Below are 87,544 nucleotides of genomic sequence, written 5' to 3' on the forward strand. Positions count from 1 at the left end.
GGATGTTAGCGAAGACAATGAAACCATTGCGCTAATTACAAATAATAGCAGTGGTTATAATGCAGATATCTTTACTATTAACTTTGACGGGAATATTCTTACACAGGTAATGAATAATGTGACCGGTGCTTTAGGTGGTATCGATCTATCAATAAGAGGTGATATGCTGTTGTACACTCAGGATGTCTCAGGCTACGAAAGTAATTCGTACCGACGTCTCGATTCCAGAATGTTCCTCTATAATCTCGTTACCGGAGAGACTACAGATTTATCTCTGCGAAAGCCCGATGGTACCAATGATCTTGATCCTCGTTTTTCTCCCAATGAAGCTGAAGTTGTTTTTGTGAATACTTCTAATGATGATATTTCTCCACGGGATATTTACACAATTCGGCTGGAGAACTTTAATACAGATAATGAAAGTCGCACTCTCTTAATTGAAAACGGCTTTATGCCCGACTGGGAATAAGTAAATTAACCAACTCCAACCAGAAAAGCGTTGGTCCTGATTTGGACCAACGCTTTTTATTTGCCCTGAGTCGTAAAAAGTACAGCAGTTTAGCTTTTTACGGTTATGGAAATCTCTGTATCTTTGAACTCCTAAATAAAAGTTATGAGTCAGGATGTTAGTAAAAGGTATGCCCAGCGCGGAGTTTCAGCAGGAAAAGAGGATGTTCACAATGCTATTAAGAAAGTAGATAAAGGATTGTTTCCAAAGGCTTTCTGTAAAATTGTGCCCGATCATTTGACCGGAGATGAGGAATACTGTCTCGTGATGCATGCCGATGGTGCAGGTACAAAATCTTCCCTGGCTTACATGTACTGGAAAGAAACCGGAGACATCTCGGTCTGGAAAGGAATAGCACAGGATGCGCTTATCATGAATATCGATGATCTTCTATGTGTTGGAGCTGTAGATAATATCATGCTTTCTTCGACCATTGGAAGGAATAAAACTCTTGTTCCCGGAGAAGTGATCTCGGGCATAATCAACGGCACCGAAGAATTGCTTTCAGATTTAAAAAACTTAGGAATAAATATTCATTCTACCGGTGGGGAAACTGCCGATGTGGGCGATCTGGTTCGAACCGTCATTGTCGATTCTACTGTTACGGCAAGACTGAAGCGAAGCGAAGTGATAGATAACTCCAATATCAAGCCCGGAAATGTGATTGTGGGTCTTTCATCTTTTGGACAGGCTACTTACGAAAAAGAATATAACGGTGGAATGGGTAGCAACGGATTAACCTCTGCCCGGCATGATGTTTTCAGCAACTATCTCGCTGTGAAATATCCGGAGAGTTTTGATGCTAATATTCCTAATGAATTAATTTATGGAGGCTCAAAAAATTTGACCGATCCCGTGGAAGATAGCCCGCTGGATGCAGGTAAATTAGTGCTTTCGCCTACTCGAACTTACGCTCCCATCGTTAAAAAGATCCTGGAGAAGTTCACGAATCAACAAATCAACGGAATGGTCCATTGCAGTGGGGGAGCACAAACTAAGGTGCTGCATTTTGTGGATGAGGTTCATGTGATCAAAGACAATCTTTTTGAAGTTCCGCCTTTATTTAGGCTGATTCAGAGGGAAAGTAAGACCGACTGGAAAGAAATGTATCAGGTATTTAACATGGGCCATCGCCTGGAGTTGTATGTGGATGAAAATATCTCAGAAGAGATCATTTCTATCTCTAAATCTTTCAATGTAGATGCAAAAATCATTGGTAGAGTAGAAGCCTCCAATGAAAAGAAGCTGAGCATTAGGACTGAATTGGGAGAATTTTTATATTCCTGAAACAATCTGCTTTCTTTCGAAGCGTGAATGTTCCGGTTTAAGCAGGCACGGGAAAGTTTGTATCTTTAGGTATCACTGCTGATCAATATTTTGATCGGACTTAAAACCATACTACTATGAAGAAGATAATCTATTTGTTCCTTTTTCTGCCTTACATTTTCTTAGGTCAGGAGGGTAACTTAAAAGAGCTGGAAGTGGATCTTGAAAATTATGAATATCCTTACGATGTTCATACGTTGGAGCTTATTGTACAACAGCAAAAATTGGGGTTTTCTTATATGGACATCAAGCCCGAACAACACAACGGAAAAAATGTTTTGCTGCTCCACGGAAAAAACTTCAATGGTGCTTACTGGGAAACAACTATAGAGAAGTTATCAAAAACCGGATTTCGTGTCATAGTCCCCGATCAGGTAGGGTTTGGCAAATCCAGCAAGCCGGAATATTTTCAATATAGTTTTCATCAACTAGCATTGAACACCAAAAACTTACTGGATACACTTGGAGTTGAAAAAGTTGCTGTTCTTGGACATTCCATGGGCGGGATGCTGGCAACTCGCTTTGCTCTTATGTTTCCTGAAGTGACAGAAAAATTAATTCTGGAAAATCCTATTGGTCTGGAGGATTATAAGCGTGTGATTCCCTACAAGCCGGTCAGCTGGTGGTATGAAAATGAATTAGACAAAGATTACCAGCAAATTAAAAATTATCAGAAAGAGAACTACTATGACGGGCAATGGAAGCCGGAATATGATGAGTGGGTGAATATCCTTGCAGGCTGGACTTTAAATGAAAATTATCCGCTGGTGGCGTGGAATGCAGCGCTAACCTACGATATGATATTTACTCAACCTGTAGTCCATGAATTTCATGATATAGAAGTTCCTACACTTTTGATCATTGGCACCAGAGACCGTACAGCCCTGGGAAAACCATTGGTTTCAGAAGAGGAGAGGGAAACTATGGGGAAATATCAGGAGCTGGGAAAAAATACCCAGGATAAAATACCAAATTCAGAACTGGTTGAGCTGGAAGGCATCGGCCATTTACCGCACATTGAAGCTTTTGACAGATTTATTGAACCTCTTTTGGCCTTTTTGAAGGAATAAGGGTTAATGGAATTATTTATTCAGCCGAGGTTTTTGGCTGGATTTTATCACAATTTATTTCCGGTAAAATCATTTGAAAACTCTCTCTGTAGCAGCTGCAGCTTAGGGTGAATGTATTTTTTACAGAACGGCTTTTCCGGATTCTTTAAATAATAATCCTGAAGAGAGTCTCTGGATGCTTTAAAATTTTTATACGGAAGGATCTGTGTAATAATTTTTTTCTTGAAATCCTTCTGAAGTTTCGAAATCGCTTCTTCAGATTTCTCAGCGTCTTTAGGATTTAAAAAATAGACCGCACTCCTGTATTTCTCTCTAAAGGAATGAGAGGAGGTAGATTTATGGGTAAGCAAATGGATTTCGATGAGCGTTTCCAAAGGAATAATCTCAGGATCATAAGTGACTATGATTCCTTCAGAAAATGCGGAATACTCTCCGTCTGAAGCAATATATCCCTGCTCCACTTCAACAACTCCCTTTAATGACTGAAAAACTGCTTCGGTACACCAATGACATCCTCCACCAAATCCTGTTTTAGCCATGTTTTTCATCCTTTACAATGTTCCGGGATTTAGGTAATGATATTCTTCCAGTTCCTTCAAATGCTGAATTTTTCTGGAGCAACCATTTTTTATCAGGTACAGGTCGTCTGCCAGTTCAGTAATGTGTCGGTACATATGATCTGTCATTACAATGGCTTTTCCGGACTTTTCAGATCTTATAATTGCTGTTAGCTGCTCGAGATAAAGGGGAGCAACATGTGAAAATGGTTCATCCATTAAAAGTAGTTTCGCCGGACTTTTTAAGCTGAGGTAGATTTCAGCTACCCTTTTTTCTCCACCAGATAGCTGGTGCATATTAGCACTTGCATATTTCTCAAACTTCGGAAAATGATCCAAAAACTCTTTCCAACCAATCTTATAAAAATCAAAAGCTTTTTTGATCTTCAGATTCCCGGGAATGAGGGAATGTTGCGGAAGATATTTTACTAAACCCGAAGTATAGAGCGGTTTTAAAACTGGCTTGCTGTTTATCCTGATGAGTTTGTTCTGAGGTTGAAGACTTCCGAAGAAAATTTTGAGTAAACTGCTTTTTCCGGAGCCATTGGGCCCTAAAATTCCGGTGATTTTTCCTTCTTCAGCCTTTAAATAGATTCCGCTAAGAATATCTTTTGAACCGAACTTTAAGTCTACGTTGTCAATTTCAAAATTCATGGCAATAGCAGGGATAAAGAATAGGTGAACAATAGCAGGATTAAATCATAAGTAAAGCTTAGGCTAAAAAGTTTAAAAGTGGTTATTTTGAGGTTGTTGTAAAAAACAAGTCCCTGTCCTTTTCCAGAGATTTTATAGCTCCATAAAATACAGAAGGTAAGCAGCAGTTTATAAAAAATAGCTAAACCTACCGGGATTTTAAATCCCATAAACAGGAAGTTTAGCAGCAGTGAATACCAGAAAAACCTCTTGTAAAAAGAAAATATAAGCAGGAGCAATGACCACATCGTATAAACTTAGTGAAAAAAGAAGAAAATCTTCAGGAGAAATAAAACGGAATAATTTAAATCCAATCAATTTATCGTAAATTTGTGTCCTTATAAGCAGATGTTATGATTGAGAAACTGAATATTGTGAAGCAGCGTTTTGATGAGGTGAATGATTTGATCATTCAGCCCGACGTGATTGCGGATCAGAAACGTTATATAGAGCTAAATAAAGAATACAAAGATCTTAAAGCTTTGATGGAGGAGAGGGAAAAATATATGGCTCTCACCCAAAATATTTCTGAAGCAGAAGAGATTATATCAGACGGTAGTGATCCCGAAATGACCGAAATGGCTAAAATGCAGCTCGAAGAGGCGAAGGAGGAATTGCCGGAGCTGGAAGAGAAAATCCGGATGATGCTGGTGCCTAAAGAGCCTGAAGACGCCAAAGACGTGGTGATGGAGATTAGAGCCGGAACCGGTGGGGATGAAGCCAGTATTTTTGCAGGGGACCTTTACCGTATGTACACAAAGTATATTGAAAGCAAAGGCTGGAAACATAATATTGTGGATTTTAGCGAAGGAACCAGCGGAGGATTCAAGGAGATCATTTTTGATGTGACCGGAGAAGACGTGTATGGTACCATGAAGTTTGAAGCCGGGGTGCACCGGGTACAACGGGTGCCACAAACGGAAACCCAGGGTCGGGTGCATACTTCTGCAGCAACGGTGATGGTGCTTCCGGAAGCCGAAGAATTTGAGGTGGAGATCAATCCAAAGGATGTGCGTATTGACTATTTCTGTTCTTCAGGGCCTGGAGGACAGTCGGTGAATACCACCTATTCTGCGGTGCGTTTAACTCACATTCCTACAGGATTGGTGGCGCAGTGTCAGGATCAGAAATCGCAGCATAAGAACAAAGATAAAGCCTTTAGAGTACTTAGATCGAGACTATACGAGCAGGAGCTGGCCAAGAAAATGGAAGCCGATGCTGCAAAAAGAAACTCTATGGTTTCCAGTGGAGACCGTAGTGCAAAGATTCGTACCTACAATTACGCGCAGGGAAGAGTGACAGATCACCGGATAGGACTTACTTTATACGACCTGTCTAATATTATCAACGGAGACATTCAGCGTATTCTCGACGAATTACGACTGGTGGAAAACACCGAAAAACTTAAAGAAAACTCCGATGTTTTCTAAATCATACCATAAGCTGCCGCGAATCTTCCGGCAGCTTTTTTATTTTTAACTTCAACCGTATGACCACCCAACAGCTTGTAGATCAAATAAGAAGTAAAAAATCATTTTTGTGTATAGGTCTTGATGTTGATCTCGATAAAATTCCGGAGCATTTACTGGAGGAAGAAGATCCTGTTTTTGCATTCAACAAAGCCATTATTGATGCTACGCATCATCTCGCAGTAGCCTATAAACCTAATACGGCTTTTTATGAGGCTTATGGAATTAAAGGCTGGCAGGCACTCAGGAAAACCATTGACTATTTGAACCAAAACCATCCGGAAATATTCACTATTGCCGATGCAAAAAGGGGTGATATTGGCAATACTTCCGGTATGTACGCCAAGGCTTTTTTGGAAGATCTGGCTTTTGATTCGGTTACGGTGGCTCCTTATATGGGAAAAGATTCGGTGGAACCTTTTCTGGCGTACGAAGATAAACATACCATTTTACTGGCATTGACCTCCAATGAAGGAGCTTTTGATTTTCAGACGCAGAAGGTGGATGAAGAGGAGCTTTATAAAAAGGTCCTGAAAGTATCAAAAACCTGGAAAAACGGACAAAATCTGATGTACGTGGTGGGGGCGACAAAAACAGAATTTCTGGCTGAAATTAGAAGGATCATTCCCGAAAGTTTTCTTTTAGTTCCCGGAGTAGGGGCCCAGGGCGGACGTCTGGAAGAAGTCTGCCGTTACGGGATGAACCGCAACGTAGGCCTCCTTATAAACTCTTCCCGCGGAATTATTTATGCTTCTCAAGAAAAAGATTTTGCCAGGGCAGCAGCCGAAAAGGCCGAAGAGTTACAGCAGCAAATGTCGAAGCTTTTATAAATCCTTCGGAAGAAGAACTTCTTCTGAAAGTCTGAAGAACCTAAAACTTCAAAACTTTAGAAATGAGGAAAATTCTGGATCAGCTTAACAGAGAGATCGAAATTCCTGCAAACCCGGATAGGATCGTTTCCCTGGTGCCAAGCCAAACCGAACTTCTGGTAGATATGGGCTTGAAAAATGCTATTGACGGAATAACAAAATTCTGCGTTCATCCCGAAGGTTTACGAAAAGAAAAAAATGTGGTTGGAGGTACCAAACAGGTACATTACGATAAGATAAGACTCTTAAATCCCGATATAATCCTTTGTAACAAGGAAGAAAATACAGAAGAAATGGTGCTGGAGCTGGAGAAAATAGCTCCTGTACATGTTTCAGATGTGAAGGATTTAAAAGATTCTCTTCAGTTGATTAATCAATATGGGAAGATATTTCAGGTTGAGGACAGGGCTTTAAGTATTCGGAAGGAAATAGAATTGCAGTGGGAGCAATTTCAGACTTTTATAGAAAAACAACCACAAAGATGTGTGGCATATCTAATCTGGAAAAATCCATGGATGGCAGCCGGTGGCGACACCTTTATTGATTATTTACTTGAAATGAATCATTTTGAAAATGTTTTCAGAAAAGAAAAATCAAGATATCCGGAAATCGACCTTTCCTCTCTAAGAGCAAAAAATGCCCATCTGGTACTTCTCTCCACAGAGCCTTTTCCTTTTAAAGATAAACATAAAGAGGAGTTGCAGGTGAAATTACCTGAACAAGAAATAATAGTTGTAGACGGGGAATTTTTTAGCTGGTATGGATCAAGACTGGTGAAGGCATTTAATTACTTTAGAGAGCTTCACTTATCCTTACATAACTCCTGATGTTCCATTTGCCGTATTTCCTGTAGTATTTTACAGGCCTTATCGTTAAGAAGATCACTTTTGGACTTGTCGAGCAAAGCAACTTCATACGCACGGCGCATAAGGCAGGAATATTTTTCCCGCAGCCTATCCAGAGTTGAACGAGGTTCAAAAAGTCGAAACATGTGCTAAATTTCTAGGTTACAAAGATATCCCGCAGTGTTTCGAAGTTTTACTAACCTTCCGTTAATGTTGTGGTAAAACTTGATAGTACAAGACCCGTGCCTGTTAAAAAATTTAGGATTAATGTATTGAAAATCAGTTAATGATAATATTTATTGAAGAGGTGTTCTAATCCTGGAGCGCAAAGACTCTTCGCAATAAATTCGTAGTTCTGGCTGAAACCTGGTTTCTAATTTCTACCTCTTCCACTGCAATCATGGTAAAGACTCCTTCCAGCGCTTCCTGAGTAACATAATCTGCCAAATCGGGGTTTACCTTCCCGGTAAGCGGCAGTTGGTTGTAACGATTTATAATATTGTTCCAAACCTGTGTGGCACCTACTTTCTCAAGTGAATTCGTTACCACCGGATTAAATTTTGAGTAAAGTTGAGTAGTGGTTTTTCCCGACAAATAATCGGTTGCTGCTCGGTCATTTCCTAATAGGATGTTTCGTGCATCTGCGAAGGTGATTTCCTGCACGGCATTTACAAAAATAGGGGTAGCTTCCTTTACAGCTTCTTCGGCAGCCCTGTTCAGAACCAGTAAACCTTCGTCGGCAAGAGCGTCAAGACCAATATCTCTCAAAGTTTTATCAACTTTCTGAAGTTCGGGGGGAAGTGTGATTCTTACCAGTTCATTTCTGAAGAAACCACCTTCTTCAGTCAGTTCAGTAACCCTGGTGTCAATACCTTTTTGAAGTGCCTGTTTCAAACCGCCTGCAATTTCCTGATTTGATATGCTGTAACCTCCTTCCTGCGGAAGATTATCTGCTATTTGTTGTAATTCTGCACAGGACGAAAAACTGAATATTAAGAAAAGGAGGAATATTTTTTTCATGTTATTTTTTTTCAAAGATATCATTTAAAAATCATCTGCTATGGAATCTAAAATTTCCCTCTTCCGAAGCAACATAAAATGAACGATTACATTATAACAAAAACCTTAGTGGAGGTCATCGGGAAAGTGAAAGCCTTACACAAAAATGATGGTTTTGTTGTTGTACACCAGTGTTTTCCTGTCAAGGTGGAGCTTAATGCCTCTTGCAAATACTATTTTTTCAAGATCCCTGCCTTTCAGGATTAGGTCTTTTATGGAGTGGCTGTGGGAAATCCTGGTGATATCCTGTTCAATGATTGGTCCCGCATCCAGTTCTTCGGTTACGTAATGACAGGTAGCTCCAATGATTTTCACTCCACGTTTATAAGCAGAATGATAGGGCTTTGCTCCTGCAAAAGCGGGTAGGAAAGAATGGTGAATATTGATGATGTGATTAGGGAAAGCTTTTATGAAATTTTCCGGAATGATCTGCATATATCTCGCTAGTGCAACTACATCTATTTCTTTCTCTTTAAGAAGCTCCAGGTGAGTGGCTTCAGCTTCAGCCTCTCTGCCTTTGATTACCGGGATATGGTAAAACGGGATGTCAAAACTTTCAGCAATGGGTTTGAGAACTTTGTGATTGCTGACAATTAAAGGAATTTGTGCATTGAGCTCCCCGGATTTGTATCTGCCCAGTAAGTCATACAGGCAGTGATCATATTTAGAAACGAAAATGGCCATTTTTGCTGAGAATCTGCTGCGTACATACCCCACGACATCTGGTAAGGTGTTCCTATTTGTCGCGCGAATTCTTCTTTAATTTGCTCAATAAAAAATTTGCTGTCAAATTCACATTCCAGGCGCATGAAAAACACTTTATTCTCCAGGTCAACATATTGATCTACATAAATTATATTCCCTTTACGTTGATGAAAGAAAGAAGTGACATCTGCAATAATACCCGAAGTATCGGGACAATGAATGAGCAGGGTGATTTTTGACATAAGAGAAATTTTATTTGTTAAAAATAGGGGATTTAAAACAAAATGATAATAAAAGGAGTCGAATTATATGATTATGATAAATACCTTATAAATTTTACAATTTTCGTAAATTGCAGCATTAAAACTCAGATATAATTAAGAATGGAACAACAAGCTCCTTATAAACCCAAAAACAAAGTACGAATTGTAACTGCGGCATCTCTTTTTGATGGGCATGATGCAGCCATAAATATCATGCGCCGCATTATCCAGTCTACCGGAGTGGAAGTGATCCATTTGGGTCATGACCGAAGTGTGGAAGAAGTGGTGAACTGTGCTATCCAGGAAGATGCCAATTCTATTGCCATGACTTCTTACCAGGGCGGGCATACCGAGTACTTTAAATATATGCACGATCTGCTGAAGGAAAAAGGTGCGGGACATATAAAGATTTTTGGTGGAGGTGGAGGAGTGATCCTTCCCGAAGAGATCAAAGAACTACATGATTACGGAATCACCAGGATCTATTCTCCCGATGACGGTAGGGAACTTGGATTACAGGGAATGATCAATGATCTTGTCAAGCTTTCAGACTATCCATTGGGAGATAATTTGAATGGGGAAGTACAGGAACTTTCTTCTAAAAATGCAGGCGCAATTGCCAGGGTTATTTCAGCAGCAGAAAATTTTCCTGAGGTTGCAAAAGATGCCCTGAATACGATCCATGAAGGAAATAAAGAAAGTAAAATTCCGGTGTTGGGAATCACAGGAACCGGGGGTGCGGGAAAATCTTCTCTGGTAGATGAACTCGTAAGAAGATTTTTGGTAGATTTTCCGGAGAAAACCATTGGGATTATTTCGGTGGATCCTTCTAAACGAAAAACAGGAGGCGCATTGCTTGGGGATAGGATTCGTATGAATTCGATCAACAATTCCCGCGTGTATATGCGTTCCCTTGCGACAAGACAATCAAATTTAGCACTTTCTAAATATGTAGCTGAAGCAATTGAAGTATTAAAAGCAGCCGAATATGATTTAATTATTCTAGAAACTTCGGGAATTGGACAATCTGATACTGAAATTCTGGAGCATTCGGATGTTTCTCTATATGTGATGACACCTGAATTTGGTGCTGCAACGCAATTGGAAAAAATCGATATGCTCGATTTTGCCGACCTGGTAGCGATCAACAAGTTTGATAAAAGAGGAGCGCTGGATGCCCTGCGTGATGTGAAAAAGCAATACCAGCGCAATCACGGACTTTGGCATTCCAATCCCGATACACTTCCAGTGTTTGGAACCATTGCTTCCCAGTTCAATGATCCCGGGATGAATACGCTCTACAAGGAAATAATGGATAAGATTGATGAGATAACAGGATCTGACCTGAATTCTACTTTTGAGATTTCGAAGGAGATGAGCGAAAAAATCTTTGTGATCCCGCCAAGCAGAACACGTTACCTTTCAGAAATAGCCGAAAACAACCGCTCTTATGATGAGAAAGCTGCATCACAGGCAGAAGTAGCGCAGCGGCTTTACGGAATTTATAAAACTATTGAGTCCGTTACAAATGTGAAGGTAGATCTTAATCAGTATGGTCTTGAAGAGGAAAGTCTTCAGGAGAGTACTACTTCAGAAAATGAAGATCTTGTGGGACTTCTTAAGAAAGAATTTGACAAGGTGAAAATGGATCTGGATCCTTATAACTGGGAGATCATCACCGGCTGGGACGATAAGGTAAATAAGTATAAAAATCCAATCTATAGTTTCAAGGTTCGTGATAAGGAAATTAAAATTGAAACGCATTCAGAGTCTCTCTCTCATACACAAATTCCAAAAGTGGCCCTGCCTAAATATCAGGCATGGGGTGACATTTTGCAATGGTGTCTTCAGGAAAATGTTCCGGGGGAATTTCCATATACCGCCGGATTATATCCGTTTAAAAGAACAGGGGAAGATCCAACGAGGATGTTCGCTGGGGAAGGTTCACCCGAACGTACCAATCGCCGTTTTCACTATGTGAGCATGGGGCTGCCTGCAAAAAGGCTTTCCACCGCTTTTGATTCGGTTACTTTATACGGTAATGATCCCGATCACCGTCCCGATATCTATGGAAAAATTGGGAACGCGGGAGTTTCCATCTGCTGCCTGGATGATGCCAAAAAATTATATTCGGGATTTGATCTAGCCGATGCCATGACTTCGGTAAGTATGACCATCAACGGTCCTGCGCCTATGCTGCTCGGTTTCTTTATGAATGCAGCCATTGATCAGCAATGCGAGAAATATATCATCGAAAACGGACTCGAAGAGGAAGTAGCTGAAAAAATTAAAAAGATTTACACCGGAAAAGAGGAAGACCAGCCAAAATACAGGGGCGAACTACCTGAAGGCAATAACGGACTCGGATTGATGCTGCTCGGTGTTACCGGAGATCAAGTATTACCTGCCGATGTGTATGCCGATATTAAAAAAAGTACTCTAAATCAAGTTCGCGGAACGGTTCAGGCAGATATCCTTAAGGAAGATCAGGCGCAGAATACCTGTATTTTCTCTACGGAATTCGCGCTTCGTTTAATGGGAGATGTCCAGGAATATTTTATTACCGAACAGGTTCGGAATTTCTATTCGGTTTCTATTTCCGGATACCATATTGCCGAAGCAGGAGCAAACCCTATAACACAGCTGGCGCTTACACTGGCCAACGGATTCACCTACGTGGAATATTACCTGAGCCGCGGAATGGACATCAATAAATTTGGTCCTAACCTGTCTTTCTTTTTCTCCAACGGAATTGATCCCGAATACGCGGTAATTGGTAGGGTTGCGAGAAAGATCTGGTCTAAAGCTTTAAAATATAAGTACGGAGCGAACCCACGGGCGCAAATGCTGAAGTATCACATCCAGACTTCCGGGCGTTCTTTACATGCGCAGGAAATTGATTTTAACGATATAAGAACCACGTTACAAGCCTTATATGCCATTTATGACAACTGTAACTCCTTGCACACCAATGCATACGATGAGGCGATCACAACTCCTACAGAGGCTTCTGTGAGAAGAGCAATGGCGATACAGTTGATCATCAATAAAGAACTGGGGTTAACCAAAAATGAAAACCCGATCCAGGGCTCATTTATCATTGAAGAACTTACAGATCTTGTGGAAGAAGCCGTGCTTCTTGAATTCGACCGGATTACCGAAAGAGGCGGAGTTTTGGGTGCAATGGAAACCATGTATCAACGAAGCAAGATTCAGGAGGAAAGTTTGTATTACGAAACTTTAAAGCACAATGGAGATTTCCCAATAATTGGAGTAAACACCTTCTTAAGTTCCACAGGATCGCCAACGGTAACCCCCGGAGAAGTAATCAGGGCGACGGAAGAAGAAAAACAAAATCAGATAAAAACGCTTCAGGATTTACATAAAGCCAAAGAAGATAAAGCAGAAGCAGCTTTAGATAAAGTTAAACAGGCAGCCGTTCAGAACGAGAATATTTTTGAAGTTTTGATGGAGGCGACAAAAGCCTGTTCTTTAGGACAAATTACTACTGCTTTATTCGAAGTAGGAGGACAGTATAGAAGAAACATGTAAGCAGACTCTTGCCCTCGCACGGTGAGGGCTTAGAGGTCGCTTATCCTGTTGAGCGCAGCGATCACAGGAATCTTCTAAGAATAAAATAAATGAGCGGTATTAAAAGAGACTGTTTAAAAAGCATTAAAATCGTCATTCTGAATTTATTTCAGAATCTTATTATTCTAAGTTCTGGAATTTATTAGAACCTGAAACTCCCGACACTTCGGGACAGGTTACCGTAAAAAATGCTTTTTAAACAGTCTTCTTATTTGTGAATCTATCGCACCAGACTAAAATGATCTTTAATTTCCTGACCTGAAGGGAGTGTGAAAGTAAACCAGTAATCATCTGCTGGCATACTTTTACCATTGAAAATGCCGTCCCAACCTACTTCATTCGGAAGAATCTCCTTTAACAATTTTCCGTAGCGGTCAAAAATCCGGATAGCATTTTCATGATTTAAAAAGTTTCCGGTGTTGAGGTTCCAATGATCATTATAACCATCGCCATTAGGAGTGAAAAAGGCTCCATATTCTGGCACAAGGATTTCAAAGGTCATCAATTCACAACCTTCATTTCCTCGGATGTACAGGATGTTAATTCCTGGATTTACATCCTCAAAATTTATCCCTGGTTGATAAGGTCCTGATGGATCATTGAGAGCATACAAGAAATTTTCACTGTTGATAATATCCAGATCAATGCTTCTGGAGCTCACCTGCACCACAATCTCTTCCGGAGTAATTTCTGATAGAGTTGCAGGAGTGTTGACGATTAAGGAAAGCCTGGAGATACTTACACAGCCGGGGTTATTTTTGTCTTCTATACGCACAAAAATTTCCTCTCCGGAAGAAGTAATTCCGGAAGATAGCAGTCTATTAGTATCAGCTTGTGCTTCGGCGGAAGAATTGTAATAAGAAATCAAATGATCATTGGCAGGAAGACCATTAAGAATCTGATTTTCCTGAGTTGCCAGCTCAAAGTGCTCTGTATCGTTGAGGTCGAGATCACATATTTCATAATTTACAGCTGTTGCAACGGGAGGGCTTTCAGGTATGATAAGGTCAAATTCCACAATTTCGTAGCAGCCGGTAACGGAATTCTCGACTCTGGCATAAATGGTTTTCCTGGATTGATAACTTGTATATATTCCGGTGATTTGATTGGTGAGATCAATGGCATCCTCCAGGGCTTCGTAATATTCTACTGTGGCCTGCGGCTGAGTATTAATTTCGTTTCGGGTTTGAAAAACATCAAAATATGCAGTGCCGTTAGTCCCGCAATTTTCCAGATCCTGGGGTTGATTGGCTTCCACGCCTTCGGGAAAAGGAGAACCGCCGGTAGTCGCCGTTCCTGTCCATTCCAGTTCAAATGGGCTTTGGCCAATAGGCCGGTCAATTACAATATAATAGGTGTCTCCCGGCTGCACATCCAGCGATCTTACAAAACTATTGCCCGCAGGACCGGGGCCTTCACTTAAATCGGTTTCACTGTCACGCATTCCGGTGAGATTATTAAGAAGTCCGGCAGCAATGGGATTGGTAGTGGAGCAGCGAATGCTGTTGCCCAGGTTTCCGCAGGAAACGGTAGGGCCAAAAACAAAGAAATCATAATCAACTTCCATTGCTGTATTGGTGGGGGTGAGGGTAAAACCTAAAGTTCCTGAGGTGGTAATTTCAATTTTTATCCAGAGGCTGTTATGTTCCAAACTGCCACAGGAATTATTAAGATTAACTTCCTGTACGCCAAACCCCGATGCATTGCTGGAAATCTTGCCATTACCACAAACTTCAATGGCTCCCATGCAATCTCCAATGGATGTTTGAGCGATGGAATCATCAACAAAGAAAAATAATAATATAGTGCTGAAGAGAAATAAGAATTTCTTCAGGCTTTTGATTTTAATCCAATTTTTCATGTAAAAGTACCTCTGTCTGAAGCTGATATTTTCCTACTTTATAGCTTCTTCTGAAGACCCAATTTACAACATTTTATTTCAGAATATATTATTTTTCAGGAAAGTAGAAGGCGATCCTGTTTGTCACTCTTCGAAATCATCAAAAGGATTATCAAACGGAAGATCATCATCTGGATCGGGATCCTCAATATTTATTCCGAGAGGATTAAATAAGCCCCAGCGGTCTAAGATATAATCCCATTGATCGAATGTCTTCACCCATTCTGCAAAAAGCACTCTGAATTCCTCAATTTAAGCTCTTAGAATGTCCAGGTATTCGGCTTCTTTAAAATCATCTCCAAAAACGAGAAAGCTGTTGCATTGCACATAGATCTCTCTTGCACATTTTCGTATTACAGCTGCATTTTCGATTTTTATATCGTAAAGGTCAACACCCTCTGCGCCGGCAATTTTTGGGGCAAGTTGTAAGGCATCAGCATACATATTCCTGGAAAGTTCTAACAGAATTTCATTTTCTTCGGGTACCAATTTTGTGAGCCTGTCTACAATTTTCAGGATCTCCATAGCTTTTTCCTAAAGCCGGATGTTCCTGAGATTATCTTTTTCCATGATTAAAAACAGGGATTAAGCAGGCTCTTCTCCCATTTCCAGTTCGGAGGAAGGAGATTTCCACTGAAGATAGTTCTCAAGGTCATCATTTACCATTTTTAGACATAAAGCCAGTACAGAAGCATCATCCAGCATCCCTATTACCGGAATAAAATCGGGTATCAGATCAAAAGGATTCAGTACATACAGCAATGCGCCGGTGATGGCAGCAATACTTTTCCATGGGATTTGACGATAGCTGCCATTCCGGTAATCTTTAACCAGGGAAAACATGGTTTTTACTTTTCCGATATATTTATCCACAGTCTCATTACTCAGGATCTTATTCTCGATTTTTTCCCTTTTAGTGAGAACTTTATCAAGGTCTTTTTCCTCTACTTTTTCGGCCTCGTCTCTTAGTTCTTTTTTTGCCTGTTCCTGATTGATTTTATCCATTTTTAATTATTTCTTTTTAATGATCTTCTTTTTTAAGCTGGCCCAGCCTGCGGAAAATGTTGTTATAGTTGTACTGTGATGCACTTTCCATTTTGGATAGTTCTTCCCATTCCAGAGGTGTCGCAATTCCTGCTTCTTTATTTGGCCGCAGGGAATATGGACACACTGCTGTTTGCGCATAGGCATTGCGAAGGTAATCAACAAAAATTTTCCCGCCACGTTGATCCTTCCTGATTTTTGTTGTCAAAAGGTCGGGGCGCAGGTTGGTCACTTCTTCTGCCATGGCTCGCAATTCTTTTTTGATGGTATCAAAGTCTTTTCCGCGGCGAATCTCATAGGACAAATGAAATCCGCTTTGACCGGTGGTCATTAGCTCCGGATCTTTCTTCTTCTTCCGAAGAAAATTCCGAAGTACCTTTGCGGCTTCTTTTACTTTATCGAAAGAATTTTCGGGAGGGTCGAGATCAAAAACTACTTTGTCTGGTTCCCTGATTTTATCTTTTTTACTCATCCAGATGTGGAAGGCTACGGTATTTTGGTTTACAAGGTAAAGCAGTGTTTTTTTATCATTGCAGATTATCTGGGTATTGGTTCCTTCTTCAGTTTCTATTTCCACGCGTTTTATAAAGCCGGGAAAATAATCGGATGCGTTCTTCTGGTAGAATCCCTGGTCCTCAATCCCGCTGGGAAACCTGTGTAAGGTAAGAGGTCTGTCTTTTAAATACGGCAGCATTTTATCTGCTATTTTATCGTAATAAGCAGCCATATCACCTTTTGTAATATTTTTCTCCGGAAAAATGATTTTTTCAGGATGTGTGATTTCTATACCGCTTAATTCCATATTCTATTTTTTTTCGTTTTTCTTTTCAGCTTTTTCAATTTCAAGAAATGATCTTCCAGAGATCACACTTTTTGTTTGTGTGCTAACAGGATTTCGGCGGGCATCTGCTTCTTTATCATCCTGCTTCATCAATAACCAGTTTCCTTTCATTCTTCCGCCTTTCATTTCAACAAGATTGTAACCTCCTGTAAGCTTTTCTCCCTTAAGCTCAACTTCGATAGATCCTTTCTCAAAACTCTCTTCCAGGGAAAGCAGGTCTCCATTATCATCTTTTTTTATGCTTTTAATGGAGCCCTTATCCCATATCATCACCGTTCCGCCTCCATATTCACCCTGAGGAATCGTACCTTCAAAATCTGCATAGGTCAAAGGATGATCTTCTGTTGGAATTGCCATTCGCTTCACAGAAGGATCTGTACTGGGACCTTTGGGTACAGACCATGATTTTAAGGTGCCATCAATTTCCAGCCGAAAATCGTAATGCAAATTAGTGGCATCATGTTTCTGAATTACAAAAACAGGCTGGTTATTTCGCTTTCCCAAACCTTCGGCTTTTGGTTCTTTGGTTTTGCTGAAATCCCTCTTTTCATTGTAGCTTTTCATCACATGGTGAATTAGTTTGAAAAAGTACAAATTATGTCTCCCATGATGCGTTAAAGAAGTCTCAAAATCATGCTTTTGCAAGGAGAATGAAAGCAGCCATTTCTCTAGAAAATATATCCTTACTCTTTTTGCCGAAATCTAAAATTAGAATACTTTTGCCGCTTCAGCCAGATTCTAAAGAGTTTCTTCTTAAACAAATAAAAATGGAAAATTGGGGTTTATTTGCAGTGGCAGTATTTACAGGATTTATTGCTATAAATAATCCGCTGGGTAATATGCCCGTTTTTCTTGGATTGACACGGCACCGGGATAAAGCTACAAAAAGGCAGATATCCAAAAAAGCTACTTTTACGGCATTTACTATTGTAGCAGGATTTATCATTCTGGGAAAATATATCTTTGATTTCTTCGGATTAACCATTCCTGCCTTTAAAATCACCGGAGGGATCCTGGTTTTCTTTGTAGGTTTTGAGATGATACGGGCGCAGCAGTCGAGTATTGATAACCAGACGGAGGTTAATTTTAATGAAGGAATTTCTGTTTCTCCACTCGCTATTCCTATACTTGCCGGTCCCGGAACCATTGTAACTGCAATGAACTTTACTACGAATGCAGATTATCTCCAGTTGATCATCATTTTGATCATGTTTGCCATAGTAATGTGGCTCAATCACCTTGCTTTTATTTCAAGTGATTATATGGTTAGGCTTATTGGAGAAAATAAAATTGTGGTGATAGAAAAGATTATGGGATTAATAATTGCCATTATTGGAACAAACATGCTAATCCAGGGGATTCACATCGCTTTTTTAGAATAAGTTGATTTACAGTTCAATAATAAATTATTGATTTATAGTATTTTATTCAAAAACTTGTTGTATGTTTGCACTTCAATTTAAATATATATAATGAATAAAGGTATTGTAAAGTTTTTTAATGATTCAAAAGGATATGGTTTCATTAAAGACGAAGAATCACAAAAAGAGTATTTCGTACACGCTAATGGTTTAGTTGATGAAATTAGACAGGATGACGAAGTAACTTTTGACCTTGAAGAAGGTAGAAAAGGAATAAATGCAGTAAACGTTAGACAAGCATAGTCTTAGTCTGAGTATTATAGAATTTATAAGCTTTAAGCCTTACAGAAATGTAAGGCTTTTTTTATACGTCATTTTTAATTCATCAACCTCTTCCACATCAGAAGTGGGATCTCTTCTTTAATTCAAATTAAATATTTTTCCATCTTGCGAATGGCTTAAATAAAATTCAGAAAGCTGAGGAATTGTTTTCAACTCGCACATCTATTCCTAAGTATAACCTTCAAGAGAAAAGGTTAACGATTTCCTAATGTAAAGAGACTAAAGGTTTTTTAAATTCCGGGAATATGTAACCCTTTATTTAACAATTATTTACTTTGCCTAAATCCTTAGTTAAAAATAACACAATTAGAAAATTATTAATACTAAAATAGGAAGTTAGGGTGTAAATTTGAACCAGTTATGAATTTAAAAAATGGATGATGATGAAAAACTATACTATACTATTTTTAATATTAGCATTAATTACTGGATTAATAAGTTTCACCGGATTACGATTTGATGGTATTGAAGTTTTACGTGTTCTTTGCCTAATCTTTACAGACCTGTTTATGGTTTCTTTATTTGCAAAAGCACTTTTTCCGGATGCGGAGAAGCTAAGATTTCAAAAGGTGAAAAAATAGATTATTGGTTATATTTGAAAAAGAAAAATGGAAATGGCCTGCAGAAATGCAGGCTATTTTTTTATGTGTTTTTGAAAAAAGAAATTATTATCTTTTCGCTATGAGAATACTATGTCTTTTTTTACTTATCTGCTTCCAGGTTTCCGCACAGCAAATGACTCTGAAGAAAGGAGTGGTGATGGATTCCCTGCCCGTAAATGATACCATTAATGAAACTTATTCCCTTTTTCTTCCTATGTCTTTCCAGTCCAACGGTAGAGAGAAGGCTGTTATTTTCGTACTGGATACCGAAGGAAGAGGTAAAGCAGCAGCTCAATTGTTCAAACCTGCGGCCGAAGAGCAGGGATATATTATTGCATCATCAAATAATATTGATCCAGATAATTCTTTTGAGGAAAATGTAATGGTGGCTGCAAGATTAATGAATGCAGTTACTTCAAATATTCCCTTAGATTATGATCAGATTTCTATTGCCGGTTTTGCCGAAGGTGCCCGGGTAGCATCATCGCTACCTGCTGTTTTCAATAACTTACATGGCGTGATAGCAGTAGGTGATCATCAGGTGAATTATGAATACCTGGATGCAAAGAATAGATTTGTATTTGTGGGAATGGCAGGAGATGAAGATTTTTCAGGGTACGGGTTGAGAGCAACAGCTATGCAGCTTGAAAGTCTTAAACACCCAGTGGCTGTTTATAGTTTTGATGGGGGGCATGGATGGCCCAAACCGGAGATATTATCAATGGGAGTTAGCAGTCTTACGCTGCAGGCTATGAAGGAGGGAAAAAGGCCAAAAGATCAACAATTAATAGAAAATCTCTACAGGCGCGAAACTGGAATAGCAAATAAATTGATTAGTACAGGTGACAATATGCATGCTTATAATTTAATGGATGTGTTGCAGGAAAAATATGATGGGCTGCGGAATACTTCTGAAATTAAAACCCGGCAGAAACAATTAAGCCGGTCCCGTAACTTCTCTGAAGAACAAAGAGAATTTAGTAGAGTTCAGGAGAAGGAGGCGAGGCTCATGGAAGATTTCATATATTACCTTAATGAAGATGTTGCCACTGAAAACTTTGAGAATCTGGGCTGGTGGAATTATCAGAAAAGACAATTGGACGAGCTGGCCTCTGGTGCTAATGAACAGGAAGCCGATATGGCTAAACGGATATTGGGAATGCTGAAAGAGCTGAGCAAGAATAAAATTACTGAATTGGCCTCTTTAGATGAGGCAACTTTGGAATCCAAACTACTGGCCAATATGATTCAGACGATTTTTGATCAGGAAAATTTTAAAGCCTATAAAGATATCATTTCCCTTAGTGCTCAGGACCGGGATTACAGTACTTCTTTGTTTTACCTGGAAGAGATGCTAAAAAATGGTTTTGATGATATGGAAGCTTTGTATGATCTTGAAGGAACACTGGCACTCAAAATGACTCCTGAATATAACTGGCTGGTGCGAAAGTATCTTGGATCTTCAAAATATTATGATGTTCCGGTTGAATGATTTTTTGATCCTGAATAAAATGAAACTGTTAACACTGGTGTTTGTGCTGCTGTTCTTTAGCTTCGGAAGTGCACAAAACTCTGAAAAGCTTGCTGCGATAGCCGAATTTCAGAAGAAAATGAACCGGGATTTTAAGGATCCGGAACATTCTCCTCTTAAGGAATATGACCGGAAGCAGTTTGAAGCTCTAGACTTTTTTCCTGCAGATACAAGTTATTCCGTGGTGGCAGAATTTGTCCGTACACCATATGAAACTCCCTTCGAGATGCCAACCACTACAGATCGAAAACCCGTCTATGTAAAATATGGAGAAGCCTATTTTACGCTGAACGAAAAGGAGTATAAATTGAATTTGTATCAAAATCAGGAATTGATCCTAAACCCTGAATACGAAGATTATCTTTTCATACCTTTTACAGATCTTACCAATGGAGTTACCACTTATTCGGGAGGCAGGTATCTGGACATGAGAATTCCAAAAGGAAAAGACCTTGTGATAGATTTTAATAAAGCCTACAATCCTTATTGCGCCTATAACGGAAAATATTCCTGTCCTATCCCGCCTGCAGAAAATCATATTGATATGCGAATTTACGCAGGGGTTAAGGATTTTCAGAAGGAAGGAAATTAACCTTCTTCCACACTTAATGCTGTATACGCTGTTGTTCCATGTTCATGGGTATCCAGTCCTTCAATTTCTTCCCGTTCGGTGACTCTTAATCCAATAGTTTTCCTGAGCGTAAATAGAATGATAAAGGAAGAAGTTACACAAAACAATCCTATGGCTCCAATACCTATCAACTGGTTCAGGATTTGAGACCATCCTGCCATTGAACCAAAAATTCCCACTGCTAAAGTTCCCCATATTCCGCAGGATAAATGTACAGAAATAGCACCTACGGGATCGTCCAGCTTCATGCGGTCTAATGCGCCTACAGAAAATACAATGATTGCTCCTGCTATTAATCCTATCAGAAAAGCATCCGTTATTCCCATAAGATCGGCTCCGGCGGTAATTCCGACTAATCCTCCCAGTACTCCATTCAGGATCATGGAAAGGTCATTGTCCCGGTATCTTAAATAGGACACCAGGAAGGCGCCCAGTCCTCCGGCTGCTGCAGAAATACAGGTGGTAACCAGCACCAGGGAAGTTACTCCCGGGTCGGCAGAGAGTACAGAACCTCCGTTGAAGCCAAACCATCCGAACCACAGCAAAAATGCACCTACAGTTGATAATGGGATGCTATGTCCCTGAATTACACTTATCTTTCCATCCTTAAATTTTCCAATACGCGGTCCCAGTAGAGCTACACTTATCACTGCAGCCCAGCCTCCTACCGAATGTACCAGGGTGGAACCAGCAAAATCATAAAAGCCCAGTTCGTCAAGGAAACCGCCGCCCCATTTCCACATTCCGGCTATTGGGTATATTATCCCTACGTAGATGGTAGAAAAGATGAGAAAGGTGGAGAGTTTAATTCTTTCGGCAACTGCGCCAGAAACGATAGTTGCTGCTGTTGCTGCAAACATTGCCTGGAAGAGAAAATCTGTATAATAGGTATAATGTCCATCTGCATAAGCAGGACTTAGTCCGTCTACCGGTAATAAAAGTCCGAAATTGGCAAAGCCAAAAAGTCCGCCGGCAAAATCTGCTCCGGGATACATTAAACTAAACCCAACAAAAGTGTAGGTAAGGATCCCAATAATGAGGATCATTACATTCTTGAATAAAATATTGATGGTATTTTTGGCTCTGGTAAGTCCTATTTCCAGTAAGGAGAATCCCAGGTGCATGATAAAGACCAGGGCGGTGCAAATCATCATCCATAGATTATTAGTGGTAAAAACTACATTTTCCATAATTAGCTAAGTGAAGTTGTTCCTGTTTCTTTTGTTCTTATTCTGTAAGCTTCGTCTATGGTGGAAACAAATATTTTTCCGTCTCCCACGGTACCTGTATAAGCTGTTTCCAATAATACTTTAATGGTTTTCTCTAAAAAATTATCAGATACTACTATCGACAGCATCCTGCGCTGAATTTCACTGGTGCTATATGCTACACCGCGATAAACGTGACCATGTTTTTCATTGCCCACCCCGGTCACGTCCCAGTAACTAAAGAAATTCACATTAATTTCCTGTAAGGCATCTTTAACGTCATCGAATTTGGATTTTCGAATGATTGCTTCGATTTTTTTCATAGTATAATCTTCAAAAGAGAAGATAAAACTAATAAAAATTATCTAAGAGGGTGAAAATTGCAGGGGTAAAAATTTAAAAATAGTGAATATTGAATTTTTACCCCTATATTTTATAGGGATTGAAATTAATCAGTTTGTTTTTGAGAAATTCTGAGCTGGAGATAGAGTCTCAGAAAAATTTTGAGAGGCTTAGTCCCAAAAAAACTGCCAGTACCCCTAATAAAATGCTTCCGAAAGCATAAAGAGCAAAGGTGAAGTAGTCCCCGGAACGGAGAAAAACCTGATTTTCTACAGCAAAGGTCGAGAAGGTAGTAAAACCGCCACAAAATCCTATTCCGAATAATAAGTTGACGGGTCCGGAGAGGTTCTGATTTTTAAGAGCAAATCCTAGGATGAATCCCAGGAGAAGACTGCCCAAAATATTTACTGTAAAGGTTCCAAAAGGAAAATGAAGGTTATTGAGATACTTACTGATGATGTACCGCAGTACACTTCCCAGGCCACCTCCTAAAAATACCAAGAGTGCATTTTTAACCATAACTTATTCCTGATTCTCCCCAGTCTCCCTGACAGGAATATAAATTTCAGTTACCAGACGGGCTGGATTTTCTTCTTCCGCAGGGTTGGTTATATAAACTTCAAAAGGAGTGCCTTGTGGATCTACTTCCAGTCCATTGTCATTAATGTAGCTATAAGTTTCTTCCCATGCCTCTAAAGCATTCTTTCGGTTACCTCTAAGTGTTGTTTTTACTGCTCTTTGAGGAGGTAACTGACCGGCAATTACAGGGCTTCCCGCCGGAGTGATCATTTGACTGGAGGTGGGGACTGCCGCAGAAAATATGGTAGTTCCGTTTTGTTCATCGCGTTGATTGTATAGAACGAATGGTTTTCCGCTAATGGAGATATTATTATCTTCCATGTATATACTAACCTGGCGTATCATTTCAGCGGCTTTTTCATTCACTTCGTTCATACGTGCGGCCGTGGTACTGTACATATAGTAGCCACCGCTATGTTGAGTAACACCATCTACATTTATAGAATATTTTTCCATTTGCATAATTACTTCCCTTTCCAGCCCTTCGAGGCCTTCTTCAAGTTTTGGTGCAAATATTTGATAAAGGTCCTGGTCCTGGATTAGAAATGCGAGTTTTTCTTTGAAACTTTGTTTCCCTTTAATTATCCAGGTGACCCTAGTGCCATTTTCGGCAGGTTCAAATTCCCAGTTCACTTCACTGTTGGATTCCCCTAATCTTATTTGTAGATCATTAATTTGATTGATGCTGGTATAGGGAATGACTTCCACAGTAGTGATCTTACCGTCTCTCATTTCACCACTTTCCCATAACATCTCTGCACCTTCACCCTTTGTGATTTCAGTAAGGCTAATGTTGATTTCCTCGTTTTCTTTCCACGGAGACCAGGTGGCCCAGGTGGAGAAATCATTTACTTCATTGAATAATAGTGGAGTAGGAGCATTAATAATTCTGCTTTCCTCAATCGTGTAGTTACCATCTTTAGTAGCTACATAGATGGAACCTGCTATAATAGCAATTAAAAGGAGAAAAAGCAGATATTTAATGATTTTCATGTGGAGGCGGGTTTTAATTATTGCTAAGATAGTTAATTTGTATAATGTTAAATTAATTACCTTTGATAAAAATTGAAAATTAGCGCAGCATGAGTATTTTAGGGGGGTTACCCACAAAAACGATTGCAATAACTTTCAGTTTCGAAACATAAATTTATACAGAATGAAGCCAAAATTTTATTTAATGTTGATGTTAGCATCAACAATGATGTTTTCCTGTGCTGACAATATTGTGGATAAAGGCGCTTCGGAAGAAGTTGCTGTTCAGAATGAAGATTTCAGCAATCAGGTAGATGAATTTGCAGATATAAAAATTCTGCGTTATCAAATTCCGGGATGGGAAAATCTCAGCCTGAAAGAGCAGCAGCTTGTTTATTATCTTACGCAGGCCGGTTTAAGCGGAAGAGATATTATGTGGGATCAAAATTATCGCCACAATTTAAAGATTCGTGGTGCTTTGGAAAGTATTTATACTCTTTATGAAGGTGACAGGGAGGCTGAAGAATGGAAAGCTTTTGAAACTTATCTAAAGAGAGTGTGGTTCTCTAACGGTATACATCATCATTATTCCAATGATAAACTTAAACCCGGTTTTAGTAAAGAATATTTTGATCAACTACTGTCGGAAACAGAAACTGAACTTACCGGAGAAGCTTATGAAGTTGTCTTCAACGATAAGGATATGAAGAAGGTGAACCTGGATGAATCGAAAGGATTGGTAGAAGGTTCTGCAGTTAATTTCTACGGTGAAAATATTTCCGAAGTAGAAGTGGCAGCTTTTTACAGTAGAAAACAATCCCCCGATCCAGATAAGCCTATTGCCTTTGGTCTTAATTCCAAATTGGTCAAAGAAAATGGCCAGTTGGTGGAGAAGGTTTGGAAAAGCGGTGGCATGTATGGGGAAGCCATAGATGAAATTATTGTTTGGCTGGAAAAAGCCAGGGGAGTAGCAGAAAATGCGCAGCAAGAAAAAGCTTTAGGCCTTTTAATAGATTATTACAGAACAGGAGACTTGCAAACCTGGGACGAATACAATATTGCGTGGGTAAATGCCACCGAAGGAAACATTGATTACATCAACAGTTTTATTGAAGTATATAATGATCCTTTAGGTTACAGGGGGTCTTATGAAAATATCGTGCAGATTAAAGATTTCGATATGTCGGCTAAAATGCAGGTTTTGGAAGAAAACGTGCAGTGGTTTGAAGACAATGCACCGCTTATGGAGGAGCATAAAAAAGATGAGGTTGTTGGGGTGACTTATAAAACCGTCATTGTAGCTGGAGAAGCGGGAGATGCCTCTCCAAGTACTCCTATTGGGGTAAACCTTCCTAATTCCAATTGGATAAGAAAAGCGCATGGAAGTAAATCTGTTTCTCTTGGGAATATAATCAATGCATATAATAATGCCGGAAGTACAGGAAGACTTCAGGAATTTGCTCATGATGAGGAAGAAGTGGCTCTTGAGGAGGAATATGGTACACTTGCAGATAAATTGCATACAGCACTGCATGAAGTTGTAGGACATGCATCTGGACAACTTAATCCCGGAGTTGGAGAGACCAAAGAAACCCTTAAAAGTTATGCTTCAACCCTGGAAGAAGGCAGGGCAGACCTTGTGGGATTGTATTATTTGATGGATCCTAAACTGGAAGAACTTGGATTGGTAGAAGATGCTGAAAAAGTAGGAAAGGCGGCTTATGACGGATATATCCGAAATGGTTTGATGACGCAGCTCATAAGGCTTGAACCTGGAGCAGATGTGGAAGAAGCACATATGCGTAACCGCCAGTGGGTAAGTGCATGGGTTTTTGAAAAAGGAAAAGATGAAGGGGTGATTAAAAAAGTTACCCGTGATGGCAAAACCTATTACGACATTAAGGATTATGAGAAATTGAGAGAATTATTCGGAGACTTACTTAGAGAAACTCAAAGAATAAAGTCTGAAGGTGATTTTGAGGCAGCAAAGGACCTTGTAGAAAACTACGGAGTGAAGGTAGATCAAACCCTTCATCAGCAAGTGCTGGAGCGAAATAAACAGTTTACTTCGCCACCTTATAGCGGATTTGTGAATCCGGTTTTGGTAGCTGAGACTGATGAAAACGGAGAGATATCTTCAATAAAAGTAGAACAACCTGCTACTTTTGAAGAGCAAATGCTTAAGTATTCTGAAGAGTACAGCTTCCTTCCGGAAGAAAATTAGAAACAAAAATTGAGTAAAAACCGCCATTTCTGTAGAAGTGGCGGTTTTTTTATTTCTGAAAGGTTTTACGGATTCAGGTACATTTTTATTACAAACAATAGACCTATGAACATGATGAAACCAAGCAATATATAAAGAGTTCCCCTGTAATATTTCCGATGTAGTTTTAGATCTTTCCGGTAGGTGTAAATCATTACCAGGATAAAGACGATGAGAAAAATTCCGGCGAATATAAGCTGTCCTGTACTGAACATTTATTTATTTTTATGCGAATTTAACGCATCTAAACAAAATTACCAATGAAAAAGAGAATAGTAGCTGTACAGGAGTTTCATAGTGCCTTTGGGCTGGGAATAAAAAATGATCCCACGGCGAGTCTGGGAGCAGCCAAAAATAGGTTGCGTTACGAATTAATGAAAGAGGAGAACGAAGAATACCTTGAAGCGGCAAATAATGATAATCTCGTGGAAGTGGCAGATGCGCTGGGTGATATGCTCTACATTTTATGCGGTACGATCATAGAACATGGAATGCAACAAAAAATAGAAGAAGTGTTTGATGAAATTCAGCTAAGCAACATGAGTAAACTGGGTGCCGACGGAAATCCTGTTTACCGGGAAGACGGTAAGGTGCTGAAAGGACCTGGTTATTTTAAACCTGACCTCGGAAAAATCCTGAAGTAAGAGAGGCACTGATTTCCGGTCTTTTCCAGTATTTTAAATTGAAATTTTATTTTCTTTTTTTATAAGAAAAATGAAATTATTACCGGTTTTTTTATCTGTACTTCTGTTGTTCTCCTGCAAAAATGAGCAGCGAGTTACTGGAGAAGAAAAAAGTATGTCTACTTGTATGCCTATGGGAGGTGAAGATATGATTAAGTACTACGGAAATCTGGAGGCAAATAGTGAAGAGAATCTATCGAAAATCCTCTCTACACTTAAGTTAGAATAACAACAATCTCCTCTGTGGGAATAAGAAAAGGCTCTCTTAAGTCTTGCTTTACGTCCACCTGAATAAAATCAGAAGGATACTTCAAGTTCTTTAGACAGCCTTTCTTGATGTTGAACCAGGATACTATTTTTTCACCTTGTATCTCCAGCCAAATTTATCTTCAGCTATATTATACTGGATTTCCATCAGCTTTGTTTTGAAATACTGAGCGTAAGAATCTTCCTGATCTTCTAATTCAAATTTTTCCCCGTCATGCCCAAATCCTTTTACAGGATTTATGGTGGCAGCAGTTCCGGTTCCAAATATCTCTTTTAAATCTCCTTTTTTAGCAGCATCTACTATTTCCTTTACAGAAACCCGTCTCACTTCTACAGTAATATCATTTTCTTCTGCAAGGGTAATGACACTTTTACGGGTTACCCCATCCAGAATTCGGTCATTGGTAGGTGCGGTCAATAATTTGTCTCCTACTCTAAAGAAGATGTTCATTGTCCCTGCTTCTTCCAGGTATTCATGCGTGTTGGCATCTGTCCAGATAATTTGCTGGAAGCCTTCCTCTTTTGCAAGATTGGTGGGGTAAAATTGTGCGCCGTAATTACCTGCAGCTTTAGCAAAACCTACTCCGCCGTTCGCGGCACGACTAAATTTTTCAGCAAAGACAACTCTTACTTCCCCGCTGTAATAAGATTTGGCAGGAGAGCAAATAATTAAAAATTTGTATTCTTTCGCAGGCGAGGCAGATACCCCTGCTTCGGTTGCGATAACAAAAGGACGTATGTACAATGAATTTCCGAAGCCTTGTTTGATCCATTCCCGATCCAGGTTTAACAGAGCTTCCAGGCCTTCAAAAAAAACTTCCGTAGGAAATTCGGGAATTGCCAGTCTTTTGGAGGATTTATTCAAACGTTCAAAATTCTCCTGTGGTCGAAATAACCATACTTCTCCATTATCATCCTTAAACGCCTTCATACCTTCAAACACAGCCTGTCCATAATGAAATACCCGTGCAGAGGGTTCCAGTTGTAGCGGTCCGTAAGGCATTACCTTAGGATTCCGCCATTCTCCGTTTTTGTAGTCACACACCATCATGTGGTCTGTAAAGATGTTTCCGAAAACCAGATTGTCAAAATCAACGGAATCGATTTTGGAAGTGGATGCTTTTTCTATCTCTAGTTGGAGAGTTGAGCCGTTTTTCATGTCGTATCGATATATTTGTACAAATTTACTGAAATTAAAACATACTTAAAATGTACTGCTTTGCAAAAAATGTTTTATTTTCTGTTGATCAAATTAAGAAAAAAAATGAAAAAAATATTGATTTTTGTCTTTGTTGCCATGGCTTTTTCTTCCTGCAAAAATAGAACAGAGAATCAGGAAAAATCGGTAGTACAAACTACTGAGGATTTTCCGGTTTCCTACATATCTGCCGGGGAGGAATTCTCACCCGGTGATATTTTGTCATCTGCAGAGATGCAGCAAAAATTTCAGGAGCTTAAAGCTGGAGATACTGTGGAGGTAAAATTTAAATCTCAGGTGAATACTGTATGTAAAAGTAAAGGTTGCTGGATGAAACTGGATTTACCTAACGAGGAAGAGGTGATGGTGAAATTTAAGGATTATGGCTTTTTTGTGCCGAAGGATATTGAAGAAAAAGAGGTAGTAGTGAACGGAAAAGCGTATGTAACCGAAATGTCTGTAGAAGATCAACAACATTTTGCGGAAGACGGTGGTAAATCTCCGGAGGAAATTGCGGCTATTACAGAACCAAAAAAAACTTTGTCTTTCCTTGCGGAAGGGGTGGTCATAGAAGATAATTAGAATGAAAAGAGAAATAATAACGACTGCAGATGGTTCTTCCACTATTTTCCTGCCAGATTGGGATGAACATTATCATTCCAAACATGGCGCTGTTCAGGAAGCTTACCATGTGTTTATCAAAACTGGGCTGGAGCATTTTAAACAAATTCCTGGCTCACCTGAAAGTATTTCTATACTTGAAATTGGATTTGGTACGGGTTTAAATGCCTTGATCACTCTTTTTGAAGGTAGAAAAAACACTTCAGAAATTAATTATACGGGAGTAGAGGCGTATCCTGTTTCTTCAGAAGAAACAAAGCAATTGAATTATTCATTCCTGTTTTCAGAAGATGATTCCGAAGTACTGTTTCAGAAGTTACATGAGGCTCCATGGGAAGAAAAAACTAATATTTCAGATCTTTTTTATCTCCACAAAAAGAAGCTGTTCTTTACAGATATCACTGATGTGGAACTGTATGATCTTATATATTTTGATGCTTTTGGGCCAAGAGTGCAACCTGATTTATGGACAGAGGAAATTTTCAGTAAAATGTTCACTGCTCTTAAACCGGGAGGGGTGCTGGTAACTTATTCGGCAAAGGGAAGTGTAAGAAGAGCTATGGAATCAGTGGGATTTAAAGTGGAAAGGCTGCCCGGGCCTCCGGGAAAACGGGAGATGCTGCGGGCCTCTAAAAAATGATTTATTGTAATTTATCTTCAATCTTGTTAAACCTTTTATAAAGAAGCAATATAGCTGTATAAATGTGCTTATATTTTAAATAAAAATGCGGATTTTAATTACTGGGGCGACAGGTTTAATAGGTTCAGAAATTGTTAAGCTGTGCAAGGAAAAGGAGATTGGTGTAAATTATTTGACAACCAGTAAAAGTAAAATTGAAAAACAATCGGGCTATAAAGGCTTTCACTGGAATCCATCTAAGGGAGAAATAGATCCTGCCTGTCTCGAAGAGGTGGGTGCTGTGATTAATCTTGCCGGTGCAAATATCTTCAGGCGCTGGACCGATAATGCGAAAGAAAAGATCCTGAAAAGCAGGATAGATTCCCTGGATTTGCTGTACCGTACCCTTGAAAACAATGAACATGAGGTGGGGCATTTGGTATCTGCCAGTGCCATTGGTGTTTATCCTCATTCCTATGACAAAATGTATTCTGAAGATGAAAAGGATCTGGATGATCATTTTCTGGGTACGGTTGTTCAAAAATGGGAAGCAGCAGCAGATAGGTTCAGGAGTCTGGATCTTCGGGTGGCAAAAATCAGGGTTGGCCTAGTCCTGGGAAAGGACGGGGGAGCCTTACCAAAGCTTAATCAGGTAGTGAAGATGAACGTTGGAGCTGTTTTAGGTAAGGGAAAACAATGGCAGTCCTGGATTCACGTGCGGGATCTGGCCAGAATTTTTCTGCATGTGGTTGAGAACGGATTCCAGGGGGTGTATAATGCTGTTGCGCCAAATCCCGTGACGCACCAGGAGTTAATGAATGAACTGGCAAAACAGCAGGATAAGAAAATATGGTTGCCTAAAGTTCCCTCCTTTGTTTTAAAAGGAATTATGGGTGAAATGGCAAGTACCGTATTGGCGAGTCAGCTGGTGGCGAGTAAAAAAATTGAAGATACAGGATACGCTTTTCAATATGTGAATATTCATAAAGCGCTTGAAAATTTGAAATAAAAAAAGCCGGATCGCAAGATCCGGCTTTTTAGCTGAGGGGTTAACTAATTATTGTTGTGCTGTAGCACGAACATTAATTGTCAATTCCATTTCATCACTAATGAAGTTGTCTCCAAGATTGTCAAAAACAGATTTAGAGCCGTAGTTTACTTTCCAGTCTGTTCTGTCAATTACAAAAGTTTCACTTTCCACAGTAAGTACATTCTCATCAATAGAAGTGCTTACAGGGAATTCAATGTTTTTAGTTTCATCTTTAATAGTTAGATTACCCTGTAACATTTTTTGACCATCTTTTTCAGTAACTCCGGTGATCTCAAAAGTTGCTGTAGGATATTCATTTACATTAAAAAAGTCTGTTTCCTTACCTTCAACAGTACCTTTTAAATGATTTTCAAGACTTTTTCTGTCATCATCATCCATACCTTCATCTGTAACAGCGATTGAATTCATATCAATAGTAACATTTCCACTTTCAATCTGCTCTTCGGTGGCAGTAAATGAACCCGATTGGATATCAATTGTCCCGATGTGTTCTCCGGTTGGTTTGGTTCCTCTCCATTCAATAGTAGACTCTGTAGTATCTATCTCATACTGTCTGGCCTGATCACTGGCTGCAGCAGCTTCCTGAGCTTCTCCAGGTTGAACCTGGTTTTGTTTATCGTTTTTACAAGCTACAGACCCTGCAGAAATAGCAGCGATCATAAAGATGTTAAAAATTCTTTTTTTCATGTTTGATTATAGTTTGATTTAATCGTCAAAATTACTGCTTTGAGTAACATCAAATCATAATAAAATATTAAAATTTTGTTGTGACATTTTGACATCAAAAGATTATTGGCAACAATTTTGTCTGATGTTGGTTGGTAATAAAATTAATAAGAAGAATGAGCAATAAAGACACTAATAATCCTGAAGAGGAAAGTTTAAAAGATAAAGTAGAGGATATCCTTGATGAGGCTATTGAGGAGGCAGATAACAAAGATTCTGAAGAAAAATCATCTGATAGTGAAGAAGATGGAGTTTCAGAAAAGGACCAGTTAAAAGCCGCTCTTGAAAAAGAAAAAGACAAGTTCCTGAGATTATTTGCTGAATTTGAGAATTATAAAAGGCGTACCAGTAAGGAAAGGGTTGAGATGTTCAAAACTGCCAATCAGGATGTGGTGAGTGCCATGTTACCTGTTTTAGATGATTTTGACCGAGCTCTTAATGAAATTCGAAAAGCAAAGGATAAGGAGTTATTAAAAGGAGTAGAACTCATTTATAATAAGTTCAAAGAAACACTTCGTGCCAAAGGCCTGGAACAAATGGAAGTAAAAGAAGGAGATAGTTTTGATGCCGATATTCATGAGGCTATTACCCAAATTCCTGCACCTTCAGATAAATTAAAAGGTAAGATCGTTGATGTGGTAGAAAAAGGTTATAAACTGGGAGACCGGATCATCCGTTTTCCAAAGGTGGTTACCGGAAAATAAACCATTTTAAACTTTTATACCAGCAAAAATCAAGAACAGGAAATAATGAAAGAGGATTATTACGACATATTAGGTATTAGTAAAAACGCTTCTACAGCCGAAATTAAAAAAGCCTATCGAAAGAAGGCTATTGAATTTCACCCCGATAAAAATCCGGGAGATACCAAGGCAGAGGACAACTTCAAGAAAGCGGCTGAAGCTTATGAGGTTTTGAGCAATGAAGATAAGCGTGCACGTTACGATCGTTTTGGACATCAGGCCTTTGAAGGAGGTGGTGGCGGCGGCGGCTTTGGCGGCGGCGGTATGAACATGGACGACATCTTCAGCCAGTTTGGTGATATCTTTGGCGGTGGCTTTGGTGGTGGCGGTTTCTCCGGCTTTGGAGGAGGCGGCCAACGCAGAGTGAAAGGAAGTAACCTGCGGATTAGAGTTTCACTTACTTTAGAGGAAATTGCCAACGGCGTTGAAAAGAAAATAAAGGTTAAGCGTAAAATTCAGGATGCCGGAACAACGTACAAAACCTGCCCTACCTGTAATGGTACAGGACAGGTAACACGGGTTACGAATACTATTTTGGGAAGAATGCAAACTGCTTCCCCCTGTACCACCTGTGGTGGCGCAGGACAAACCATCGATAAGAAATCGCCCGAAGCCGATGCTCAGGGATTGATAATGAAAGAAGAGATGGTTTCTATCAAAATTCCGGCAGGAGTTGAAGATGGAATGCAGTTAAAGGTTTCCGGAAAAGGTAATGATGCCCCGGGTAACGGAGTTCCGGGTGATCTTATTGTCGCAATAGAAGAAAAAGAGCATCCAAACCTGCAAAGGGAAGGTGTGAACCTTCATTATGACCTTTATATTAGTTTTTCTGAAGCAACTTTAGGTACTTCCAAGGAAATTGACACTGTTTCCGGAAAAGTAAGGATCAAGATTGACGAGGGAGTACAATCTGGTAAAATTTTAAGATTACGTGGAAAAGGAATTCCAAGTATTAATGGATACGGAAAAGGGGATTTACTGGTACATGTAAATGTCTGGACGCCAAAAACTCTTAACAGGGAACAACGTGATTTCTTTGAGAGAATGGCTAGTGACGAGCATTTCCAGCCCAAACCGGAGAAAAGTGACAAGTCATTTTTCGAAAAAGTTAAAGATATGTTCTCTTAAAGGTAGAATATTAACTTTTTTTTATATATATTTGGGTATCACTAATTTCAATTGGTGATAATTTTTCTTTTTCATAGCAATTTTTTTCCCATCCTTAAGTGATTAAGGATGGGTTTTGTTTTTTTACTTGTTTCGGGAGTAGATGGTAAGATTGGACGGCAAATATTAAAATCTTCCTAATCCCAAATGAAAGTTGCTACATTTAAATATATTTACAACAAAGTACTTTTATGGATCACCTCCTGGTTGCAGAAAACGTGACGAAGAAATTTGGCGATTTTACTGCACTAAATAATGTTTCACTTCAAATCCCGAAGGGAAGTATTTTCGGCCTTCTTGGGCCAAATGGAGCAGGGAAAACTACCTTTATAAGGATTATAAATCAAATTACTTTACCCAGTGAAGGAAGAATTCTTCTGGATGGTAAACCGCTACAGCCAAACGACATTCAGCATATTGGATATTTGCCCGAAGAGCGGGGATTATATAAATCCATGAAAGTTGGAGAACAGGCCTTGTATCTTGCACAATTAAAAGGATTATCAAAAGCTGAAGCTAAAGCCCGACTTAAATACTGGTTTGAAAGGCTTAATATCGAAGACTGGTGGGATAAAAAGATCCAGGAACTTTCCAAAGGAATGGCTCAAAAAGTTCAGTTTGTGGTCACTGTGCTGCATAACCCTAAACTTCTGATTTTTGACGAACCCTTCAGCGGATTCGATCCTGTGAATGCAAATCTTATCAAAGATGAAATCCTTCAGCTTCGGAAAGAGGGTGCCACTATATTATTTTCAACGCACAGAATGGAAAGTGTAGAGGAATTATGTGATTACATGGCACTTATCCATAAATCAAATAAGTTGCTGGATGGTAAAGTTACCGATATCAAACGTGCATATAAATCGAATACTTTTGAAGTAGGGCTGGAATCACCAGATAATGAACTGCTTCGAAAAGAACTTGCAGCTACTTTTCTTATAAAAGATGCTTCTTTTAAAAGTATTAATGATGATCTTAAACTAAGGATACAAATAGAGGAAACAGCGTCTCCCAATGACCTTTTAATGCATCTTACCTCCAGGGCACAGGTGAATTATTTTGTGGAAGTGATTCCTTCTGTAAATGATATTTTCATAAAAACAGTGACCGGCAATGCGTAATCTCAAGTTAATTATAAAACGTGAATATCTGGCCCGGGTAAGGAACAAGACCTTTGTTGTAATGACATTTTTGAGTCCGTTGATCTTTGTGGGTATGATCATGTTGATCGCGTATTTAACGAGCCTGAATAAGAGTGAAACGAGAATTGTAGGAGTTCATGACGAATCGGGGTTATTTGTTTCAGAATTTCAGGATTCTGAAGATGTGGAATTTCAGGATTTTTCTGCAATTACGCTCGATAGTGCCAAAGACATTGTGAGGGAGAAGAATTTATACGGATTGCTTTATGTTCCTCAGGATTCCGACTCGGTTGAACATCTGCAGTTTTTCGCCAAGGAAGCTCCTGCTTTCGGATTTTTAACTCAAATAGAACGCACCGTAGCCGATAAACTCACCGGAAGGGAACTGGAAGCCCGGGGAGTGGATGTGTCAGCAATAAGATCAGCAGAGGCATCGGTAAAGATCGAAATTCAGAATTTTTCGGGAGAGCGAACTTCAAAAATGTCAAATTATGTGAAAATGTTTTTTGGAGGAGCTGCAGGCTACCTGTTAATGATGTTTATAATTATCTATGGGAACATGGTGATGCGAAGCGTTATCGAGGAAAAAACCAACCGTATTATTGAAATAATCATTTCTTCGGTTAAGCCTCTCCATTTGATGCTGGGCAAGATTTTAGGAACTTCTTTGGCCGGGATCACACAATTTTCTATTTGGGTAATGTTGGGAGGTTTGCTGCTTTTCGTGGTATCATCTGTCCTGGGAGTTGATATTTCGGCAGCACAGGGAGCTCAACAGCAGGCTGCGAGTCAGATTTCAGATAGTGAATTACAACAGTTGGTGATAGATATTGCGAAACTTCCTTTGTTGACTCTTACCCTTTCTTTTCTGGTTTATTTTATAGGAGGATACTTTCTTTATAGCTCTATCTATGCCGCCATTGGAGCAGCAGTTGATAATGAGACCGATACACAGCAGTTCATGTTTCCGGTTATCATTCCCCTGATTCTTGGAATTTACGTGGGCTTTTTTGCAGTTATTGAAAATCCGCACGGTACGGTTTCAACGATATTTTCCATGGTCCCTTTAACTTCCCCTATTGTGATGTTGATGAGGATTCCATTTGGGGTTGCCTGGTGGGAACTGGCAATTTCCATATTTTTACTGATCATTACCAACGCCGGAATCGTTTGGCTGGCAGCGAAAATATATCGAGTAGGAATTCTTATGTACGGAAAAAAACCAACTTATAAGGAACTGTATAAATGGCTTAAATATTAGGCATGCAAAGTGGTGTTGAACAGGTAAAAGATGTAATTGAAGAAGATATTTGGGGGACTTTCCTGGATTTCCTTAACATCACGGTAATACCACTTGGCAGCGGTGAAGACCAGGGAAGGATAACTGTAGGCTTGATCTTACTGGTCATTATTGTCTTTCTCTTTACCAGCGTGATACTGAAAGGCATTAGAGTTTTTCTTACCAGAAAACTTGCAACACCCGATAAGCTTAAATTTATAAGCGTCTTCAAGTTTATCAAATATCTTGTGTATTTGATCGTGGTGCTAGTGACAGTAAGTTCGGCTGGGGTGGACATCACCATTTTGTTAACTGCTTCGGCGGCACTTTTTGTAGGTTTGGGTCTTGCCCTGCAGGAGCTATTTCAGGATATTATTGGAGGTTTATTTATTATTACAGATAAGTCATTGCTGGTAGGTGATGTGATTGAGGTCAATGGAAAAGTAGGAAGAGTGATAGACATTCAGCTGCGCACTACCAGGCTTCTTACAAGAGACGACAAGGTAATGATCATTCCAAACCATAAATTTATAAGCGATATCATTTATAATTACACCCAGAACCATACCACCACCCGTGAATTTATCAAAGTGGGAGTGGCCTATGGGAGTGATACTGCCAAAGTCCAAAAGTTGCTTTTGGAATGTGCAGAAAACCAAACGGGTGTAGCGGAAACCCCCGAACCTTTCGTTCTTTTTGATGACTTTGGGGATTCTTCACTGGTCTTTAGTTTACATTTTTTTGTAACTGACAGCTTCGTAGATCCAAAGATAAAAAGTCAGGTGCGATTTAAAATTGATCATAAATTTCGTGAACATGGTATTACAATTCCTTTCCCCCAGAGGGACGTACACCTTATTGGACAATCAGAACCCCAGCCTCCAACTTCAGAAGAAAATGAATAAGTATTTTATTCTGGCGTTACTCAGTTTTGCAGCTTCTTTCTCCGGAAGAGGACAATCTACAGATCTGGCAAGGATTGAGTACACTTACTTTCCGCAGTCAGATTCAGATAATTCTTTCAGAAGATTCAGAAGTTTTGTGAATTTTCCGATTAAAATAGGTACAGCCGAAGATAGTTATCTAGTGCCGGGAATCGAATATGAAAATATCAATTTCAAATATAAAGATATTACTCCCTTTGAAAAAGGAGCAGAACTGGATAGATTTCAGTCCTTCACTTTAAGCCTCAATTACACCTATAAAATGAATCCCAACTGGAGGTTTGCGGCGCAGGGAGGGTTAATGATGGCATCTAACTTTGAAAAAGGAACAGTTCTTAAAGATGATCTGCTCTATATAGGATCGTTCTTCTTCATTAAAGAAAAAGGAGAAGACGAAGTGGAAAAATCATGGCGATGGATACTGGGACTGCACTATTCCACAACATCTGGGATGCCTTTTCCTTTACCGATAGTAAATTATTACAGGGAATTTCGTCCCAATTGGTCCTATATGGCGGGAGTCCCAAAAAGTAATCTCAAATATTATATAAGCCTAAAAACATGAACTTCAGGCTTTTGTGACACTTGATGGTTTTTATGCCAATATTCAGGAGGACAGGGTATTCTCAAATTCTAACAAGGTTGCCGAAAATATCTCTATGACCATTGTTCTTGGAGGTGTGGGGTATGAGTACAACTTTACAAAACATTTAGTATATTACCTGTATGCCGGTTATACTTTAATGAATGACATAAGGCTTAGAAATGATGATAAAGATGACGTTTTAGAGGTGAATAAAGTAAATACTTTTTACGCTCGAAGCGGATTAAAATTTAAAATATAACGATGCCAAAAATTTTATTGATTGAAGACGAAGCAGCTATTCGAAGAGTGCTTGTTAAAATACTCACAGAAGAAAATAAGACGTATGAAGTAGAAGAGGCAGCCGATGGATTGATAGGAACAGAAATGGTGAAAGATCATGATTATGATTTGATCCTGTGTGATATAAAAATGCCGAAAATGGATGGTGTTGAAGTCCTGGAAGCTGTAAAAAAGATCAAACCGGAAATTCCCGTAGTAATGATCTCCGGTCATGGAGATCTGGATACTGCTGTGAATACCATGCGATTGGGTGCCTTTGATTATATTTCCAAACCGCCCGATCTCAACCGACTTTTAAATACAGTAAGAAATGCCCTGGACCGCAAGGAGCTCATGGTAGAAAATACTCGTTTAAAGAAAAAAGTGGGTAAAAACTATGAAATGATTGGCGAGTCTGAGCCTATTTCCCAGATAAAGGAAATGATCGAAAAAGTAGCACCAACAGATGCCAGGGTTTTGATCACCGGGCCAAATGGAACCGGAAAAGAACTGGTTGCCCACTGGCTGCATCAAAAAAGTGATCGCTCCGGCGGGCCTATGGTAGAAGTGAATTGTGCGGCAATACCATCAGAACTTATAGAAAGTGAGCTTTTTGGTCATGTGAAAGGAGCCTTTACCTCCGCAAATAAAGACAGGGCCGGAAAATTTGAGGCTGCCAATGGAGGTACTATTTTCCTGGACGAAATAGGCGACATGAGTCTTTCTGCACAGGCTAAAGTATTGCGTGCCCTGCAGGAGAGCAGGATCTCACGCGTCGGAAGTGATAAGGACATAAAAGTAGATGTGAGAGTGGTTGCAGCGACCAATAAGGACCTTCAAAAGGAGATCGAAGAGAAACGGTTCCGGGAAGATCTCTATCACAGGCTGGCCGTGATCTTGATTAAGGTTCCGCCTCTTAACGAGCGCCGGGAGGATATTCCGTTGCTGGTAAATTATTTTGCCGAAAAGATCACTCAGGAACAGGGAGTGAATCCCAAAACCTTTTCAGATGATGCCTTAAAACTTCTTCAGGAATACAACTGGACCGGTAATATTCGTGAGCTTCGTAATGTAGTGGAACGACTTATTATTCTGGGAGGTCCAGAAGTCAATGAAGAAGATGTACGGTTGTTCGCCAGTAAATAATTTTTCTGAATAACTTCTGAAATGGATGAGTTCAGAAGTTATTCACTCTTTGGAGGAGGAGTGTATTTTAAAAAGTACATGGTGTCTCCGCTTGGATGCTGCCACTCATGAAAAAGTTTAAATCCGTAACGTCGGTAAGCCAGGCTTATCCGGCGTATTCTGGATTCAGCAAAAATAGGAAGCTGTAGCTCTTTCGAAATGGCATAAAATTTATTTTTCATTTCATAAGCCGTCTTACTGTCATCGCTTCCGCGGGAATCGGGTAGAATTCCCCAAAACCAGCAATAGAGATAATCTCCCTCTTTGGGACGCTGGTTTTTTACATATTTCTGATTTTTCATCGCCTTAAAACCTTTTTTGATCCCTGTGACGTTGATTGCAAGCTTCAGGTCCTGGATGAGATCTTTCCAGAAGTTACCATCTTTTCTATTGGTACGAAACAATATTGCGATTCCTCTTCCATTTTCTGAAATGATCAATGCATCTTTTTCAATGGCCTTTTCAACCATATGTTTAGCAAGATATTGGTATCTTTTTTCTCTTTTATGATCGTCTTTTACGATTTCCTGGGAGGTAGGGATCTCCTGAAGTAAATATGAAACATGCCCTATAATTTCCTGCTTATTCAAATCCATAAATTTTGCCGAAAGATAAAAAAAAATAGCTTCTTAAGCTTCAAATCTGTCAGCATCCTCAGACTTAAAATGGTTGAAGTTATTTATTCAAAAGAGGAAAAAAATTTAAAAAGAAACCATTTAGAATTTGCGGTTTTTTACATTTGCTTTTCACCTCTTATCGACAGAAATAATTTAAGAAAAAATGAAGCAAAAATTAGTTTTACTGGCACTTTTGGTAACTTTCCTTGAAGGAAAAGCACAGTTTTCACATCAGCAGAAGGATTCGATGGCTCTTCGGAACTTATATGATATGTCGCTGTTACAGGGACAAAGCTATGAATGGCTGGATCATCTTTCCAATAAGATAGGAGGAAGACTTTCTGGATCTATAAATGCGGAAAGGGCTGTAAAATATTCCAAAGCTCAACTGGAGGAGCTGGGTCTGGATAAAGTATGGTTACAGCCGGTAATGGTGCCGAAATGGACCCGTGGGCAGGCAGAATATGCATACGTACAAACCGGGGAAAACACCACAACAGTGAATATTGTTGCACTTGGTGGCTCTATTGCCACTCCTGCCAACGGTTTAAAAGCAGAAGTTTTAGAAGTGCAGGGACTGGAAGATCTTGCAGAATATGGAAAGGAACAAATAGAAGGTAAAATAGTGTTTTTTAACAGGCCAATGCGCCCCGACCTTATTCATACGTTTGCTGCTTATGGTGGATGTGTGGATCAACGCTATTCTGGAGCTGCAGAGGCTGCTAAATATGGTGCTGCCGGAGTAATTGTTCGCTCTCTATCTCATAAAATAGATGAATATCCTCACACCGGCTCCATGAGCTATGGAGAACTTCCAAATGATGAGAGGATCCCCGCTGCCGCTATCAGTACTAAAGATGCCGAATATTTGAGCAGCATGCTCAAACTTGATAAGAGCTTAAAGTTCTTTTACAGAATGAGCTGCCAAAATCATGCAGATGTGGAATCTCACAATGTGATAGGGGAAATTACAGGAAGTGAATATCCAGATGAAATAATTGTGGTGGGGGGGCATCTTGATTCCTGGGATCTTGGAGATGGTGCGCATGATGATGGTGCCGGAGTGGTACAATCTATGGAAGTATTGCGTTTATTCAAAGAAACCGGAATCCGTCCGAAAAGAACCCTGCGGGTAGTTCTTTTCATGAATGAAGAAAACGGATTAAGAGGTGGAAACCAATATGCTAAGGTGGCTCAAATGAAAGGAGAGCATCACATATTTGCTCTGGAAAGCGATTCCGGCGGATTCACCCCGCGTGGGTTTTCTTTTGATGCGAGTGAAGCGCAGTTTGAGCAGGTAAAAAGCTGGAAAAGTCTTTTCGAACCTTACCTTGTTCATTATTTTGCACAGGGAGGAAGCGGGGCAGATATTGGCCCTTTAAAAGATGGGGATATTGTACTTGCTGGTCTTCGTCCAGATTCACAGCGCTATTTTGATCATCATCATGCCGCTACAGACACTTTTGACGCTGTGAACAAACGGGAGCTGGAACTGGGAGCTGCCACAATGGCTTCTTTGGTGTATCTGGTAGACAAGTATGGTTTTGATTCCCCGATAAATGTTCCTGCGGAATTAAAGAAATAGAAAATGCAGTTTCAAACGAGGTGGCGCGGATATTCAAATCGCGCCATTTTCATTTCTGCTTCTGTAATATTCAATATTTCTGTACTATTCTCTTCTTTTCTAAGAACACATCATTTAAATTCTTTCCTCCAAATAACTTCCTATCTTTGCGGGCTGAAAAAACATAGCTCTTGCAACTAACTGCTTACACAAAAGAATTCGGAACAAATCTGTCTATTGCCTATCCGGTGATGCTGGGGCAGCTTGGTCATGTACTGGTGGGACTTGCAGATAACATCATGGTAGGTCAGCTTGGCGCTGCTCCCCTTGCTGCTGTTTCGTTAGGGAATACTCTCGTTTTCGTTGCATTGTCACTCGGCATCGGGTTTTCCTTTGCGATCACTCCTCTTATTGCTGAAGCGGACGGTGCCGGAAATATTGAAGAAGGGAAAAGCTATTTTCACCACGGAGTGATCATGTGTACCCTCAACGGGATTTTCCTTTTCCTGCTACTACTGCTTGCCAAACCTGTGTTATATTATCTCGACCAGCCGCCCGAAGTAGTGGAACTGGCTATACCTTATCTTGAGATCGTGGCTTTTTCTATGATCCCGCTAATGATTTTCCAGGCCTACAAGCAGTTTGCAGACGGCTTGTCCCAGACAAAATATGCAATGTATGCAACCATAATTGCAAACCTGGTAAACGTGCTGTTCAATTATCTGCTTATCTATGGAGTATGGATATTTCCGAGGCTGGAGTTGCAAGGTGCTGCATTGGGAACTTTGATTTCCAGGTTTTTTATGTTGTGGTTTTTATGGGAGATCCTTAGGAGGAAAAAGAAATTCAGACAATATTTCCAGTGGTCCCGTAAAGAGTTTTTAAAGCCAGTTATTTTTAAAAGGTTGTTTTCCCTGGGCTTTCCTACAGCACTTCAAATGTTGTTTGAAGTTGCGATTTTCACTGCCACGGTGATCCTGGCAGGTATGCTTGGTACAAATCCGCAGGCAGCGAATCAGGTGGCTTTAAACCTTGCTTCCATGACATTCATGATAGCTGTGGGATTGGGAGTGACGGCAACCATAAGGGTTGGAAACCAAAAAGGCCTGGCCGATTTTAAAGCTTTACGCCGAATTGCTTTTTCAAACTTCCTGCTGGTTTTTATTATTGAAGCCATTTTTGCAGTTGCTTTCATTTTACTTAAAGACTGGCTGCCTACATTTTACATTGATAATGCCGAAGTGATCTTACTTGCATCTCAGTTATTGATCGTGGCCGCACTCTTTCAGTTAAGCGATGGTTTACAGGTAGTGATTTTAGGGGCCTTGAGAGGACTTCAGGATGTGAAGATTCCTACGGTAATCTGTTTTATTGCCTACTGGATCATAGGTTTCCCTATTTCATGGTACTTCGGAAAAGCTGAAAACATGGGCAGTATGGGAATTTGGATGGGGCTGCTTGCCGGACTTACAGCTTCGGCACTAATGTTGTATCTTCGATTTAATTATTTAAGTAAAAAGTTTTTAAAACAGGCCGATGCCTGATAAATTAGAATAAAATTAAATATTTTTTCAATGGACTTTCCAAAATTTCTCCTGGGCGATAATACAGATTATCCTGATGCAATTTTTATCATTCATACTGAGTTTCCGCGTTTCATCATAAACCTTGAAAATGATGAGGTAGAATGGCTAGAAGATTTTGATGCCGATGATGAAAAAGAACTTTCTTCGGAAGCTGAAGGCCTTATTCAGCAGGCAAATGATTTTTATGACAGGGAGATTTCCCGTTATGATGAATAATTGATTCTTCCATGGAACAACTGTTAGAACTTGACCATCAACTTTTTCTTTACCTGAATAACCTTGGTTCTGCTGCCTGGGATAATTTCTGGAACTTCATTACTAATAAATGGTCTTCCATACCGCTGTATGTCGTCCTTTTGTTCATGATTTACCAGACTTACGGTCTCAAAGGAATGGGCATTACTCTGCTTTTTGTTGCAGGTTTAATCACCATTACAGATCAACTTGCAAATGTATTCAAACACGGATTCGAACGCGCACGTCCTTGCGGACAGGAAGGAGTTATGGAATATGCCAGGTTTGTTGCCGTGAGGTGTGGCCGGTACGGCTACTTTTCTGCCCACGCTGCAAGTTCGGCGGCTGTGACGGCTTTTGTAGGTCTGGCTTTGCGCCGTAAATATCCTAACATAATCTACGTACTTATTTTTTGGGCAATAATGGTCTCCTACAGCCGAATTTACGTTGGGGTACATTATCCTCTTGACGTCGCCACAGGAATCTTTATCGGCTCCGGTTTCGGATTTTTATTCTATCGACTACACCAATATTTGTTAAGGAAGTACTTGAATCGGGAGAAGATGAGCACAAAGTAAATTCGACATTTTCCGAAGGAAAGAGAAAAAAAATCGTGTCAATTTTCACGCATCATTCCAATAGAGCATCAGGATTAAAGAGATTCCATTTACTGAATAGTAAATTTTATTAAAAAAATACTTATGTATTCGTTGCGATGCATGTAATGAATTTTAATCTTACCCTACCAAGAAATACTGAACAGTAAGCCAGAAACAACAAACAACTCCTAAAAGCTGATCTTATCCAGGCTCTGTAAACCCGCAATTCTATTAATCCATGCTCAGTAAATAATTCGCTGCGGCAAAAGGAGTAGTCTCATTTTTTTCAACTGCATCCATTTGGTTCTGCAGTTCTTTTTTTATTTCAGGATTATTGTAAAACCTGCTTTTTAAATGTTCGTTGATGGTTTGAAGTAGCCAAAACCTGTTTTGCTGGCGGCGTTTATGATAGAAATGTTTATTTTCTTTTACGGTTGTTTCAAATTCTGTAATCATTTTCCAGATATCTTCAATCCCGGTGTGATCCAGTGCGCTGCACAATAAAACATTTGGGGACCATCCGCTTTCTTTGGGAGGGTAGAGGTGTAGGGCGCGTCGGAATTCAGATCGTGCTTTTTCAGCGGGCTTTTTATTTTCACCATCGGCTTTGTTAATGACAATAGCATCTGCCATCTCCATAATTCCGCGTTTGATCCCCTGCAGCTCATCTCCGGCACCGGCCAGTTTCAGCAACAGGAAAAAATCTGTCATACTGTGAACGGTGGTTTCACTCTGGCCCACACCCACAGTTTCAATCAACAACGTATCAAACCCCGCAGCCTCGCATAAAATGATAGTTTCCCGGGTCTTTTTTGCCACGCCGCCCAAAGAATCCCCTGAAGGTGAGGGGCGGATAAAAGCGTTCTTGTGATTCACCAGCGTTTCCATTCGTGTTTTATCACCAAGAATACTTCCTCCCGAAACCGTGCTTGTGGGATCTACTGCCAACACTGCCACTCTTTTGCCGGCGTCGGCGAGATGAGTTCCAAAAGATTCGATAAAAGTACTTTTTCCCACCCCGGGCACTCCTGTAATTCCTATTCTAATGGATTTATTGGCAAATGGAAGGCATTTTTCCACCAGCAATCCTGCTTTTTCCTGATGCTGATGCTGGTTACTTTCAATTAGTGTGATGGCCCTGCTTACAGCAGCCTGATCTCTTTCCATGATCTTCTGAAAAAGATATTCTACAGACCATTCTTTTCTTCGGGAATTCCGAATTTTATTTGCTGAAGCTGGATTCACATTCTGGGGGGAACCGCTGCCTTTAGTCTGGTTTAATGCCGATTTATGGTCCAAGGGGAAAAACTTTTTTAGGTGAAAATCTTATTCGTATATTGAAGTACTAATTTAATAAAATTAAAATTCATTATGAAGACATTGTATACAGCAAGTGCAACCACCATGGGTGGCCGTTCGGGTCATGTGAAAAGTGATGATGGTGTACTGGATCTGGAGTTAAGTATGCCTAAAGAATTAGGTGGTCAGGGAGGTAAAAAAACCAATCCGGAGCAGTTATTTGCTGCCGGATATTCTGCTTGCTATGGTAGTGCGTTACAAATAGTGGCCAAAAAACGTAAAGTTGAACTTGGGGATTTTTCTGTAACCGCTGAAGTTTCTATAGGAAAAACCGAGGAGGATGATTTACAATTGAGTGTTGTTCTGGATACCTATATTCCGGGGGTAAATATTGAGACTGGTGAAAGCCTGGTGAATGAGGCCCATGAGATTTGTCCTTATTCAAGAGCCACACGGGACAATATTGATGTTACCCTTAATCTAATGTTAGACGACGAAGAAGAGTAGTCTGGTAAAACTATATTACTCTTGAAAAAGCACCGTAAGGTGCTTTTTTTATGCCGGTATATTCTGAATATATTACTTGTGGATTTGATTTTCCGGAAGTACATTTGAGAAATTTCAAGTATGATCGCTTCCAACTTTCCTCAGTTCCTTTCCGGATTAACTTCTGAATTTACTCCGGTGATAGATTCCAGCTATCTTCAGGAAGATTATATGCATATTGATCTTTCCGGTACCAATAAAGAGCTTTCAGAAGTAGATATTTCTTCTTCTGAAGATTTTTCAGTCTATATAAGAGAGTATCTTCAAAAGCATGGGAAGAAAGTGGCTTTTGGCGGTTATAATGAAGTAAGGGATTTGTATCGCCGTAGCGAACTTTTTTCAGCTTCAGAAGGGGAAGAAATGGAACGAAATATCCACATAGGGCTCGACATCTGGGCAGAAGCTGGTACCGCAGTTTTGGCAGTGATGGAGGGGAAAGTTCATAGCTTTCAGGATAATGCTACGTTTGGCGATTACGGGCCAACGATTATTCTGGAACACCATATTTCCGGGAAAACTTATTTTAGCCTTTATGGACACTTAAGCAAGCATTCTCTGCAGCAAATTTCAGTTGGAAAGGAAGTGAAGCAGGGAGAGAAATTAGCAACATTGGGTAAACCTTCAGAAAATGGCGATTATGCACCGCATTTGCATTTTCAGCTGATGGGGAATCTGCAGGGAAAAAAGGGAGATTATCCGGGCGTAACATCATTAAAGGAACTGGATTTTTATCTATTAAACTGTCCCGATCCTAATCTTCTTCTGAAAATAAAAAAATAAAAAGATTTACTTGAGCGAGGCAGTTAAATTGCTTTCGGGTTCTTTCATAGGTACATATAGTGCGGTGGTATCCCACACCAGGATCATTACAACAAAATCATTTGCTTCTTCAAAAGTAATACTGAATTGTTCTATAGGGGTATTTAAAGGGCGCACAGAAACTTCTACTGTAAGTACATCATATTCGGGTAATCTGGACGGAACTTTATCGAGGGTAATGCCCCAGGGGTACATTTCGGAATTAAAAATCACTTTCCACGACTTTTCTCCGGGAATGGTCCATAAGGTATATTTCCCGGCGCGTAACAGCGATCCATCCACCATGATATCCTTATTTGTCTGGAAAGTAGTTGCTTCGTTTGCACCCGTCCTCCAAACCTGATCATATGGTACCAGGCCGCCGAAAATTTCCCGACCTTTCTTATAAGGTCGGTTGTAAAAAACTTCAAGCTGTAGATCATCCTGCTGATAGGCCACTATATCCTCGGGACTATAGGATTTAGTCCTGATATTTGAATAATAGTAGCCGGCAAGAACTACGAGAGTGAAAATCACTGCACCAATTAAACTACGTTTCAGGTTTTTATTCATGGTATAAAAATATCAAATTTTATGCCCCAAAAAGAAAGCACCATTCCAGGCAGAAATGGTGCTTAATAAAAACATTCTAAAGCTATTACATGGCTTTTAGTTTTCTTACTTTAGGTTCGCTGTCTTTTTGAAGGCTTATTTCACAGCTATTAAATTTTTCTGCCTGCTCCAGCGATTTATTAATTACCTGTCTCTGTTTTTTTAAAATCCGGAGAACCTCTTCAGGTAATTTCTTTTCCTCAAGAATCTCTTTATATAATTTGAGATTCTCTTTATCCTTTTTGGTGCACTTGTTCAATAATTTGAGAGGTCTCGATTTGGTGAGCGCTTTTTTCTCCTCTCGCCAATCTCTGTCAAGGTTACCCTTCTGGATCCACATTTTCTTTGGTTCTACACCTGCCTGTACCAGTTGCTCAGAAATCTCCTGACTAAACCTGTTTCGGTTTACAGTTTCGTGATTGAAAAACCGCTTCAAGTTTACTTCCTGAACATCTTCACTTGCATTATAGTATATGCGCTCTGCTTCAAAACTGTCTTCCAACAACCAATTCAACTTTTTAAATTTTGAGTAACGATCTTCCATAATAGTACGTTTTAAAAACACAACAAGATAAAAATCAGGAGATTAATATATTTAGAAGGCTTTGTTAATTCTCGGTTTTTTAATATTATTTTGCCTTTATTTTAAGAAAAAAAGTAATTTTTTAAGGAACTTGATCTGTAAGAAAAGACTTTCTTTAATAATTTTTTAAAAGCAGCATCCCGTCATTTTTGCTTTTAATGAAAATTTTTGCAACAGACTGTTTTTTCTTTCGTCTTTATAGTAGACATCAACCAAAACAATGAAATGTGTTACAACATAAATTAATTGAAGAATGTAAGCACAATAACCGCAGGGCGCAGTTTAAGCTTTACAACCAATATTGCGAAGGCATGTATTGTGTAGCCAGGAGGTTTGTTAATGATCCTTATGAAGCTGAAGACGCCATGCAGGAAGCCTTTGTGAAGGCGTTTGCTAAGCTGCATCAATTTACCGGAGAAGTTACTTTTGGTGCCTGGTTAAAAAGGATTGTGATTAATAAATGTATTGACAAGCTGAAGGCGAAGAAGCTGGAAATGCTGACTATCAATGAGCAGGTTTTAGCAAGCGTGGAAGATGAAAATGACTGGGCAGTAGAAAGTGATGTTGGGATACATGAAGTGAAAGCTGCCATTGGAAATCTTCCGGAGAAATATAAATATCCGTTGATGTTGTTTTTAATAGAGGGATACGATCATGAGGAGATTTCAGAAATATTAAATATAAGTCAGGTGGCATCACGAACGCTGGTGCACCGCGGAAAAAAGAAATTACAGAATGAACTTAAAGAATTGAAAAATGTCACAGGATCTTAGAGAAATGTTCAGAAATGAAGAGGGCCCCGCTTCAGAAAAATTACCAGAAGGGCATAAAAGGAGATTTGAAGCAAAGCTTGATGAAGCTTTACCCAAAGAAACATCAGGATCAAATTACCTGTTTTTAAAATTAGCTGCTGTATTAATTGTGGTATTCGGGGTAGGTTTTATCTTTTTTTTACCATCCGAAGGGAATAAATTTTTAAAGAATGAGGTAGTAGAAACTCCGGTAGATGAAGAACAGGATGAAAAAGAACTGGAGAGACCATTTCAGGTAAGCGATGTCTCTCCGGAATTCAGGAAAATTGAAAATTATTATTTGGCAAGCCTGAATTTTGAAATAGCCAAACTTGAAATAACTGAAGAAAATAAGGCATTGCTGGATGCTTTTATGAAGCAATTGGCAGAACTGGAAAAGGAATACAAGCGATTGAATAACGAGTTTAGTGAAATTGGAGCCAACGAGCAGACGGTAGAAGCCTTGATCGTTAATCTGCAATTGAGGCTGGAGCTATTATACAAAGTAAAAAGTAAAATCAAAGAAATTAAAGAATCTAAAAACGAACAACATGAAAATTTTCAGGTGTAATATATTTTTAATGCTACTGGTTTTTGGATCATTGTCTGTTTCGGCACAAACAAAAAAATTAGATAAATCCTATAAAACCAGTGCTAATGTCACTCTTGATGTAGATGCCAGCCACACAAATATCATCATTGAGAAATGGGATAAAAATGAAGTGCAGATAGAGGCTTTTATGGAAGGAGGCGAGAACGGAAAGGATGCTAATAAACAACTTTTGGAGAGCTGGAAACTGCAAACCAGCGGAAATTCCGGCAGGGTATCTATAGTTTCCGGAGGTGGGGGAGGAATGCCTGTTCCACCTATGGACATGAGTTCTTTTAATGGAGCCATGGCTAATCTTCCTGAAATTATTGATCCTGTTATGGAAATGGTAGGACCTCTTTTGGAAAGTATGTCCAGAAACCCTTTGCCACCAGAGGTTTTTGAAGGCATGGGGGATCTTCAGTTTGATTATTCTGCCTATCAAAAAGAGGGCGACAAGTACATGGAGAAATGGGAAAAGAAAATAGAGAAAAAATTTGGTAAGGATTTCGAAGTTTCAATGGAACAATGGGCATCCAATATAGAAAAGGATACCGTACTATGGAAAAAAGACATTGAAATAAAAATGGAAAAATGGGGAGAAAATTTTGGTGCAAGTATGGAAGCCTGGGGAGAAAAGTTTGGTAAAGAGATGGAGAAATGGGCAGAACAGGTAGAAAAAGAGGTGGAGGCCAGGTATGGCGACAGTGGTCAAAACAAAATTTTTGTCTTGCCCGAAAATTCGAAAAAAGCCAAAAGAACGATTCGGTTGAAGGTGCCAAATGATGCTAAACTGGAACTAAAGGTGCGGCATGGGGAAGTAAACCTTGCCGGCAGGAATTCCAATGTGAAAGCAGATTTTTCACACAGTCAATTCTCGGCGAACACTATTTCCGGAAAGCAGACCCATATTAGAGCTGCTTATACTCCGGTAAACGTGAAAATGTGGGAATACGGGGAGCTTGAAACAACGTATGTTCAGAATTGTGACATAGCATCTGCCAGGAGTTTAAAGATCACTTCCAATTCCAGTGATGTAAAAATAGGGCAGATCCTCGAAACAGGTATTATATCTGGAACTTTTGGGCAGCTTAAGATCAGCAAACTGGCAGACGGATTTAATACTTTGGATATAACACTTGAAAACAGCGATTTGGAGCTGAAGCTTCCAAATGAAGCTTTTAATTTCAATTATAATGGATCACAGAGTGAGATTGAGTATCCCGTATCCATTAAAGGAACTCCTATTAAAAATTATGACACCCAGATCATTAATGGATATCACAAATCAAAAAGTGGAAATGGCACGATTTCAATAAAAGCAAAATACAGTGATGTGGTGGTGAAGTAATTCCACCTTAACTCCTCCGAATGGATCGAGGTAGATAGACATGAACAAAAAAATCCGGAGCATTTTTGCTCCGGATTTTTAATTTGATAAAGATTCTAATATCTAAAATCTCACGTCTAAAATCTGATATCTATTCTTCTACCAAAACCCAGTCACCTTTGTCAAGAAGCGGAATGGCTTGTTTGAATTTCATGCTCTTGTTCTCACCGTTCATCACATTTTTAATGGTGACTTTATCATTTCTTCCAATTTTGGGACGTTCCCTGGTGATGGTTTCCGTAACCTGCGGACGTTGCTGCTGATTTTGAGATGCAGCTCTGCTTTGCGCGGCACGTTCATCCAGATTCTGAATTTCTTCCTTGGAAGTTTCTACGTGATCGCGTTGTTTCCGCTCCCTAGCTTCTCTGATTTGAGCCGGATTTGGTGCCGGTAATTCTCCTTTGAAAAGGAAGGAGATCACGTCTTTGTTCACCTGGTCCAGCATAACCTTGAACAGTTCAAAAGCTTCAAACTTATAAATCAATAACGGATCTTTTTGCTCATGTACCGCCAGCTGAACGCTCTGCTTTAACTCATCCATTTTACGTAGATGGGTTTTCCAGGCATCGTCAATAATTGCCAGGGTAATATTCTTTTCGAAATCTTTTACCAGTTGCTTTCCTTCAGACTCATATGCCTTTTTAAGGTTTGTAACTACCTGAAGGGTTTTTGTGCCATCTGTAAAAGGAACCGAAATTCGCTCAAAGTTATTGCGGTCATCTTCAAAAACCTGCTTGATCACGGGATAAGCATCGGCCGCGTTACGCGTCATTTTCTCATCGTAATGTTTGTAGGCAGCCTTGTATACTTCCCCTGCGATCTTTTGAGAATCCATTTTTTCGAATTCCGCTTCAGTTACAGGAGAGCTCATGGAGAAGTAACGGATCAACTCAAACTCAAAGTTTTTGAAATCCACTGCCATTTTGTTGCTTTCTGTAATCGCTTCCGCGGTATCAAACAACATATTGGCAATATCCACACGTAACCTGTCACCAAATAGAGCATGGTAGCGGCGTTTGTAGACAACCTCACGCTGTGCGTTCATCACATCATCGTACTCCAGCAGTCGCTTACGTACGCCAAAGTTGTTTTCTTCTACTTTTTTCTGTGCCCGCTCAATGGATTTTGAGATCATGGAATGCTGAATTACTTCCCCTTCTTCCAGACCCATGCGGTCCATAAGTTTGGCTATTTTTTCAGATCCAAACAAACGCATCAGGTTATCTTCAAGAGATACGTAGAATTGAGAACTTCCGGGGTCACCCTGACGTCCTGCACGACCACGCAACTGCCTGTCCACCCTACGTGAATCATGGCGCTCGGTACCTACAATAGCAAGACCGCCGGCTTTTTTCACTTCGGGACTTAATTTAATATCGGTACCACGACCTGCCATGTTGGTAGCAATGGTCACAATTCCGGCCTGACCGGCTTGAGCAACAATATCAGCTTCTTTTTTATGAAGCTTTGCGTTCAATACATTATGAGGAACATTTCTAAGCTTCAGCATCCGGCTTAATAATTCTGAAATTTCAACCGAAGTAGTACCGATCAATACCGGTCTTCCTGCCCTGGAAAGCTGTGTTACGTCTTCTATGACGGCATTGTACTTTTCCCTTTTGGTTTTATATACCATGTCCTCTTTATCCTGACGTGCAATAGGACGGTTTGTAGGGATCTCTACCACATCAAGTTTATAGATTTCCCACAGCTCCCCGGCTTCGGTAACAGCAGTACCCGTCATACCCGAAAGTTTGCGGTACATCCTGAAGTAATTCTGAAGCGTTACAGTAGCAAAAGTCTGCGTTGCATCTTCAATTTTTACATTCTCCTTTGCTTCAATTGCCTGGTGTAATCCGTCACTGTAGCGGCGGCCTTCCATGATACGTCCGGTCTGCTCGTCTACAATTTTCACTTTATTTTCCATCACCACATATTCTGTGTCTTTTTCGAAGAGCGTATAAGCTTTCAATAATTGACGCATGGTGTGGATCCGTTCACTTTTCACGCTATATTCACGAAAAAGTTCTTCTTTCTTTTCGGCTTCCTCTTCTTTGGAAAGACCTTCATTTTCAATTTTTGCGATCTCCATGCCAATTTCCGGCATTACGAAGAAATCGGGATCATCTTCTCCAGAAAGATATTCAACTCCTTTATCGGTAAGATCTATTTGATTATTTTTCTCTTCGATCACGAAGTACAGGTCGGCATCTACTATCGGCATTTCCCGGTTGTTGTCTGCCATGTATTTGTTCTCGGTCTTCTGAAGCAATAATTTGATTCCTTCTTCACTAAGGAATTTGATAAGTGCTTTGTTTTTTGGAAGTCCTCTGTGAACCTGTAGCAACTTGAATCCGCCTTCCTCAGTATTTCCTGAGGCAATTAATTTTTTTGCTTCGGCTAAAACACCCGTAAGATGCTTTCGTTGTACTTCAACAATATTGGCCACTGCAGGCTTTAATTGATCGAATTCATGTACATCTCCTTTAGGAATAGGTCCGGAAATAATTAAAGGTGTACGGGCATCATCTACCAGTACCGAATCCACCTCATCCACAATGGCGTAGTTGTGCGGTCTTTGCACAAGATCATCGGGGGAGTGGGACATGTTGTCACGCAGGTAGTCGAAACCAAACTCATTGTTTGTTCCGTAAGTTATATCGGCATTATATGCTTTTCTTCTTGCTGCGGAATTTGGCCGGTGGTAATCTATACAATCTACGGTCATCCCGTGAAACTGAAAAATAGGAGCCATCCACGCGCTATCCCTTTTTGCCAGGTAATCATTCACGGTTACCAGGTGCACGCCGTTTCCGGTAAGGGCATTCAGGTACATTGGAAGGGTAGCCACTAAAGTTTTACCTTCCCCAGTCTGCATTTCGGCAATCTTTCCCTGATGCATTGCAACACCACCTATCAACTGTACGTCATAATGAACCATATCCCACACGATAGGCTTTCCGGCCGCATCCCAGGAATTGTTCCAGATAGCATAATCCCCATCAAGGTTTACGTAATCTTTTTCAGCTGAAAGTTCTCTGTCAAAAACAGAGGCAGTTACCTTCAGTTGGGTATTATTTACAAAACGTTTGGCTGTTTCTTTTATGGTGGCGAAAGCCTCGGGAAGGATTTCAGCTAAGACAGCTTCAGAAATTTCATAAGCTCTGTCTTTAAGAGCATCAATTTCTGAGTAAATGTCTTCTTTTCGGGTAATATCTTCAGAGGCATCGGCTTCGGCAGTAAGAGCTGCCATTTGCTCATTCACCTCTTTAAGGGCCTCCTGAATTTTATTTTTGAAAGTCGTTGTTTTAGCGCGAAGTTCATCGAGAGATAAAGCTTCATATTCCTTTTCAAAAGACTTTACTTTTTCAACGATAGGTTGAATTTCCTTAATGTCTTTTTTGGATTTATCGCCAACAAAAACCTTCAGTACTGAATCTAAAAAACTCATAGTTTTTATTGTTTTAATATGTCAAATGTACGCAAAAAAAAAGCCTCAATTCTGAGACTTTTTCCTTCTATTTCTGTTCGTTTATTTTTTAATACTCATCCTCATTCCAAAGATAATCGTCATCTGTGGGATAATCTGGCCAGATTTCCTCAATTGAATCATAGGAATCTCCTTCATCTTCAATTGCCTGCAGGTTTTCCACAACCTCTAACGGAGCTCCCGTCCTGATGGCGTAATCAATTAACTCATCTTTTGTTGCGGGCCAAGGCGCATCACTTAAATAGGATGCTAATTCTAATGTCCAATACATTGGTTAATCGGTTTTGATTTTTTGCAAAAATAAATTTTTTGTTGAGATAGTCAAGAAAAAAATCTATTATTTATCATTAATTTTAAGAACGTTTTCTGAAACCTTAAATATTCTAGCTTTAAATGTTTTAGAAGTAACCGGGAAAACCCTTATCTCAGAATTCTTTTTTGGGTATCCACTGAATTTCCCTGGCTTGTAAATCTTTAGACAACTTTCGTGCCAGCACAAACAGGTAATCGCTTAACCGGTTTAAATACTGCAAAACCTTCTCGTCAAAAGGTTCCATTTCATAAAGAGCAGCAGCAAGACGCTCGGCGCGGCGGCATACACAGCGGGAAATGTGACAGAATGACACAGCTTGATGACCTCCCGGAAGGATGAAATGTGTCATAGGAGGGAGGCTGTCATTCATAGCATCTATTTCCTGCTCCAGAAGTTCTATGTCTTCTTTAGAGATCTTTGGAATATTAAGGCGCTCTTTTCCGTTTTTTAGCATTGCTTTTTCAGGATCTGTTGCGAGGATTGCACCTAACGTAAATAGTTTGTCCTGAATGATAAGCAGCGTTTCATGGCTATGCTCATCGATCTCCTGGTCTCTTAGCATTCCAAGATTGGAGTTTAATTCATCTACAGTTCCATAACTGTCAATTCTTATGTGATGTTTTGGAACCCTGGTGCCGCCAAAAAGTGCAGTGGTGCCTTTATCTCCTGTTTTTGTATATATTTTCATTGGTGGATTAGAAATTTTAAGCTTTTGAGGCTGTAGTGCATTAAAAAAGAATGCAGCAGTGAAAAATCTGGAGTTAAAGGTAAGGAAATTATCAGGCTAAGGAAAAAATGAGATGCAAGTTCACACCTATTTTGAGCCGAATAATCAAATTTAAAAGACAAAAAAGCTGGTTATTACTTGCAGATAAAATTTAACTAGACTGAATTTTTTTCTAAAAAATTACTGAAGGTTGAATATTTAATCGTTTTCCTTCTCGCGTTGTTTTTTTCGTTCCTGATATCTTTTTCGAAAATTCCGGTTCTTTTTAGCTTCTCTGTTCTTTTTGGTGCGACCCCGGTTCCAGAGGAAAAAACCCAGAAAAAGGACAATGAGTCCGATATAAAGCAGTGTGTCGTTATCGAATATATCCACTTAAATTCACTTCGTTATTAGTAATGCGTTATCTGCAAATTTAAGATTGAATACTGAGTATTAAAAGCAGATACAATTATTTTGACTAACCTCTGACCTCTAAATTTAGTGCCTAGGGCTTACTGGCGCCATCGTCTTTCTTTCATCACTTTCCACAATTCCGTCGCGAAGGCGGATGATCCTGTGGGCGTGTTCTGCAATATCTTCTTCGTGAGTTACTAATATTACTGTATTTCCGGCTTTATGGATATCATCAAAAAGGTTCATGATCTCTACAGAAGTTTTGGAATCGAGGTTTCCGGTAGGTTCATCGGCAAGAATGATGGAAGGATGATTTACCAAAGCTCTCCCTACAGCAACCCTTTGACGTTGTCCTCCCGAAAGCTGATTCGGTTTATGGTCCATCCGGTCGGCCAATCCTACATCTGTCAATACTTTTTCGGCACGTGCTGTTCTTTCTTTTTTGGTCGCCCCGGCATACACCATTGGTAAAGCAACATTATCTAAAGCTGTGGTTCTGGGGAGCAGGTTAAACGTCTGAAAAACAAACCCAATTTCCTTGTTCCGGATTTCTGCCAGTTCATCATCGGACATTTTACTCACATCCTTTCCGTTTAATATATAAGATCCGGAAGTAGGAGTGTCAAGACAGCCCAACAGGTTCATCAATGTCGATTTCCCTGAACCCGAAGGTCCCATAAAAGCTACATATTCCCCTTTTTCAATATCAATATCAATTCCTTTAAGGACTTTCACTATTTCCTGTCCCAAATGGAAGTCTCTGGTAATATTCCGGATTTTTATTACGCTGCTCATAAATGTAAATCAAAAATTAAGATCACTAGATAAGACGCAATTTAAGTTGATTTGTTACAAGTTGTAAAATGAGAATGAAAATTTGAAGGTTATTTGATGGTATTCACACAAGTTCGGAACGAAACTACTGTCAGTAAAGTCGGGGACTTGTCACTCTAATTCTTCTTAAAAGGGTGCTTCTTAGAAAGTTTGCTGCCTTACATAGACCTCTTTTCAGGCAATATTTTGATATTTTAATCTCAAGATAAAGTTATGTCGCTGTCATTAAATATTTTAATTATCACATCATCACACCCTTACCACGAAATGCTCTTTTGCCTGTTCTTTTCTGAAGAAAATTAGTCCCCATTGGAATGTATCTACTGTTACCGAAACTTCCGGATGCAGTTTTATTTCTTCCCATGCTGCCTCCATATCTTTGGACCAGTGGATATCATCGAATATCATTACCGAGTCATTATGAACTGCTGAAAGTAACTTCTCGAAATAATTTAAAGTAGCTTGTTTCTGATGGTTTCCGTCGATGAAGATCAGGTCGAAAGTTTGAGGTTGTAAATTGGAATTTGAAATTTGAAATCTGGAACTTTTGTTCACTGAATATTGCTTACTGATCACTCTCTCAAACTCCCCGACCTTCATCTCAATATCTTTAAACCCGAATTCTTCAAATTGTTTACGTGCCACACCAGCAGTAGCGGCACAACCTTCGATGCTGATGATCTGCACTTTGTTTTGCGCTGCCATGGCAGCTGTGCTTATTCCGAGGGAAGTTCCCAGCTCAAGGGCCCTTTCAACTTCTAAATAACGCACCAGCCGATTCAGCAATTGGGCACGTTTGGGGGTGATTCCGGCGTTCTTTGCTATGGCTGCGATTTTCCGTTCATTAGAAGAAAAGATCCTGCTACCTGCTCCAAAATCGGCCACTTTAATAGAATTTCTATTCTGCAGCAGCTTTTTCCGGTATTTCTTAATGATCTCGTACGCCGGATACTTTTTCTTATCGTAAAAACATTTCGTCACTAACCCAAAAACAAAAGGAGAATGTACCCCGTGCTGATTCGTGGATTTAATAAGGAATTTTATGTAGCTAATAAAAAGGTGCATTTCAGGAAAATTCGCTGTAAAAGCAATTGTTGCCACAAATGTAGGGAAAGATAGGCTGTGTAAAAGGAACTGTTGAGATCTACTTTTAATGAATTTAGGCGACTGAAATGATAAATCTTTTAAGCATCTTTAGGTTCATCCTTTTTTACAACAATTTCGATTTAACCAAAACCTTCCTATTACTTTCCATCTGTTCCTAGAGCTGATAGAATAAGATGTGTGGTTGGTTCTCCAAAAGTGATAAGTCGGTCAATGAATTTCTGAAGGTGTAATTGGTCCTTTAATGCTACTCTCATGTGAAAGTTCTGATGCCCGGTGATCCTGTGAACTTCCAGAATTTCGGAATAAGATTGAAGTTCCTTGATAGCGAACTGGAGTTTCCCTGTGAACACCTTTAGCAAAATAAAAACTTCTATGGTATTGCCCAGCAGCGCTTGGTCTACTTTGAGGCTATAGCCTTTGATTACTTCAAGTTCCTCCAGCTTCTTAATACGTTCGCGTACAGAAGAGGGAGAAAGGAAGATCTTTTTGCTTATTTCAGCAAAAGAGGCTTTGGAATTCGCGTTTAATAGCTCGATAATTTTCCTGTCTGTCACATCGATCATGGTTCGATTTATTTATTGTGAAATTACCAATAATTCTTCGGAAAAATATTCCTTGAGCCGTCATTTCCACGGCGCAATAAGAACTATTGTCTATAATTTTGCCTACTCTAACTTATTATAGTAATGGATCCTGAATTGTTAATCCTCCTTGGTACCGCTATATTCTGCGGATTTTTTGTTCAAACTGTAGTAGGTTTTGCAGGGTCATTGATCGCTCTTCCTATTTTGTTAATAGGCCTAAATCTGCCAGATGCAATTGCCTACATTTCTATATTCTATCTTTTTTCCAGTGTTTTCCTGGTCTATAAGGAATGGAAAAACATTGACAGGAATGTAATCATGAGGCTTGGCTGGGCTTCAGCCATAGGAGTGATTCTGGGGATCGTGGTTCTTACCTACAGTAAACCGGTACTTTTAAAAAAGGCGCTTGGCGTTTTTATTCTGCTATACGTAGTGTATGTGATCTTCGGAAAAAAAAACCTGAAACTGGGTAAAAAAAGGACTGCCTTCTTTGGAATTATGGGTGGTTTCTTTGCCGGAATTTTCTCTACTGGAGGTCCGCTTTATGTCATTGCCGTGAAGAATACCGTGGAGGAGGCAAAAATTTTCAGAGCAACTATGATTGGAGTTTTAGCCGTGGTAACTGCGGTACGAATTCCGTCCCTGGCTGTTGGCGGGGTTTTAACTCTAAGTCACATCAAAATCAGCCTTTTTATTCTTCCGGTATTCTTTTTAGCCCAGTTCTTAGGAGGCCGTCTTTTTCTGAAGATAAATGAGGAGCTGTTTAAGAAAGTGCTACTCGTACTTCTTTGTCTTTCGGGTACAGCTTTGATTTTTTAAGCTGTATGTATTTCCCGAAACTTCCTCCCGCATTAGGCCGCTTTAGAATCTGTCTCTGAATTATTTTTACTGAATAATTCCCCTGCCTTTAGTTTTCGGGTATATTCCTTAAGGTAACTTTTTACTTCTCCAGACATGATGTAAAGTCCGATATTATTTGGAAAGGACATGGTCAATATCATCCTATCTGAAAAATCGAGCACAGCACCCAATCCTATTGATGCTCCTATGACTACAAATACCAGGAATATTATTTTGTAGATCATTTCACTTTTTTTACTTCTTCCAAAAAGGTAGGTCCAGGAACGCATTCCGTAATTGGACCATGAGATCATCGTAGTAAAAGCAAATAGAAAAACTACCAGTGATAGCAGGTATGGAAACCAGGATAGTACGGTTGCAAAAGCATCAGATGTTAATTGTACACCGCCTACTCCCTGGACTTCTTGCATTCCGGTGAAAATTTGAACTAAAGCTGTTAGGGTACATACTACCACTGTATCTATGAAAGGTTCCAGAAGGGCAACATAACCTTCAGAAATTGGATGATTTGTTTTTCCTGTGCTGGGTGCGATCGCAGCCGATCCCACTCCCATTTCACTGAAGAAGGCGGCTCTTTGAAAACCTACTACCATTACTCCAGTAAATCCACCTTTAAGAGCCGAAGCACTGAAAGCCCCGTCAAAAATAGCAGTAACAGTAGGTCCCAGTTTGTCAATATTAACTCATTTACAATGAAGGCAGCAATAATGTAAATTCCGGCCATTACAGGCACTACTTTTCCGGTTACCTTGCCAATATTCTCAATACCTCCCTCACTGTCAGGTACTATTACGTGGTATGGAATTCCTTCTGTAAGACTTTCAGCTTTAGAAGAATTCATGGAAATATCCTGTTCAGACCATTGAAAGGTATAAGAAGCTTTTCCTTTTGAGACCTAGAAATCTATAACACCATTATTGATAACATTTGAGGGATTGGCAGCAGTTGTTGCTTCTACTTTCAGGTTCTGAGATTGCATTGCCAGCAGGGGAACGAAAAGGAAAATCAAAAGAAGATGTTTCAACATATACTATTTTCAGAAGATTAATGAAGGATGCCGGTTCAAAAGCATCCTTCTCAAAAGTCAAAAAAAGAGCTTTTCAGGAGTTCAAATTCAATCTCAGAAAGTAAAAAAGAGCAAACCAACAGGAAAGTAGCGGAGAAAGCAGAACTAGCTTTACACAACCAATTGGTTTACTTTTATCCTCAATCGAGAATAAGAATTCGAAATGATAAAAGGCATAGAACTCCCGTGACCGCCGAGGAGAAAAACAGAAGAAGTTTAAAAAACTGTAACTGTTTTTGATTTTTTTCAAAAAGGAATGCAAATATAAGGTGTATTTTCAATAATAAAACATTGATCCGGTGGATTTTGAATGAGAAAGGGGTAGGGGGTTGACAGCGTTAGCCGTTGTTTTTTTAAAGGATCAACAACCGTTTGTAAGAATTGTAGTCCATTCAAAAAAGTCTGATTATTAGTTGGGTGCCCTGCCGTACCGGTAAGGGCAATTATCATCTCAGATTGCAAATATATAGAGGGCTCTGTCCCACAGAAAAAATGCAGAATCTGTTAAAAAATAAAGATTGATTTAATGATTATTTTTTAAATGTCAGGCTTTAATGGGAACGGCTAGAAGAGGGATCTGCAGTTCATCCACAAGATCTTTTTTCTTATTGGCAGTAAAAAGTTCGTACAGGAAATCCTTTTTTTGATGCCCGGCAATAACTAGTTCAATGTTATGTTCTTGTACCTTATTCTTTATGGCTTTTGAAACAGAACCTTCTACCAGGATTCCTTCTGCCTGCAGGTTATGGTTTTTTTCTATTTGTTCGGCCAATTGTTTAATAAATGCAGTTTTTTTCTTGCGGCTTTCCACTCTTTCGTCATACAGGTGCTGAGGTCCTGCCTCCAACGCCAGGAAGTCATCGGGATTTGCAGCGGTAACATGAAGTATCCAGATTTTCCCATCGGTAAGTTTTGCCAGCTTTACAGCCTGGGCTATTAATGCATCTGCGTGTTTGGCGCTTCCTAGAGCCACAAGTATATTCTTCATAAGATAAGGTTGAATTAACCTTAAAGATAGAAAAAAAAGCCAATTCTTTAAGAATAGTGATTTCAGGTAACGATATCTTAACACTGTAACCCCTGCAGAAAAGTAATTCTTTGGATTTTTTTTGCAAAACAGGTGCCAGCTCACTTTTAATCAACAGCGTATCGGTTCCATCACTTTTGAACCGCCCCTGAAGTATAATTCAAATTCAAGAACTGCTTATTTAAGAATCCTTTAATTTCATTTTTAGTAAATACACCTATCTTGCTTCATAATTTAAAAACAACTATGGCTTCAGGATTTTTTGCGCTTCTCGATGATATTGCAACTTTAATGGACGATGTGGCGGTAATGGGGAAAATTGCCGGAAAGAAAACCGCAGGAATTTTAGGAGACGATCTGGCCGTAAATGCAGAGAAAGCTTCAGGATTTATGTCCTCACGGGAAATTCCGGTGCTTTGGGCAATTACAAAAGGTTCGGCCCTTAACAAACTAATCATTTTACCGCTTGCATTTCTGCTTAGCGCCTTTATACCTTCCGCTATCACCATAATTTTGATCATTGGCGGTCTTTACCTCGCATACGAGGGTGCAGAAAAGATCTTTGAATACTTTTTTCCGCATGCGGATAAGAGCGAAGCTCCTAAACTGGAAAAACTTTCCGAAGAAGAGGTCCTGGCGATAGAGAAAGATAAAATAAAATCGGCAGTGGTGACAGATTTTATACTTTCCGTGGAAATTGTAATTATTGCTCTGGGTAGCGTTGCCAATGAGGCCTTACTCAACCAGATTCTGGTGGTGTCTCTTATTGCCATGGTGGCCACCGTTGGGGTGTATGGATTAGTTGCCCTAATCGTGAGGATGGATGAATTTGGAGCTAAACTAATTAGTTTAAATGAAAGGGAAAACAGCATTTCTGATGCTATTGGGCGTTTCCTTGTAAGTGCATTGCCTAAAGTGATTAAAAGTCTTTCGGTCATCGGGACACTTGCTTTGCTGTTGGTTTCAGGAGGTATTTTTGTGCATAATATCCATTTTGTACATGATCTTTTAGTGGGGTTGCCGGGAATTATAGGGGAATTTTTAACAGGATTGGTCGTAGGGTTTCTGGTTTTGCTACTCATAAAACTGGGGAGTAAGATCTGGAAAAAAATTGCCGGTTAAGCTGAAAAGGAAACAGCAATAACATCTTTTAGTAACTTCAAAAAGTTTAGGATTTACCTATGAATGGTATTCCCAGATTGTAAAGAAATCTTTCTTAAGACGCTATTTCACCATGTATGTAACTTTTGTTACTGCGCAAAGAAAGGGGAGAGGTTACTTTTGCATCATATAAAATAAAAGACTTTGGAAGTAATTGATCTCTTAGGATTTTTAGGTGCATTATTAATAGGAGTGGTGTTAGGACTCATAGGAGGTGGAGGGTCAATTTTAACTGTACCCGTACTGGTGTATCTGTTATCCATCAATCCCGTCACTGCAACAGCATACTCTCTTTTTGTAGTAGGAGCTTCCTCACTTGTTGGTGCAATTAATAATATGAAGAAGAAACTGGTGGATTTTCGTACAGCCACCGTTTTTGCCATTCCGGCTTTTATTGCCGTCTACGGTACCAGAAAATATCTGGTACCGGCAATTCCGGACCATATTCTCACCCTCTGGGGTTTTGAGGTGACCAAAGATATTGGGATCATGTTATTTTTTGCCGTTATCATGGTCGTGGCTTCTATCTCCATGATAAAAGGTAACGGAAAGGAAGAATTGCAGGAAGTAAAAGTTACCTATAACTATCCGTTGATCATCATTGAGGGTGTTGTAGTAGGTATTCTCACCGGGATCGTGGGTGCCGGTGGAGGATTTCTAATTATTCCGGCGCTGGTTTTACTCGCTAAATTACCAATGAAAAAAGCAGTGGCAACTTCCCTGCTCATCATTGCGGTAAAGTCTCTCATAGGGTTTATTGGAGATGTGGAAAACCTCGAAATTGACTGGATGTTTCTAATAATCTTTACCGGACTCTCAATTGCCGGCATCTTCCTGGGAGGCTATCTTAATAAATTCATTGATGGAGAAAAGCTAAAAAAAGGGTTTGGTTGGTTTGTACTGGTAATGGGAATTTACATTATAGGTAAAGAGCTACTGTAAATACTCTTTTTAACTTCGGAAAAAATTGGAATACTATGGAAGCATTCTGGGATGAGAGATATAGGCAGGAAGCTTATGCCCACGGAAAGATCCGAACGAATACCTGAAGGCAAAGCTGCATACCTTAAAATCCGGGAGCATTCTTTTTCCTGCGGAAGGGGAAGGTAGAAACGCCGTGTTTGCAGCAAAGCTCGGTTGTAATGTATCTGCATTTGATATTAGTATAGAAGGTAAGAAGGAAGCGCTAAGACTGGCTCAGGAAGAGGGAGTGGAAATAAAGTATCAGACTACATCTTCTTGTGACCTTCCTTTCAGGGAAGAAGCGTTTGACGCTATAGTGCTGATTTAGGCCCATTTTCCGAAACCTGTGTGCAAGGAATACTTCAGCCAATTAAACCAGCTACTTAAAAAAGGCGGAACAGTGATTTTTGAAGGTTTTGCTTTCCAGACATCCGGAATACCAGAAAATGAATCCCGGAGTAGGGGGACCCAAAACCGAGAAATGCTTTTTTCAGAAGAAGAAATACGAGCGGCTTTTCAGGAATTCGATTTTCAGGAATTTCATGAAGGGGAAATAGAACTTGATGAAGGAAAATTTCATAAAGGCAAAGGCTGGGTGATCCGCTTTGTGGCGGAAAAGAATCACTGAAAGAACATAAGTTTTAAAAGGTTAAAAAGGTGTCCCGGCGGGATGCCTTTTTTTGTTCGGTTACTGTAACTTATGTTACAGCCGGGGCCATTCTCACAGCGTATATTTGACAATTATAAGAAGATCAAATGATGATCTTGAAATTAAGGAGATAAATATGAAAACGACGATAGCAGTACAGAACATAAAGTGTGGGGGATGTGTGAATACCATCACTAACAAGCTTTCAAAAATAGAAAACATACAGAATGTTCAGGTGAATAAAGAATCCTCTTCAGTAGCATTTAGGTATTTTGAACCTGAAGATGCATTTAAAGTCAGGGAGAAATTGAGAGATCTGGGATATCTTGCTGTAGATGACAGAAATACGCTGGTGTCTAAAGCAAATTCCTTTATAAGTTACGCGACCGGTAAAATGAGGTAACCAAAACAGGTTTCTCCGGAATACATCTTCAAATCAATAAAAGCATACTATGAAAAAAAAGACTAAAAAAAGTTTAATAGAATACGGAATTATGTTTGCCGTTTTCGGCGGACTTTATGTAACAGGTTTGCATACAGAAGTGCTTGGATTTCTTCAGCGGGGCATACTTGCAACAGGATTAATGAATCCCGATCTTGACAAGAGTGCAGATCTTGCGGTCAACGACACTGATTCCCAGGCAGATTTTTCCATGAGCCTTATCAATTCAGAAGGTGAGAAAGTAGCTATGGAGGAATTAAGAGGGAAAGTAATCTTTATGAACCTATGGGCTACCTGGTGTCCCCCTTGTGTTGCCGAAATGCCCGGGATTAATAAGCTTTACCAGGATGTGGATAAAGGTAAAGTTGCTTTTATCATGTTGTCCCTGGACCAGGATTTTCAGAAAGCTATAGACTTTAACGAAAAGAAAGGCTATGATTTCGAGGTTTACAGGCCCAACGGAGCCATTCCCCAGATGTATAACTCTCAAAGCATTCCTACCACTTACGTGATCGATTCGAACGGAAATCTCGTACTGACACATATGGGAATGGGAGATTACAACACCAAAGACTTCAAGAAATTCCTTAAAGAGCAATACTAGGTTAAAGGCAGGAAGAACTTGTTTCCTTCCTGCTCTCCTTTAGCTTTTTCAATAAAATTCTTTCAGTTTACTGCTACGGGATTATAAATTCCGGCAAATATCTTTTTTGTCTATGAAATTATCCAATTCTCTATTTTTCTTAGTGCTTCTGTTGTTTGGAACATCTTCTGCTGTTGGGCAAATGATGGAAGCCCCTCAATGGGAGATCAGCCTTAGTAATCCTGATCCTGAGCCCGGGGAAAGGGTGACCATTCATTTTGAAGCAGAAATTCCCGATGACTGGTATATGTATTCCAGTGATTTTGATCCTGATCTAGGTCCTCTCCTTACAGAATTCACTTTTGAAGAGAGTAAAGCATATGAACTTCTTGGAGAGATCCTGCCGGTAGGGCAAAAGAAAAAATATAATGAGATCTGGGAGGGAGAATACACCTATTTTACCGATACGGCCAACTTCTCTCAGGAAGTGCTTATAAAGAAGGATGCTCCCGAATTCAGGGGAAGTATATTCTTCCAGATCTGTTCGGATGTCAGCGGAAAGTGCATTCCTTTTGATACAGATTTTGCCTTTGATGCTATGGGAAACTCCATTCCTGCAGATACGGAAGAAGCTGAGACAGGAAGTTCCGGAATTACAGATATACTCTCATCCCGGGAAACTACAGGAGTAAAGGGGCATGAAACCACTGCTGCAGGGGAAGGTGTTGAGAAAAGCCTGAAACCTTTTCAGAATTCCTTTAACAGGGAATCTGATGAGGATGAACAGACCTGGACCGGATTACTGACCTTCTTTTTCATTTCCTTTGGAGCCGGTCTTGCAGCTTTGCTGACGCCCTGTGTTTTTCCAATGATACCCATGACCGTTACCTTTTTCACAAAGGGTTCGGGAGGTAAAAAAGGAAAGATTAATGCGCTGCTGTACGGGCTATTTATTATTGTCATTTACACCATTGTCGGGACCTTGTTTGCAGTGCTGTTCGGCGCCGGATTCGCAAATTTCCTCGCCACCCATTGGCTGCCAAATCTGCTGTTCTTCGCTATATTCCTGCTGTTTGCGCTTTCTTTCTTCGGGATGTTTGAAATCAGGCTGCCTAATAAACTGGTGAACCGGGTAGACAAACAAGCCGATAGGGGAGGTCTGGCTGGAATATTCTTTATGGCCTTTACCCTGGTGCTGGTAAGCTTTAGTTGCACCGGTCCTATTGCAGGAACTATCCTGCTGCAGGCAGCCAGTGGTGAAGCCATTATGCCTCTTATAGGAATGCTAGGATTCTCCCTGGCTTTTGCCATCCCCTTTACGCTGTTTGCCTTTTTCCCCGATTGGCTTAGTTCGCTGCCCAAGAGTGGGGGCTGGTTGAATACAGTAAAGGTGCTACTTGGATTTCTTGAACTGGCACTTGCCTTGAAATTCCTGAGTATAGTGGACCAAGTGTACCACTGGAATATCCTTGACAGGGACATTTACCTTGCAATCTGGGTCGTGATATTTGCTCTTTTAGGTTTTTATCTGCTCGGAAAGCTTGTGTTTCCTCACGAAAAGAAGATAGAGAGTATTTCCGTTCCGCGGCTCATGTCAGCAATTCTGGTGTTCAGTTTTGTGGTGTACCTCATTCCGGGTCTGTTCGGTGCGCCATTAAAAGCACTTTCAGGCTATTTACCGCCTATGGGATCGCAGGATTTTAATATGGTAACGGCTTCTGTTGGTCTTGAGCCTGAAAGTAGTTCCAACTCCTGCGGAACACCCTTGTACAGTGAGTTCCTTGAATTACCTCATGGAATACAAGGATTTTTTGACTATGAACAGGCTGTTGCCTGCGCCAGGGAACAAAATAAACCCTTGTTTATCGATTTCACAGGTCATGGCTGCGTAAACTGCCGCGAAATGGAGGCGAACGTCTGGAGTGATCCGCAAGTTCTAAGAAGGCTTAAAAATGACTATGTAGTGGTTGCCCTGTATGTTGACGAGAAAACAGAATTGCCAAAGGAAAAATGGTATACTTCTTCCTATGACGGAAAGCTCAAAAAAACAATAGGGGCACAGAATATGGACTTTATGATCCAGAAGCTTAATGCCAATGCACAACCGTATTATACGCTGCTTGGAGAGGAAGGGGAACTGCTTGCAGCACCCAAAGGATATGATCTTGATGTAGCAGCATTTATTTCCTTCCTGGACCAGGGGAAAGAGAACTTTTATCGGTCCGAATCGGATTCAGAACAGGTATCTGAAATTTCAACGATTTTAGAGAGTGGTGTTGATTTAAATTAGAACTGTCTCGTTTGGTGCAAAAATAACAGGGGTTGCGATCCCTGTTATTTTTTATCTGATTTTTTATTTTAAACAGTAGATGAGAGTATGTCAGAAATGAATGCTTCTCCAGGCTATCAAAAATGAATTATTGTTCTGTGAAAGCCGAGTCTACTCCTGATAAATATAGATTTCCCCCATATTTCCAGCCCGGAATTTTAGATTTATGCAGCGTGGCATTTTAGCTACGGATTTAATTAAACCGGATGTGATACAAACCACCGAAAAAAATAATTTGATAGACGTTTGAAATTGGAATAAATAAATTTTGATAGAAAACAAATAACCTAAAAGATTTTGAAGGAAAATTATCTTCTTTGATGTTTTGGCATTTCAGTCCTCACACAAGCGGGAATGGCTGATTATCACAATGATGAATTCGAGAAATACCACCGCGAATTATTAAATTTTTCTTTCTGAAAAAGTACGGTAACTTATGTTACACCAAAACCTTTTTAATCCCAATATTTTTGCCACAAATCAACTTTAATGCTAAACCATAGCTTTAACAAAATCCTATACATTACCCTGGCACTGCTCACGCTTTTGCCGTTTATCAATGCGCCTATCGCATTGGTGATTGGGGTATTTTTTTCGCTTATTTTGAAAAATCCTTTTCCGAAGCAATCGGCTAAAATTTCTAAAATACTGCTTCAGATTTCCATCGTGGGACTGGGTTTTGGACTTAATAGCATAGATGCTTTTGAGTTGAGTAAAGACGCCTTTTTTATAACGGTTGCCACCATCGCACTGGTATTTGGATTAGGGTTTTTGTTTAATAAATTCCTTAAAATTGATAAAATCACGGCACTTTTAATTTCTTCTGGAACTGCCATTTGCGGTGGAAGCGCAATAGCTTCGGTTTCTCCAATTGTAAAAGCAAGAAGTGAACAGATAAGCATCGCGATTGGTGTGGTTTTTATCCTGAACTCGATTTCATTGCTCATTTTTCCGTTTATAGGAAACCTTCTGGAACTAACATAGTACCAGTTCGGTTTATGGTCGGCGATTGCAATTCATGATACGAGTTCGGTTGTTGGAGCGGCACAGGCTTTTGGTGCCGAAGCTTTAGAAATTGCCACCACGGTAAAATTAAGTCGGGCGCTGTGGATTATCCCGCTCACGCTCATTATCTCCTATTTTTTTAATAAGAAAACAAATGTGTCTGGTGTGAAAATACCGTTATTTATTCTGTTTTTTATTGTAGCAATCCTCATTGCCAGTGTTTTCCGCAGGGAGGATTTTTATACCAACCAATTTCAGGCATAGCACGACAATTACTGGTTACCACTTTATTTTTAATCGGTTCAGGGATTTCGCTTCCGCAGATAAAAAAAGTCGGCGTAAAATCAATTTTTTACGCCACCGGTATGTGGGTTGTGGTTTCGATCTTTTCACTCATGATCATCATCAATAACTTCTAAATACTGTTAAATGAAAATCATCAAATTATTACCAGTTATAGCATTGTTTATCGCCACTACAATAGGTTGTGAAGCGCAAGAAACAGAAGGTGTAAAAGTTATTTCTCCAGAAGAAGCCAGAACCGCAATGGCAGCGGAAGAAGAATTGATTTTGATAGATATACGTACACCGAAAGAATTTACGCAGGGAAATATTGAAGGCGCAAAAAATATAAACTTCTTTGACGCCGATTTTGAAGCACAAATGCTACAATTTGACAAACAAAAACCTGTTTATATCTACTGCCGAAGCGGCGCCCGAAGTGCAAAAGCAGCAAAGCAACTTAAGGGAATGGGATTCAAAGAGATTTACGATTTTGAAGGCGGCATTTTGAACTGGGAAGACTAATTTTTAATCCTAAAAAAAAAGAAAAACCTGCAGCGAAAGCTGCAGGTTTTTTGTTTTAAAAAAGCCGGTAATTTTACTGAAATAAATATTCAGTTCCCGGGACGGTTGAGAAAGAATACTCTCCAAGATATTCACAGTAAGCACGGCCGTCCAGCTTTGGAGAAACCGGTGAATTCTTCTGGAGATATTCTTCGACCACATCGTGAATGGTGTAATCCTTAACCTCTACATCTTCCACATCAGGGATACGACATAGATTATCAATAGGATCACCGGGTCGTACACAGGCAGAGATGGTATAGTATTCATCCATCTGCATTTCTTCTCCTTTGATCGTTATGGATTTGACGCGTTCTCCTTTGTTACCCTGACTGTTGAAATCAACTTCCATTCCGGAGAATCTTACCAGCCATCCGCCAAACCTTTCAGTAGGAACCTGTGCAAATACATTGTGCATTTCCCGCTCCAACCAGTCTTTCACCTGTTGGCCGGTTACTTTTCCGGTCTTTACTTTCTCATTTACGGGAAGCAAATTCCAAAGATTTGCTCGGGTGATGGGTGCAGGTTCGCCGTTTTCGGGAACTATGGGATTTCCAAATCTAAATCCGTTAGAAATGGAGATATCGGCTCCGGTTTTCCATCTCGCGGCATCGGTGATCATATTGTCCATTGGATTTTCCACATTAAGGTATCTGTAAATAGGCGTAGCTGTATGTCCTACCATAGTTTCCAGGTGATCTTCATAAGGCTCCTTGGCTTTATCAACCAACTGCTGAAGCTCAGGATCTGCGGGGTAAACTTCGGGATTCACGTCCATAAGTTCGTACTCATCTCCCACCAATTTTCCATCTACAAAATGCAATGTTAGTTTTCCGACGAAAGAACCAAAAGCCCCAGGTTCACTTACCTTGGCATATTTCCCCTGGATAAGCTCCCGTACCCGCTCGTGCGTATCATTCCCGAGGATGTAATCCACATCTTTTGACATTTCCTGGTTAGCAAGATCCACTTGTTTAAACACTCCCATATGAGTTACCAGGAAAAGCACATCTACTTCTTCCTCTTTTTTAACGGTGGAAATAAGCTCTTTCACTTCATCCTCAATCCCGCTAAAAGTCATTCCTTGACTAAAAATAGGATTTTGGCGCACCGGCACATCTGGATCATTGATTCCTATAAAACCGATTTTCACTCCTTCTATTTCCTTTGTCCAGTAGGGAGGAAAAAGTTCTTTTCCATCTTCTTCATGAAACATATTCTGGGCGATCACAGGAGTATTGTAATTAGTCATTATATCCATCATTCTGTCTTTTCCGTAAACCACTTCCCAGTTACCAGGGATGATCACATCATAACCCATGTTACTGATGATCTCCGGGAAAATTCGTCCTTCAGAAAGTGCGGCATAACCGCTACCCTGAATGAGATCTCCTCCGTCAACGATCACTGTACGACCGGGATTTTTTTGACGCTCTTCATTAAAAAGGGTTTTTATATTGGCCAAACCACCCCTTTCCTTGAACACGATCTGCTCGTTTTCCCAGAACAATTCGGGGTGCGGATCAAGTTGCCCGTGGATATCTGCTGTTTGCAACACGGTGATGCTCAGAGTATCTTTTGCTGTTTCTCTATTATCTGAATTCCCTCCTGTTACCTGGTTACAGGATGTAAAACTTACAATTCCCAAAACTGCCAGGATCCATAAGGATGTTTTCAAATTGAATTTCATAAACGTTTTTTTTATAATTGTAAGCTGTAATAATTTTTATTTTTCTGTAGCTGTATAAGGTGCGTATAAGCGTGATCCACCACCTGTATGAACTCGTGCAGTACGGATTGATCTATCCCCTGCCTGTCCAGGGAAATCTTACAAACAGAGATACTGACTCCTGCAGCTTTCGCCTTGCTGGTATAAGCTTCCATCTTTTCTTTGTCTGTAAGTTCCATGACATTAGACCCGTACATTACTATTTGAAAATCACCATATTTTGCCCCGTCCTCTTCCCTCAAAGCTTCGGCCGTAAGGATGATTGGCTGTAGTTGCGGAATCTTGGTGGTTGACACCACGTAATTGTTCAAATCTCCCTGCGGATCATTTTGTGCATTGCCGGTAATTCCCAGCATAATAAGCACTAATAAAATTCCTATTGATCTTTTCATAATCTCTTGTTTTTAAAGTGAAATGCTGGTGTAGCCTTTCTTTTGCAGCTGAAGATTGTATAGGATCCCGTTCTCGACAATGCGAAATTCCGGGGAAATATCTTTTCGGTCCACTCCGAATTTATTCAGAGAGAATCCACAGGCAACAAGCTCAACATTGTGTTCTTTTGCTTTATTGATATATTTCTGCATCCTATCTTTATCGGTAAGCTCCTTTACGGTTTGTCCGCAAATGATCACCTCGAATTTTCCGAAGTTTTTCTTGTCTTCTTCAGCTAAGGTTTCGGCAGTTAAAAAGATAGGTTCTAGCTGAGGGATCTTCTTGGTGAGGACCACGTAATTTTCCTGTTCATGTTGTTCCTGTGCATTTACAGGACTGGCGAATAAGGTTAAAAGGAGTACGATACTGCTTAAAAAATATTTTTTCATAATTCTTTGTTTTTGAGGCTCAATTCGGATTGAGGCGGGTTTGTTTCTGTTACTGTTTTCCTGCTAAAATCATTCATAATAAAAAAGAGGAGTCCGCCCATGATGGCTACATTTTTAAATAATGGCCCCAGGGTGTGCACCTGTCCTATCTGTACCGTTATTGTAATAGGTATAAGTACTGCAAGCAGGATCACTGCAGCCCATCTGGTCTGGAATCCTATTAGAAGTGCAATACCTGCTATAAGCATTGCAATACCGGAAAGGATCACCATCAATTCAGGATCTCCAAGGAGGTAGGCAAATTCCTTTAAACTAGCCGCATCAATGCGTTTTGCTGTTTGTTCGACGTTCATGAGGTGGTTAGAGCTGGCGATAAGGAATATCCCGCTAAGCATTACTCTCAACACCTGAATAGAACGACGGCTGACAGATATATTAGTCGTCATAATATGTAAATTAAGGGTATTTAGAACCTCAAAGGTTCCGTAAAAAGAATTGTATAAAGTCTGGGTATGTAAGAATACAACCTAAACCTTAGGGGGAGGGTAAAATCTTTCCTGAACAGATTCAGGCAGCGGTGGAGTATGATATGCGTATTCCCTTGATTCTTCAGGAATTATCTTTTGTTCCCAGTTATATATTTCAAACTGAAAGGGAGTGTTGCAAAAAGAATCTATGGTGATATTTAATCTGTCTGAATCCTGAGAAAAGGATTTATGGTCAGTCTCCGCGTTTTTGGTATGCTGTTTTTTACATAAGGGATTTACATAGGCTATTTCATTGGCATCCAATATGGCCACCAGGATCTTTGAATCCATCACCAGAAATTTCCCAAAGAAAAGGAAGGCAAAAAAGACCGCTATGTAAGGTTTCACATTCATAAAGATCGCCAAATATAAAAAATGCTTTTTAATGGCTTTGTGACTTATGTTACACAACTGGAAATAATTTTCCGTTCGTAACTTAAGTTACTGAATATCGACAGGGTTTTAGTCACTTTTGCAACCAAACTTATTACCTGAAAATAAAAACGATCCTGATATTCCTAATTTTCTTCCTATTTCATTTTACAACATTTTCTCAGGATTTTATAGAAGAAAGTACTGTGAATAAGTACAGGGTGAAAGTCATCTCTAAAGACGCATATGTTCATGGGCATGTGCGGAACTTCTATTTAACTACTAATAATCACGGAGTTCTTAAAGATTATTATACCAATGCAACCGGGGGTGCAATTAGTATCATAACCGGTAATTACAAGGGTTTTGAGATAGGTGTAAAAAGCATTTTTACCTACCAGACTCTTGGAAGCAATCTAAATGTGAAAGATGAAAGCACAGGTCTTACTGCAAAATGGGAGTATGAGTTATACGATGTGTTTCAGAAAGGAAACTATAGCAATCTGGACAGGTTGGATGAGCTCTTTTTAAGGTATAAGTTTAAAGAATCCTATCTCTCTTTGGGCAGACTGAAGCCTGAATACACTCCATTGCTAAACCAAAGCGATGGCCGGATGATGCCCTTTTCCCATAAAGGATTCTGGGGACATTTTAATTTTCATCCACGCCACACATTTAATGTAGGTTGGCTGGACGGTGTGGCTCCTCGTGCTACAACAGATTGGTATGATCTTGAGGAGGGAATAGGACTTTTTAATAATGGGTATCAACCAAATGGAGAAAAAGCAGCTTATCATGGCTTATATCCATCAAAAGGTATTGGTATCATCTCTTACAAATACCTTCACAGGAATTTCAGGATAGCATTGTACGATATGTATATAGATAAGTTACACAATACAATCTGGACGGAAGCAGGCTACAGCTTACTGAACTTTAACCTGGGCCTGCAGGTGGTTTACCAGACGCCTCTGCAGTTTTCTGAAGGACTTCCTTATGAGAACAGGTATATACAGCCCGAAGAGCACGGACAAGTTATAAGTTCACAGCTGGGCTGGGGTAATAAGATGTTCAGGTTTGCCTTTGCTTACACCCATGCCTTTGATAAAGGGCGTTTTTTGTTTCCAAAGGAATTGGGAAGAGACCGGTTATTTACCTCTATTTCCCGGTCACGGCTTGAAGGATTGGGTGGGGTTGATGTTTACGTTCAAAAGTGAATTTACACTCCCCGGTTCAGGTTTAAATGTTTCTGTTGATTTGCAGAGGCTTACCGGTGTGGAGGCAGGGCAAACTACATTGAATAAATATAACATTGATGAAACGTTTCAGGCCAATACCCGCTTAACATACTCCTTAAAAGGATTTTTAGAAGGCCTTAAATTTGATTTTCTTTGGGTTTATAGGGAAAATCAAAACGTAGTTGAGGCAGAGAAAATCTTTAACAAAAGTAATTTTAACCAGTTCAGTTTTGTCACGAACTTCTATTTTTAAGGAATTAATGACATCTAAAAGGTCTCCGAGCTATGGTTTCTATAAATATTTTTAAGCTTCACAAATGATTGAACCAAAGGATATACAACTCGGATTAAAAGAAAACTGGAAACAGTTCACCCTCCTGGTACTCGTGAATGCTTTTGTAGGTGGAATGGTGGGACTGGAACGGAGCATTCTGCCGGAGATAGCCGAAAAGGAATTCGGAATGGCAGCCACTTCTGCTATTCTTTCCTTTATTGTTGTTTTTGGTATTGTAAAAGCCATTATGCTGGAGCACTGGCAAATAAATTCGGTCGAAAGAAACTTCTGGTGTCAGGTTGGATCTTTGCTATCCCCATTCCATTTATTCTTATGTATGCCGAAAGCTGGAACTGGCTCATCGCTGCCAATGTACTGCTGGGAATCAATCAGGGGCTTGCATGGTCCAGTACGGTGGTGATGAAGATCGACCTGGTAGGTGAAAAGCAACGCGGATTAGCGATGGGTCTCAATGAATTTGCAGGATACCTTGCTGTTGCTGTGGTTGCCTTCCTTACAGGGTGGATCGCAGCAGAATATGGTCTAAGACCATACCCTTTTTACCTGGGGATCCTTTTAATGTTACTGGGGTTATTTATGAGCATCTTCTTTATTAGAGATACCCGCGGCCATGCCAGGAAAGAAGAAGACAGTAGTGCAGTCTCTCTTCTGAAAAATATTTTTTGGGATACCACGTAGAAGGACAGGAACCTTGGATCTGTGACTCAGGCAGGGCTTATTAATAACCTGGACGATGGGATGGCCTGGGGACTATTTCCAATCCTGCTGGCAGTAAAAAATTTTAGTCTGGAGCAAATTGGTATGGTAGTGGCTGTTTATCCGGCTATCTGGGGAGTTGGTCAATTATTTACAGGAAGAATGGCTGATAAATTTTCTAAAAAATACCTGCTATTCTCGTGAATGTTACTGCAGGCCCTGGTGTTGATCACCCTGGTTTGGGCAGAAACTATGGTACATTTTGTAAGTCTGATGGCATTACTGGGTTGGGGTACAGCAATGGCTTACCCCACATTTCTTGCGACGATTGCGGAATACACCCACCCCAGGGACAGAGCCGAAAGTATTGGGATCTTCAGGCTTTGGAGGGATCTGGGATATGCAGTTGGTGCAATCCTTACCGGAATAATTTCAGATTTAATAAATATTGAAGCTGCTATTATGATGGTGGGAATCATCACACTGTTTTCTTCGGGAATAATTTTTTCCGGATGAATACGTCTCAGAAAATATGAGTGCAGTTCTAAAAACGCTTTTAAAAATTTACCTGTATGAAGTTACTTTTTTGGCCAAAAAAAATCTGTAGCTGGACAAAGTAGTGGAAACAGGCGGACAGATTCATCAAAATGCGGTAATTTTGAGCAGGTTTTGTATGGGAACTATCCTCACTTTGTAACAAATGTTACTGCGAAATGTGCTTTATGAAAGTACTTTTGTATCAATAAAAACATTGAAAGGGTTGTAAAACCATTTCTAAAATTGAATTAAACGTAAATTAAACAAAAATGAAAATAGAACAATTCAAAGACGAACCATTAGCTCATTATTCTTATGCTATTGTTAGTGAGGGCGAAATGGCTTTAGTTGATCCCAGTAGAAACCCAAAGCAGTATTATAAATTTGCAGAAGAACATAATGTCAAAATAGTGGCTGTATTTGAAACCCATCCTCATGCCGATTTCGTGAGCGGACATTTACAGATCCATAAGGAAACCGGTGCCACTATTTATATAAGCGAAAAGGTAGGAGTGAATTATCCGCATGAGCCTTTTGATGAAGGACAGAACGTGAAAATAGGTAAAATTAATATTCGTCCGTTACATACCCCGGGACATTCACCAGACAGTTTAACTTTTGTGGCCGAAGAAGAGGGGAAAATAGCATTATTCACTGGAGACACCCTTTTTATAGGTAATGTAGGTCGGCCAGACCTTCGTGAAAAAGCAGGGAATATGACTGCAAAGCGTGTGGAGCTTGCAAAAGCAATGTATCACACCATGCAGACCAAATTTAATGATCTGCCCGATGAGGCCCTGGTTTATCCGGCGCATGGTGCAGGGTCTTTATGTGGTAAGAATATGAGTGCCTCTCCCTCAAGCACCTTAGGAGATGAGCGTATGGGGAACTGGGCGTTTAAAGATCAGACTGTAGAGGAATTTGTGGAAGAGATCCTTAAAGATCAGCCGTTTATCCCTTCTTACTTCGGCTTCAATGTGGATCTTAATCGTAATGGTGCCGGGAACGTACAGCAGGAAAAATATCGTGTGCCTGTCAGAATAGCTGCCAATGAAGTAGAGACAGGGATAAACGTAGTGGATGTAAGAGATGGGGATGCTTTTAAAAAAGGACATCTTCCTAACAGTATCAATATCATGTCGCGAACTGAAGGTGACAAATATGAAACCTGGCTAGGAGCAATCATTAAACCAAATGAGCCTTTCTACCTGGCGGTAAACTCTGTAGAAGACATTGATGAGCTACTGGAAAGAACAGCCAAAATTGGTTATGAAAAACAAATGAAAGGAGTGGTCACGTTAAGTGAGGAAGTTTCAGGAAAATCTGATGACTTTGATCTTGAAAACTTCAAAAGCAACAAAGAGAATTACACCATTGTTGATATTAGAAATGAAAGTGAGCTGGCAGAAGGTAAGATCTTTGATAATGCCATAGGAATTCCATTGAATGAATTACGGGATCGCACAGATGAGCTTCCGAAGGATAAGCCATTTGTAGTGCACTGTGCCGGTGGATATCGCTCTGCGGCCGGAAGCAGTATCCTGGAGGATAAATTTAAAGATCAAAAGGTTTTTGATCTTAGTGAAGCAATTCAGGATTTTAAATAATTGTCTAAGAATTAGTTGATTAATAGGAGGCTGCCTAAAAAGCTTTAAGACGTCATTCTGAATTTATTTCAGGACCTTATTATTCTGATTTACAGAATAAAATAGAACCTGAAACTCCTGAAGCTTCGGGACAGGTTGACGTGAAAAAGGGCTTTGTAGACAGCCTCTTTTTGAATCCTAAAAGGAGTTTTTTATTTGGATGCTATATATGTATTTGATATCGAAATCCTTTTATTTCTCCCTTTAATAAATTTTCTTCTGTGTAATTCAAAATAAATCAATATGCTAAGAACAATTTTTACCAATAAACACCTGAAATGTTTGTCTGCCTGGGCAGGATTTAAGATCACCCTGAATGAGGACTTTGAAACAATAGTTACCTCTGATTTTGATTTTATTGAACTTCTGTTACTTTTTGAAAAACAATTTGCTCTTGACTAGCTGGAAACGGCTAAAGAACGTCAGGATTTTTCTACCATAAAAGATTTCGTTCATTGGGCAATGGAGGAATCTGCTCTAGAACCTATTTCTTACATGGGAATTAATAATATTTCTTATTGTAACTCACGCCTTAAGCAGAATCATGTGTTTTGTCGGCCGGAGGGAATATCAAAAGCCTATATGGTAAGGAGTTAGCATATGCCTATAGTGTAAGAAATACTCTGTAGGCCCCTGTTTAAGATAATTGCTGTACTTGTAAATTCAATGTGAATGTTATTAAATAAAAATATTCTTAGCTCTTAAAGTATTTCCTTGATCAGTTTTTAGTTGTCCCTATAAATATTTTTTCAGCATTCTCAGGATCTCCCGGTTTGGATAGCCCGTCAAAATCCGCTTTTAATACTTTTAAAGCATATTTCTCCCGATCCAGTTCAGCCCTGGTTTTTTTCCCATAGCCCTAAAAATTGGTAAGGGAGGACACTAACCCTGTAATGCGTGCTGCAAAAAGAATAACAATACGACTATGGGAAGAACGGTCCAGTTTTCATGTACAAGGATAGTTAGAGCGATTCCAATTAAAGCAAGGGTTGACATATTGGTTTCCAGCAATCGCTAAATGCCCCACTCTTTTTCCAGAGCTTCGATCCTCTTCTCTATTTCTGCTGTACTTTTATTTTCAAATTTCCTTATGTTTTCAATTATCTCCCGGTCTATTTTCCGGTTCTTTTAAGTTGACGAGGAACTGCGAACCCTTTCTTCATGTTGCTGTTGTTGCTCTTCCATAATAACCTATTTTTTAATCCTTTTCAATTTAAGGATTTAGGAAAATATCTTCTAAGCTTTTAAAACAGAATTAGTAAATGATCTAGAAGATTTTCTTAATTTGAAAGGTATCCACTCTCTGTATTCATTCCTAAAATTGGGTTAAGCTTTCCTTAATGCCATTAAATTATTTTTTATAAACAGCTAATCCTGTGTAAATTTAAAGACAATGAAATCTTAAGTAATGAAATTAATTGACCACCTTGTAGTTGTACTTGTTAGTGCAGTATTGTTCACCTCCTGTGGGGAAGACAGAAAATCTGACAACGAAGTACCGGGAAGAGATGAAAGCACAAAAACTAATGTGCTGGAAACAGGATCTAATCTAATCCAAACTAAAGCTCCTCTTGATCCCATGGAAGTTTATTTGGTAGGGTTCCACCCCATGAAAGAAGATCCCGGACACCAAATGGAGGCCCATCACTTTTGCACCCAGGTAAATGAAGATTTTGCACAATGTGCCCTTTTTGATGGAAATACTGAAGATGCCAAACTTACCGGGATAGAATATATCATTTCTGAAAGATTGTTCGAGACCTTACCCGAAGAAGAAAAACAATACTGGCACCCGCATAATTATGAGATCCTCTCTGGGCAATTAGTTGCTCCCGGTTTACCCGATGTAGCCGAAATAGAATTGCTGGACAGCAAAATGAACAGCTACGGAAAAACCTGGCATACCTGGAGTACAGATAAAGGAGATGAACTTCCCTTTGGAGACCCCATGTTAGCCTGGTCCTTTAACCGGGATGGGGAAGCAGATCCCGAACTGGTGAGAAAACGCAATGAAGCAATGGATATTGATCCAAATGAAAAACGCGAACAGCGAAAAGAATTAGTCTCTAAAGCAAATCCGCAGGAGGGTGTGGATGCTATTAAAGATGATTTCCCCGGTCCCACAAATTTAATTCCGGGAGTGGAGAGTAAAAATGAAAGGGATACAGTGCATTAATATATATATGTATATATGCACAGTTAGGAGAATTATAAAGCTCCAGACTTTTCGAATTACCTTTTTAATATTTTTCACAAAGAGGAGAGAGTGCTAAGATTTCCTGGTTAAAATGTCATCAAATAAATGTTTTTTAATCATATCCATTATCTATTTATCATAAAAATTACTAAAAATTTTTAATTTTTATTTAAATGAGAGCGAGTGGAGAATCCTGCATATACAAATTATCTTTGTTAGAAATGAATAAAAATTCGGAACTTCGAAAGGCTATAGCCAATCTGTAACATGAGCAGACCTTCCTTTTTCTGAAAGGATCAGGAAGAGAATTACTTTCTAAAACTGATTAATGTCATGGTTTTCATTCCCTTTCATATTTATTTTTGACAGAATAAATAACCGGGAATATGGCCAACCAATCCAAAAATAAATCCTGGCTCCGGCGCCTCTTACCTCCCAGAAAATGGCGCCTGGTTGCAACAGTAACGGTAGGAGCCTTTGTAGGACTGGGATTTTATGTCCTCAAGCTTAGCAATGCGGCTGCTTATCTTTCAGATGATTCCAAAGCCTGTGTTAACTGTCATGTAATGACTCCGCAGTACATTACCTGGAACAAAAGTTCGCACAGGGAAGTTGCAAGTTGTAATGATTGTCACGTTCCGCAGGACAATGTTTTTAATCAGTATTATTTTAAAGCAAAGGACGGATTATACCACGCCACTATATTTACGCTTCGGGCAGAACCGGAAGTGATCAAGGCACGTCCGCCTTCCGTAGAAGTGATTCAGAATAACTGTATTCGCTGCCATGACATGAGGGTGGTAGATGATAAACTGATGGCTACGGTAGAGAATCACGAGTTCCATCGGACAGATCGTACCTGCTGGGAATGTCACCGGGAAGTCCCCCACGGCAGGACCAAAAGCCTTTCTTCTGTAGGTTACCAGATTGAACCAATTCCTTTACATACTCCTGAAGACCGGAATATTATTCCATCCTGGCTACAATCTTATATAGATGAAATGGCAGCGACAGAAGATTCTTTAACCCGAAAATAGACTAACCAATGATACTGTTGAATACAAATTTGATTTTTGACCATAACCTTTAGAATTATGAAAAACTGGATAATTTTTTTATTGACCGTCATAGCTGTGTTTCTGCTTGCACTCCTTGCCAATTCCATCATAGATCGTAAGGCAGAAGCCCGTTTTGCTTACCAGCCCCAGGTGGAGATAGAAGGAATAGAACCAAGAGATTCTGTTTGGGGGCTTAACTACCCAAGACAGTACCAATCCTACAGAAAAACTGCTGATACTACATTTAGAGGTCTCTATAGTACCAGCGGATTTGCAGATGTGCTGGATGACCAGCCCGAGCTGGTTATTTTATGGGCAGGATATGCATTCAGTAAAGATTATAACCAGCCCCGGGGCCACTCTCATGCCATTACCGATATTGTCTCGACTGCGCGCGTAGGTTCTCCCTGGAAGGAAGGAGAAGGACCTATGCCAAGTACCTGCTGGACTTGTAAAAGTACCGATGTGCCGAGGCTTATGGATGAAATAGGCGTAACGGAATTTTACAGTGAGAAGTTTTCAGATTTCGGTAGCGAGATCATTAACCCTATAGGTTGTGCAGATTGCCATGATCCAAAAACTATGAACCTTACGATCACCCGACCTGCGTTGGTAGAGGCTTTTGAGGCAATGGGAAAAAATGTTGATGATGCCTCTCACCAGGAAATGAGGTCCCTGGTTTGTGCGCAATGTCACGTGGAGTATTATTTTGATAAGAATCTCCCCGGAAAAGAAGGCGCAGCTTATTTAAAATTTCCCTGGGAAGATGGGCTCACCGTAGAAGCTATGGAAGAATACTATGATAACGTGGATTTTGCAGACTGGGTTCACCCATTAAGCAAAACAAAAATGCTGAAAGCACAACATCCAGATTACGAGATATTTTCCATGGGCGTACATGCGAAAAGAGGAGTTTCCTGTGCCGATTGCCATATGCCGTATAAAACTGAAGGAGGACAAAAATTTACCGACCACCATATAGGTTCTCCCCTCGCAAATGTGGAAAGCTCCTGTTTTGTATGTCACAGGGAAAGCAAAGATGATCTTATTACAGATGTATATGAGCGCCAGCGCAAGATCAAGGAAGGTACCGGATATTTGCAAAAACAAATTGCCAAGGCTCACATTGAAGCCAAAAAAGCCTGGGATCTTGGTGCTACCGAAGAGCAAATGGCAGATATCCTTTTAAATATAAGACATGCACAATGGCGGTGGGATTTTTCTGTGGCCTCTCATGGAGCCGCATTTCACGCACCTTTGGAAACCAGCCGAATAGTTTCTTCCGGAACCGGTAAGATCCAGGAAGCTCGTATTAAATTGGCCCGTGTGTTGGCAGATCTTGGACACAATGAGCCGGTAGAATTACCAGACCTTAACAATAAAGAAGTTTTGCAGGAATATATTGGACTTGATATGCCTGCAGAAGTTGAGAATAAAAAACGATTTCTTGAAGAGGTGGTTCCACGTTGGCTAAAAGAGGGTAGAGAGCGGGAAGCAGCGAATCTGCCGGTTACCAGTGTGAGAAATAACTAGAACTGAAATTATAAAATTAAATAGCTTAGGCAAAAACGACATTTCCGGAGTTTAAAGAAAAACTTGAGTCTCCGGTAATCAATGAAACCTTTTCAATAATTATAGAATGACCAGATTTTTTAGAATCAGCTTTGCAATAGCTGTAGTAAGCCTTTTTTCAAATGTAGCACATGCTCAATTTAACCTGGACGGGCAGATCGTTCAAAGAGCAGAATATAGACATGGCTATGGGAGGCTTTTCGAAGAAGGAGATGAAGCAGCTAAATTCATTGCTCAGCGTGCAAGGCTTAATGCTCAGTACGAGATTGAAAGTTTTAAGTTTTATGTGAGTATTCAGGATGTTCGTACCTGGGGAAATACTCCGCAAGTAAAATTAAGCGATAACTACTTGTCGGTACACGAAGCCTGGGCAGAAACTCAGTTATTCGATAATCTCACCGTTAAACTTGGCCGTCAGGAGTTGAATTATGATAACTTCAGGTTTTTGGGTAACCTTGACTGGGCCCTGCAGGGAAGGGCACATGATTTTGCCCTGTTGAAGTATGAAAAGGGAGCTATGAAACTTCACGCCGGTGCAGGTTACAATCAAAATGACCAAAGCCTTAGCGGTACTTTGTATACAATTCCTAACCAATACAAGGCTGCCCAATTTGTACGCTATGAAAACAGAATGACTAATTTTCAGTTTTCTGCCCTTTTCTGGAATAATGGATTACAATTCGCAGATACAGATGCTACCGGACAAATCCTTGAGGAGGGAGTCAGGTACAGGCAAACCCTCGGGTTGCCAACCCTGAAATATGAGTTGGGAAACACAAGCTTATCCGGATTTTATTATTACCAGTTTGGTGAGGATGTTGTCGGCAGGGATCTTCAGGCTTTTGATGCCAGTGCACAGGTATCCCATTTAATTCCGATGGACAGCGTACAGGGAAACAGCCTCAGACTTACTGCGGGTATAGAGATCCTTAGCGGTACCGATACCAATAATCTCACCGGAGAAAACAATTCTTTTTCTCCTCTTTATGGAACCAACCACGCCCATAACGGTTATATGGATTTGTTTTATGTGGGAGGACGTCATGAGAATTCAGTAGGGCTTCAGGATATATTTTTGAGAATACGGTATGATGTAAATCCGAAATTGTTTGCTTCCCTGAACGGGCATTATTTCCGAAGTTATGCAGATGTGTACAGGAATGGAAACGCTCTGGACAAGCACCTGGGCTATGAAACAGATCTCGCACTGGGATATATCCTGAACGGTGCTGTTTCTTTACAGGCCGGTTATAGTCAGGTTTTTGCCGGTGACACCCTGGAATATCTGCACAATGTACAAAACCCTGCAGATGTTCAGAATTGGGGATATGTAATGTTGATCTACAGGCCTACAATGAAAAATCGTTTTATAGGATTGCTTTTCTAAAAGGGTAGCAAAGCGCCTGAATCCTTTATTTATTCATGTGTAAAATCAGATTGTTATGAAAATAATGAAGTTTCTGCTTTCGACAAAAGTTTCTTTTTTGCTCATCATCGCATTTGCAGCTGCCATGGGAGTAGCAACTTTTGTGGAAAACGATTATGGTACTGCTGTAGCAAGAGAGGCAGTATATGAAGCATGGTGGTTTGAAGTTCTAATGATTTGGCTGGCCGTGAATTTTATTGCGCACATAGAAAAGTACAAACTTTTCACCAGGAAAAGATGGCCTTTAGGTGTTTTTCATATTGCTTTTGTAATAATGATACTGGGAGCAGGAGTTACACGGTATTTTGGGAAAGAAGGTGTGATCCACATCCGTGAGGGTGAGGTGAAAAATTCCTTTTATTCCGCAGGAAGCTTTCTTCAAATCAATGGAATTGATGAAGACAGTCCGAATTCCCGATTTGAGAAATCGCTGGAGCTGAGTACGTATAAATTTGAACCACAAACTCTATTGGCAGATGTAGGTGACAGGAAATTTCAAGTATCTGTAGAAGAATTTATCAAAGGGGCTCATAAGGAATTCGTGGAGGGGAACGATACGTTGATAGACGTTGCGCTTGCTTCCGGAAAGGAGCGGGAAGATTATCTTATTTCTCAAGGAGGCGATTTACCGGTAGGAAAACTAAAACTTACTACCTCCCGAAAGGAATCCGGAAATATACAAATATTTAAACAGGATAGCCTGTGGATGATTTACAGTGACAAAAATATGCACGTAGTGGAAATGACCACGCAAAGCATGGGGATCATCAAAGCAGGAGAAACCCTACCGCTGCAAATGCGGAGTCTTTATCAGTCCGATAGTGCTGCCTTTATGATCAAAGGTATTTATGAAGGAAAGCAATTGATATATCACGCAGAAGAAGATCCTGAAATAGCTGAAGAATTACCTGATGTTGTAAAATTAAGAGTAACCGATGAAGCCGGTAATGAACTACTGAACACTTTTTCTCCACTTGTAAGTCGTGATCCGCAAAAACACTTGTTTTATGCAGAGGGACAAAAATATTCGCTGGCGTATGGACCTCGTGAGGAGGTTCTACCTTTTGCACTGCAATTACGTGCTTTTGAGCTGGAGCGGTATCCGGGGAGCCAGAGTCCCTCGAGCTATGCAAGTGAACTTCAGGTAATCGACCATGAAGCTAATTTTCCATTCCGGGTATTTATGAATAACGTGCTGGATTATAAAGGCTATCGTTTTTACCAGGCTTCTTATGATACAGATGAAAAAGGAACAGTTCTGTCTGTAAGTCAGGACAGGCCGGGGACTTATATTACCTATCTGTCTTACACATTACTAACCATAGGGATGTTTTTTACTCTTTTCGCAAAAGGCAGCCGCTTCAGTATTTTAAACAGAAGATTAAAAACCCTGGACAAAAAAGAATCGGGGAAAGCTAAGGTTAAAAACAAAAAAAGTGGGAGAGAGGAAGTGCTTCCAAAGGAACCGGTTTCAGTTAAACCACGTATTGTTAATCCTAGAGTTACAGCACTTACTGTTCTTGCAGTGCTTTTAAGCTTATTTCTTGGTCTGCAGGCATATGCACATGACCAGGTGCCAGATGTGCGTGAGACTGTAGTGCCTCTTGAGCAGGCCGAAGCCTACGGAAGACTGGTAGTGCAGGATCTCGACGGCCGAATGAAGCCCCTGAATACTTTAGCCAATGAAATAACCCGAAAATTAAGCGGAAGATCTACGATTACTATTCAGCAGCCTGAAGGCGACCTTACCCTTACTGCTGAACAGTTTCTTCTGGCCATGCAACTGGATCCCGGCCGTTTTAGCGTGCTGCCTCTTATTAAAGTAGATCAGAAAAAAGCAGATGCTATTTTTAAGGCTATAGATCATGCCCCGGTGAGCAGTCTTAGTTTTCAGGAGCTTATCGATGCAGATGGACGATACCTTTTGCAGGATCTGGTAGAGGAAGCAAACAGGTTGAAACCGGCAGAACGCAACGAAGCTCATAAAGAACTTTTAAAAGTAGATGAACGTTTTAATATTTTCTATGCAATATTAAGAGGAGATTTTCTAAAACTTTTTCCAAACAGGCTGGATGAGAACAACACATGGTTTGCTGCAAATCAACATACCATGGGATTTGACGAAGAGGACGGACTTTTTGTAAAGAATATCACTCCGTTGTACCTGTCAGCAATTGGAAAAGGGATCGCTTCAGGGAACTGGAATGAAGCAGATGAGGTACTGTCTTATATTCAGTTATATCAGCAGAAGGCAGGGGAAGAGGTACATCCCGGAGATGAAAAGATTCAGACAGAGATATTGTACAACAAAATGAATCTTGGAAACCGGCTTTTTGGGATGTTCTGGTTACTTGGTATAGTAATGCTGGTTCTTGCTATTATCAAGCTGTTCAATCAGCCGAAATGGCTGAGGTATTCCTGGAATACAGGACTCGTGCTTGCATGGATGGGACTGGCTCTTTTTACCATTCACCTGGCACTTCGATGGTATATCGCAGGCAGGGCTCCCTGGAGTGACGGATTCGAAATGTTGGTATTTGTAGCCTGGTGTATTCTTTTGTTTGGCCTTCTTTTCGGAAAAAAATCACATTTTACAGTACCGCTGGGGATCCTCTTCTCGGGAACTTTATTATTTGTAGCTTTTCTGGACTGGCTGAATCCGGAGATCACCAACCTTATGCCGGTGCTTCATTCCTACTGGCTGAAGATCCATGTAGCGGTGATCGTTAGCGGCTATGCACCACTGGCTCTTGCCGCGCTGTTGGCATTACTGAGTCTGGTACTCCTGATCTTCAAACCTCTGAATCCGTCAAAAAAATGGTGGCGAAGTATGCAGGAACTGAGTATGGTAAACGAGATGTCCATTACCATAGGATTATTCCTGCTGGCAGTAGGGACATTTCTGGGAGGTGTTTGGGCAAACGAAAGCTGGGGACGTTACTGGGCATGGGATCCTAAAGAAACCTGGGCGCTTATTTCCATTATGGTGTATGCATTTGTACTTCACCTAAGGCTCATTCCGAAACTCAAGAATTCGCTGGTACTGAACATTTCCAGCTTATGGGCTTTTTCTGCTATTATTATGACTTCTTTTGGAGTGAATTATTACCTGTCAGGATTACATTCCTACGCCTCGGGAGATCCTGTACCTATTCCGGAATGGGTGTACTGGATGGTTGCAATATTGCTGGTAATAACAATATTGGCTATAGTAAGGTACAAAAAATTGTCTCGCCTTGAGAAGAAAGACCTGCTGGCTGTTTAATTTTTACCAGAAATATTGTCAGGGAAGGTTTTTTCATTCTAAATTAAGTGAGCTGTTGAAACAGTAGCAAGTATATAAAGAGCCTCTATTTATTCTGAAGCGTGTTAAGCTGTTTTTCAGAAGAAATGTGTGTTTGTAATTCGTTTTTTATAAAGTTTTCCGATTCATTTAAAATTCAGTGACAGGGTTTTATAAATATTTCCATATTTAATATTCGGAATTCCATTTAAAGCGAACCCTATACATTAAAAACAGGTTTACTCCGGAAAATTGAAATCAGATCTATGGCTTTTTGGTCTTGTAACAATTGTTACATTCCTTTTGTTGAAAACCTTGTTTCTTTGCAGCCTTAAAAAAAACGAGAAATATGGAATGGATTTTTGAACCCTGGCCCTGGTATGTTGCCGGGCCCCTTATAGCAGGAATTATGTTTTCACTTCTGTTTGGAGGGAAAACTTTCGGAATGTCCTCGAACCTGCGTACCATGTGTACGATTGGAGGAGCCGGAAAAAAAGCAGATTTTTTTAATTTTGATTGGAAGAGTCAGCGTTGGAATTTAACTGTCGTTGCCGGCGCAATCATCGGCGGATTCATAGCTGCAAATTTTCTTAGCTATGACACTGCGGTCCATATAAATCCCGATACAGTAGAAACTTTGGAAAATTTTGGATTTGCAAGTGCAGGCGGGGCATATTTGCCTAATGAACTTTTTGCCACTGATGCCCTGACTGATCCTAAATCACTGATCATATTATTGATTGGTGGGTTATTGATAGGTTTTGGTGCAAGATATGCCGGCGGATGTACTTCGGGCCACGCGATCTCGGGGCTCAGTAATTTACAGCTGCCCTCGCTCATCGCAGTAATCGGATTTTTTATTGGGGGACTGGTTATGGTTCACCTGTTATTCCCTTTAATATTCTAAAATATGAAATATCTTAAATTTTTAATTATAGGAATCATCTTCGGAATTGTAATGTTTAAAAGTGAGGCCGCATCCTGGTTCCGCATTTATGAAATGTTCCAGTTTCAATCTTTTCACATGTATGGTATAATGGGTTCTGCCCTCACCCTGGGTGTACTGGGAACCTGGCTTATTAAGAAGTACAGATTGAAATCCATAGACGGGGAGCCCATAAAGTTCACACTAAAAAACAAAAGTTTTAGTCGGTATATGTACGGCGGAATCCTCTTCGGATTAGGCTGGGCACTGGCAGGTTCCTGCCCCGGACCCATATATACACTGATTGGAGCAGGATATGTCTCCATTCTGGTGGTTTTGCTGGGAGCTTTATTAGGGACTTTTCTCTACGGACTTCTACGGGATAAATTGCCGCATTAGAAGTAACTGATTTTAGTAAATACAATGAGAGCAAATAATAATCATATCTAATAGCTTTCAGAAATACGTATGTCCCGTCCTAAAATAGCGATACACTAAATTTCACAGTGTATGAAACCTCAGGAAAACAAAGGGTATGTGAAGCGTACTCAAAAAGACTACTCGCTTTCTTTT

Annotated in this window: 89 protein-coding genes and 3 pseudogenes (1 of these 92 running past the window's edge); 57 read left to right on the plus strand and 35 right to left on the minus strand. The window is 40.0% G+C overall.

Annotated elements, in window-relative coordinates; all coding sequences use genetic code 11:
* The 3 genes from IE056_RS03635 to IE056_RS03645 all read left to right on the plus strand — a co-directional run.
* Nucleotides 1–469: the end of a carboxypeptidase regulatory-like domain-containing protein gene (locus IE056_RS03635; protein WP_189603306.1), read on the plus strand. 1,034 nt of this gene lie to the left of the window's left edge; the window shows 469 of its 1,503 coding nt (coding positions 1,035–1,503); its start codon lies off the left edge, out of view; the stop codon is at nt 467–469.
* Between the two features lie 144 nt (nt 470–613).
* Complete coding sequence (locus IE056_RS03640) at nt 614–1,795, plus strand: AIR synthase related protein (protein WP_189603307.1); 1,182 nt, start codon at nt 614–616, stop codon at nt 1,793–1,795.
* 116 nt (nt 1,796–1,911) lie between these two features.
* Nucleotides 1,912–2,904, plus strand: coding sequence for an alpha/beta fold hydrolase (locus IE056_RS03645; protein WP_189603308.1), 993 nt, complete (start codon nt 1,912–1,914; stop codon nt 2,902–2,904).
* A gap of 47 nt (nt 2,905–2,951) precedes the next feature.
* On the opposite strand, the gene IE056_RS03650 is transcribed toward IE056_RS03645, so the two are convergent.
* Together IE056_RS03650 and IE056_RS03655 are read right to left on the minus strand one after the other, a co-directional pair.
* Nucleotides 2,952–3,443: a peptide-methionine (S)-S-oxide reductase gene (locus IE056_RS03650; protein WP_189603309.1), complete on the minus strand. Its 492-nt coding sequence runs from the start codon at nt 3,441–3,443 to the stop codon at nt 2,952–2,954.
* Nucleotides 3,444–3,455: 12 nt separating this feature from the next.
* On the minus strand, nt 3,456–4,115 hold the full coding sequence (locus tag IE056_RS03655; protein WP_189603310.1) for an ATP-binding cassette domain-containing protein: 660 nt from the start codon (nt 4,113–4,115) through the stop codon (nt 3,456–3,458).
* Between the two features lie 392 nt (nt 4,116–4,507).
* On the opposite strand from IE056_RS03655, the gene prfA reads away from it, so the two are divergent.
* From prfA to IE056_RS03670, 3 genes are all read left to right on the plus strand, one after another.
* On the plus strand, nt 4,508–5,584 hold the full coding sequence (gene prfA / locus IE056_RS03660) for a peptide chain release factor 1 (RefSeq protein WP_189603311.1): 1,077 nt from the start codon (nt 4,508–4,510) through the stop codon (nt 5,582–5,584).
* A 59-nt stretch (nt 5,585–5,643) separates the two neighbouring features.
* Complete coding sequence (pyrF, locus tag IE056_RS03665; protein WP_189603312.1) at nt 5,644–6,453, plus strand: orotidine-5'-phosphate decarboxylase; 810 nt, start codon at nt 5,644–5,646, stop codon at nt 6,451–6,453.
* Nucleotides 6,454–6,515: 62 nt separating this feature from the next.
* Nucleotides 6,516–7,319: an ABC transporter substrate-binding protein gene (locus tag IE056_RS03670; RefSeq protein WP_189603313.1), complete on the plus strand. Its 804-nt coding sequence runs from the start codon at nt 6,516–6,518 to the stop codon at nt 7,317–7,319.
* On the opposite strand, the gene IE056_RS03675 is transcribed toward IE056_RS03670, so the two are convergent.
* The 3 genes and pseudogenes from IE056_RS03675 to purU form a co-directional block, all read right to left on the minus strand.
* A complete protein-coding gene (locus tag IE056_RS03675; protein WP_189603314.1) occupies nt 7,295–7,483 on the minus strand; it encodes a Lacal_2735 family protein in 189 nt (62 codons plus the stop codon). The two genes, IE056_RS03670 and IE056_RS03675, sit on opposite strands and share 25 nt — an antisense overlap.
* A gap of 166 nt (nt 7,484–7,649) precedes the next feature.
* On the minus strand, nt 7,650–8,357 hold the full coding sequence (locus IE056_RS03680) for a DUF4197 domain-containing protein (protein ID WP_189603315.1): 708 nt from the start codon (nt 8,355–8,357) through the stop codon (nt 7,650–7,652).
* 135 nt (nt 8,358–8,492) lie between these two features.
* A pseudogene (gene purU, locus IE056_RS03685) lies at nt 8,493–9,343 on the minus strand (formyltetrahydrofolate deformylase).
* Between the two features lie 141 nt (nt 9,344–9,484).
* Between purU and IE056_RS03690 the strand changes: the two are divergent.
* Entirely contained in the window at nt 9,485–12,916 is a 3,432-nt protein-coding gene (locus IE056_RS03690; RefSeq protein WP_189603316.1) for a methylmalonyl-CoA mutase family protein, read from the plus strand.
* Between the two features lie 259 nt (nt 12,917–13,175).
* On the opposite strand, the gene IE056_RS03695 is transcribed toward IE056_RS03690, so the two are convergent.
* The 6 genes from IE056_RS03695 to IE056_RS03715 form a co-directional block, all read right to left on the minus strand.
* Complete coding sequence (locus tag IE056_RS03695) at nt 13,176–14,816, minus strand: T9SS type B sorting domain-containing protein (RefSeq protein WP_189603317.1); 1,641 nt, start codon at nt 14,814–14,816, stop codon at nt 13,176–13,178.
* 123 nt (nt 14,817–14,939) lie between these two features.
* On the minus strand, nt 14,940–15,074 hold the full coding sequence (locus IE056_RS18580) for a hypothetical protein (RefSeq protein ID WP_262891436.1): 135 nt from the start codon (nt 15,072–15,074) through the stop codon (nt 14,940–14,942).
* A 33-nt stretch (nt 15,075–15,107) separates the two neighbouring features.
* On the minus strand, nt 15,108–15,380 hold the full coding sequence (locus tag IE056_RS18395; RefSeq protein ID WP_229793639.1) for a hypothetical protein: 273 nt from the start codon (nt 15,378–15,380) through the stop codon (nt 15,108–15,110).
* Nucleotides 15,381–15,440: 60 nt separating this feature from the next.
* Entirely contained in the window at nt 15,441–15,860 is a 420-nt protein-coding gene (locus tag IE056_RS03705; protein WP_189603318.1) for a YkvA family protein, read from the minus strand.
* Between the two features lie 16 nt (nt 15,861–15,876).
* Nucleotides 15,877–16,701, minus strand: coding sequence for a non-homologous end-joining DNA ligase (ligD, locus tag IE056_RS03710; protein ID WP_189603319.1), 825 nt, complete (start codon nt 16,699–16,701; stop codon nt 15,877–15,879).
* A 3-nt stretch (nt 16,702–16,704) separates the two neighbouring features.
* Entirely contained in the window at nt 16,705–17,304 is a 600-nt protein-coding gene (locus tag IE056_RS03715) for a DNA polymerase ligase N-terminal domain-containing protein (RefSeq protein ID WP_189603320.1), read from the minus strand.
* Nucleotides 17,305–17,507: 203 nt separating this feature from the next.
* On the opposite strand from IE056_RS03715, the gene IE056_RS03720 reads away from it, so the two are divergent.
* From IE056_RS03720 to IE056_RS03740, 5 genes are all read left to right on the plus strand, one after another.
* Nucleotides 17,508–18,122 carry a MarC family protein gene (locus IE056_RS03720; protein WP_189603321.1) on the plus strand — a complete coding sequence of 205 codons (615 nt, stop codon included), beginning with the start codon at nt 17,508–17,510 and terminating at the stop codon, nt 18,120–18,122.
* A 90-nt stretch (nt 18,123–18,212) separates the two neighbouring features.
* Nucleotides 18,213–18,404, plus strand: coding sequence for a cold-shock protein (locus tag IE056_RS03725; protein ID WP_189603322.1), 192 nt, complete (start codon nt 18,213–18,215; stop codon nt 18,402–18,404).
* A 422-nt stretch (nt 18,405–18,826) separates the two neighbouring features.
* Nucleotides 18,827–19,024 (plus strand): DUF1328 domain-containing protein, encoded by a 198-nt coding sequence (locus IE056_RS03730; RefSeq protein ID WP_189603323.1) that lies wholly within the window; start codon nt 18,827–18,829, stop codon nt 19,022–19,024.
* 100 nt (nt 19,025–19,124) lie between these two features.
* Nucleotides 19,125–20,537 (plus strand): alpha/beta hydrolase, encoded by a 1,413-nt coding sequence (locus IE056_RS03735; protein WP_189603324.1) that lies wholly within the window; start codon nt 19,125–19,127, stop codon nt 20,535–20,537.
* Nucleotides 20,538–20,556: 19 nt separating this feature from the next.
* Nucleotides 20,557–21,168: a DUF1684 domain-containing protein gene (locus IE056_RS03740; protein ID WP_189603325.1), complete on the plus strand. Its 612-nt coding sequence runs from the start codon at nt 20,557–20,559 to the stop codon at nt 21,166–21,168.
* Here IE056_RS03740 and IE056_RS03745 read toward each other — a convergent pair.
* From IE056_RS03745 to IE056_RS03760, 4 genes are all read right to left on the minus strand, one after another.
* On the minus strand, nt 21,165–22,397 hold the full coding sequence (locus tag IE056_RS03745) for an ammonium transporter (protein WP_189603326.1): 1,233 nt from the start codon (nt 22,395–22,397) through the stop codon (nt 21,165–21,167). The two genes, IE056_RS03740 and IE056_RS03745, sit on opposite strands and share 4 nt — an antisense overlap.
* Nucleotides 22,398–22,399: 2 nt before the next feature.
* Nucleotides 22,400–22,738, minus strand: a complete 339-nt coding sequence (locus IE056_RS03750; protein ID WP_189603327.1) for a P-II family nitrogen regulator — start codon at nt 22,736–22,738, stop codon at nt 22,400–22,402.
* 169 nt (nt 22,739–22,907) lie between these two features.
* Entirely contained in the window at nt 22,908–23,276 is a 369-nt protein-coding gene (crcB, locus tag IE056_RS03755; protein WP_189603328.1) for a fluoride efflux transporter CrcB, read from the minus strand.
* A gap of 3 nt (nt 23,277–23,279) precedes the next feature.
* Nucleotides 23,280–24,329: a GyrI-like domain-containing protein gene (locus tag IE056_RS03760; protein ID WP_189603329.1), complete on the minus strand. Its 1,050-nt coding sequence runs from the start codon at nt 24,327–24,329 to the stop codon at nt 23,280–23,282.
* A gap of 163 nt (nt 24,330–24,492) precedes the next feature.
* On the opposite strand from IE056_RS03760, the gene IE056_RS03765 reads away from it, so the two are divergent.
* Nucleotides 24,493–26,532: a dipeptidyl-peptidase 3 family protein gene (locus IE056_RS03765; RefSeq protein WP_189603330.1), complete on the plus strand. Its 2,040-nt coding sequence runs from the start codon at nt 24,493–24,495 to the stop codon at nt 26,530–26,532.
* 65 nt (nt 26,533–26,597) lie between these two features.
* Here IE056_RS03765 and IE056_RS03770 read toward each other — a convergent pair whose 3' ends face one another.
* A complete protein-coding gene (locus IE056_RS03770; RefSeq protein ID WP_189603331.1) occupies nt 26,598–26,786 on the minus strand; it encodes a hypothetical protein in 189 nt (62 codons plus the stop codon).
* A gap of 45 nt (nt 26,787–26,831) precedes the next feature.
* Between IE056_RS03770 and IE056_RS03775 the strand changes: the two genes are divergently transcribed.
* Nucleotides 26,832–27,215 (plus strand): pyrophosphohydrolase domain-containing protein, encoded by a 384-nt coding sequence (locus tag IE056_RS03775; RefSeq protein ID WP_189603332.1) that lies wholly within the window; start codon nt 26,832–26,834, stop codon nt 27,213–27,215.
* Nucleotides 27,216–27,606: 391 nt separating this feature from the next.
* Here the strand turns inward: IE056_RS03775 and IE056_RS03780 are convergent, their stop codons facing one another.
* A complete protein-coding gene (locus IE056_RS03780; RefSeq protein ID WP_189603333.1) occupies nt 27,607–28,680 on the minus strand; it encodes a branched-chain amino acid aminotransferase in 1,074 nt (357 codons plus the stop codon).
* Nucleotides 28,681–28,785: 105 nt separating this feature from the next.
* On the opposite strand from IE056_RS03780, the gene IE056_RS03785 reads away from it, so the two are divergent.
* The 3 genes from IE056_RS03785 (at nt 28,786) to IE056_RS03795 (ending at nt 30,968) form a co-directional block, all read left to right on the plus strand.
* Entirely contained in the window at nt 28,786–29,301 is a 516-nt protein-coding gene (locus IE056_RS03785; RefSeq protein WP_189603334.1) for a DUF4920 domain-containing protein, read from the plus strand.
* 1 nt (nt 29,302) lies between these two features.
* Complete coding sequence (gene mnmC2 / locus IE056_RS03790) at nt 29,303–29,980, plus strand: tRNA (5-methylaminomethyl-2-thiouridine)(34)-methyltransferase MnmC2 (RefSeq protein WP_189603335.1); 678 nt, start codon at nt 29,303–29,305, stop codon at nt 29,978–29,980.
* Between the two features lie 85 nt (nt 29,981–30,065).
* Nucleotides 30,066–30,968 carry a TIGR01777 family oxidoreductase gene (locus tag IE056_RS03795; RefSeq protein WP_189603336.1) on the plus strand — a complete coding sequence of 301 codons (903 nt, stop codon included), beginning with the start codon at nt 30,066–30,068 and terminating at the stop codon, nt 30,966–30,968.
* Nucleotides 30,969–31,016: 48 nt separating this feature from the next.
* On the opposite strand, the gene IE056_RS03800 is transcribed toward IE056_RS03795, so the two are convergent.
* Complete coding sequence (locus IE056_RS03800) at nt 31,017–31,697, minus strand: YceI family protein (protein ID WP_189603337.1); 681 nt, start codon at nt 31,695–31,697, stop codon at nt 31,017–31,019.
* A gap of 155 nt (nt 31,698–31,852) precedes the next feature.
* Between IE056_RS03800 and IE056_RS03805 the strand changes: the two genes are divergently transcribed.
* From IE056_RS03805 to IE056_RS03835, 8 genes are all read left to right on the plus strand, one after another.
* On the plus strand, nt 31,853–32,440 hold the full coding sequence (locus IE056_RS03805) for a nucleotide exchange factor GrpE (RefSeq protein ID WP_189603338.1): 588 nt from the start codon (nt 31,853–31,855) through the stop codon (nt 32,438–32,440).
* Between the two features lie 45 nt (nt 32,441–32,485).
* Nucleotides 32,486–33,607, plus strand: a complete 1,122-nt coding sequence (dnaJ, locus tag IE056_RS03810; protein ID WP_189603339.1) for a molecular chaperone DnaJ — start codon at nt 32,486–32,488, stop codon at nt 33,605–33,607.
* Between the two features lie 230 nt (nt 33,608–33,837).
* Nucleotides 33,838–34,767: an ABC transporter ATP-binding protein gene (locus tag IE056_RS03815; protein WP_189603340.1), complete on the plus strand. Its 930-nt coding sequence runs from the start codon at nt 33,838–33,840 to the stop codon at nt 34,765–34,767.
* Complete coding sequence (locus tag IE056_RS03820; RefSeq protein ID WP_189603341.1) at nt 34,760–36,049, plus strand: ABC transporter permease; 1,290 nt, start codon at nt 34,760–34,762, stop codon at nt 36,047–36,049. The genes IE056_RS03815 and IE056_RS03820 overlap by 8 nt, the downstream gene beginning before the upstream one ends.
* 2 nt (nt 36,050–36,051) lie before the next feature.
* Nucleotides 36,052–36,972: a mechanosensitive ion channel family protein gene (locus IE056_RS03825; RefSeq protein WP_189603342.1), complete on the plus strand. Its 921-nt coding sequence runs from the start codon at nt 36,052–36,054 to the stop codon at nt 36,970–36,972.
* Complete coding sequence (locus IE056_RS03830; protein ID WP_308427590.1) at nt 36,965–37,576, plus strand: DUF6268 family outer membrane beta-barrel protein; 612 nt, start codon at nt 36,965–36,967, stop codon at nt 37,574–37,576. The genes IE056_RS03825 and IE056_RS03830 overlap by 8 nt, the downstream gene beginning before the upstream one ends.
* A 13-nt stretch (nt 37,577–37,589) precedes the next feature.
* Nucleotides 37,590–37,856, plus strand: a complete 267-nt coding sequence (locus tag IE056_RS18660) for a hypothetical protein (protein ID WP_308427591.1) — start codon at nt 37,590–37,592, stop codon at nt 37,854–37,856.
* Nucleotides 37,857–37,858: 2 nt separating this feature from the next.
* Nucleotides 37,859–39,022 (plus strand): sigma-54-dependent transcriptional regulator, encoded by a 1,164-nt coding sequence (locus tag IE056_RS03835; RefSeq protein ID WP_189603343.1) that lies wholly within the window; start codon nt 37,859–37,861, stop codon nt 39,020–39,022.
* A 38-nt stretch (nt 39,023–39,060) separates the two neighbouring features.
* Here the strand turns inward: IE056_RS03835 and IE056_RS03840 are convergent, their stop codons facing one another.
* A complete protein-coding gene (locus IE056_RS03840) occupies nt 39,061–39,657 on the minus strand; it encodes a hypothetical protein (RefSeq protein WP_189603344.1) in 597 nt (198 codons plus the stop codon).
* 184 nt (nt 39,658–39,841) lie between these two features.
* Between IE056_RS03840 and IE056_RS03845 the strand changes: the two genes are divergently transcribed.
* The 4 genes from IE056_RS03845 (at nt 39,842) to IE056_RS03860 (ending at nt 43,640) form a co-directional block, all read left to right on the plus strand.
* Nucleotides 39,842–41,263, plus strand: coding sequence for a M20/M25/M40 family metallo-hydrolase (locus tag IE056_RS03845; protein WP_189603345.1), 1,422 nt, complete (start codon nt 39,842–39,844; stop codon nt 41,261–41,263).
* Nucleotides 41,264–41,433: 170 nt separating this feature from the next.
* A complete protein-coding gene (locus tag IE056_RS03850; RefSeq protein WP_189603346.1) occupies nt 41,434–42,786 on the plus strand; it encodes an MATE family efflux transporter in 1,353 nt (450 codons plus the stop codon).
* A gap of 30 nt (nt 42,787–42,816) precedes the next feature.
* On the plus strand, nt 42,817–43,044 hold the full coding sequence (locus IE056_RS03855; protein ID WP_189603347.1) for a DUF8828 family protein: 228 nt from the start codon (nt 42,817–42,819) through the stop codon (nt 43,042–43,044).
* Between the two features lie 11 nt (nt 43,045–43,055).
* Nucleotides 43,056–43,640 (plus strand): phosphatase PAP2 family protein, encoded by a 585-nt coding sequence (locus tag IE056_RS03860; protein WP_189603348.1) that lies wholly within the window; start codon nt 43,056–43,058, stop codon nt 43,638–43,640.
* A gap of 252 nt (nt 43,641–43,892) precedes the next feature.
* On the opposite strand, the gene meaB is transcribed toward IE056_RS03860, so the two are convergent.
* The gene (gene meaB / locus IE056_RS03865; RefSeq protein ID WP_189603349.1) at nt 43,893–44,960 is read right to left on the minus strand and encodes a methylmalonyl Co-A mutase-associated GTPase MeaB; all 1,068 of its coding nucleotides are present in this window, start codon (nt 44,958–44,960) and stop codon (nt 43,893–43,895) included.
* A 72-nt stretch (nt 44,961–45,032) separates the two neighbouring features.
* Here meaB and IE056_RS03870 point away from each other — a divergent pair, with 72 nt between their 5' ends.
* Nucleotides 45,033–45,467 carry an organic hydroperoxide resistance protein gene (locus IE056_RS03870; protein WP_189603350.1) on the plus strand — a complete coding sequence of 145 codons (435 nt, stop codon included), beginning with the start codon at nt 45,033–45,035 and terminating at the stop codon, nt 45,465–45,467.
* Between the two features lie 120 nt (nt 45,468–45,587).
* Nucleotides 45,588–46,286 carry a peptidoglycan DD-metalloendopeptidase family protein gene (locus IE056_RS03875; RefSeq protein WP_189603351.1) on the plus strand — a complete coding sequence of 233 codons (699 nt, stop codon included), beginning with the start codon at nt 45,588–45,590 and terminating at the stop codon, nt 46,284–46,286.
* 6 nt (nt 46,287–46,292) lie between these two features.
* Here IE056_RS03875 and IE056_RS03880 read toward each other — a convergent pair whose 3' ends face one another.
* Both IE056_RS03880 and IE056_RS03885 read right to left on the minus strand, forming a co-directional pair.
* Nucleotides 46,293–46,877 carry a DUF2911 domain-containing protein gene (locus tag IE056_RS03880; RefSeq protein WP_189603352.1) on the minus strand — a complete coding sequence of 195 codons (585 nt, stop codon included), beginning with the start codon at nt 46,875–46,877 and terminating at the stop codon, nt 46,293–46,295.
* Nucleotides 46,878–46,962: 85 nt separating this feature from the next.
* Nucleotides 46,963–47,460 (minus strand): DUF2383 domain-containing protein, encoded by a 498-nt coding sequence (locus IE056_RS03885; RefSeq protein WP_189603353.1) that lies wholly within the window; start codon nt 47,458–47,460, stop codon nt 46,963–46,965.
* Nucleotides 47,461–47,726: 266 nt separating this feature from the next.
* Here IE056_RS03885 and IE056_RS03890 point away from each other — a divergent pair, with 266 nt between their 5' ends.
* The 3 genes from IE056_RS03890 to IE056_RS03900 are packed head-to-tail and all read left to right on the plus strand — an operon-like array spanning nt 47,727 to nt 50,230.
* The gene (locus IE056_RS03890) at nt 47,727–48,272 is read left to right on the plus strand and encodes an RNA polymerase sigma factor (RefSeq protein ID WP_189603354.1); all 546 of its coding nucleotides are present in this window, start codon (nt 47,727–47,729) and stop codon (nt 48,270–48,272) included.
* Nucleotides 48,256–48,861, plus strand: coding sequence for a hypothetical protein (locus tag IE056_RS03895; RefSeq protein ID WP_189603355.1), 606 nt, complete (start codon nt 48,256–48,258; stop codon nt 48,859–48,861). The genes IE056_RS03890 and IE056_RS03895 overlap by 17 nt, the downstream gene beginning before the upstream one ends.
* Nucleotides 48,842–50,230 (plus strand): hypothetical protein, encoded by a 1,389-nt coding sequence (locus IE056_RS03900; protein ID WP_189603356.1) that lies wholly within the window; start codon nt 48,842–48,844, stop codon nt 50,228–50,230. Before IE056_RS03895 ends, IE056_RS03900 begins: the two co-directional genes overlap by 20 nt.
* A 130-nt stretch (nt 50,231–50,360) precedes the next feature.
* Here the strand turns inward: IE056_RS03900 and secA are convergent, their stop codons facing one another.
* The 6 genes from secA to IE056_RS03930 all read right to left on the minus strand — a co-directional run bounded on the left by secA (nt 50,361) and on the right by IE056_RS03930 (nt 57,696).
* Nucleotides 50,361–53,720, minus strand: a complete 3,360-nt coding sequence (gene secA, locus IE056_RS03905) for a preprotein translocase subunit SecA (RefSeq protein ID WP_189603357.1) — start codon at nt 53,718–53,720, stop codon at nt 50,361–50,363.
* An 88-nt stretch (nt 53,721–53,808) separates the two neighbouring features.
* Entirely contained in the window at nt 53,809–54,030 is a 222-nt protein-coding gene (locus IE056_RS03910; protein ID WP_013070580.1) for a DUF2795 domain-containing protein, read from the minus strand.
* Nucleotides 54,031–54,184: 154 nt separating this feature from the next.
* Nucleotides 54,185–54,760, minus strand: coding sequence for a cob(I)yrinic acid a,c-diamide adenosyltransferase (locus tag IE056_RS03915; RefSeq protein ID WP_189603358.1), 576 nt, complete (start codon nt 54,758–54,760; stop codon nt 54,185–54,187).
* A 516-nt stretch (nt 54,761–55,276) separates the two neighbouring features.
* Entirely contained in the window at nt 55,277–55,987 is a 711-nt protein-coding gene (locus IE056_RS03920; protein ID WP_189603359.1) for an ABC transporter ATP-binding protein, read from the minus strand.
* 288 nt (nt 55,988–56,275) lie between these two features.
* Nucleotides 56,276–57,091, minus strand: coding sequence for an O-methyltransferase (locus IE056_RS03925; RefSeq protein WP_189603360.1), 816 nt, complete (start codon nt 57,089–57,091; stop codon nt 56,276–56,278).
* Between the two features lie 179 nt (nt 57,092–57,270).
* Nucleotides 57,271–57,696 carry an Lrp/AsnC family transcriptional regulator gene (locus tag IE056_RS03930; RefSeq protein WP_189603361.1) on the minus strand — a complete coding sequence of 142 codons (426 nt, stop codon included), beginning with the start codon at nt 57,694–57,696 and terminating at the stop codon, nt 57,271–57,273.
* Between the two features lie 123 nt (nt 57,697–57,819).
* Here IE056_RS03930 and IE056_RS03935 point away from each other — a divergent pair, with 123 nt between their 5' ends.
* Nucleotides 57,820–58,536: a sulfite exporter TauE/SafE family protein gene (locus tag IE056_RS03935; RefSeq protein ID WP_189603362.1), complete on the plus strand. Its 717-nt coding sequence runs from the start codon at nt 57,820–57,822 to the stop codon at nt 58,534–58,536.
* Between the two features lie 32 nt (nt 58,537–58,568).
* On the opposite strand, the pseudogene IE056_RS03940 reads toward IE056_RS03935, so the two are convergent.
* Nucleotides 58,569–59,350, minus strand: a pseudogene (locus IE056_RS03940) (alanine:cation symporter family protein); the annotation flags it as partial.
* An 838-nt stretch (nt 59,351–60,188) separates the two neighbouring features.
* Nucleotides 60,189–60,632 carry a universal stress protein gene (locus IE056_RS03945; protein ID WP_189603363.1) on the minus strand — a complete coding sequence of 148 codons (444 nt, stop codon included), beginning with the start codon at nt 60,630–60,632 and terminating at the stop codon, nt 60,189–60,191.
* Nucleotides 60,633–60,917: 285 nt separating this feature from the next.
* On the opposite strand from IE056_RS03945, the gene IE056_RS03950 reads away from it, so the two are divergent.
* The 9 genes and pseudogenes from IE056_RS03950 (at nt 60,918) to IE056_RS03985 (ending at nt 68,610) form a co-directional block, all read left to right on the plus strand.
* Nucleotides 60,918–61,793 carry a DUF808 domain-containing protein gene (locus IE056_RS03950; protein WP_189603364.1) on the plus strand — a complete coding sequence of 292 codons (876 nt, stop codon included), beginning with the start codon at nt 60,918–60,920 and terminating at the stop codon, nt 61,791–61,793.
* Between the two features lie 183 nt (nt 61,794–61,976).
* Entirely contained in the window at nt 61,977–62,774 is a 798-nt protein-coding gene (locus IE056_RS03955; RefSeq protein WP_189603365.1) for a sulfite exporter TauE/SafE family protein, read from the plus strand.
* A 175-nt stretch (nt 62,775–62,949) separates the two neighbouring features.
* Complete coding sequence (locus IE056_RS18400; RefSeq protein ID WP_229793640.1) at nt 62,950–63,123, plus strand: class I SAM-dependent methyltransferase; 174 nt, start codon at nt 62,950–62,952, stop codon at nt 63,121–63,123.
* Between the two features lie 153 nt (nt 63,124–63,276).
* Nucleotides 63,277–63,423, plus strand: a complete 147-nt coding sequence (locus IE056_RS18405) for a hypothetical protein (RefSeq protein ID WP_229793641.1) — start codon at nt 63,277–63,279, stop codon at nt 63,421–63,423.
* Nucleotides 63,424–63,580: 157 nt separating this feature from the next.
* A complete protein-coding gene (locus IE056_RS03965) occupies nt 63,581–63,847 on the plus strand; it encodes a heavy-metal-associated domain-containing protein (protein ID WP_189603366.1) in 267 nt (88 codons plus the stop codon).
* 49 nt (nt 63,848–63,896) lie between these two features.
* Nucleotides 63,897–64,490 (plus strand): TlpA family protein disulfide reductase, encoded by a 594-nt coding sequence (locus IE056_RS03970; RefSeq protein ID WP_189603367.1) that lies wholly within the window; start codon nt 63,897–63,899, stop codon nt 64,488–64,490.
* Nucleotides 64,491–64,602: 112 nt separating this feature from the next.
* Complete coding sequence (locus tag IE056_RS03975) at nt 64,603–66,759, plus strand: protein-disulfide reductase DsbD family protein (RefSeq protein ID WP_189603368.1); 2,157 nt, start codon at nt 64,603–64,605, stop codon at nt 66,757–66,759.
* Between the two features lie 528 nt (nt 66,760–67,287).
* A pseudogene (locus IE056_RS03980) lies at nt 67,288–68,067 on the plus strand (YeiH family protein).
* A 165-nt stretch (nt 68,068–68,232) separates the two neighbouring features.
* Nucleotides 68,233–68,610, plus strand: coding sequence for a rhodanese-like domain-containing protein (locus IE056_RS03985; RefSeq protein ID WP_189603369.1), 378 nt, complete (start codon nt 68,233–68,235; stop codon nt 68,608–68,610).
* A gap of 73 nt (nt 68,611–68,683) precedes the next feature.
* Here IE056_RS03985 and IE056_RS03990 read toward each other — a convergent pair whose 3' ends face one another.
* From IE056_RS03990 to IE056_RS04010, 5 genes are all read right to left on the minus strand, one after another.
* Nucleotides 68,684–70,339 carry a bifunctional metallophosphatase/5'-nucleotidase gene (locus tag IE056_RS03990; RefSeq protein ID WP_189603370.1) on the minus strand — a complete coding sequence of 552 codons (1,656 nt, stop codon included), beginning with the start codon at nt 70,337–70,339 and terminating at the stop codon, nt 68,684–68,686.
* An 11-nt stretch (nt 70,340–70,350) separates the two neighbouring features.
* Nucleotides 70,351–70,770, minus strand: coding sequence for a DsrE family protein (locus IE056_RS03995; RefSeq protein ID WP_189603371.1), 420 nt, complete (start codon nt 70,768–70,770; stop codon nt 70,351–70,353).
* A gap of 12 nt (nt 70,771–70,782) precedes the next feature.
* Nucleotides 70,783–71,199 carry a DsrE family protein gene (locus tag IE056_RS04000; RefSeq protein WP_189603372.1) on the minus strand — a complete coding sequence of 139 codons (417 nt, stop codon included), beginning with the start codon at nt 71,197–71,199 and terminating at the stop codon, nt 70,783–70,785.
* Nucleotides 71,196–71,645: a DoxX family protein gene (locus IE056_RS04005; protein ID WP_189603373.1), complete on the minus strand. Its 450-nt coding sequence runs from the start codon at nt 71,643–71,645 to the stop codon at nt 71,196–71,198. The genes IE056_RS04000 and IE056_RS04005 overlap by 4 nt, the downstream gene beginning before the upstream one ends.
* 81 nt (nt 71,646–71,726) lie before the next feature.
* Nucleotides 71,727–72,137: a hypothetical protein gene (locus tag IE056_RS04010; RefSeq protein WP_189603374.1), complete on the minus strand. Its 411-nt coding sequence runs from the start codon at nt 72,135–72,137 to the stop codon at nt 71,727–71,729.
* 167 nt (nt 72,138–72,304) lie between these two features.
* Between IE056_RS04010 and IE056_RS04015 the strand changes: the two genes are divergently transcribed.
* The 13 genes from IE056_RS04015 (at nt 72,305) to IE056_RS04065 (ending at nt 87,370) form a co-directional block, all read left to right on the plus strand.
* The gene (locus tag IE056_RS04015) at nt 72,305–73,315 is read left to right on the plus strand and encodes a hypothetical protein (RefSeq protein ID WP_189603375.1); all 1,011 of its coding nucleotides are present in this window, start codon (nt 72,305–72,307) and stop codon (nt 73,313–73,315) included.
* A 586-nt stretch (nt 73,316–73,901) separates the two neighbouring features.
* Entirely contained in the window at nt 73,902–74,309 is a 408-nt protein-coding gene (locus IE056_RS18410) for an MFS transporter (protein WP_229793642.1), read from the plus strand.
* A 21-nt stretch (nt 74,310–74,330) separates the two neighbouring features.
* Nucleotides 74,331–74,531, plus strand: a complete 201-nt coding sequence (locus IE056_RS18415; RefSeq protein ID WP_229793643.1) for a hypothetical protein — start codon at nt 74,331–74,333, stop codon at nt 74,529–74,531.
* Nucleotides 74,532–74,843, plus strand: a complete 312-nt coding sequence (locus tag IE056_RS18420; protein ID WP_229793644.1) for an MFS transporter — start codon at nt 74,532–74,534, stop codon at nt 74,841–74,843. It abuts the gene before it with no gap.
* Between the two features lie 290 nt (nt 74,844–75,133).
* On the plus strand, nt 75,134–76,471 hold the full coding sequence (locus tag IE056_RS04025) for an MBL fold metallo-hydrolase (RefSeq protein WP_189603376.1): 1,338 nt from the start codon (nt 75,134–75,136) through the stop codon (nt 76,469–76,471).
* Between the two features lie 282 nt (nt 76,472–76,753).
* Nucleotides 76,754–76,912 carry a hypothetical protein gene (locus tag IE056_RS04030; protein ID WP_189603377.1) on the plus strand — a complete coding sequence of 53 codons (159 nt, stop codon included), beginning with the start codon at nt 76,754–76,756 and terminating at the stop codon, nt 76,910–76,912.
* A 1,006-nt stretch (nt 76,913–77,918) separates the two neighbouring features.
* On the plus strand, nt 77,919–78,686 hold the full coding sequence (locus IE056_RS04035; protein WP_189603378.1) for an OBAP family protein: 768 nt from the start codon (nt 77,919–77,921) through the stop codon (nt 78,684–78,686).
* Between the two features lie 407 nt (nt 78,687–79,093).
* The gene (gene nrfH / locus IE056_RS04040) at nt 79,094–79,744 is read left to right on the plus strand and encodes a cytochrome c nitrite reductase small subunit (RefSeq protein WP_189603379.1); all 651 of its coding nucleotides are present in this window, start codon (nt 79,094–79,096) and stop codon (nt 79,742–79,744) included.
* Between the two features lie 57 nt (nt 79,745–79,801).
* Nucleotides 79,802–81,298: an ammonia-forming cytochrome c nitrite reductase gene (gene nrfA / locus IE056_RS04045; protein WP_189603380.1), complete on the plus strand. Its 1,497-nt coding sequence runs from the start codon at nt 79,802–79,804 to the stop codon at nt 81,296–81,298.
* Nucleotides 81,299–81,404: 106 nt separating this feature from the next.
* Nucleotides 81,405–82,724, plus strand: coding sequence for an alginate export family protein (locus IE056_RS04050; protein WP_189603381.1), 1,320 nt, complete (start codon nt 81,405–81,407; stop codon nt 82,722–82,724).
* Between the two features lie 55 nt (nt 82,725–82,779).
* Entirely contained in the window at nt 82,780–86,028 is a 3,249-nt protein-coding gene (locus IE056_RS04055; RefSeq protein WP_189603382.1) for a cytochrome c biogenesis protein CcsA, read from the plus strand.
* A 367-nt stretch (nt 86,029–86,395) separates the two neighbouring features.
* On the plus strand, nt 86,396–86,953 hold the full coding sequence (locus IE056_RS04060; protein ID WP_189603383.1) for a YeeE/YedE family protein: 558 nt from the start codon (nt 86,396–86,398) through the stop codon (nt 86,951–86,953).
* 3 nt (nt 86,954–86,956) lie between these two features.
* Entirely contained in the window at nt 86,957–87,370 is a 414-nt protein-coding gene (locus IE056_RS04065) for a DUF6691 family protein (protein ID WP_189603384.1), read from the plus strand.
* Nucleotides 87,371–87,544: the final 174 nt, after the last annotated feature.

Source organism: Salinimicrobium marinum (assembly GCF_014651535.1).
Classification (GTDB): domain Bacteria; phylum Bacteroidota; class Bacteroidia; order Flavobacteriales; family Flavobacteriaceae; genus Salinimicrobium; species Salinimicrobium marinum.

Bases quoted from the DNA above. Each gene is read 5' to 3' on its own strand.
- IE056_RS04050 (WP_189603381.1), top strand. From the start codon at position 81,405: ATGACCAGATTTTTTAGAATCAGCTTTGCAATAGCTGTAGTAAGCCTT.
- IE056_RS03925 (WP_189603360.1), bottom strand. From the start codon at position 57,091: ATGCACCTTTTTATTAGCTACATAAAATTCCTTATTAAATCCACGAAT.
- nrfH (WP_189603379.1), top strand. From the start codon at position 79,094: ATGGCCAACCAATCCAAAAATAAATCCTGGCTCCGGCGCCTCTTACCT.
- IE056_RS04035 (WP_189603378.1), top strand. From the start codon at position 77,919: ATGAAATTAATTGACCACCTTGTAGTTGTACTTGTTAGTGCAGTATTG.
- IE056_RS03985 (WP_189603369.1), top strand. From the start codon at position 68,233: ATGAAAATCATCAAATTATTACCAGTTATAGCATTGTTTATCGCCACT.
- IE056_RS03870 (WP_189603350.1), top strand. From the start codon at position 45,033: ATGAAGACATTGTATACAGCAAGTGCAACCACCATGGGTGGCCGTTCG.
- IE056_RS03680 (WP_189603315.1), bottom strand. From the start codon at position 8,357: ATGAAAAAAATATTCCTCCTTTTCTTAATATTCAGTTTTTCGTCCTGT.
- IE056_RS18395 (WP_229793639.1), bottom strand. From the start codon at position 15,380: ATGGAGATCCTGAAAATTGTAGACAGGCTCACAAAATTGGTACCCGAA.
- IE056_RS03880 (WP_189603352.1), bottom strand. From the start codon at position 46,877: ATGAATAAAAACCTGAAACGTAGTTTAATTGGTGCAGTGATTTTCACT.
- IE056_RS03930 (WP_189603361.1), bottom strand. From the start codon at position 57,696: ATGATCGATGTGACAGACAGGAAAATTATCGAGCTATTAAACGCGAAT.
- IE056_RS03800 (WP_189603337.1), bottom strand. From the start codon at position 31,697: ATGAAAAAAAGAATTTTTAACATCTTTATGATCGCTGCTATTTCTGCA.
- prfA (WP_189603311.1), top strand. From the start codon at position 4,508: ATGATTGAGAAACTGAATATTGTGAAGCAGCGTTTTGATGAGGTGAAT.
- IE056_RS03745 (WP_189603326.1), bottom strand. From the start codon at position 22,397: ATGGAAAATGTAGTTTTTACCACTAATAATCTATGGATGATGATTTGC.
- IE056_RS03820 (WP_189603341.1), top strand. From the start codon at position 34,760: ATGCGTAATCTCAAGTTAATTATAAAACGTGAATATCTGGCCCGGGTA.
- IE056_RS03830 (WP_308427590.1), top strand. From the start codon at position 36,965: ATGAATAAGTATTTTATTCTGGCGTTACTCAGTTTTGCAGCTTCTTTC.
- IE056_RS03945 (WP_189603363.1), bottom strand. From the start codon at position 60,632: ATGAAGAATATACTTGTGGCTCTAGGAAGCGCCAAACACGCAGATGCA.
- IE056_RS03765 (WP_189603330.1), top strand. From the start codon at position 24,493: ATGAAGCCAAAATTTTATTTAATGTTGATGTTAGCATCAACAATGATG.
- IE056_RS03760 (WP_189603329.1), bottom strand. From the start codon at position 24,329: ATGAAAATCATTAAATATCTGCTTTTTCTCCTTTTAATTGCTATTATA.
- IE056_RS03895 (WP_189603355.1), top strand. From the start codon at position 48,256: ATGTCACAGGATCTTAGAGAAATGTTCAGAAATGAAGAGGGCCCCGCT.
- dnaJ (WP_189603339.1), top strand. From the start codon at position 32,486: ATGAAAGAGGATTATTACGACATATTAGGTATTAGTAAAAACGCTTCT.
- IE056_RS03720 (WP_189603321.1), top strand. From the start codon at position 17,508: ATGGAAAATTGGGGTTTATTTGCAGTGGCAGTATTTACAGGATTTATT.
- IE056_RS03775 (WP_189603332.1), top strand. From the start codon at position 26,832: ATGAAAAAGAGAATAGTAGCTGTACAGGAGTTTCATAGTGCCTTTGGG.
- IE056_RS04005 (WP_189603373.1), bottom strand. From the start codon at position 71,645: ATGACGACTAATATATCTGTCAGCCGTCGTTCTATTCAGGTGTTGAGA.
- IE056_RS03805 (WP_189603338.1), top strand. From the start codon at position 31,853: ATGAGCAATAAAGACACTAATAATCCTGAAGAGGAAAGTTTAAAAGAT.
- IE056_RS03705 (WP_189603318.1), bottom strand. From the start codon at position 15,860: ATGGATAAAATCAATCAGGAACAGGCAAAAAAAGAACTAAGAGACGAG.
- nrfA (WP_189603380.1), top strand. From the start codon at position 79,802: ATGAAAAACTGGATAATTTTTTTATTGACCGTCATAGCTGTGTTTCTG.
- IE056_RS03855 (WP_189603347.1), top strand. From the start codon at position 42,817: ATGGACTTTCCAAAATTTCTCCTGGGCGATAATACAGATTATCCTGAT.
- IE056_RS03675 (WP_189603314.1), bottom strand. From the start codon at position 7,483: ATGTTTCGACTTTTTGAACCTCGTTCAACTCTGGATAGGCTGCGGGAA.
- IE056_RS03815 (WP_189603340.1), top strand. From the start codon at position 33,838: ATGGATCACCTCCTGGTTGCAGAAAACGTGACGAAGAAATTTGGCGAT.
- IE056_RS03725 (WP_189603322.1), top strand. From the start codon at position 18,213: ATGAATAAAGGTATTGTAAAGTTTTTTAATGATTCAAAAGGATATGGT.
- pyrF (WP_189603312.1), top strand. From the start codon at position 5,644: ATGACCACCCAACAGCTTGTAGATCAAATAAGAAGTAAAAAATCATTT.
- IE056_RS03935 (WP_189603362.1), top strand. From the start codon at position 57,820: ATGGATCCTGAATTGTTAATCCTCCTTGGTACCGCTATATTCTGCGGA.
- IE056_RS04060 (WP_189603383.1), top strand. From the start codon at position 86,396: ATGGAATGGATTTTTGAACCCTGGCCCTGGTATGTTGCCGGGCCCCTT.
- IE056_RS03995 (WP_189603371.1), bottom strand. From the start codon at position 70,770: ATGAAAAGATCAATAGGAATTTTATTAGTGCTTATTATGCTGGGAATT.
- IE056_RS03780 (WP_189603333.1), bottom strand. From the start codon at position 28,680: ATGAAAAACGGCTCAACTCTCCAACTAGAGATAGAAAAAGCATCCACT.
- IE056_RS03640 (WP_189603307.1), top strand. From the start codon at position 614: ATGAGTCAGGATGTTAGTAAAAGGTATGCCCAGCGCGGAGTTTCAGCA.
- IE056_RS03695 (WP_189603317.1), bottom strand. From the start codon at position 14,816: ATGAAAAATTGGATTAAAATCAAAAGCCTGAAGAAATTCTTATTTCTC.
- crcB (WP_189603328.1), bottom strand. From the start codon at position 23,276: ATGGTTAAAAATGCACTCTTGGTATTTTTAGGAGGTGGCCTGGGAAGT.
- IE056_RS03735 (WP_189603324.1), top strand. From the start codon at position 19,125: ATGAGAATACTATGTCTTTTTTTACTTATCTGCTTCCAGGTTTCCGCA.
- IE056_RS03910 (WP_013070580.1), bottom strand. From the start codon at position 54,030: ATGTATTGGACATTAGAATTAGCATCCTATTTAAGTGATGCGCCTTGG.
- IE056_RS03750 (WP_189603327.1), bottom strand. From the start codon at position 22,738: ATGAAAAAAATCGAAGCAATCATTCGAAAATCCAAATTCGATGACGTT.
- IE056_RS03965 (WP_189603366.1), top strand. From the start codon at position 63,581: ATGAAAACGACGATAGCAGTACAGAACATAAAGTGTGGGGGATGTGTG.
- IE056_RS03730 (WP_189603323.1), top strand. From the start codon at position 18,827: ATGAAAAACTATACTATACTATTTTTAATATTAGCATTAATTACTGGA.
- IE056_RS03990 (WP_189603370.1), bottom strand. From the start codon at position 70,339: ATGAAATTCAATTTGAAAACATCCTTATGGATCCTGGCAGTTTTGGGA.
- IE056_RS03715 (WP_189603320.1), bottom strand. From the start codon at position 17,304: ATGAAAAGCTACAATGAAAAGAGGGATTTCAGCAAAACCAAAGAACCA.
- IE056_RS03825 (WP_189603342.1), top strand. From the start codon at position 36,052: ATGCAAAGTGGTGTTGAACAGGTAAAAGATGTAATTGAAGAAGATATT.
- IE056_RS03645 (WP_189603308.1), top strand. From the start codon at position 1,912: ATGAAGAAGATAATCTATTTGTTCCTTTTTCTGCCTTACATTTTCTTA.
- IE056_RS03900 (WP_189603356.1), top strand. From the start codon at position 48,842: ATGAAAATTTTCAGGTGTAATATATTTTTAATGCTACTGGTTTTTGGA.
- IE056_RS04025 (WP_189603376.1), top strand. From the start codon at position 75,134: ATGAAAATAGAACAATTCAAAGACGAACCATTAGCTCATTATTCTTAT.
- IE056_RS03950 (WP_189603364.1), top strand. From the start codon at position 60,918: ATGGCTTCAGGATTTTTTGCGCTTCTCGATGATATTGCAACTTTAATG.
- IE056_RS03840 (WP_189603344.1), bottom strand. From the start codon at position 39,657: ATGGATTTGAATAAGCAGGAAATTATAGGGCATGTTTCATATTTACTT.
- IE056_RS03655 (WP_189603310.1), bottom strand. From the start codon at position 4,115: ATGAATTTTGAAATTGACAACGTAGACTTAAAGTTCGGTTCAAAAGAT.
- IE056_RS03885 (WP_189603353.1), bottom strand. From the start codon at position 47,460: ATGGAAGATCGTTACTCAAAATTTAAAAAGTTGAATTGGTTGTTGGAA.
- IE056_RS04055 (WP_189603382.1), top strand. From the start codon at position 82,780: ATGAAAATAATGAAGTTTCTGCTTTCGACAAAAGTTTCTTTTTTGCTC.
- ligD (WP_189603319.1), bottom strand. From the start codon at position 16,701: ATGGAATTAAGCGGTATAGAAATCACACATCCTGAAAAAATCATTTTT.
- IE056_RS04065 (WP_189603384.1), top strand. From the start codon at position 86,957: ATGAAATATCTTAAATTTTTAATTATAGGAATCATCTTCGGAATTGTA.
- IE056_RS18420 (WP_229793644.1), top strand. From the start codon at position 74,532: ATGTTACTGCAGGCCCTGGTGTTGATCACCCTGGTTTGGGCAGAAACT.
- IE056_RS03835 (WP_189603343.1), top strand. From the start codon at position 37,859: ATGCCAAAAATTTTATTGATTGAAGACGAAGCAGCTATTCGAAGAGTG.
- IE056_RS03860 (WP_189603348.1), top strand. From the start codon at position 43,056: ATGGAACAACTGTTAGAACTTGACCATCAACTTTTTCTTTACCTGAAT.
- IE056_RS04030 (WP_189603377.1), top strand. From the start codon at position 76,754: ATGCTAAGAACAATTTTTACCAATAAACACCTGAAATGTTTGTCTGCC.
- IE056_RS03650 (WP_189603309.1), bottom strand. From the start codon at position 3,443: ATGGCTAAAACAGGATTTGGTGGAGGATGTCATTGGTGTACCGAAGCA.
- secA (WP_189603357.1), bottom strand. From the start codon at position 53,720: ATGAGTTTTTTAGATTCAGTACTGAAGGTTTTTGTTGGCGATAAATCC.
- IE056_RS03875 (WP_189603351.1), top strand. From the start codon at position 45,588: ATGATCGCTTCCAACTTTCCTCAGTTCCTTTCCGGATTAACTTCTGAA.
- IE056_RS03770 (WP_189603331.1), bottom strand. From the start codon at position 26,786: ATGTTCAGTACAGGACAGCTTATATTCGCCGGAATTTTTCTCATCGTC.
- IE056_RS03690 (WP_189603316.1), top strand. From the start codon at position 9,485: ATGGAACAACAAGCTCCTTATAAACCCAAAAACAAAGTACGAATTGTA.
- IE056_RS04000 (WP_189603372.1), bottom strand. From the start codon at position 71,199: ATGAAAAAATATTTTTTAAGCAGTATCGTACTCCTTTTAACCTTATTC.
- IE056_RS03795 (WP_189603336.1), top strand. From the start codon at position 30,066: ATGCGGATTTTAATTACTGGGGCGACAGGTTTAATAGGTTCAGAAATT.
- IE056_RS03670 (WP_189603313.1), top strand. From the start codon at position 6,516: ATGAGGAAAATTCTGGATCAGCTTAACAGAGAGATCGAAATTCCTGCA.
- IE056_RS18405 (WP_229793641.1), top strand. From the start codon at position 63,277: ATGCTTTTTTCAGAAGAAGAAATACGAGCGGCTTTTCAGGAATTCGAT.
- IE056_RS03845 (WP_189603345.1), top strand. From the start codon at position 39,842: ATGAAGCAAAAATTAGTTTTACTGGCACTTTTGGTAACTTTCCTTGAA.
- IE056_RS03920 (WP_189603359.1), bottom strand. From the start codon at position 55,987: ATGAGCAGCGTAATAAAAATCCGGAATATTACCAGAGACTTCCATTTG.
- IE056_RS03740 (WP_189603325.1), top strand. From the start codon at position 20,557: ATGAAACTGTTAACACTGGTGTTTGTGCTGCTGTTCTTTAGCTTCGGA.
- IE056_RS03915 (WP_189603358.1), bottom strand. From the start codon at position 54,760: ATGAAAATATATACAAAAACAGGAGATAAAGGCACCACTGCACTTTTT.
- mnmC2 (WP_189603335.1), top strand. From the start codon at position 29,303: ATGAAAAGAGAAATAATAACGACTGCAGATGGTTCTTCCACTATTTTC.
- IE056_RS03970 (WP_189603367.1), top strand. From the start codon at position 63,897: ATGAAAAAAAAGACTAAAAAAAGTTTAATAGAATACGGAATTATGTTT.
- IE056_RS03975 (WP_189603368.1), top strand. From the start codon at position 64,603: ATGAAATTATCCAATTCTCTATTTTTCTTAGTGCTTCTGTTGTTTGGA.
- IE056_RS03785 (WP_189603334.1), top strand. From the start codon at position 28,786: ATGAAAAAAATATTGATTTTTGTCTTTGTTGCCATGGCTTTTTCTTCC.